Origin of the sequence: Leclercia adecarboxylata (assembly GCF_035787115.1) — a bacterium.
GTDB lineage: Bacteria > Pseudomonadota > Gammaproteobacteria > Enterobacterales > Enterobacteriaceae > Enterobacter > Enterobacter adecarboxylatus_E.
This window is the reverse complement of the sequence record NZ_JALKTL010000002.1, coordinates 57,296-169,899: the sequence shown is the minus strand read 5'-3', so window position 1 is coordinate 169,899 and position 112,604 is coordinate 57,296. Positions and strand designations below refer to the sequence as shown.

The window sequence follows — 112,604 nt, the reverse complement described above, 5'->3', positions numbered from 1 at the left end:
CTGGTCAATATGATTGTCGCGCAGCGTAACTATCAGTCGAACGCGCAGACCATCAAAACACAGGATCAGATCCTTAACACGCTGGTTAACCTCCGCTAAGTGGCTGACGGGATAGCTTAATGGATCACGCAATATATACCGCGATGGGCGCGGCCAGTCAGACGCTTAATCAGCAGGCCGTGACCGCCAGTAACCTGGCTAACGCCTCCACGCCGGGTTTTCGTGCGCAGCTCAATGCGATGCGCGCGGTCCCGGTGGAAGGGCTCTCTCTGCCGACGCGTACGCTGGTAACCGCCTCCACTCCCGGCGCCGATATGATGCCTGGGCAGATGGATTACACCTCCCGTCCGCTGGACGTCGCCCTGCAGCAGGACGGCTGGCTGGCGGTTGAGACCGCCGACGGCGGCGAAGGTTATACCCGTAACGGGAACATCCAGGTGGATGCTGTCGGGCAGCTGACCATCCAGGGACGGCCGGTTATTGGTGAAGGTGGCCCGATTGTCGTACCGGAAGGTTCGGAGATCACCATCGCGGCTGACGGTACCATCTCCGCCCTGAACCCGGGCGATCCGCCGAACACCGTTGCACCTGTTGGTCGCCTGAAGCTGGTAAAAGCCGAAGGTTTTGAAGTGCAGCGTGGCGACGATGGCATGTTCCGTCTGACCCAGGCGGCGCAGGCTACCCGTGGCGCGACGTTACAGGCTGACCCGACCATTCGCGTCATGTCTGGCGTGCTGGAAGGCAGCAACGTTAAGCCGGTGACCGCGATGACCGACATGATCGCCAGCGCACGCCGTTTCGAAATGCAGATGAAGGTGATCGCAAGCGTTGATGAAAACGCCGGCCGCGCCAACCAACTGCTGTCAATGAGTTAACAGGACTACTTATGATCAGTTCTTTATGGATCGCGAAAACGGGCCTCGATGCGCAGCAAACCAACATGGACGTTATCGCCAACAACCTGGCAAACGTCAGCACCAATGGTTTTAAGCGTCAACGTGCGGTTTTCGAAGACTTGCTTTATCAAACCATTCGCCAGCCAGGCGCGCAGTCGTCTGAACAGACCACGCTGCCGTCTGGTCTGCAGATCGGTACCGGCGTTCGCCCGGTGGCGACCGAGCGTCTGCACAGTCAGGGTAACTTGTCCCAGACCAACAACAGCAAAGACGTGGCGATCAAAGGCCAGGGATTCTTCCAGGTCCAGCTCCCGGATGGTACCTCTGCCTACACCCGTGACGGTTCGTTCCAGGTGGATCAGAACGGTCAGCTGGTAACCGCGGGCGGTTTCCAGGTGCAACCGGCGATCACCATTCCGGCGAACGCCCTGAGCATTACCATCGGGCGTGACGGCATCGTGAGCGTGACCCAGCAGGGGCAGGCCGCGCCGGTGCAGGTCGGCCAGCTTAACCTGACCACCTTCATGAACGACACCGGTCTGGAAAGCATCGGTGAGAACCTGTACATCGAAACCCAGTCCTCCGGTGCGCCGAACGAGAGCACGCCCGGTCTGAACGGGTCAGGTCTGCTGTATCAGGGGTATGTGGAAACCTCAAACGTCAACGTCGCGGAAGAGCTGGTGAATATGATCCAGGTTCAGCGCGCGTACGAAATTAACAGTAAAGCAGTGTCGACGACCGACCAGATGCTGCAGAAACTGACGCAACTCTAAGGTGTAGTCCGGTGCGGTTCGCGCCGCACCGGCTCCCTGTTTTCGAAGATGAAGGCAATGCAAAAACACGCGGCGATTCGTTATCCGATAGTGACTCTCCTGGCCGTTACCCTCAGCGGTTGCGCCTGGGTTCCGTCTCAACCGTTGGTGCAGGGTGCGACTTCCGCCCAACCCATTCCTGGCCCGACGCCGGTAGTGAATGGCTCAATTTTCCAGACCGCGCAGCCGATCAACTACGGTTATCAGCCGCTGTTTGAAGACCGTCGCCCACGTAATATCGGCGATACGCTGACCATCCAGCTGCAGGAAAACGTCAGCGCAAGTAAGAGCTCGTCGGCAAATGCCAGCCGCGACGGGAAAACCAATTTTGGCTTCGATACCGTACCACGCTACCTCGAAGGTCTCTTCGGAAATGCCCGTGCCGATGCCGAGGCGTCTGGCGGTAACTCCTTTAACGGTAAAGGCGGCGCTAATGCCAGCAACACCTTTAATGGCACGTTGACGGTTACCGTCGATCAGGTGCTGGCGAACGGCAATTTACACGTGGTGGGTGAAAAACAGATCGCCATTAATCAGGGCACTGAATTCATTCGCTTCTCCGGTGTGGTTAACCCTCGCACCATCAGCGGCTCCAACACCGTACCGTCCACCCAGGTGGCCGATGCGCGCATTGAGTACGTCGGCAACGGCTATATCAATGAAGCGCAAAATATGGGCTGGTTGCAGCGTTTCTTCCTTAATTTATCACCGATGTAATCGAGGTGACCTATGTTTAAATCCCTCTTTGGGTGCCTGCTGGTACTGGTAGCGACCTGTGTCCAGGCTGACCGTATTCGCGATCTTACCAGCGTACAGGGCGTGCGGGAAAACTCACTGATCGGTTACGGTCTGGTGGTGGGGCTTGACGGTACGGGTGACCAGACCACCCAGACGCCGTTCACTACGCAGAGTCTTAACAATATGCTCTCCCAGCTCGGCATCACGGTGCCCGCCGGGACTAACATGCAGCTGAAAAACGTGGCGGCGGTAATGGTCACCGCTTCCTATCCGGCCTTCGCGCGCCAGGGACAAACCATCGACGTGGTGGTCTCCTCCATGGGTAACGCGAAAAGCCTGCGTGGCGGTACCCTGCTGATGACCCCACTGAAAGGGGTGGATAGCCAGGTCTATGCTCTGGCGCAGGGTAATATTCTCGTCGGCGGGGCGGGTGCCTCCGCAGGTGGCAGCAGCGTACAGGTCAACCAGCTTAACGGCGGTCGTATTACCAACGGGGCGGTTATCGAGCGTGAGCTGCCAACCCAGTTCGGCACCGGTAACACCATCAACCTGCAGCTGAATAATGACGACTTCACCATGGCGCAGCAGATTGCTGACACTATCAATCGCAGCCGCGGCTACGGCAGCGCCACCGCACTGGATGCCCGCACCGTGCAGATCCGTGTCTCCAGCGGCGGCAGCAACCAGGTGCGTCTGCTGGCGGATATCCAGAATATGGAGGTGAACGTCACACCGCAGGATGCCAAAGTGATCATCAACTCCCGTACCGGCTCGGTGGTCATGAACCGTGAGGTGACGCTGGACAGCTGTGCTGTGGCGCAGGGTAACCTGTCGGTGACCGTTAACCGCTCGGCTAACGTCAGCCAGCCGGATACGCCGTTTGGCGGTGGTGAAACGGTGGTCACGCCGCAGACCCAGATCGATTTGCGTCAGAGTGGCGGCTCGCTGCAGAGCGTGCGTTCCAGCGCCAACCTGAACAACGTGGTACGCGCACTGAACGCGCTGGGCGCCACCCCGATGGATCTGATGTCGATTCTGCAATCCATGCAGAGCGCGGGCTGTCTGCGCGCCAAACTGGAAATTATCTGATGCTGACCGATAGCAAACTGCTGAGCAGCGCGGCCTGGGATACCCAGTCGCTCAACGAACTGAAGTCCAAAGCGGGCAAAGATCCGGCGGGGAATATCCGCCCGGTTGCCCGCCAGGTGGAGGGAATGTTTGTTCAGATGATGTTGAAAAGCATGCGTGAAGCCCTGCCGAAAGACGGTATGTTCAGCAGCGACTCCACGCGTCTGTACACCAGCATGTATGACCAGCAGATTGCGCAGCAGATGACCGCCGGTAAAGGGTTGGGACTGGCCGATGTGATCGTTAAGCAGATGGCGGCCGCCCAGGGCGTGCCGCCAGAAGAAGCACCACAGCAGGTGCCGATGAAGTTCGATCTGGAAAGGGTGACCAGCTATCAAAATCAGGCGCTGACGCAGATGGTGCGCAAAGCGGTGCCGAAGGTGCCTGAGAGTAACGATGAGCCCCTCACCGGCGACAGCAAAGACTTCCTGGCGCAGCTCTCACTACCGGCACGTCTCGCCAGCCAGCAGAGCGGGGTACCGCATCACCTGATCCTGGCCCAGGCGGCGCTGGAGTCGGGCTGGGGGCAGCGCCAGATCCGCCGTGAGAACGGCGAGCCGAGCTTTAACATCTTTGGGGTCAAGGCCTCGGGTAGCTGGAAAGGGCCGACCACCGAGATCACCACCACCGAATATGAAAATGGCGAAGCGAAAAAGATCAAAGCCAAATTCCGCGTGTACAGCTCGTATCTGGAGGCGCTTTCAGATTATGTCGGCCTGTTAAGTCGTAACCCGCGCTATGCGGCAGTGACCCAGGCCGCGACGGCAGAGCAAGGGGCGCAGGCGTTGCAGAACGCGGGCTATGCCACCGACCCACAGTATGCCCGCAAGCTGACCAGCATGATCCAGCAGCTCAAAGCCATGGGTGAGAAAGTCAGCAAAGCCTACAGCAACGATATCGAAAATCTGTTCTGAAAGTTCTCAAGTCCGGCTGAGGCCTGCCGATAATCACCAGCAGGACTCGTGTCTGAAAGTATAAAAGGAACCCCCATGTCCAGTTTGATCAACAGCGCCATGAGTGGCCTCAGTGCAGCACAGGCTGCGCTGAATACCGCCAGTAATAACATTTCAAGCTACAACGTGACGGGTTATACCCGTCAGACGACGGTGCTGAGTGCCTCAAACAGCACCCTGACCGGCGGCGGCTGGGTTGGCAACGGCGTGTATGTCTCCGGGGTACAGCGCGAATATGATGCATTCATCACCAACCAGTTGCGCACCGCCCAGAATCAGAGCAGTGCCCTGACGACCCGTTATGAGCAGATGTCCAAAATTGATGACATTCTCTCTGGCAGCAGCAATAGCCTGGCTACCACCCTGCAGGATTTCTTTAGCAGCCTGCAGACTCTGGTGAGCAATGCCGAAGATCCGGCGGCGCGGCAGACGGTACTGGGCAAGGCTGATGGCCTGGTGAACCAGTTCAAAGTGAACGATCAGTATCTGCGCGATCAGGACAAGCAGATCAATACCGCGATCGGCACCAGCGTTGAACAGATCAATAACTATGCCAAACAGATCGCCAACCTGAACGATCAAATTTCCCGTCTGACCGGCGTGGGTGCGGGGGCATCCCCGAACAACCTGCTCGATCAGCGTGACCAGCTGGTGAGCGAGCTGAACCAGATCGTGGGCGTTGAAGTTTCCGTCCAGGATAGCGGCACTTATAACGTCTCCTTTGGCAATGGCTACAACCTGGTTCAGGGCAGCACCGCGAACCAGCTGGCGGCCATGAAGTCCAACGCCGATCAGTCTCGCACCACGGTGGCATTTGTTGACGGCACCTCGGGCCCGGTTGAGATCCCGGAAAAACTTCTGACCAGCGGTTCCCTGGGCGGCATGTTGACCTTCCGTACCGAAGAGCTCGACGCGGCTCGTAACACCCTTAACCAGCTGGCGCTCTCTTTCGCTAACGCGATGAATACCCAGCATGAAAAGGGCTTTGACGCAAAAGGCGCTGCCGGCGGTGAGTTGTTTAAAATCGGTGAGCCGGCGGTAATGAAAAACATCAAAAATACCGGTTCGGCCTCCGTCACCGCCGCGATTAACGTGGCCGACAGCGCCAAAGTGCAGGCTACCGACTATAAGATGGAGTTTGATGGCGGCAACTGGAAGATCACCCGTCTGTCCGATAAAACCACCGTCACCCCAACCGATGACGGCAACGGTAATTTATCTTTCGATGGCCTGACGGTCAGCGTATCGGGGGAGGCAAATAATAAAGACAGCTTTGTTATCAAGCCTGTCGTCAACGCCATTGTGAATATGGACGTGGCGATCACCGATGAGTCCAGACTGGCGCTCGCCTCTGAAGAGAAAGGCGGCGAAAGTGACAACCGTAACGGCCAGGCGCTGCTGGATCTGCAAAGCAGCAAAGTGGTTGGCGGCAACAAAACCTTTAATGACGCCTATGCCTCGCTGGTCAGTACTGTCGGCAGTAAAACCGCGACGCTGAAAACCAGCAGCACCACCCAGGCAAACGTGACGACGCAGCTGAGCAACCAGCAGCAGTCGATCTCCGGGGTTAACCTTGATGAAGAGTATGGCAACCTGCAGCGTTACCAGCAGTACTACCTGGCCAATGCCCAGGTTCTGCAAACTGCCAGCACGCTCTTTGACGCGTTAATCAATATTCGCTAAGGCCGAGGTGAACGATGCGTATTAGCACCCAGATGATGTATGAGCAGAACATGCGAGGGGTCACCGAATCCCAGAGTAAGTGGCTCGGTTACGGTGAACAAATGTCCACCGGCAAGCGTGTTAACCGTCCTTCGGACGATCCGATCGCCGCGTCGCAGGCGGTTGTTGTTTCTCAGTCACAGGCGCAAAACAGCCAGTATACCCTCGCCCGTTCTTTTGCCACGCAGAAGGTATCGCTGGAAGAAAACGTGCTGGGCCAGGTGACCACAGCGCTGCAATCGGCGCAGGAAAAGATTGTCTATGCGGGTAACGGTACTCTGAGTGACAACGACCGCAACTCGCTCGCCACCGATCTGCAGGGTATTCGCGATCAACTGCTTAACCTGGCGAACAGCACCGATGGTAACGGTCGCTATATTTTTGCAGGTTATAAAACCGATGCTGCGGCGTTCGATCAGACCACAGGTGATTATGCCGGCGGCGCCACGCCAATCAGCCAGCAGGTCGATTCCGCGCGTACTATGCAGATTAGCCATACCGGCAGCGACGTGTTTGAATCCTTCACCAGTAATGCTGTACCAGAGCCGGACGAAAGCACGCCAGAAAAAAATATGTTTAAAATTCTGGATAACGTGATTGCAGCGCTGAAAAATCCGGTTGAAGGCGATGAGGATAAGGCTAACCAGATGACTGCGGATATTGATAAGGCAAACCGCGGATTACGTAATTCACTGGACAATGTGCTGACCGTGCGTGCCGATCTCGGGACTAAACTGTCCGAACTGAGTTCACTCGATTCACTGGGCAGCGACCGTGCTTTAGGCCTTACCCAGCAGATGAGCGATCTGGTTGACGTTGACTGGAATGCGGCGATTTCTTCCTACACTATGCAGCAGGCGGCGCTTCAGGCGTCCTATAAAGCATTCAGCGATATGCAGGGCATGTCTCTGTTCCAGCTCAATAAATAACTGACTTGACCTTTAGAACATGGCTTGAAACTGGTTATGTTCTGTATGCCCAATCCGTTTTACGGATTGGGCTTTTTTTTCAGGAATTTTGGACTGCTGATGAGGCGGTGCGGACGTTTTCGGTCAGACGAATAACCAGCGCCACGCCTGCAGTTGCCGTTGCCAGCGCAATCACGCCCGGCCAACCGGCCATGGTATAGAGCTGACTGCCAAGGGCTGAACCCAGCGCCATGCCGATGAACACGCCGGTAAAGAGCAGGGCATTCAGTCGACCACGGGCCTGCGGCTCAAGGCTGTAAACCAGGTTCTGATGCGCCACCAGACTCGACTGCAGACCCAGATCAAAACCTACGGCGGCGACGGCAATCAGGATTAGCTGGCCCTGTACGCCTAAAGCCGGCATGAAAAACATCAGGGCGAAGGAGGCTGTAACCAGCGCGGCACCCAGTTGAGTGACTTTACCGGCACCCAGTTTATCCGCCAGACCGCCAGCGAGTGGGGCGGCCAGGGCACCTGCAGCACCGGCAATGCCATATGCTCCGGCAACCGCACTACCCAGTCCATAATGTTCCATCAGCATCACCGCCAGGGTAGACCAGAAAGCACTGAAGGCAATCGAGAGAAAACCCTGAGCCAGTGCGGCACGGCGCAAAGCCGGATAACGACGCCACAGATGCGCCATGGAGCGCATCAGCTGCGGATAACGCAGGTTCGACGGGACCGCGAAGCGGGGCAGAATGAACCACATCACCGCGGCGAGGATCGCAATGCTGCCCGCTGCCAGCTGGTACATCACGCGCCAGCCAAAGGCTTCCCCTACCACGCCGCTCACCGTACGGGAGAGCAGGATCCCCAGTAACAGGCCGGTCATCACCGTGCCGACGGTTTTACCCTGTTTGCCCTCTGGGGCGAGGATTGCTGCGGCCGGAACGATATCCTGCGCCATGGTTGCGGTCATACCAATCAGCAGGCTGACCAGCAGCAAGGAGTGGATTTGCCCCGCCAGGCTACAGACCAGCAACAGCAATGCCAGGGCGATGCTTTTCACCACTATCAGGGTGCGGCGGTCGTAGCGATCGCCAAGCGGCAGCAGGAACAGGATCCCCAGCGCATAGCCTGCCTGCGTGAGGGTTGGCACCATCCCCATCCCTTCGATGCTGAGATGCAAATCTGAGCCCATCAACGGCAGTAGCGGCTGGGCATAATAGATGGCGGCGACGCTAAATCCAGCGCCGATGGCGAGGATAAAAATAACCCAACGGTTGACGGCTGGGCTCAGGGTACTGGTATTCATATGCAGTTCCTCATTTCGGGTGTGTCGCTATTCTTTATCAGCGCGCCTTGCGGTGGTAGCGGGCGCAGTGATAAAACACTTATACGTGTAACGTATAAGCAGATAGAAAATGAAACGCTCAGAACGTATAGACAGGGTAGAGTTAATGCGCACCTTTGTGCGCATCGTGGAGACGGGCTCACTCTCCGCAGCTGCCGTTCAGATGGTCACCAGCCAGGCCACGGTCAGCCGCCGACTGCAATCGCTGGAGACGCTGCTGGGCGTGCGCCTGATCCTGCGAACGACACATGCCATGAAGCTGACGGATGATGGCGAACGATGCTACCAGCATGCCCGACGCGTAATCGACAGCTGGTACGCGCTGGAAGATGAAGTCGGACATGCCGAAGATGAACCGGTAGGTGTGCTTCGCGTGCGCGCGCCGCATGCTTTTGGTCAGGAACAGTTGCTGGAGCCGTTAACGGCGTTTCTGTTGCGCTATCCGCGACTGAACGTGGAGTGGATGCTCAATGACCGCTCGGCAGATTTTTTAAGCGACAATATCGACTGCGCCATCCGGGTAGGGGCGGAGATCGACCCGGCCACGGTATCGGTGTTACTGGCCGAAGTGCCGCGCAGTATTGTGGCATCCCCGGCGTTACTCTCAGGGTTTACGCCTGTCGAAAAACCGGAAGATCTCTCCGCGCTGCCCTGGGTTGCGCTCAATACGTTTTATCGCCAGCATGTCGAGCTGTTCAGCGCGGGAACATCGCAACCGCTACGGGTGGCTATCTCGCCGCGATTGAGTACCGATAGTCTGTACGTTGCACGTAAAAGCGCACTTACCGGGCTGGGTGTGGCGGTGGTTTCAAGCTGGACCGTGGAAGAGGATATTCGTGAGGGCAGGCTGGTTCACCTTCTGCCTGACTGGCAGCCAGCCGCGTTGCCGGTTCATCTTGTTTACCCCTGGTCACGCTATTATCCGGCGCGACTGCGTCGTTTTCTGGAGATGATGAGAGAGGTAATGCCGGAAATTGCGGGGATGCGCAGGCCAGAGCAGATGCAATAAAAAAGCCGACCCGAAGGTCGGCTTTTGCGCTTAAGCGGGCTTATTCAGCCGGCTGCGGGCGGGTAGCCGGTGCAGTGGCCTGATGCGTGGCGCTGTGACCACCTGCAGAGCCTTTACCGTCAAATTCAAATGCCGGACGTATCCAGTCACTGTGGCGCGGCGCTTCCGGAACATATTCCGGTGCCGGAGCACGGGTCATTGGAGCCGTAGCATGATGCGCTTCAGCGTGAACCTGAGCGGCTGGAACTGGATTCACCGCAGTTACTGGCTTCACTTCTGGCGCGTCGACTTCAGCGACTTCAGTAATTTCAGGTTCGACTTCAGCGGCCTCAACCGGTTCAACATCAATTTCGATTTCAGGTTGAACTTCAGTTTCCACTTCAACTTCCACGACCGGCTGCGGCTCAACCACTGCTTCGGTGTTCACCGCGGGTTCAACTGCGGCAGCTTCTTCCGCAACCTGTTCTGCAACGACCGCATCTTCAGGGGTGACGATCTGCGGTTGTTCTGTCACAGGGGCCGCAATTACCTCTGGATGTGAAGTTTCAACTTCAATTACCTGCGGCTCAGGGATCACGACGGCAGCAGCCTCAGTAATCACCTCAGCAGCGGCGGGTGCAACAGGGGCAACAGGCTCAGCAGCAACGTTCTGCTCATCAAACTGTGGCTCCTGGGGACGTGCAACCGGATAACGGATCCAGGCTTTACCAGAGGCCATCTCTGGTGACGCACAGGCAATGGTCAGCGGCATCGGTGACTGCAGCGGATAACGTTCGTCACGGTAACGACGACGACGCTGGCCGCTTACGCGCAGATGACGCGGGGAGCGACGTGAACGACGCGGCATACCGGCGTTTTCACGGCCTTCACCGTTATCTTCCTGTTCAGGTGCGTTTTCGATCACGGCAGGCAGATCCACTTTAGCCAGCTCGGTGCGCTGTGCAGGCTCGGCCTGCGGTGCTACCGCTTCGACTGCGGCTTCTTCCGTCTGTGACTCGAAACGCACTTTCTGGTTCATCTGACGCTGCTTACGGCGCGGCATCACCTGAACGCGTTCTTCCTGCTCGCTATCCTGTGCGGTCTCTTCGTCGCGATTCAGCGCTTTAACTTCCTGCTGGGCCTGGCGCTTGTCATCGTTACGACGACGATTACGCTCGCGGCGCGGCTGCTGCTCATCACGCTGTTTGCCTTTGTCAGACTCTTCACTGACCGACTGACGGATTTCACGATCTTCTGCGTTCTGCTGCGGTTTCTCGCGACGGTTGCGACGGTTATCGTCACGGCCTTCGCGGCGCTCACGGCCTTCACGATTGTCGCGATTGTCACGGCTTTCGCTACCTTCACGACCTTCGCTGCTGTCTGAACGATTATCGCGGCGCTCGTTGCGGTCACGGCGGTTGTTCTGACGTTTACGACGATCCGGTGAACGCTCCTGTTTCTCTTCTTTCTTCTCAACCGGCGCCGGGGCAGGCTGTGGCTCTTCGCCAGCAAACATCTTTTTCAGGGCACTGAAGAAGCGGCTCAGCAAACCTGGCTGGGCAGCCGGCTGACTGACTTCTGCGGCTGGTTTTACAGCAGGTTTAGCCGCAACGGGCTCCTGAGCTGGCGCAGGTGGCGCTTCAGGCATCACAAACGCTGCCAGAGCAGGCTGTTCAGGCAGTTTACGCTCTGAGTACTCTTCCTCAGACGGCAGTGCCATCGCCTCTTCATGCAGCTTAGGCAGCATGTAGCTCAGGGTAGAGGTCTCTTCGCCTTTACGCACGCGCAGAACGGAGTAGTGCGGCGTTTGCATCTGATCGTTAGGAACGATCACGCAACGTACGCCGCCCAGACGGGCTTCGATCGCGCTAACTGCCGCACGTTTTTCATTCAGCAGGTAAGAGGCGATAGGTACAGGCACAATCGCGTGAACTTCTTTGGTGTTCTCTTTCAGCGCTTCTTCTTCGATGAGACGCAGGATAGAGAGCGACAGCGATTCGTTGTCACGCACGGTACCGGTGCCGCTACAGCGCGGGCAGACGTGGTGGCTGGATTCGCCAAGCGACGGGCTCAGACGCTGACGGGACATCTCCAGCAGGCCAAAACGGGAGATGTGGCTGATCTGGATACGAGCCCTGTCCTGGCGCACCGCTTCACGAAGGCGGTTTTCCACCGCGCGCTGGTGACGTACCGGGGTCATGTCGATGAAGTCGATAACGATCAGGCCGCCCAGGTCACGCAGACGCAGCTGACGTGCAATCTCATCTGCCGCTTCAAGGTTAGTGTTGAATGCGGTCTCTTCGATATCGCCGCCGCGGGTTGCACGCGCGGAGTTGATGTCGATGGCGGTCAGCGCTTCGGTGCTGTCGATAACGATAGAACCGCCGGATGGCAGACGCACTTCACGCTGGAATGCGGATTCAATCTGCGATTCGATCTGGTAGTGGCTGAACAGCGGGATCTCACCGGTGTACAGTTTGATTTTGCTGGTGAAATCCGGACGACCCAGCGCAGCGATGTGCTGGCGAGCCAGCTCAAGCACTTTTGGGTTATCAATCAGAATTTCGCCAATGTCCTGACGCAAATAGTCACGGAAGGCACGGACGATAACGTTGCTTTCCTGGTGAATCAGGAAAGGAGCAGGGCGGCTTTCAGCCGCTTTCTGAATCGCTTCCCAGTGCTTCAGGCGGAAGCTCAAATCCCACTGCAGCGCTTCGGCAGATTTGCCAACGCCTGCGGTACGGACAATCAGACCCATGCCGTCCGGCAGTTCGAGGCTTGCCAGCGCTTCTTTCAGCTCGGTACGATCGTCGCCTTCGATACGGCGAGAGATACCACCCGCACGCGGGTTGTTTGGCATCAGTACCAGATAGCTGCCCGCCAGGCTGATAAAGGTTGTCAGTGCAGCGCCTTTGTTGCCACGCTCTTCTTTATCAATCTGGACGATAACTTCCTGACCTTCACGCAGAACGTCTTTGATGTTTGGACGGCCATGGGCGTTATAGTTGGAAGGGAAGTACTCGCGAGCGATCTCTTTCAGCGGGAGGAAACCATGACGCTCGGCACCGTAATCGACAAATGCGGCTTCAAGGCTGGGTTCAATGCGGGTGATTTTGCCTTTGTAAATGTTCGCTTTTTTCTGTTCGTGTCCAGGACTTTCGATATCCAGATCGTACAGACGCTGCCCATCCACAAGGGCGACACGCAACTCTTCTTGCTGAGTTGCGTTGATTAACATTCTTTTCATCGTAACTTACTCATTATTCTTACATTGACGACTAAGCTGCGGGCAAGGTGACGCTTTCCGGGGTATGAACCGATGGCCTCGTGTCTATTCACGTCGCCAACCTCACGGTTGTCGCTCGCTTAAGAGGCGCAAAGTGTCGGTTGCCTGTATTTCATACGGAAATACAGCGCGATTATCAGGGGAATAGCCTGGGTAAAACTCTCCAGAAAAGATTCCATTTACCGGTAAGTACTGCAACCCGCAGCCCGCTAACTGTCTGAAAGATCAATACGTCTTACGCCATTGCTGCGTGGATGATCGGTCAGACAAAATTGGTCATTCCGTCGATATCCTTGCTTAACCAGGATTTAACACGGAAAACTGCAGCATTATTCCATTGCTAACCCGGTTATAGCAAGATGACTTTTGCCAATTATCACCCGGTTACTCACAGTTTTTTCACTTCTCACACAGGATTGGTTTAATAACCACCAAATCGATTGCGCGAACGAAACAGCGACCGGGTAAAACTAAATATAAGCATAGAAAAATGAGTGGCGCTATTGGCTGCCGATAATTAGAATCGCCCCCCATGAAAACAGAGACTCCAGCCGTAAAAATGGTTGCCATTACCGATGATGAAGCGGGGCAACGCATCGACAACTTTTTGCGTACGCAACTGAAGGGCGTGCCAAAGAGTATGATTTACCGCATCTTGCGTAAGGGTGAGGTGCGTGTAAATAAGAAGCGCATCAAACCTGAATACAAACTTGAAGCGGGTGATGAAGTGCGCATTCCACCCGTGCGCGTAGCCGAGCGGGAAGAAGAGGCGGTATCGCCACATCTGAATAAGGTTGCCGCGCTGACGGATGTGATTTTATATGAAGACGACCATATCCTGGTGCTCAACAAACCTTCCGGCACAGCAGTACACGGCGGTAGTGGCCTGAGCTTCGGCGTCATCGAAGGGCTGCGCGCGCTGCGTCCGGAAGCGCGCTTCCTTGAGCTCGTGCATCGACTTGACCGCGACACCTCAGGCGTACTGCTGGTGGCGAAAAAGCGTTCGGCGCTGCGTTCGCTACATGAACAGCTGCGTGAGAAAGGAATGCAGAAGGATTACCTCGCCCTGGTGCGGGGTCAGTGGCAGTCCCATGTCAAAGTGGTGCAGGCACCGTTATTAAAAAACATCCTGCAAAGCGGTGAGCGTATTGTTCGCGTGAGTCAGGAAGGAAAACCGTCTGAAACCCGCTTCAAAGTTGAAGAGCGTTATGAATTCGCCACGCTGGTACGATGCAGCCCGGTTACCGGCCGTACTCATCAGATCCGTGTTCACACTCTGCATGCGGGTCATCCTATCGCTTTTGACGATCGTTATGGCGATCGTGAATTTGATAAGCAACTGGCCGGTACGGGCTTGTCTCGCCTGTTCCTGCATGCCGCCGCGCTGAAGTTTACCCATCCAGGTACAGGCGAGGTGATGCGCATCGAAGCCCCAATGGACGAGCAATTGAAGCGCTGCCTTAAAGTTCTGCGCGGATAATTGCCTGCGGCGCTACGCTTGCACCGGCCTGGGGTTTGTAGGCCGGGCAAACGCAGCGTCACCTGGCGTAAGTTACGCCATCAACGGGTTGTAATGCTCCCGGCGCAGCATCTGGCACAGCGCAATCAACGGTAATCCCACCAGCGTGTTCGGATCGCGTCCATCCAGCCTGTCAAATAATGCTATTCCCAGCCCTTCGCTCTTAAAGCTCCCCGCGCAGTTTAACGGGCGCTCTTTGCGAACGTAATCATCAATCTCTTGCTCGCTGAGATGGCGAAAGTGAACGTCAAAGGGTTCGCATTCCGTCTGGAGATGGCCTGTCGCGCTGTTATAAAGGGCGAGTCCGGTATAGAAGGTCACGATATTGCCACGCGCTTTCAGCAGTTGTTGGCGCGCCTTTTCTTCGGTATGCGGTTTACCGGTGATGATTCCATCAAGGACACAAACCTGATCGGAACCTATAATCAGATGGTCAGGAAATCGCGCTGCCAGGCTTTTCGCTTTTTCCTGCGCCAGACGTACCACCAGATGCCGTGGCGATTCTCCGGGTTGTGGCGTTTCATCCACATTCGGCGCGGCGCATTCAAAGGGTACGCCAAGTTTTTCCAGCAACACGCGGCGGTAGGGCGAAGTTGAGGCGAGAATAAGATTTGGCATATTTTTTTCACCAGATATAGCGTATCGATGCCAGCCATTTTAAACTACGGGCCGCAATGTGTGCGAATAATTGGCAAAAGGCAGCCTGAGGTTGCCTTTTTCTTTGACTCTATGACGTTACAAAGTTAATATGCGCGCCCTATGCAAAAGGTAAAATTACCCCTGACTCTTGATCCGGTTCGTACGGCTCAAAAACGCCTCGATTACGAAGGTATTTATACCCGTGAACAGGCTGAGCGTATTGCCGAATCCGTAGTCAGTGTGGACAGTGATGTGGAATGCTCCATGTCGTTCGCTATCGATAACCAGCGCCTCGCCGTTTTAACCGGTGATGCAAAGGTATCGGTTACGCTCGAGTGTCAGCGTTGCGGGAAACCGTTCCCACTTCATGTTCACACAACATATTGTTTCAGTCCGGTTCGTTCAGACGAACAGGCTGAAGCACTCCCGGAAGCGTATGAGCCGATTGAGGTTAACGAATTCGGTGAAATCGATCTGCTGGCGTTAGTTGAAGATGAAATCATCCTCACTTTGCCTGTAGTTCCGGTGCATGATTCTGAACACTGTGAAGTGTCCGAGGCGGACATGGTCTTTGGGGAACTGCCTGATGAAGCGCAAAAACCAAACCCATTTGCCGTATTAGCCAGCTTAAAGCGTAAGTAATTAAGGAGTAAGGTCCATGGCCGTACAACAGAATAAACCAACCCGTTCCAAACGTGGCATGCGTCGTTCCCATGACGCGCTGACTGCAGTTACCAGCCTGTCTGTAGACAAGACTTCTGGTGAAAAACACCTGCGTCACCACATCACTGCTGACGGTTTCTACCGCGGCCGCAAGGTTATCACTAAGTAATCACGCGTTTGCGTGATTAGGCTTAGTGAGGGTTTCCCCGTGCAAGCGGGGATATACCGAACCAGGCTGCGACGATACCTTGACACGTCTAACCCTGGCGTTAGATGTCATGGGGGGAGATTTTGGCCCTTCCGTGACAGTGCCTGCAGCATTGCAGGCACTGAACTCTAATTCGCAACTCACTCTTCTTTTAGTCGGCAATCCCGACGCTATCACGCCATTACTCGCAAAAGCTGACTTCGAACAACGTTCACGTCTGCAGATTATTCCTGCCCAGTCAGTTATTGCCAGTGATGTCCGGGTTTCACAGGCGATCCGCAGCAGTCGCGGAAGCTCAATGCGCATCGCGCTAGAGCTGGTTAAAGAGGGGCGTGCGCAAGCCTGTGTCAGCGCCGGGAATACCGGGGCGCTGATGGGGCTGGCAAAATTACTGCTCAAACCCATTGACGGTATTGAGCGCCCGGCGCTGGTGACGGTACTGCCCCATCAGCAAAAGGGCAAAACGGTGGTGCTGGATTTAGGCGCTAACGTCGACTGCGACAGTGTTATGCTGGCGCAGTTTGCCGTCATGGGCTCGGTGCTGGCAGAAGAAGTGGTGGGGATTTCTCATCCCCGCGTTGCCTTGCTGAATATTGGTGAAGAAGAGACCAAAGGTCTCGACAGCATCCGTGACGCTGCCGAGCGGCTAAAAAACGAGCCTTCCATCAACTATATTGGATATCTCGAAGCCAACGAATTATTGACCGGAAAAACGGATGTACTGGTGTGTGACGGGTTTACAGGAAACGTTACATTAAAAACCATGGAAGGGGTGGTGAGAATGTTTCTTTCTCTGCTTAAATCGCAGGGAGAGGGTAAAAAACGGTCATGGTGGCTGATTATATTAAAGCGTTGGTTACAAAAGAGCCTGGCGCGGCGATTCAGTCACCTCAACCCCGACCAGTATAATGGCGCCTGTCTGTTAGGATTGCGCGGCATTGTGATTAAGAGTCACGGTGCGGCCAATCAGCGAGCGTTTACCGTCGCGATTGAACAGGCAGTGCAGGCGGTGCAGCGACAAGTCCCACAGCGGATTGCCGCTCGCCTGGGATCTGTATTAGCAAAAAGTGACTGAGCGTACATGTATACGAAGATTTTAGGTACCGGCAGCTATCTGCCAAAGCAAGTGCGAACCAACGCCGATCTGGAAAAAATGGTAGATACGTCTGACGAATGGATCGTCACGCGTACAGGTATCCGCGAACGTCGTATTGCCGCGCCAGATGAAACAGTTTCCACCATGGGCTATGAAGCCGCCCAGCGCGCATTGGAAATGGCGGGTGTCGATAAAGACGACATCGGCCTGATTATCGTTGCGACCACCTCCGCCACGCATGCCTTCCCAAGCGCAGCTTGTCAGGTTCAGAACATGCTGGGGATCAAAGGTTGCCCGGCGTTTGACGTTGCCGCAGCCTGCGCAGGCTTTACCTACGCGCTGAGCATTGCCGATCAATACGTGAAATCCGGCGCGGTGAAGTATGCGTTGGTTATCGGTGCTGATGTGCTGGCGCGCACCTGCGATCCTAACGATCGCGGGACGATCATTATTTTTGGTGATGGCGCGGGTGCCGTCCTGTTAGGACAATCTGAAGAGCCGGGCATTATCTCGACGCATCTGCATGCAGACGGTCGCTACGGCGAACTGTTAACGCTGCCAAACGCGGATCGAGTTAATCCGGACAGTGCCATCTACCTGACCATGGCCGGAAACGAAGTTTTCAAAGTGGCGGTAACCGAGCTGGCGCATATCGTTGACGAGACGCTGGAAGCCAATAATCTTGAGCGTTCCGCTCTCGACTGGCTGGTGCCGCATCAGGCTAACCTGCGCATTATTAGCGCCACAGCGAAGAAGCTCGGCATGTCTATGGATAACGTTGTGGTGACGCTGGATCGTCATGGCAACACGTCTGCAGCATCAGTACCGTGCGCGTTTGACGAAGCGGTGCGCGATGGACGAATTCAACGGGGCCAACTGGTCTTGCTCGAAGCCTTCGGTGGCGGTTTCACCTGGGGCTCTGCGCTGGTTCGTTTCTAGAAAAAGGATAAGAAAATGACGCAATTTGCTTTTGTGTTCCCCGGCCAGGGTTCTCAGGCCGTTGGAATGTTGTCTGGATTGGCGGAGCAGTTTCCGGTAATCGAAGAGACTTTTCGTGAAGCTTCTGAGGCTCTGGGCTACGATCTTTGGGCGCTGACCCAGCAAGGGCCTGCCGAAGAGCTGAATAAAACCTGGCAGACGCAGCCCGCATTGCTGACTGCATCGGTCGCGCTGTGGCGCGTATGGCAACAGCAGGGTGGCAAAACGCCAGCGCTGTTGGCCGGTCACAGCCTGGGTGAATACTCTGCGCTGGTTTGCGCGGGTGTGATTGCGTTTGCTGATGCTGTGCGTCTGGTTGAACTGCGCGGCAAATTTATGCAGGAAGCGGTGCCGGAAGGCACGGGCGGCATGTCAGCCATTATTGGTCTGGATGATGCTTCTATTGCGCAAGCGTGCGAAGCGTCAGCAGAAGGCCAGGTCGTTTCGCCGGTGAACTTCAACTCGCCGGGCCAGGTGGTTATTGCCGGCCATAAAGAAGCGGTTGAGCGTGCAGGCGCAGCCTGTAAAGCCGCCGGCGCGAAACGTGCGCTGCCGCTGCCGGTGAGCGTACCATCGCACTGCGCGCTGATGAAGCCTGCTGCAGATAAACTGGCTGTTGAGCTGGAAAAAATCACCTTCAACGCACCGGCTATTCCGGTGGTAAATAACGTTGATGTACAGTGTGAAACCGCGCCAGAGGCCATCCGCCACGCGCTGGTTCGCCAGCTGTACAGCCCGGTTCAGTGGACGAAAACTGTTGAATTTATGGCAGCACAGGGCGTTGAACACCTGTATGAAGTGGGCCCGGGTAAGGTCCTCACCGGTCTGACAAAACGTATTGTTGACACCCTGACCGCATCGGCGATTAACGAGCCGGAAGCACTGTCAGCGGCACTTGCGCAGTAAGAAGAGGAATACCATGAGTTTTGAAGGAAAAATCGCACTGGTCACTGGCGCAAGCCGTGGTATTGGTCGTGCTATCGCTGAAACTCTCGTCGCTCGCGGCGCGACAGTGATCGGTACCGCCACCAGCGAAAACGGCGCGCAGGCTATCAGTGAATACCTGGGTGCGAACGGTAAAGGTCTGATGTTGAATGTGACCGATCCTGCATCTATCGAATCTGTTCTTGGAAATATTCGCGCAGAATTTGGCGAAGTGGATATTCTGGTCAATAATGCCGGAATCACTCGCGACAACTTACTGATGCGAATGAAAGATGACGAGTGGAACGATATTCTCGAAACCAACCTGTCATCTGTGTTCCGTCTGTCAAAAGCGGTAATGCGAGCTATGATGAAGAAGCGTCATGGGCGTATTATCACTGTCGGTTCTGTGGTTGGTACCATGGGAAATGCTGGTCAGGCAAACTACGCTGCGGCGAAAGCAGGTCTGATCGGTTTCAGTAAGTCGCTGGCGCGTGAAGTCGCGTCCCGCGGTATTACTGTAAACGTTGTTGCTCCGGGCTTTATTGAAACGGACATGACGCGTGCGCTGACCGATGAGCAGCGTGCGGGTACGCTGGCGGCAGTTCCAGCGGGTCGTTTAGGTGACCCTAAAGAAATCGCCAGCGCGGTTGCATTTTTAGCCTCTGACGAAGCGAGTTACATCACTGGTGAAACTCTCCACGTCAACGGCGGAATGTACATGGTTTAACCACGATAAAAAAATTTGCGTTATTAGGTCGAATGGCCTCAAAATAACGCAAAATCGTGGTAAGACCTGCCGGGATTTAGTTGCAAATTTTTCAACATTTTATACACTACGAAAACCATCGCGAAAGCGAGTTTTGATAGGAAATTTAAGAGTATGAGCACTATCGAAGAACGCGTTAAGAAAATTATCGGCGAACAGCTGGGCGTTAAGCAGGAAGAAGTGACCAACAATGCTTCTTTCGTTGAAGACCTGGGCGCAGATTCTCTTGACACCGTTGAGCTGGTAATGGCTCTGGAAGAAGAGTTTGATACTGAGATTCCGGACGAAGAAGCTGAGAAAATCACCACCGTTCAGGCTGCCATTGATTACATCAACGGTCACCAGGCGTAAGTGAACATCTCCAGGCGGTCATTCGACCGCCTGAGTTTTTTCTTTTGTAGTCCCTCGTGTTTCTTTTTTTATCCCTCCCTGGAGGACAAGCGTGTCTAAGCGTCGTGTAGTTGTGACCGGACTTGGCATGTTATCTCCTGTCGGCAATACCGTAGAGTCCACCTGGAAAGCTCTCCTTGCCGGTCAGAGTGGCATTAGCCTAATCGACCATTTCGATACTAGCGCCTATGCAACGAAATTTGCTGGCTTAGTAAAGGATTTTAACTGTGAAGAGATCATCTCGCGCAAAGAACAGCGCAAGATGGACGCCTTCATTCAATATGGAATTGTCGCTGGCGTTCAGGCCATGCAGGATTCTGGCCTTGAAATTACGGAAGAGAACGCAACCCGTATTGGTGCCGCTATTGGCTCCGGGATTGGCGGTCTTGGCTTAATCGAGGAAAACCACAGCTCTCTGGTGAATGGTGGCCCTCGTAAGATTAGCCCGTTCTTCGTTCCGTCAACGATTGTTAACATGGTGGCAGGTCACCTGACCATCATGTATGGCCTGCGCGGGCCAAGCATCTCCATTGCTACTGCCTGTACTTCGGGCGTGCACAACATCGGCCAGGCAGCGCGTATGATTGCTTATGGCGATGCTGATGCGATGGTCGCCGGTGGCGCAGAGAAAGCCAGCACCCCGCTGGGCGTAGGTGGTTTCGGTGCCGCACGCGCCCTGTCTACCCGCAATGATAATCCGCAGGCGGCAAGCCGTCCGTGGGACAAAGACCGTGATGGCTTTGTGCTGGGTGACGGTGCAGGTATGGTCGTACTTGAAGAGTACGAGCATGCGAAAAAACGCGGCGCGAAAATTTATGCAGAAGTCGTTGGCTTCGGCATGAGCAGCGATGCCTATCATATGACCTCTCCGCCAGAGAACGGCGCGGGTGCTGCGTTGGCTATGGTTAATGCTATCCGTGATGCGGGTATCGAACCGGGTCAGATTGGCTATGTGAACGCGCACGGTACCTCTACGCCTGCGGGTGATATTGCAGAAGCACAGGCCGTTAAGTCTGTGTTTGGTGATGCAGCCCGCCGCGTAATGGTCAGCTCGACCAAATCCATGACCGGCCACCTGCTGGGCGCGGCAGGAGCAGTAGAGTCTATCTACTCTATCCTGGCGCTGCGCGACCAGGCCGTTCCGCCAACCATCAACCTGGATAACCCGGATGAAGGTTGCGATCTGGACTTCGTTCCGCACGAAGCGCGTCAGGTCAGCGGTATGGAGTATACCCTGTGTAACTCCTTCGGCTTTGGCGGCACCAACGGCTCTCTGATCTTTAAAAAGATCTGAGGCTGAAAGCCGGGCGGTATACTTGCTTCCCGGAATATTGATAAAAAAGGTCCGCTTGTCGGGCCTTTTTTATTCGGGTTTCTTCCCTTGTCCCGGGGCATCCTTCCTGCCAGACTATTCGACCATCTTAAAGGAGCCACCATGTTCTTGATAAATGGCATAAAGCAGGCACAGCTTCCGGCAAGCGACCGGGCTTTTCAGTTTGGTGATGGATGTTTCACAACGGCACGCATTGTCGCGGGGAAGGTATGCCTGCTCGAGGCGCACCTGCAACGGCTGCAGACAGCCTGTGAAAAACTGTTCATTCCTTTTGTACAGTGGGCAGCGTTAAAAAATGAAATGGCAGGGCAGGCTAAGGATGTCGAACGCGGCGTGCTGAAAGTGATTATCAGTCGGGGAAGCGGCGGCAGAGGATACAGCGCGGCTGGCTGTTCGGAGCCAGTTCGTATTCTGTCGGTATCGGCGTATCCGGCCCATTACGATCGCTGGCGCGCCGAAGGCATTGCCCTGACACTCAGCCCGGTCAGACTGGGACGTAATCCGCAGCTTGCAGGGATCAAACATCTCAACCGGCTTGAGCAGGTGTTGATCCGCTCCCATCTTGAACAGACCGACGCCGATGAAGCGCTGGTTCTTGACAGCGAAGGGGTCATTACGGAATGCTGTGCGGCGAATTTATTCTGGCGGCAGGGTAAGAATGTGTTTACCCCTCGTCTGGATCAGGCAGGCGTTAATGGTCTGATGCGGCAGTTTTGTTTGCGCCAGCTGGCACACTCGGGGTTTCCAGTGGTCGAAGTGCAGGCGTGCGAAGCTGCGCTGAACGATGCCGACGAGATCGTCGTGTGCAACGCGCTAATGCCTGTCGTGCCGGTGCGCCAGTATGGTTCTCACCGTTTTACATCGCGTGAGTTGTACCTGTTTTTAGCCCCTCTGTGTGAGCAAATCAGATAGTCATGAAGAAAATGTTGCGCTTTATTCTCCTCGTTGTTGTCGTGCTGGGCATTGCCGCTGGCGTGGGGATGTGGAAGGTTCGCCAGCTGGCGGACAGCAAAATCCTGATCGCCGACGAGACGGTATTTACGCTGAAGCCCGGCACCGGGCGACTGGCGTTGGGCGAGCAGTTGTATGGAGAGAAGATCATTAACCGTCCGCGGGTGTTCCAGTGGTTATTACGCGTTCAGCCAGAGCTCTCCCACTTTAAAGCGGGTACTTACCGCTTTACGCCGGGGATGACCGTGAAGGAGATGCTGGAGCTGCTGGAAAGCGGTAAAGAGGCACAGTTTCCGCTGCGTTTTGTTGAGGGGATGCGCCTGAGCGATTACCTGAAGCAGCTACGCGATGCGCCATACATCAAGCACACGCTGCCGGACGACAGTTATGCTGGCGTCGCCCGGGCCCTGAATTTTGAACATCCTGAATGGGTAGAGGGCTGGTTCTGGCCAGATACCTGGATGTACACCGCAGGCACTACTGATGTGGCAATATTGCAACGTGCGCACAAAAAGATGGTTGAAGCGGTGGATAAAGCCTGGGAAGGGCGGATAGAAAACCTGCCTTATAAAGATCAAAACCAGTTCGTTACCATGGCTTCTATCGTTGAGAAAGAGACAGCGGTGGCCAGTGAGCGCGAGCAGGTAGCCTCAGTATTTATTAATCGCCTGCGTATCGGTATGCGTCTGCAGACCGACCCAACGGTGATCTACGGGATGGGGGAAAACTACAAGGGCAAGATTTCGCGAAAGGACCTTGAAACCCCAACCGATTATAATACTTATGTTATTAGCGGGTTACCCCCGGGGCCGATTGCCACACCGGGTCAGGCATCGCTGAGTGCCGCCGCGCATCCGGCCAAAACGCCGTATCTCTATTTCGTCGCTGATGGAAAGGGTGGACATACTTTCAACACCAATCTTGCCAGTCATAATCGTTCGGTCCAGGACTATCTGAAGGCACTTAAGGAAAAAAATGCGCAGTAATTACATCGTGATTGAAGGGCTGGAAGGCGCCGGTAAAACCACCGCCCGCGACACCGTAGTCGAGACGCTGAAAGAGTGTGGCATCGAAGAGATGATCTTCACCCGCGAGCCGGGCGGTACACAGCTGGCGGAAAAGCTGCGCAGTCTCGTACTGGACATCAAGTCGGTCGGCGACGAAGTGATTACGGACAAAGCCGAAGTCATGATGTTCTACGCTGCGCGTGTCCAGCTGGTCGAAACCGTTATCAAACCTGCGCTGGCGCGCGGATGCTGGGTCATCGGCGACCGCCACGACCTCTCCACACAGGCTTACCAGGGTGGGGGGCGCGGTATTGACCAGAACATGCTTGCTACGCTGCGTGATGCAGTGCTCGGTGACTTCCGCCCGAACCTGACGCTCTACCTCGACGTGACGCCGGAAGTGGGGCTGAAGCGCGCCCGTGCCCGTGGCGAACTGGATCGTATTGAGCAGGAGTCCCTGGACTTCTTCAACCGTACCCGCGCCCGTTACCTTGAATTAGCCGCCCAGGACAGCTCGATTCGCACCATTGACGCGACACAACCGCTGGAAACGGTGATGGACGCCATTCGTGAAACGGTCACTGGCTGGCTGAAGGAACAACAGGCATGAAATGGTACCCATGGTTGCGCCCGCACTTTGAACAGCTTGTGAACAGCTATCAGTCCGGTCGGGGGCATCATGCGTTACTTATCCAGTCGCTCCCGGGGATGGGCGATGAAGCGCTGATTTACGCTATCAGCCGTTTTCTTATGTGCCAGCAACCACAGGGGCATAAGAGCTGCGGCCAGTGTCGCAGCTGTCAGCTGATGCAGGCGCAAACGCATCCGGATTATTACACGCTGGAGCCAGAAAAGGGCAAAACGACGCTAGGCATTGATGCGGTGCGCACGGTCAGCGAAAAGCTGTACGAGCGCGCGCGGCTTGGCGGGGCAAAAGTCGTCTGGCTGAAGGATGCCGCCCAGCTGACCGAAGCGGCGGCAAACGCGCTGTTAAAAACCCTGGAAGAACCGCCGGAAAATACCTGGTTCCTGATGGCCTGCCGCGAACCCGGACGGCTGCTGGCGACCTTGCGTAGCCGCTGCCGTTTGCATCATCTTAGTGCACCGCAGGAAGCATGGGCTATCAGCTGGCTTGCGCGAGAAGTGACAACGTCACAAGAGGCGGCGCTGAGTGCGTTGCGTCTGTGCGGCGGCGCCCCCGCGGCCGCGCTGGCCTTACTGCAGCCCAATGTCTGGGGGCAACGTGAAAAGCTTTGCCAGACGCTCGGGACAGTGCCAGACAGCGGCGACTGGATGAGCCTCCTGCCGGTACTGAATCATGAACAGGCGACAGAGCGTCTGCACTGGCTGGCGACGCTGTTGCTTGATGCCCTTAAAATTCAGCAGGGGGCGAACCAGCTCAGCAACGCCGATGCCTGGCAACTGGCTCATAACCTCGCCCGGTGCCTGCCAGGTATGGCATTGCGGGCTATGCTTCATGACGTATGCCAGTGTCGCGAACAACTCCTTAGCGTAACGGGGCTGAATCGGGAGCTTGTGCTGACCGACCTGTTACTCACTATTGAGCATTACCTGCAACCGGGCACGACGCTGCCTGTATCCCATCTCTGAGAGAGACATTATGTTTTTAGTCGACTCACACTGCCATCTCGATGGCCTGGATTATCAATCCCTGCATAAAAACGTTGATGACGTGCTGGAAAAAGCCGCCGCCCGCGATGTGAAATTTTGTCTGGCGGTCGCCACAACGTTACCCGGCTACCGCACCATGCGCGAGCTGGTGGGCGCGCGCGATAACGTGGTTTTCTCCTGCGGCGTGCATCCGTTGAACCAGGATGAAGCATACGACGTTGAAGATTTACGCCGTCTGGCGGCAGAAGAGGGCGTGGTGGCGATGGGCGAAACCGGGCTGGATTATTTTTACACTCCGGAAACGAAAGCCCGCCAGCAAGAATCCTTCCGTGACCATATCCGCATCGGTCGGGAGCTGAACAAGCCGGTGATCGTCCACACCCGCGATGCCCGTGCCGATACGCTGGCGATCCTCACGGAAGAAAAGGTGACGGATTGTGGTGGCGTACTACACTGTTTCACAGAAGACAGAGAAACAGCGGGCAAGCTGCTGGATTTGGGTTTTTATATCTCGTTTTCCGGGATCGTGACGTTCCGTAATGCAGAGCAGCTTCGTGATGCCGCGCGTTATGTCCCGCTCGATCGTCTGCTGGTGGAAACAGATTCCCCTTATCTGGCACCGGTACCGCATCGTGGTAAAGAAAACCAACCCGCGATGGTACGGGATGTGGCCGAATATATGGCTGTTTTGAAAGGCGTCGAGGTTGAAGAACTGGCACGCATCACCACCCACAATTTTGCCAGTCTGTTTCACATCGATCCCGCCCGCCTGCAATCTGCATGACGAGTCAGTTTTTTTTAGGCTCGTAATTAATACCTAAAGCGAGTAAAGTTCACCGCCAAAATGAGGGCGGTGAACACGTTTCTGGAAACATTTAGTCATCTTTTTTGTAAAATACTGAAAGTTTTTCAGGTAATGAACGCTGAAACGTGATAGCCGTCAAACAAAGATACACAGATTTATTTTACTCTGTGTAATAAATAAAGGGCGCTTAGATGTCCTGTCCACGGCGCGGTTCTCCCCCCGTGCCAATGCGTGAAAACGTAAAAAAAGCACAAATACTCAGGAGCACTCTCAATTATGTTTAAGAATGCATTTGCTAACCTGCAGAAGGTCGGTAAATCGCTGATGCTGCCAGTATCCGTACTGCCTATCGCAGGTATTCTGCTGGGCGTCGGTTCTGCTAACTTCAGCTGGCTGCCAGCCGTTGTCTCTCATGTTATGGCAGAAGCGGGCGGATCTGTTTTTGCAAACATGCCGCTGATCTTCGCCATCGGTGTGGCGCTTGGCTTCACCAATAACGACGGCGTATCTGCTCTGGCTGCGGTTGTTGCCTACGGCATTATGGTGAAAACCATGGCCGTGGTCGCGCCTCTGGTGCTGCATTTACCTGCTGAAGAAATCGCGGCAAAACACCTGGCGGATACCGGTGTTCTGGGCGGTATCATCTCGGGTGCGATTGCGGCCTATATGTTCAACCGCTTCTATCGCATCAAGCTGCCTGAGTATCTGGGCTTCTTTGCCGGTAAGCGTTTTGTGCCGATCATCTCTGGTCTGGCAGCGATCTTCACTGGTGTGATCCTCTCCTTCATCTGGCCACCGATTGGTTCCGCTATTCAGACCTTCTCTCAGTGGGCTGCATACCAGAACCCGGTTGTGGCGTTCGGTATCTATGGCTTCATCGAGCGTTGCCTGGTGCCGTTCGGTCTGCACCACATCTGGAACGTTCCTTTCCAGATGCAGATCGGCGAATACACCAACGCAGCAGGTCAGGTGTTCCACGGCGATATCCCACGCTACATGGCGGGTGACCCGACCGCAGGTAAACTGTCTGGCGGCTTCCTGTTCAAAATGTACGGCCTGCCGGCTGCTGCGATTGCAATCTGGCACTCTGCTAAACCAGAGAACCGTGCAAAAGTGGGCGGTATCATGATCTCCGCAGCGCTGACCTCGTTCCTGACCGGTATCACCGAGCCGATCGAGTTCTCCTTCATGTTCGTTGCGCCGATCCTGTACATCATCCACGCGGTTCTGGCAGGTCTGGCCTTCCCAATCTGTATCCTGCTGGGTATGCGTGACGGGACTTCCTTCTCGCACGGTCTGATCGACTTTATCGTTCTGTCCGGTAACAGCAGCAAGCTGTGGCTGTTCCCGATTGTCGGTGCTTGCTACGCGGTGGTGTACTACACCGTCTTCCGCGTGCTGATTAAAGCGCTGGATCTGAAGACCCCGGGTCGTGAAGATGCAACAGAAGACAGCAAAGCAGGTGCGACCAGCGAAATGGCTCCAGCACTGGTTGCAGCCTTCGGTGGTAAAGAGAACATCACTAACCTCGACGCGTGCATCACTCGTCTGCGCGTGAGCGTTGCTGATGTTGCAAAAGTAGACCAGCCGGGTCTGAAAAAACTGGGCGCAGCTGGCGTAGTTGTTGCCGGTTCCGGTGTACAGGCTATCTTCGGTACGAAATCCGATAACCTGAAAACCGAAATGGATGAGTACATCCGCAGCAACTAAGTTGTGACCTGGGGAGACTAAGGCAGCCAAATGGCTGCCTTTTTTATTTCTGTAGTTTGTGACATGCCGTGCAAGCGCAGCGCCACCCGGCAAGCAGAGCGCACAAAAAAGGGAGCCATAAGGCTCCCTGGAACCCGGATTGTCTGTCAGAACTGATAGCTTGCGGTCAGGCTCACGTTACGCGGTTCGCCATAGACAATTTCGCCCTCAACGTTCGTGTCGTAAGTCTTATCGAAGAGGTTATTCACGTTACCCTGCAGGGAGAAGTTCTTCGTCACCTGGTAACGCGTGAAGAGGTCTACCAGCGCGTAGCTGCCCTGCGATGCACGCCAGGTGCCGTAAGGGGTATCCTGGTAAGTGTAGACGCTGTTTTGCCACTGAACGCCGCCGCCTACGGTCAGCTCAGGCATGGCCGGGAGACGATAGCGGGTAAACAGTTTCACCGAGGTACGCGGCAGGTTCGGGTTAACCGCTTTGCCCTCGTTATCTTCCGCAACGTAGCGCGTTGCGCCAAAGGTCATCTGCCAGTTGTCCGTCAGCGCGCCGTTGATTTCAAACTCCACGCCCTTGCTCACGGTACCGTCCACGCTCTCATAAGCGGTATCCGTGGAGCCCTGAATCGTTCGGCCGGTGCTTTGGCCCAGATTATCCTGCTCGATGCGGAACACGGAAAGGGTGGTGGTCAGGCGGCTGTTCATCCAGTCGGATTTCAGACCTGCCTCATAGTTATTACCGGTGATGGGGTCAAGGTATTTGCCCGAGCTGTCACGGTAGTTCTGCGGCTGAAAGATAGAGGTATAGCTGGCGTAGGCAGACCAGTTGTCATTGATGTCGTAAACCAGACCCGCGTAAGGCGTAGTGTGGTTTTTCTCCATGCCGTAGGTCAGGGTCTCAATACTCCAGTTGGTGTAACGCGCGCCGAGGATCAGGTGCAGCGGATCGGCCAGCGAGATACGGGTTGCCGCATACAGCGACTTCATGTTGGTGGTGTCGTCCTGGGCCAGCGACTGCGATCCCCAGTTGGTTTCCGGGAAGTTACCGTTATAGTCGTAGAAGTTGCCGAACTCTTCCGGATAGACGTTCGCCCACGAGTTGGTATAACGATTAGTCTGACGACTGAAGCTGCCGCCAATCATCATGGTGTGCTGGCGGCCCAACAGCTCATAGCCCCCATCGGCAAACAGATCCACTGCATCTACTTTACGCTTGCCGCTGTTCCAGCCGGTACCGCCAATGTAATCATAACCCGCACCATAGTTCGCATAGGGGCCTTCCAGCATGCCGGTGCTCTTATTCACAAAGGCATCGATGTACATCGCTTTGCTGTCGAATTTGGCTTCGGTATGGGTCGCATTCAGCGTCGCCTGCCAGTCGTCGGCAAAGCGCTGCTTCAGGGTGAAGAAGACCTTATTGAACTCTTTGTCGTTGTACGCCCAGTCTGGTGACGTGCTGTGAGCGCGGTCGTAATGTCTGGTGCTGCCGTCGGTGTTCCAGCGCGGTAAGCCTCCCCACGTCTGGTTATTGATGTCGTTACGCTGGTACTCGTAACCGGCGGACAGCGATGTGCTGGTGCCCAGGTCAGCGTCCAGGATACCGGAGAAGAAGGTTCGCTTTTGATTGTAGTTGTCGAGCCAGGAGTCACTGTCCTGATAACCCGCCACAATACGGCCGCGCAGGTTACCGTCTTCCGTTAATGGACTTTGCATGTCCATAACGTAACGTTGTTTGTTCCAGCTTCCGTATTCTGCGGACAGATTGCCTTTAAATTCACGGCTGGTGGCATGCTTACGCACCATGTTGATTGCCGCCGACGGGTTACCTGTCCCGGTCATCAGGCCGGTGGCGCCGCGCACGACTTCGACGCGTTCAAACAGCGCCATATCAGACTGGGAATCGCCCAGATTCCAGCGTGACTCGAAATAGGTCGGGATGCCATCGACCATGTAGTTGTCGATTTCGAAACCACGGGAGTAATAGTTGCTGCGATCGGAATCAGTCGTACTTTTGCTGATCCCCATTGTGCTGTCCATCACGTCACCCAGGGTCTGCAGCTGCTGGTCTTCCATGCGCTGTTCGCTGACGATCGTCACCGACTGCGGAATATCACGCTGGACCATTTGCATTTTGGTGCCCACGGCGGTGGTTTTAACGCTGTAGTCCTGGCCGTCATCAGCGGAGTCACCCGGTTGAGACGATCCCTCAACAATAACAGTATCTTCAGCCGGAGCAGCGAAAGTGGTGGCTGGCATCAATGCCATAGCAATGCAGGCCGCCAGCAACGAAGGTGTTGCGACAGACCGGGATTGCCCTTCCCTGGATTGAATGGTGAAAGACATCATCAAACCCTTATGAACGGTGAATGGTGTGCATCAGTCCCGTCTGGACGAGCTGAAGTGGTTTTTTTAGGTATTAGTTGTGCATGAAAATGCAAATGCGAAATATACGCATTCGAGTTATCACTGTAAACAGATGTTGCGGCGGTAAGTGAAATAATGTTTCACAGCCAGCGGGGAGGAGGTGGTCACGGAGCAAGCAGATCGGGGCGTACATGCAAAGAAATCGGGGGATAAGGTTGAAAGGACAGGAGAAAGTCGCTCATACTCTTGAGTTGTGTCACAACATAATGCGCCTGCACCGGGCGGGTTGTCTCCGGTCACGTCGCCAGATTAAATGAATAAGGAAAACCTCATGGCTGAAGAAACCATTTTCAGTAAAATTATCCGCCGCGAGATCCCGGCAGATATCATCTATCAGGATGAACTGGTTACCGCTTTTCGCGACATCTCTCCACAGGCGCCCACCCACATACTCATTGTTCCTAATATTCTGATTCCGACGGTTAATGATGTGAAAACTGAGCATGAACTGGCATTAGGCCGTATGCTGACACTAGCGGCGAAAATCGCTGAGCAGGAAGGCATTGCCGAAGACGGTTACCGTCTAATCATGAACTGCAACCGCCACGGTGGTCAGGAAGTTTATCACATTCATATGCATCTGCTGGGCGGTCGACCGCTGGGGCCGATGCTGGCGCATAAAGGTCTTTGAGATGCAAAGAGGATGGATGGCGGCGCTGGTAATAGCATTGGCGGGATGCAGTTCGCAACCGTCGATACCCGTTAATAACGATCAAACGCTGGTAATGGAGTCATCGGTGCTGGCGGCTGGTATCACCGCCGACCAGCCTTCGCTTACGATCAGCGAAATTCAACCGTCCGCCTCCTCTGTGCTGTTCAATGAAAGAGATGAGCCGGTTACCGTGCATTACCGTTTTTTCTGGTATGACGCCCGCGGCCTGGAAATGCATCCACTTGAAGCACCACGCAGTGTAACCATTCCGGCAAAATCGTCGGTTAAGCTGTACGGCAGCGCAAACTACCTGGGTGCGCATAAGGTCAGACTTTATTTATATCTCTGAGGGGTGAATTTTGATTAATAACATCAGTCGTTACGCGCTTGTCACGGCTTTTGCACTATTTCTGTCGGGCTGTATTAGCCGCACTGAGCAACCACCAGCACCGGTGGAAGAGGTCAAACCGGGCACCGAACAGCCGGTTCAGCCAACGCAGCCAGTTCCCACCGTTCCTACCGTGCCAAGCGTTCCCGCACAGCCTGGCCCGATAGAGCATCAGGATGAAACCGCCCAGCCTGCACCGCGTGAACGTCACTATGACTGGAACGGTGCGATGCAGCCGATGGTGGGCAAAATGTTGCAGGCGCAGGGCGTTACCGCAGGCAGCGTGCTGCTGGTGGACAGCGTCAACAACCGCACTAACGGCAGTCTTAATGCCGCTGAAGCAACCGAAACGCTGCGCAACGCGCTGGCGAATAACGGTAAATTTACGCTGGTATCCGCGCAGCAGCTCGCAGTGGCCAAGCAGCAGTTAGGCCTCTCCCCACAGGACAGCCTGGGGTCACGCAGTAAAGCCATTGGCATTGCCCGTAATGTGGGCGCGCAGTATGTGCTTTACTCCAGCGCCACCGGCAACGTGAATTCCCCGGCGTTGCAGATGCAGCTGATGCTGGTTCAAACAGGTGAGATTATCTGGTCGGGTAAAGGTGCAGTTCAGCAACAGTAACCTGACGCGCGACGCGCTGCTGTCGCGCTTTTTTCCGCAGTTTCGCATCGTCGCGCCGCCGACCCACGCCGGGTTGAGCGGCGCGAGCTGCATTATTGAGGATGCAGCACGTCGTCTGGTGCTGCGCCAGTCTCATGCCGCCCTGGCCACGCCCGCTCATTTTCGCCGTCAGTACCATGCCCTGCGCCATCTTCCCGCCGACATTGCCCCCCAGCCGCACTTTTACAGTCCCGGCTGGATAGCGGTGGATTATCTGCCGGGTATTATCAAAACCACGTTGCCCGCCGCACCTGTGCTGGCCGCGATGCTGTATCATCTTCATCAACAGCCTCTGTTTGGCTGGCGTATCACCCTGATGCCGCTGCTGGAACAGTACTGGCTACAGTCCTCACCTTCCCGACGCACGCCGTTATGGCTGAGATGGTACAAACGTCTGCTGAAACGGGGAGAGCCGCGCCCGCTGCGACTGGCGCCGCTGCATATGGACGTTCATGCGGGTAACATCGTACATACGGAAGTCGGCAGCCGGTTGCTGGACTGGGAGTATGCGGGTGACGGGGATGTGGCGCTGGAGCTGGCGAGCGTCTGGACAGAAGGTGACGCTGAGCGTCAGGCGCTGCTCATCGCATATGCTCAGGCCGCGCAGATCGATCTGACGCTGTTGCAGCGTCAGGTGACGCGCTGGCGACCCTGGGTGCTGATGCTGATGGCCGGTTGGTTTGAGCTGCGCTGGCAGCAATCACAAGACAAACAATTTATGACGCTGGCCGATGAGATCTGGCGCCAGTTAGAAACAACAGAATAAGAGAGGTTTGTGTGGGTCCGGTCATGTTGGATGTGGAAGGTTATGAGCTGGATGCGGAGGAGCGCGAAATTCTGGCGCACCCGCTGGTGGGTGGCCTGATCCTGTTTACGCGTAATTATCACGATCCGGCGCAGTTGCGTGAGCTGGTACGCCAGATCCGTGCCGCCTCACATCACCGGCTGGTGGTGGCGGTGGATCAGGAGGGGGGCCGCGTGCAGCGATTCCGCAACGGTTTTACCCGTCTGCCTGCTGCCCAGTCGTTTGCGGCACTGCTCGGACTGGAAGAGGGCGGTAAACTGGCGCAGGAGGCCGGCTGGCTGATGGCCAGTGAAATGATTGCCATGGATATTGATATCAGCTTCGCCCCGGTGCTGGATGTCGGCCATATCAGCGCCGCCATCGGCGAGCGGGCGTACCACGACGAACCGCAGAAGGCGCTGCAGATGGCAACCCGCTTTATCGACGGGATGCATGACGCCGGGATGAAAGCCACCGGTAAACATTTCCCGGGTCATGGGGCCGTCACGGCGGATTCCCACAAAGAGACCCCGCGCGACCCACGGCCACAGGCTGAGATCCGCGCCAGGGACATGTCGATTTTCAAATCGCTTATCAGCGACAACAAGCTCGACGCCATCATGCCTGCGCATGTCATTTATACCGACGTCGATCCGCGTCCGGCCAGCGGCTCACCGCACTGGTTGAAAACCGTTTTGCGTCAGGAGATGGGATTCAACGGCGTGATTTTTTCTGACGATCTGTCGATGGAAGGGGCGGCGATCATGGGCAGCTATGCGGAGCGCGGTCAGGCATCGCTGGATGCGGGTTGCGATATGATCCTGGTCTGCAATAATCGTAAAGGCGCGGTGAGCGTGTTAGATAACCTGTCGCCGATCAAGGCTGAACGTGTTACGCAATTGTATCATAAAGGTTCTTTTAGCCGTCAGGAGCTGCGGGATTCAGCACGCTGGAAAACCGTTACAGCGCAACTTGAGGCACTTCATGAACGCTGGGAAGCGCATAAAGCGGGGCAGTAATCCCTCCTGACAAGCGTAGTGTGGCGAGGATACGATGATCATCTATTTGCACGGTTTTGATTCGAACAGTCCCGGCAATCACGAGAAAGTACTGCAGCTGCAGTTTATCGATCCGGATGTGCGGCTGATTAGTTACAGCACGCGCCATCCGAAACATGATATGCAGCATCTGCTGAAAGAAGTGGACAAAATGCTGCAACTGAACGTTGATGACCGCCCGTTGATTTGTGGCGTCGGTCTGGGGGGGTACTGGGCTGAGCGTATTGGCTTCCTGTGTGATATTCGCCAGGTAATGTTCAATCCGAACCTGTTTCCGAATGAGAACATGGAAGGCAAAATCGACAGGCCGGAAGAGTATATTGATATTGCAACCAAGTGCGTGAGCAATTTCCGTGAGAAAAACCGCGATCGTTGCCTGGTGATCCTCTCCCGCAACGATGAGGCGCTCAACAGCCCGCGCGCAGCGGAGCTGCTGCATCATTACTACGAAATCGTCTGGGATGAAGAACAGACGCATAAGTTCAAGAATATTGCTCCCCATCTGCAGCGCATCAAAGCGTTCAAGACCTTAGGATAAGGCTCATTTTTCAACCAGGCCCGGCCACGCTAAGTGAGCCGGGCTTTCTTTTTGCTAAGCTTGGGTAAATTTTAAGCGGCAAAACTTGATGCACATCAATTTTGGTATGACCAATGCACCGAACATGTTATTCTCAAGACGGTTGAATGGTTTCAGTGCTGTAACCTGTTGTTAATTAAAGGTTATTTTAATAACTTTTAGTTAACAATTGGTTAATAATTTAGGGGGTCATGTTGACTACGCCATTGAAAAAGATAGTGATTGTGGGCGGCGGCGCCGGCGGGCTGGAGCTGGCTACGCAGCTGGGTAAAAAGCTCGGACGCGGTAAAAAAGCCAAAGTTACCCTCGTCGACCGCAACCACAGCCACCTGTGGAAACCGCTACTGCACGAAGTTGCCACCGGTTCTCTGGATGAGGGCGTAGACGCGCTGAGCTATCTGGCGCATGCGCGCAACCACGGTTTTCAGTTCCAGCTGGGATCGGTGGTAGATATCAACCGTGAAAGCAAAACCATCACCCTGGCAGAGCTGCGAGACGAGAAGGGCGAGCTGCTGGTGCCGGAGCGCAAGCTGGCGTATGACACGCTGGTAATGGCGCTGGGCAGCACTTCCAATGACTTCAACACACCAGGCGTAAAAGAGCACTGTATCTTCCTCGACAACCCGCACCAGGCACGACGTTTCCATCAGGAAATGCTGAACCTGTTCCTGAAATACTCCAATAACCTCGGCGCAAGCGGCAAGGTCAATATCGCTATCGTTGGTGGCGGTGCGACGGGCGTTGAGCTCTCGGCGGAGCTGCACAACGCGGTAAAACAGCTGCACAGTTACGGCTATAAAGGTTTAACCAACGACGCGCTCAACGTGACGCTGGTGGAAGCGGGCGAGCGTATTCTGCCTGCGTTACCGCCGCGTATTTCCAGTGCCGCACACAGCGAACTGACCAAGCTGGGCGTGCGTGTCCTGACCCAGACGATGGTGACCAGCGCCGATGAGCATGGCCTGAACACCAAAGATGGCGAACACATCAAAGCCGATCTGATGGTCTGGGCGGCGGGGATCAAAGCGCCTGATTTCATGAAAGAGATCGGTGGGCTGGAAACCAACCGTATTAATCAGCTGGTGGTTGAGCCGACACTGCAAACCACCCGTGACCCGGACATCTATGCTATCGGCGACTGTGCCTCCTGCGCACGCCCGGAAGGTGGATTCGTGCCACCGCGCGCCCAGGCCGCACACCAGATGGCCAGCCTGGCGCTGCATAACATTCTGGCGCAGGCGAAAGGCAAAACGCTGAAGAACTATGTCTATAAAGATCATGGTTCACTGGTTTCGCTCTCGAATTTCTCCACCGTCGGCAGCCTGATGGGGAACCTGATGCGCGGTTCGATGATGGTAGAAGGGCGCATTGCCCGCTTCGTCTATATCTCCCTGTACCGTATGCACCAGGTTGCGCTGCACGGTTACTTTAAAACCGGCCTGATGATGGTAGTGGGCAGTATCAACCGTGTGATCAGACCGCGACTGAAACTGCATTAAGACCTACGCCCCTCCGCATCCAGTGGAGGGGCTTATTCAGCATATCATCCTGCCAATTGCGCTCTGGCGGCCTAAGAGTCCTCCTAAACCGGCCCGTTTTGCGCTTGTTCCCACATTTTTAGTCCTTTCTCTGATTTGCTTGCGCACATCATTGGTTGCAGAATTGTTACTAATAGCAACAAAAAGGAGTCGTCACATGAATAAATCCATGGTGGCAGGTATAGGGATTGGCGTGGTCGCCGCATTAGGTGTGGCGGCAGTAGCCAGTCTTAATGTTTTTGAACGTGGCCCACAATATGCGCAGGTGGTTTCGGCTACACCTATTAAAGAGACGGTAAAAACCCCGCGTCAGGAGTGCCGGAATGTAACCGTAACGCATCGCCGCCCTGTACAGGATGAAAACCGCATCGCCGGTTCGGTGCTGGGTGCGGTAGCCGGCGGGGTGATTGGTCACCAGTTTGGCGGTGGCCGCGGGAAAGATGTCGCAACGGTTGTAGGGGCCCTGGGTGGCGGATACGCAGGCAATCAGGCTCAGGGGGCGTTGCAGGAGCGGGATACTTACACCACCACCCAACAGCGCTGTAAGACAGTATATGACAAGTCAGAAAAAATGCTGGGCTACGATGTGACCTACAAAATTGGCGACCAGCAGGGCAAGATCCGCATGGATAAAGATCCCGGCAGCCAGATCCCGCTTAATAGCGACGGTCAGCTGGTACTGAATAACAAAGTATAAAAAAATCTGTTCTCTGCATTTAGCTCCCCATTCGCTCAGGCTGGGGAGCTTTTTTTGTCCATAAAAAAAGACCTTAACACCTGCGCTGGTTGCGCCAGAACTAAGGTCTTTCATGGGGCTTCAGGGTGAACGTGGTTACAGGTCAAATTCGTTATACTGGCGCAGTAACATAAATCCCGTTATCAGTACGGAAAGAAAGGCAAATAGAACTGATCCACCACATAAGACCCAGAGACCGAATAACAATGTAATCACTATTAATACCTTGAATAAAGGTAATAGCAAAATCATGTTTATTCTCCTTCTGAATGTGAATAGCCAGAGCGTCTCCGTCATAACTAATGCGCCTAATCATTAGCACATCAATAATCACACATTTAAGGATAGCAACCGGCAGAACCGGTGCGATAATTTTTTTACCTGGCTTTAGATGAAGTATAGCGGAAGCTGCAGTGACAAGAGGCGGGATAAGGGCGGCGGACCGCCCTGATAATCAGACTTTCAGTAGTTCAGGCCACAGACGCAGGGTAATGTGCGTAATGGTCTGCAGTTTTTCCAGGCTGGCGCCTTCGCGGGCACTGATCGACATGCCCTGCAAAACGCAGCTCAGATACTGGGCAAGTTTCTGCGGGTCGCACTGCTCCGGGATCTCACCGCGCTGCTTACGCTGCTGTAAAAATCGGCACAGCGTCTCCTCCTGCATAGCATGGCGAGACTTCACCGTATGGGCAATCTCTTCTGAAGAGGCCGCAAGGGTAGCCGAGGTGTTAATCATAAAACAGCCCGCAGGCGTATCTTTGCTGGTAAAGCAGGTCGCCACCGTGGTGAAGTAGTCTTCCAGCGCACGTTCGACGGGCTTCTCTTCGCAAAACAGCTGCGCTTCGTGGCGGGCGGCGAAACGGCTGATATAGCGATCCAGTACCGCCCGGAATAGCCCCTCTTTATTGGTAAATTCTGCATACAGCGTGGGCGCTTTCGCCCCCGTCGCGGCAACCAGGTCTGCCAGCGATGTAGCTTCATACCCATGCTGCCAGAACAGCGTCATGGCCTTATCCAGCGCCGCTTCCCTGTCGAACACTTTTGGTCGGCCACGGCTTTTCTTTTCGCAACGCGTGTCGTCGGTTGTCATGAGCCGTTGTACCTCAGTTGGTTTGTTGAACGACCATTATAAAAATAATCCCTTTCCACAGCCAGCGCTGCATCGATAAAAATTGATGCATCATATCAATATGAATTTAAACGTTTTTAAAATTATTTTAATGATCGTTATAAAAATAAATTGACGTGTGATGCAGATCACATCTATCATTTTGTTATCGATCGTTAAGTTAATTACGACATCCCGTTCACTTGCAAAAGGTCCTTATTATGAAAAACGTAAAAACACTGATTGCCGCCGCTGTACTGAGCTCTCTCTCCTTTGCCAGCTTCGCTGCGGTTGAGGTTCAGTCTACCCCTGCCGATCAACAAAAAATGGGCACTATCGCCGCCAATGGTGGGACTAACCTGGGCTCTCTGGAAAGCCAGTTAGCGCAAAAAGCGGATGAAATGGGGGCGAAATCTTTCCGTATTACCTCCGTGACTGGCCCGAACAACCTGCACGGTACTGCGGTGATCTACAAATAAGCATGGCTTAACCCTCATTTATGCCACTGCGAAAAAAAACGCTCTGCCTGTGCAGAGCGTTTTTTTATCGGTAAAGCCTAAATCGACCGGGCGACAGGATGGGGCGTCACATCCACCGGCATACCCGAACGCGCTTCCATAGCGCGCTCCATCACCACCTCGTCGGCGCTGGCTCTGAAGCCCTGCTGCGCGGCATTTAACACAATCGGCAGGGTCTGCGGATCGTCATTCAGCTGTTTCGACAAGGGTTGATGCACTTCCACCAGACGTACGCCGCCAGGCTCTTCTGACACCTTGATCGGCGTATTCATGATATTCACTTTGGTACCCGGCTGGATGACGCGGAACAGCGTCTCGATGTCGTTGTCCCGCAGGCGAATGCAGCCGGAGCTGACGCGCATGCCGATGCCAAAATCGGCATTGGTGCCGTGCAGCAGATAAACCCCACCGTAGGCCGCCAGACGAATAGCGTGATGACCCATCGGGTTATCCGGGCCGGCTGGCACTACCGCAGGCAGATCGATCCCCTGGGCTTTATAGCGGGCGCGGATGTTGGCGGTAGGCGTCCAGGTGGGGTTAGCCCGTTTGTCCGACACCGTGGTCACCATCGTGGGCGTCAGGGTATCGCCCCCCAGCTGGCCAATGCCGATGGGATAAACCGTGACCTCATTTTTACCCGGCGGATAATAATAGAGACGCAGCTCAGCCAGGTTAATCACAATGCCTTCCCGCGGGGCATCCGGGAGCAGGGTCTGTAACGGAATGGTCAGGACGCTGCCTGCGCGGGGAACATAGGGATCGACGCCCGGGTTAGCCTGCAGCAGCGCCAGAAAACCGACGTTATACTTTTTGGCAATCGCTTCCAGCGATCCGCCATCGTTTTCCACCACATGAAAACGATTTTCGCCCACTAATCGGCTGCCAGGCTGGGGCAGGGGCCAGGTGTTAGCCCTGACGGGCAGGGCAAGAGCCACGGCCGCGAGAAGCGCAAACAGAGATATCCAACGGGTAAAACGCGACGTTTTTATCATCACCAGAATCCATAGCAATAAAGATTATTATTATCTGAACGTTAATAGATAATTATGGCGAATGGGTGTGTCGGGAAGTCCAGGCGTATTGCAAAGAGTTGTAAATTGCGGGGAAAAGCGGGCCGGGCGACCAGGAGGTTGCCCGGCGAAGGATCAGGCTACGGCGTTCTCTTCTAGCTGGCGCATAAAGTTGCACACCCAGTCCATGCGGATTTTTCGTTCCGCCAGATCCTGGGTGAATTTCAGGCGCGTGGGCCCATCAAGTCGATAGTGCTGGGGCTGTTTCTGCAGCAGGCCAATCAGCCACATCGGATCGACATGGTTCTTCTCGGCAAACTCAATCATGCCACCTTTTTCGTTCCCTTCCAGCTTGCGGATCCCCAGTTTTTGCGCCTGCTGGCGTAAACGGGCGATTGCCAACAGGTTACGCGCCGCATCCGGCAGCAGGCCAAAGCGGTCGATCAGCTCCACCTTAATCTCCTCAAGACTGGCTTCGTCTTTGGCGCTGGCGATGCGTTTGTAGAACGACAGGCGGGTGTTGACGTCCGGGATAAAATCATCCGGGAGCAGGGACGGCATCCGCAGTTCCACTTCCGTTTGCTGGCTGGTGAGATCTTCCAGCGAGGGTTCACGCCCTGCCTTCAGGGCATCAACGGCGTTTTCCAGCAGTTCCATATAGAGAGAGAAACCGATGGTCTCCATCGAGCCGCTCTGATCTTCCCCGAGCAGTTCCCCCGCGCCGCGGATCTCCAGGTCGTGAGTCGCCAGCGCAAAACCGGCGCCCAGATCTTCCAGTGAGGCGATGGCTTCAAGACGCTTCTGCGCATCGGGGGTCATCGCTTTCGGGTGTGGGGTCATCAGCCAGGCGTAGGCCTGATGGTGCGAACGCCCGACGCGGCCGCGCAGCTGGTGGAGCTGCGCCAGGCCGAAGTGATCCGCACGCTCAATAATAATGGTGTTGGCGGTAGGGATATCGATACCTGTTTCGATGATTGTGGTACAGACCAGCACATTAAAACGCTGGTGGTGAAAATCGTTCATCACCCGTTCCAGCTCGCGCTCGCGCATCTGACCGTGACCGATAGCAATGCGCGCTTCCGGCACCAGCTCTGCCAGCCGGTCGGCTGCTTTCTGAATGTTCTCCACATCGTTGTAAAGATAGTAAACCTGACCGCCACGCAGCACCTCACGCAGGATTGCCTCGCGCACCACCAGGTTATCGTATTCCCGGACAAAGGTTTTTACCGCCAGACGACGGGCAGGTGGGGTGGCGATAATCGACAGATCGCGCATGCCGCTCATCGCCATATTCAGGGTTCGCGGGATCGGCGTGGCGGTGAGGGTAAGGATATCGACGTCAGCGCGCATCGCTTTAATGCGCTCCTTGTGACGCACGCCGAAACGGTGCTCCTCATCGACAATCAGCAGCCCCAGATCTTTCCACTTCACGTCGCTCTGCAGCAGCTTGTGGGTACCGATCAGGATATCGATCTTGCCTTCGCTTGCCTGCTCCAGAATCTGCGCCTGCTCTTTGGCGCTGCGAAAACGCGACATCATCTCGATGCGCACCGGCCAGTTGGCAAAGCGATCGCGGAAGTTATCATAATGCTGCTGCGCCAGCAGGGTGGTCGGTACCAGCACCGCCACCTGCTTGTTGTTCTCTACCGCAAGGAAGGTGGCGCGCATCGCCACTTCGGTTTTACCGAAGCCTACGTCGCCACAGACCAGGCGGTCCATCGCCAGCGGCTGGCACATGTCGCTCAGCACGGCATTGATTGCCTGAGCCTGGTCCGGCGTCGTTTCAAACGGGAAGCTGTCGCAAAAGAGCTGGTACTGCTCTTTATTATGTTTGAACGCATAGCCCGCCTTTGCCGCGCGCTGGGCGTAGATGTCCAGCAGCTCCGCCGCCACATCTCGCACTTTTTCCGCCGCTTTTTGCCGCGCCCGCGCCCAGGCGTCGCCGCCGAGTTTGTGCAGCGGGGCGTTCTCTTCTGCACCGCCCGCGTAGCGGCTGATCAGATGCAGGGACGAGACGGGCACATAGAGTTTGGCGTCGTTGGCGTACATCAGCATCAGGTATTCACCCTTGATACCGCCTGCTTCCAGCGTGGTCATCCCCGCGTAACGCCCTACGCCATGCTCCAGATGAACAATCGGCTGGCCGGGGTGCAGCTCCGCCAGGTTGCGGATCAGCGTGTCCGGGTTGATGGTGCGGCGGCTGTCCTGACGGCGGCGCGCCACGCGCTCACCCAGCAGATCGCTCTCGCAGATCAGTGCCAGATTATTCAGCGTGTCAATAAACCCATGTTCGGCGGCACCGATCATCAGATAGCGTCCGCTGCCGCTGGCCTCATCAAGACGCAGGATCCGCTTCGGCGACACCTTAATACGGCTGAGCAGCTCGCCCAGTGCCTCACGACGCCCTTCACTTTCGACGGAGAAGATCACCGGGCCGGTAAAGGATTCGAGGAATTTACGCAGGTTATCCAGCGGCGATTTATTCTGCGCCTGCACCGCGAGATCCGGCAGCGCCTGATAGGCCAGGTTGGTGTTAGCGGCCTTGTCCGCCAGGCTTTCGGTTTTAAGCTGCACGCGCGGCCAGCGTTTCAGCTCGCTGAACAGCTCGTCAGTGCGCAGCCACAGTAATTCAGGCTCCAGCAGCGGGCGCATCGGATCGACGCCGCGGTTCTCAAAGCGCGCGCGGGTTTCACTCTCAAACCGGCTGGCGCTGCTCTCCAGATCGCCGGTGTTCAGCACCAGCGTGTTAGCCGGGAAATAGCTGAACAGGGCAGGCAGCGGCTCGCTGAAGAACAGGGGCTGCCAGTACTCAATGCCCGAAGGCAGAGTGCCTTTACTCACCTGCTGGTAGATATGTTCGGCGTCACGCTTGACGTCAAACTTATCGCGCCACTGGCTGCGGAACAGTTCAATGGCGGTTTTGTCAGTCGGGAATTCATGAGCCGGTAGCAGGTTGATGGCCTCCACTTCCTCCAGCGTGCGCTGGGTATCGGCATCAAACAGGCGCAGGCTGTCAATTTCATCATCGAAGAAATCCAGACGATAAGGTTGTTCACTGCCCATCGGGTAGAGGTCGAGCAGGGCGCCGCGGGTCGCGTACTCTCCGTGCTCCATCACCTGATCGACATGGCGATAGCCCGCGCTGTCGAGCTGCACGCGCAGGCCATCCCTTGAGAGGCGCTGACCTTTTTTCATCACCAGGGCGTGACCGTGCAGATAGCTGTGCGGACAGACCCGCTGCATCAGGGTATTGACCGGCACAATCAGCACGCCGCGCTGCATGGAGGGCAGCTGATACAGCGTGGAAAGGCGAGAGGAGATGATCTCCTGGTGCGGCGAGAAGCTGTCATACGGCAGCGTCTCCCAGTCGGCAAGGCTGGTGACCAGCTGATCGGTGAACTGGCGGATCTCATCATGCAGGCGAAGGGCGTTTTGCATGTCCGGCGCGACCAGCACCACCGGGCCCTGATGACGCTCTGCAATTTCCGCAACCAGCGTGGCGCAGGCTGCCCCGGTCAGTTCACCCAACTGGCGTTGGTCGCCCGCTTTGCCGGGCAGTGAAAAACGATTTTGTTCAGGCATGGCTTTGTCAGGATCTCTTATGGGCATATCACTGATACACAATGTCTTTATTATCCGCGATCGTTTTACATTAGCAAACCGTAACCGCACGCTGGGTAAATGAGGTCTCCACTGGGGCGCTAGCGTGTCGCCTGAACCAGCGTCAGGCGGGCCGGCGGGGTAAAGAAAATATCTCCGGCCACCGCGCTTGAAAGTTTACGGGCGCCCAGCCCCACCAGCGTGCAGAGCAGCAGGCTGGCAAAGGGATAGAACAGCACCAGCGTCAGCTCAGCCCACACCGGCCAGGCGCCACCATTCAGCTCGTGAATTAAGAACAGGCTCACCCCTTCGATAAGGATGCGATGGGTGGTGTAAATCGCAATGGTGTTGGAGCCAATCACGTTAAGCAGATTGTCAGGCCCGACGGCGTAGCGCTGCTCAAGGCGGTAAAACAGGGTCATAATCGCTAAAATTGACAGCAGCGACAGCGGCAGGGGAACGTTGGCGAACCACAGCACAACGGACACCGCCGCGAAAGCCTCAATCGCCAGCCAGTCCCGCCGCCACACCCTGGCCTGCATCCAGGCCATCAGCTGCACGCCGTACCAGGCGCCCAGGCTGTAATAAATCATATTGCGTACCACGCTGTTCATTCCCCACCACGGCAGCGGCATAAAGTTGATGGCGATACTGGCCAGCGCCAGCAGTCCGATCAGCGGCACTCTCCAGCGGCTCAGCAGTTTGCAAAGAGTGAAATAGACCACCAGGGCATAGAGATACCACAGGCTGGTGCTGGCGGTGAGCATCCCGGAGATAAAGCCGGTCGGCGAGTCGGCATAGGCGGCGTTAGAGGTAGTATTCAGCTCGCGCTCCGGAGCCAGCCAGGCGTTGAGGTGGGTCAGCGCCTGCCACTGCAATACTCCCCACAGCAAAAGGACCCAGACAATGCTCCACAGCCGCTTGTCGAGGCTGCTTTTCCAGCTCACATCATCGATATAGCGGCGGATTAAATAACCCGAAATAAAGAAAAACACCGGCATACGAAACGGGGCGAGATAGAGATTGAAATAGACCCAGCATTTGGCGAGCAGCGCCGACAGCGGCGAATGCAGCGCGTTCAGATGCGGATAAAAGGTGATCACCGAGTGGTAAATCACCACCAGGCAGATACAAAGCCCCTTTATCTGGTTAATCCATAATGTTTTTTGTTTCATCGCTTACCGGATCCTGTTGTGACCTTAATCGAACGGGTAAGTGTGTTGGGGGGCAGTCAGGATGTAACGGGTAAGAGTCTGTATCCGGATGATTTTCAGAAAAACTGCAAATAACAGCGAGTGCCTGGGCTTCTTATGGGAGAGAGTATTGCGCTGATTTACCGTGCTTTTTCAGACAAATGGTAAGCAAAGCTTACGGTTTCAGTCATTTACCCTTAGCGGATTCGCTTATATACTCGTGGGTCTGCTATCAGCAAACAGACGGATTTCATGTACCAACCTGTCGCACTATTCATAGGCCTGCGTTATATGCGTGGGCGCGCCGCGGACCGCTTCGGTCGCTTTGTCTCCTGGCTTTCCACCATTGGCATTACGCTTGGCGTGATGGCGCTGGTGACGGTTCTCTCCGTTATGAACGGCTTTGAGCGCGAGCTGCAAAATAACATTCTGGGGCTGATGCCGCAGGCGATCCTCTCCTCCGGCAACGGCTCGGTGAACCCGCAGCAGCTTCCCGAAAGTGCCGTGAAGCTGCAGGGCGTAAGCCGGGTAGCGCCGATCACCTCCGGTGATGTGGTGCTGCAAAGCGCGCGTAGCGTGGCGGTGGGAGTGATGCTGGGCATCGACCCGGCGCAAAAAGATCCGCTCACGCCCTACCTGGTTAACGTCAAACAGACCGATCTGGCTCCCGGCCAGTACAACGTTATCCTCGGTGAACAGCTTGCCGGGCAGCTGGGCGTCAACCGCGGCGATCAGCTCCGCGTAATGGTGCCCTCTGCCAGCCAGTTCACCCCGATGGGACGTCTGCCGAGCCAGCGCCTTTTTAACGTGATCGGCACCTTCGCCGCTAACAGCGAAGTGGACGGTTACCAGATGCTGGTCAACATTCAGGACGCGTCGCGCCTGATGCGCTACCCGCTCGGCAATATCACCGGCTGGCGTCTGTGGCTCAACGAGCCGCTGAAGGTGGATGTGTTAAGCCAGCAAACCCTGCCGGAAGGGACCAAATGGCAGGACTGGCGCGAACGTAAGGGCGAGCTGTTCCAGGCCGTGCGGATGGAAAAAAACATGATGGGCCTGCTGCTGAGCCTGATTGTGGCGGTCGCCGCGTTTAACATTATTACCTCGCTTGGCCTGATGGTGATGGAGAAGCAGGGTGAAGTGGCGATTTTACAAACCCAGGGGCTGACGCCGCGGCAGATCATGGCTGTCTTTATGGTACAGGGCGCCAGCGCAGGGATCGTCGGGGCACTGCTTGGAGCGGTACTCGGCACCCTGCTCGCCAGCCAGCTCAATAACCTGATGCCGATTATCGGCGCGTTGCTCGACGGCGCGGCACTGCCGGTGGCTATTGAGCCGCTGCAGGTAGTCGGCATTGCGCTGGCTGCGATGGCCATCGCGTTACTCTCCACGCTTTATCCTTCCTGGCGCGCTGCCGCCACCCAACCCGCTGAGGCTTTACGTTATGAATAAGATCCTGTTGCAATGCGACAACCTGTGCAAACGCTATCAGGAAGGCACGGTGCAGACGGATGTCCTGCACAATGTCAGCTTCAGCGTCGGGGAAGGGGAGATGATGGCGATCGTCGGCACTTCCGGCTCCGGTAAAAGCACCTTGCTGCACCTGCTCGGCGGACTGGATACGCCAACCTCGGGCGACGTGGTGTTCTCCGGTACGCCGCTGAGCACCATGTCATCAAGCGCCAAGGCCGATCTGCGTAACCGCGAGCTGGGCTTTATCTACCAGTTCCACCACCTGCTGCCCGATTTTACGGCACTGGAAAACGTGGCGATGCCGCTGTTGATCGGCAAAAAGAAACCGGCGGAAATTAACGCCCGCGCTAGCGATATGCTGAAAGCGGTCGGCCTGGGCCATCGCGGCAATCACCGCCCTTCCGAGCTCTCTGGCGGCGAGCGCCAGCGTGTGGCAATTGCCCGTGCGCTGGTGAACAACCCGCGCCTGGTGCTGGCGGATGAACCGACCGGTAACCTGGATGCCCGCAACGCTGACAGCATTTTCCAGCTCCTCGGCGAACTGAATGCCTCCCAGGGCACCGCATTTCTGGTGGTGACCCACGATCTGCAGCTGGCGAAACGCATGTCCCGCCAGCTGGAGATGCGTGACGGTCATCTGAATACCGAGCTGACCCTTATGGGGGCAGATTGATGGCTTCACCGTTATCGTTACTCATCGGTCTGCGCTTTAGCCGGGGCCGCCGTCGCAGCGGCATGGTGTCGCTGATTTCTGTCATCTCCACCGTTGGCATTGCGCTCGGTGTGGCGGTGCTGATTGTTGGCCTCAGCGCCATGAACGGCTTTGAACGCGAGCTGAACAACCGCATTCTGGCGGTGGTGCCACACGGCGAAATCGAGCCGGTAAACCAGCCGTGGAATAACTGGAACGACGCCCTGAACAAAGTGGAGAAGGTGTCGGGCGTTGCCGCTGCCGCACCCTATATCAACTTTACCGGGCTGGTGGAGAGCGGCGCGAACCTGCGCGCCATCCAGGTGAAAGGGGTAAACTCGCGCCAGGAAGAGAAGCTCAGCGCGCTGCCACAGTTTATTCAGAAGGATGCATGGGCAAACTTTAAAGCCGGCGAGCAGCAGATCATTATCGGTAAGGGCGTGGCCGATGCGCTGAAAGTGAAGCAGGGCGACTGGGTGTCGATCATGATCCCGAACGCCAGCGCCGATCATAAGCTGCAGCAGCCGAAGCGCGTGCGCCTGCACGTGACCGGTATTCTGCAACTGAGCGGCCAGCTCGATCACAGCTTTGCCATGGTGCCGCTGGAAGATGCCCGCCAGTATCTGGATATGGGCAGCAGCGTCACCGGGATCGCCATCAAGGTTAACGACGTCTTTAACGCCAACAAACTGGTGCGCGACGCCGGGGAAGTGATCGACAGCTATGTCTACATCAAGAGCTGGATCGGCACTTACGGTTATATGTATCGTGATATCCAGATGATCCGCGCCATCATGTACCTGGCGATGGTGCTGGTGATCGGCGTGGCCTGCTTTAACATCGTCTCCACCCTGGTGATGGCGGTGAAAGACAAGAGCGGCGACATTGCGGTGCTGCGTACCCTCGGGGCGAAAGACGGTCTTATTCGTGCCATTTTCGTCTGGTATGGTCTGCTGGCAGGGCTGCTGGGCAGCCTGTGCGGGGTGGTCATCGGGGTGGTGGTGTCGCTGCAGCTGACGCCGATCATCAACGGTATTGAGGCCCTGATTGGCCATCAGTTCCTGTCGGGCGATATCTATTTTATTGACTTCCTGCCGTCTGAATTGCACTGGCTGGACGTTTTTTATGTGCTGGTAACGGCACTTTTACTGAGTCTGCTGGCAAGCTGGTATCCGGCGCGTCGCGCAAGCCGAATTGATCCGGCGAGGGTATTAAGTGGCCAGTAATTACGTCATGATTTATCGTCTTATACGCACAATAATTCGGGCTGAATCAAGGCGGCAAGTCTGAGAATCCCCATGAGCTTACTCAGGTAAGTGACTGGGATGAACAGACGCAGCCAACGCAGAGGCAGCCTGAAGGATGAAGTGTATAGCCGCTGGATCAGAAAGAGGAATGCACTATGTATTACGGATTTGATATTGGCGGCACCAAAATCGCGCTGGGCGTATTTGATACCAACCTTAAGCTGCAGTGGGAAACCCGTGTTCCCACTCCCCGCGAAAGCTATGATGAATTTTTAACCGTCATTGCCGCGCTGGTGGCCCAGGCCGATGAGCGCTTTGGCATAAAAGGCACGGTGGGTATTGGCATTCCGGGGATGCCCGAAACCGACGACGGTACGCTGTATGCCGCCAACGTTCCCGCCGCCAGCGGCAAGCCGCTGCGCGCCGATCTGACCCGCCTCCTTGAGCGCGACGTGCGCCTCGACAATGATGCCAACTGCTTTGCCCTCTCCGAAGCCTGGGATGATGAGTTCCGCCAGTATCCGCTGGTGATGGGGCTTATCCTCGGCACCGGCGTCGGCGGCGGGATTGTGGTCGATGGCAAACCGGTGACCGGGCGCAGCTATATCACCGGCGAGTTTGGCCATATCCGGCTACCGGTGGATGCGATGGAGGTGGTCGGGCGGGATTTCCCGTTAATCCGCTGCGGTTGCGGCCAGCACGGCTGCATCGAGAACTATCTCTCGGGCCGTGGATTTGCATGGCTTTATGAACACTTCTATCATCAAAAACGTCAGGCACCTGAAATCATCGCGCTGTGGGAACAGGGGGATGAGCAGGCCGTTGAGCACGTCGAGCGGTATCTCGATCTGCTGGCGGTCTGTCTGGGTAACATCCTGACGATTGTCGATCCTGACCTGCTGGTGATCGGCGGAGGATTATCAAACTTTACGGCTATCGCCGAACGGTTGTCCGGACGATTGCCGCGTCATTTATTGCCGGTTGCCCGCGTCCCGCGCATTGAGCGCGCACGCCATGGCGATGCCGGCGGAATGCGCGGCGCCGCATTCCTCCATCTCACCCGCTAGCCATACGAGGTTTTTATGCTGTCGCGTCGGTCGCTTCGACTCAGCCGTTTTCGCAAAAACAAACGCCGCTTGCGTGAACGCTTACGCCAGCGAATTTTCTTCCAGGATGTGGCAATGCCGGAATTGATGGAAAAACCAAGAGTACTGGTCCTGACCGGGGCGGGGATTTCCGCAGAGTCGGGCATTCGAACCTTTCGCGCGACCGACGGGTTGTGGGAAGAGCATCGGGTTGAAGACGTGGCGACACCGGAAGGTTTTGCCCGTAATCCGGAACTGGTGCAGAGCTTCTACAACGCCCGCCGCCGCCAGCTGCAGTCACCGGATATCGCCCCTAACGCGGCGCATCTGGCGCTGGCTAAACTCGAAGAGGCACTGGGAGATCGGTTTCTGCTGGTGACGCAGAACATCGATAACCTGCATGAACGCGCGGGCAACCGCAACGTGATTCATATGCACGGTGAACTGCTGAAGGTGCGCTGTTCCAGCAGCGGCCAGGTATTCAACTGGACCGGCGATGTGACCCTTGATGACAAATGCCACTGCTGCCAGTTCCCGGCTCCGCTGCGCCCTCATGTGGTGTGGTTTGGCGAAATGCCGCTGGGAATGGACGAGATATATAGCGCGCTGGCGATGGCAGATGTGTTTGTCGCCATCGGCACCTCCGGGCATGTCTATCCGGCAGCGGGATTTGTGCACGAGGCGAAGCTGCACGGGGCGCATACGGTTGAGCTGAACCTCGAGCCGAGCCAGGTCGGCAGCGAATTTGAAGAGAAAACTTACGGACTGGCCAGCGAAGTTGTGCCGGAGTTTGTGGATAAGCTGCTTAAGGGATTGTAAGCGCTACAATGCGCGAAGAGCAGACGTTCTTCGCGCAAATTTTTAAGGAACGACAGGAACAGGTTATGGATAACCCGCTAATTATATCGGCCATTATTTTTATTGTGGCGTTAGGGATAGGGCTGTGGAGCCAGTGTTCCCTGCCTCGCCTTTCTGACAGTAGAAATATTCTGTTCATTCTCTTTTTGTACCTCGGCATTGTGTCCGCTGGCTCTTGTATATTTAACCTGGTATACCTGCTGTTTACCGGGCAACTTGCGCATGGCGATGTGCAGCTGCTCGGCACGATTGCTACGCTGGTCGTGCTGTGGAGGCCGCTGATGTATGTGGTTGGCAAAATTGATGACGCGTTGCAAAAAATATCGGAGTAAATATTTAAGCGGCACGAATCAACGCCAGATATCCGCAAAGCCCTGACAACAATGCAGGACCTTACGCAGTTAAAAATAAAATAATTAATCTATTGTGTATCTGTTGTTGATTCGACCTGTACCTCGTCAGACCACGGCGTCTCCGGCAGCCTGCGCATAATTCGCCTCATTGCCAGAGCGTCCAGTAAAATGGTTGGCACCATAATAAAAGCAAGTAGCCAGAAAAAAGGATTCCTGACGGGGAAAATAGTTGTCCATTTATCATGTTCATTGACACGCGACAGCGTCCGGCTACTCAATCTCGTCACGCAATATTTATAGGAGTATTTATTTTCTATTGATATTAAATGAACGGGTGTCATCAGGCCATTCATATAGTTTCTGCACCACGCCCAGGATTCCGCATAACTCAAAAGAGTATCTGCAATATCGGTAGAGAAGCGGGAGACTTGATAAAATAAAGGCGCGTTATCATCGCTGATGATCAGCCAGTTTTTTCTCCCGTCAGTCGAGGGGGCTTGCCACTTATACCATGTCCGGGAGCCCGCGGTTCCGGAACCGTTACTAAAATGGGCTTCAATGTCCTTCCAGTCATAAATCAGCGTTTCGACAGGCCATTTTGCAAAGATATTACGCGTGGGACGATACGTTTGAACATACACGCGTTGTCGTTTGCGATTCAGCCTGACGAGTAACGTTTTGGGGTGGGTAATGACGACACGCAACGCGTGGATGCTGCTATAGAACATCAGGATGAGTATAACCTCAACCAGAATAAATACGGGAGAATACCCAATAATTGGGCCAATAAAAAAAATAGATAACAGAAAGGGGATTACTGTCAGAAGCGGCATTGTTACGCCAGACCATTCGCTTCTGGGGACGTGTCTTACGATATCACAATAAATGTCGTTGACGGCGACTACACCGAAGAGGGGCGGCGCTTTTCTCTGCGCTTTTTTTGACATAATGCATCCTTGTATAGTGTTACCTGTAGTCCTTTAAATCAGGAAACTCAATGCCTGTGTCTTGTTAACGGTCGTAAAAATAATGTCGATGCAGAAAAAAGAGAATAAAGAACGTTACTGTTCAGCTTCATATGTACTTATCCTTGTACCAATGAGTCATGCCGGGTCGAAACCCGGCATATTATTGCATTATCGTCCTGCCTTCAACTTCTGGTAATACTCTTCATACAGGCGGCTGGCGTCGCCCACGTCATTCTGCCACTCGCCTTTACTGATGATTTGCGCATCCGGGTAGAGTGACTTATCGTTAGCCACTTCCGGGCTCAGCAGCTTGCGAGCGGCCAGATTAGGCGTCGGATAGCCGATGGTCTCTGCCACCTGTTTTGCCACATCCGGGCGCAGCAGGAAGTTAATCAGCTTCAGAGCCCCGTCCACGTTTTTGGCATTGGCCGGAATAGCCAGGCTGTCCATCCAGAAGATCCCGCCCTCCGCAGGCCACACAATTTCCAGCGGCGTACCGGCCTGACGCGCTACGTATGCCGAACCGTTCCACACCATCCCGACGTTGACTTCCCCTTCCATATAGGGGTTGGCCGGATTGTCGGAGTTGAAGGCGGCGACGTTTGGCATCAGTTTCTGCAGCTCGTGATATGCCGCTTCAATCTCTTTCGGATCGGTAGTGTTGCCGGAGTAGCCCAGCTTACGCAGCGCAATCTGGAATACTTCGCGCGCGTCATCGGTCAGCAGCAATCCGCCTTTATAATCCGGTTTCCACAGGTCAGCCCAGCTCGTCACCGATTTCGGATCCATTGCCTCGCTGTTGATCCCGATAGCCGTCGCGCCCCAGATATACGGAATGGAGTAGTCATTATTGGGGTCAAACGGCTTGTTAAGCATCTCCGGATCGAGATTTGAAAAATTGGTTAGCTTCGTTTTGTCGATCTTCTGGATCATGCCCTCTTTACGCATCTTGTCGACAAAATAGGTCGACGGAACCACCAGATCGTAGGCACCATCTTTATAGGTTTTGAGCTTGGCGTACATGGTTTCATTCGACTCGTAAGTCGAATAGATCACCTTGATGCCGGTCTCTTTGGTGAACTGCTCCAGCAGGCCTGGCGGCACATACTCGGTCCAGTTGTAGAAATAGAGCGTTTTACTGTCGTCCGCGTGCGCAGCGCTCATACCCATTGCCAGAGCGCCTGCTGCGAGCAGGTGGCGTGACCATTTCATCATTTATACGTCCCCTGAGATTTTGTTTTATCACGAGCAATAAGCTGGCTGGCGATCACCAGAACCAGCGATAACATCAACAGAACGGTCGCCAGCGCGTTCACCTCAGGTGAAACGCCGACTTTCACCATTGAATAGATCTTCAACGGCAGAATTTCATAGCTCGGCCCGGTGACGAAGGACGAAACCACAACGTCATCCATCGACAGGGTAAAGCTGAGCAGCCATCCTGCCGCCACGGCGGGCATCGCCAGCGGCAGGATAATTTTGCGCAGGATGGTCATTTCGCTGGCACCCAGATCTTTCGCTGCTTCCAGCATCCGCACATCAAAGCCTTTCAGACGGGAGTAGACTGTCACCACCACAAACGGCAGGCAGAAAGTAATGTGCGAGAAGAGCAGCGACCAGAAGCCAAGCTGGATCCCCAGCAGCATAAACAGTACCAGCAGCGAGATAGCCATCACGATGTCCGGGGACATCATCACCACAAACAGCATGCCGCTGACGAAGGGCTTGCCGCGAAAACGGTAGCGGTAGAGCGCCACCGCTGTCAGCGAGCCAATCAGGGTGGCGAGGGTGGCCGAGAAAATAGCCATCGTCAGGGAGTGCTGCGCCGCCTGCAGCAGACTGTCGTTATTCATCAACAGGCTGTACCACTGAGTGGTGAATCCCTGCCAGTTAATGCCAAAGCGCGAGCTGTTAAAGGAATTCACGATCAGAATAATGATCGGAATATAGAGGTACGCATAAATGGCGGTCATAAAACCGCCGCGGAGCAGGCGACCGATCATTCAAGTTCCCCTTTACTGTTGAGCAGCCGCGACGCGCGCCAGTAAACCAGCAGCATCAGGCCCATTACCAGCGTCAGGGTGATACTGGTGGCCGATCCGAATGGCCAGTCGCGAATATTCAGGAACTGGCTCTTGATGACGTTGCCGATAAGCAGGTTTTTAGCCCCGCCCATCAGGTCGGAGACGTAGAACAGCCCCATCGCCGGCAGCATCACCAGCAGGCAGCCGGCAATGATCCCGGGCATGGTCAGCGGGATGATGATGCGGATAAAGGTCTGCAGCTTGCTGGCACCCAGATCTCTTGCCGCCTCCAGCAGGGGTTTATCCAGCTTCTCGATGCTGGAGTAGAGCGGCATCACCATAAACGGCAGCAGGATATAGACCAGCCCCACGATCACCGCGCTGGGGGTGAACATGATGCGGATTGGGGTATCAATGACGCCCAGCCACAGCAGAAACTCGTTCAGATAGCCTTTGGTGCTGAGAAAGATCTTCAGACCATAAATGCGGATCAGGGAGTTGGTCCAGAAAGGCACAATCAGCAGGAACAGCAGCAGTGGACGCACCTTCGTTGGCAGCTTCGCCAGAAACCAGGCGAAAGGATAGCCCAGCACCAGGCAGGCCAGGGTGGCAATCAGCGCCATATTGAGCGAATGGAGCAGGACCTGGAAATAGAGCGGATCGAGCAGACGCGCGTAGTTTTCCAGCGTAAAGACCAGCGAGACGAAATGGGCGTCATCACGGGTCAGGAAGCTGGTGGCAATGATCATCAGGTTGGGTAAAAAGACAAACAACACAAGCCAACCGACGATAGTGGCGATCACCACATTCTGGAATTTACTTGTGTTCTTCATCAGCCAGCACAACCTCCCAGCTTTCTACCCAGTTAATGACCATTTTTTGATTGAGCGAGTGGTCGAAATCAGGATCGTCTTCGTTAAAAAATTCACTGACGATCACCATCTTGCCGTTTTCCAGCTCAACCACCGACTCAAGCGTCATGCCTTTATAGTTGCGCTCGCGGATATAGCCGATTAACCCTTCGGCTTCGGTTTCGTCGTGGATCTCATCGACGCGCAAATCTTCCGGACGCAGCAGGACGTTCAACTGTTGTCCCGGTTCAACGGCAAAATTGACGAAGATATTGCAGTCGCGGCCTTCAACGCTGGCGAGCACCCGCTGCTCGTCGAGACGTTCAATAACGGTAGCACTGAAGATATTGATTTCACCAATAAAGCTGGCGACAAACAGGTTTTTGGGTTCTTCGTAGATCTCACGCGGGGTACCGTCCTGCTCGATTTTGCCGTCGCGCATCACCACGATGCGATCGGACATGGTCAGCGCCTCTTCCTGATCGTGGGTGACAAAGACGAAGGTGATCCCGAGCTTACGCTGCAACGCCTTGAGTTCGTTCTGCATCTGCTTGCGCAGCTTGTAGTCCAGCGCGGAAAGGGACTCGTCCAGCAGCAACAGGCGTGGCTTATTGACCACGGCACGGGCGATGGCGACACGCTGTTGTTGTCCGCCCGAAAGTTGATGTGGCTTACGCTGGGCGAAGGTTTCGAGCTGCACCATGCGCAGGGCATCGGTGACGCGCGGGGTAATTTCGCTGGCGGGCGTTTTTTGCATCCGCAGACCAAAGGCGACGTTTTCGAAAACCGTCATGTGCGGGAAAAGTGCATAACTTTGAAAGACGGTATTGACGTGACGGTGTTCAGCAGGAACCTGAGTAATGTCCTGATTTTCCAGATGGATGTGACCGCGATCGACGTTATCCAGCCCGGCAATAAGGCGAAGCACTGTCGTTTTACCACAGCCCGAAGGCCCCAGTAGCGTAAGAAATTCGCCGTTGTTGATGGTTAAATCGAGGTCGGAAATGACGGTTTTTCCGTCAAAGCTTTTACGAATTCCGGCCAGTCGCACCAACGGTGACAGTGAAGCGGGTTGTGTATTCAATTTTTGATTCAGTCCCATATCGACGCTGCAAAAGCTTATCGCAGCGGGGTTTGTGGTTAACCACCTTGGTGAAACGTAATGAGGGCGGACATTCTACGGGAATCCTCCGGAATCGCCAATCCTTGTTACCCATTGATAAGCTACATTTATTAGCAAAGGGTGAGATAAACGGAAATATTCTCGTTTACGGGATAAAAGTGACCTGACGCAATATTTGGGTTTTGATGCTTATTGATAATGTTGTCACAAAAAGTGAGGGTGACTGCATGGATAAATTACTTGAGCGTTTTTTACAGTACGTATCGCTGGATACCCAATCAAAGCCGGGTGTTCGCCAGGTACCAAGCACTGAAGGCCAGTGGAAACTGTTACAGCTGTTAAAAAACCAGCTGGAGGAGCTGGGGCTTGTCAACGTGACCTTAAGCGAAAAAGGGACGGTGATGGGCACGCTACCTGCGAATGTCAGCGGTAATATTCCAGCCATTGGCTTTATTTCCCATGTTGATACCTCACCGGATTTTAGCGGTAAAAACGTTAATCCGCAGATTGTTGAGAACTATCGGGGCGGTGATATCGCCCTTGGCATCGGTGACGAAGTGCTATCGCCGGTGATGTTCCCGGTCTTACATCAGCTGCTCGGCCAGACGCTCATCACAACCGATGGCAAAACGCTGCTGGGTGCTGATGATAAAGCGGGCGTTGCGGAGATCATGACCGCGCTGGCGGTGCTAAAAAACAGCACGGTTCCTCACGGCGATATCCGCGTCGCCTTTACCCCCGATGAAGAGGTGGGAAAAGGGGCGAAGCATTTTGACGTCGAAGCCTTTGATGCCCGCTGGGCCTATACCGTTGACGGCGGCGGGGTGGGCGAACTGGAGTTCGAAAATTTTAATGCCGCATCGGTTAACATCCGTATCGTCGGCAATAACGTCCATCCCGGCACCGCAAAAGGAGTAATGGTGAATGCCCTGTCGCTGGCGGCGCGCATTCATGCTGAAGTCCCGGCAGATGAAAGCCCGGAAAAAACCGAAGGGTATGAGGGCTTCTACCATCTCACCAGCGTCAAAGGAACGGTAGATCGTGCGGATATGCACTACATCATCCGCGATTTCAACCGCGACGGATTTGAAGCACGTAAGCGCAAAATGATGGACATTGCCAAAAAGGTGGGTAAAGGATTACACCCGGACTGCTACATTGAGCTGGTCATTGAGGACAGCTATTACAATATGCATGAAAAGGTGATTGAGCATCCCTACATCCTTGAAGTGGCGCAGCAGGCGATGCGTGACTGCGACGTCGAGCCGCAGCTCAAACCGATTCGCGGCGGCACGGATGGTGCGCAGCTCTCCTTTATGGGGCTACCCTGTCCGAATCTCTTTACCGGCGGCTATAACTACCACGGTAAGCATGAGTTCGTGACCCTGGAGGGCATGGAGAAAGCCGTGCAGGTGATCGTGCGGATTGCCGAATTAACGGCGAAGCAGCAGTAGGAAATTGCCCGGTTCCCCGGGTCCATTCGTAAGCCGGGTAAGGCACAGCCGCCACCCGGCCTGCTCGGTCTTTGTAGGCCCGGTAAGCGGAGCGCTACCGGGCGTTACTACTCACAAACGACTCAGTCCTCGAAGAACCAGTACCCGCTATTAACCAGTGCCGCCAGCATGGCGAGGAACGAGGGATCGTCCAGCGCATCGCCGAAATGCTCCGCTGTCAGCACCATATGGCTGGCAAGGGCCTCCAGCGCCGGACGGTGCGGAGAATCCAGCTGTTCGCCATTAACGTACACCTTTTCGCCAATGCGTAACACGCGTAATCCGCCCAGACGTGCCAGCTTGTCGCCCTGCTGCAGGGCATCGTAGACTTCATCCGGCTGATACGGCGGCTCCGGCAGGGAGACGTCCAGTTCGTGGCGGGACTGGCTGATAAACTCTCCGATCCACTGATTAAAGTGCTCGGGCTGGTTAATCAGATCCAGCATCATCCCGCGCAGCTGATCCAGCTCCTGCGGCAGAATATCGGCCGGATGCTCGCGGGAAGGAACCGCCGGATCGCTGAAGCGATGACTGCCCAGCTCGCGTTGCAGAACGTAATCGGCAAACCCGCTGATCATCTCGCGGCCGCTTGGGGCGCGGAACCCCACCGAATAGTTCATCGAGTTCTCAAGGGAATACCCCTCGTGCGGGAAGCCCGGCGGAATATAGAGAATGTCGCCCGGTTCCAGCTCTTCATCGATGATGCCGACAAAGGGATCGACCTGCAGCAGATCGGGGTGTGGGCAGTGCTGCTTCATCGGCACCTTCTCACCCACGCGCCAGCGACGGCGGCCGGTACCCTGAATAATGAACACATCGTACTGATCCAGATGCGGGCCAACGCCGCCCCCAGGCACGGAGAAGGAGATCATCAGATCGTCCATACGCCAGTCGGGCAGAGCGCGGAACGGCAGCATCAGGGCTGCGGCGGGCTGATGCCAGTGGTTAACCGCCTGCACCAGTAACGACCAGTTGCTCTCGCCCAGGTGATCGTAACTTTCAAACGGACCGTGACTGACCTGCCATTTCCCATCCTGATGGCTGACGAGACGGCTATCGACTTCGCTCTCCATGGCCAGGCCTGCCAGCTCATCGGGAGAGATCGGATCGACGAAATTGGCGATGCCGCGTTTCAGAACCACCGGACGCTTTTGCCAGTAACGTTCGATAAAGTCGGGCCAGTTAAGTGCTAATTGATAATCCATATTTATATTCCGCAGGCTTTTACTGACTCGGATTATAACGGAAGCTCAGCGGCCTGCGTGTGAGAATCACGCTTTTTTCATCCAGGCGCTTAACTCTCGTCGCTTGTCAGGTGCTGACGGGCAAAAATCGCCTCCATTCGGGCGCCACCCAGCAGGCTGTCACTGGTCTCGATCCTGCCGTCATACTGCTCCACAATGTCGCGCGCAACCGACAGGCCAACCCCCTGGCCGGGGCGTAAGGTGTCGGCGCGCTGTCCGCGATCGAAGACCTGGTCGCGTTTGCCCTGTGGGATCCCGGGGCCATCATCCTCAACAATGATGTACAGTTGATCTTCTCCCTGACGGGCCGACACTTCCACAAACTCAAGACAGTATTTGCAGGCGTTATCGAGCAAGTTGCCCATCACCTCCATAAAATCGTTTTTTTCGCCCACAAAGCTGATTTCAGGCGAGATATCGAGGGTAATGTTGACCCCTTTGCGCTGGTAAACTTTATTCAGCGCGGAGGTCAGGCTGTCAAGCAGCGGGGCGACAGGGTGCAGCTCCCGGCTCAGCAGAGTGCTGCCGGTTCGCATGCTGGCACGGTGCAGGTAATAGCCAATCTGCTGTGAGATACGGCTGATCTGTTCCAGCATTATCGGTTCCGCTTCATCGGCGCTCAGCTTCGCGCTACGCAGGGAGCGCATCGTGCTCTGCATCACCGCCAGCGGTGTTTTGAGGCTGTGCGTCAGATCGGTGAGCGTGGTGCGGTACTTATCGTAACGTTCACGCTCGCTTTTCAGCAGCCGGTTGAGGTTACGCACCAGGCTGGTGAGTTCCCGGGTGGTGTTGGGGTTAAGTTTTTCCCGGTGATGCTCTTCGAGCTCGCGCACCTCTTTTGCCAGCGACTCGATAGGCCGCAGGCTCCACCAGGCGGCCAGCCAGAGCAGGGGGATCACCAGCAGCAGGTTGGCGGCGAGCACGTACACGAACCAGTTCCACACCATATAGGAGCGTTTCAGCTCCACCGGAATGGTGTCGATAACGACAATCGTCAGCTGGGGCATTTCGAGGGTAGCGGGATAGATATTGACTGCTACCGAGTGGGTCAGCTCGCTGTCGTTATCATCTTCGCGGATCTCAGCCAACTCCTGCTGCATATTATGATCGTTACCGAGCAGCACGCTGGTGGCATCGACATTCGCCTCCAGCTCATGAAAGCCGTTGGCTCTTAACCACTCCGGGCGGATACTTTTTATCAGCCAGGGGACGTCGCGCTGGGCCCACAACAGCTTCCCTTTTTCATCGTAAATCAGCGACATGGTCGGGCTCTGGCGATCCAGATGTTCGGGCATATCAATGCTGATTTTATTGTTTTCCCATGTCGCGAGGGTATAGAACAGATTGCTTTCGCCGCGCAGCAGACGGAAGGTGGTTTTATCGAAACTGACGCTGTAGCCTACCAGCGCGACCATCCCGTAGGCCAGTGAGAGCACCAGCACCACCACCGCTGTCGCCAGCAGGAACCGAAACCGCAGCGACAGAGGCAGAAAGTGACGCAAGAGATTTTTCATTTAGCGTAATTCGAAAAGATAGCCCTGCCCGCGCACGGTGGTAATGACATCCTCCGGGTACTGCGCCTGAATTTTTTTCCGCAGACGCCCCATCAGGACATCAATAGTGTGGCTTTCGCGCAGTTCCGCGTCGGGGTAGAGCTGGAGCATCAGGGAATCTTTGCTCACCACCTTGCCGCTGTTACGGATCAGCGTCTCCATGATGGTGTACTCAAAGGCCGTCAGCTTGATCACCTCGTCGTTAATCGCCAGTTCGCGGCGGGAGAGATCGACCTGAAAAGGCGGAATAGAGATCACCTGCGAGGCCAGGCCGCTGTTGCGACGCATTAACGCCTGCATGCGGGCAGCGACCTCTTCAATATGGAAAGGTTTGGTGACGTAGTCATCGGCGCCTGCGCTGAGCACTTCGACCTTATCCTGCCAGCCTTCACGGGCGGTTAAGACCAGTACCGGCAAAGAGACGTCGTGGCTGCGCCAGCGGCGGATCAGCGACAGGCCATCTTCATCAGGCAGACCGAGGTCAACGATGGCGATATCGGGCAGGTGTTCGTTGAGATAGTAATCGGCTTCTTTGGCATCTTCGGCATCATCCACCTGATGACCCATTTCCTGAAGCTGAACCTTCAGGTGATGACGTAGCAACGCATTATCCTCAACAACCAGTACGCGCATCATCGCTTCTCCCTAATATGAATGGTCAGAGTAGTTTAACGCTGATTATGTTGCGGCGGGGATAAACATTTCATAAACCGGGGGGAGGGAACCCTCTTTCCGGGCGGAAAGAGGGTAAAAAGCCTTATTTCAGCTCATCAACCATCGCAATGGCGCGACCGATGTAGTTGGCTGGCGTCATCGCTTTCAGGCGGGTTTTCTCTTCATCCGGCAGGGCCAGACCGTCGATAAACTGCTTCATGCCTTCGGCGTCAACACGCTTGCCGCGGGTCAGCTCTTTCAGTTTTTCATACGGCTTTTCGATGCCATAGCGGCGCATCACGGTCTGGATGGGCTCAGCCAGCACTTCCCAGTTGTGATCCAGCTCGTCGAGCAGACGCTCGCGGTTCACTTCCAGCTTGCTCACGCCTTTCAGGGTGGATTGATAGGCGATCAGCGCGTAGCCAATGCCGACACCCAGGTTACGCAGCACGGTGGAGTCGGTCAGATCGCGCTGCCAGCGGGAAACCGGCAGTTTGCTGGCCATATGTTGCAGCAGCGCGTTCGCCAGGCCCAGGTTGCCTTCGGAGTTTTCGAAGTCGATCGGGTTGACCTTGTGCGGCATGGTGGAGGAACCGATTTCACCGGCGATGGTCTTCTGCTTGAAGTGGTTCAGGGCAATGTAACCCCAGATGTCGCGGTCGAAGTCGATCAGAATGGTGTTGAAGCGCGCGATGCAGTCGAACAGCTCGGCGATGTAGTCGTGCGGCTCGATCTGGGTGGTGTACGGGTTCCACTGAATGCCCAGAGAGGTCACGAACTCTTCGCTGAACTGGTGCCAGTCCACTTCCGGGTAGGCGGCGATGTGCGCATTGTAGTTACCTACGGCGCCGTTGATTTTACCGAGGATCTCCACCTGTTCCAGCTGGCGGTACTGACGCTCCATACGGTACGCGACGTTCGCCATCTCTTTGCCGATGGTAGATGGCGTTGCTGGCTGACCGTGGGTACGGGAGAGTAGCGGGATATCGCGATATTCAACCGCCAGCGCTTTCACCGCATCAATGATTTTGCGCCAGTACGGTAGCACCACGTCCTGACGTGCGGTAGCGAGCATCAGCGCGTGAGAAAGGTTATTGATATCTTCGGAGGTGCAGGCGAAGTGAATGAATTCCGATACCGCATGCAGCGCCGGGATGTTTGCCACTTTCTCTTTCAGGAAATACTCAACCGCCTTCACGTCGTGGTTGGTGGTGCGCTCAATGGTTTTGATGCGCGCGGCATCTTCTTCATTGAATTCTGCGACAATTTTATCGAGGTAATCGTTTGCCTGGCTGTCAAAAGCAGGAACTTCCTTGATTGCTGCCTGCGCGGCCAGCTTTTGCAGCCAGCGTACTTCAACCTGTACACGGAATTTCAGCAGACCATATTCGCTGAAGATCCCGCGCAGCGCGCTGACTTTATCGCCGTAGCGTCCATCGACAGGGGAAACGGCGGTCAGTGAGGATAATTCCATAGTTCGCAACTCCGGGAGGTTAACAATGAGCAAGAATTTGTTTTGCCTGAGTCGTCAGGCGATTACGGTAAAACATTAACTGCAGGCGGCCACCGCCAACCTGCTGCCACAACACCGCGGCACGAATACCGGCCAGCAGAGAGGCACGCACTTTGGCCTGCACCTGAGGGCTTTGCAGTACGGCAGGGGAGCCAGTGACCTGGATACGTGGCCCCAGTGGACTGATCACATCCACATAGATGCCCGCCATGGCGCTGAGCAAAGTGTCGGATTGCAGTTCGAAATGGTCGAGCTGACGCTGCAGGCCGCCAATGCGATCGCCAAGGGTATCCATCGCCCCTTTGGCGGCATTCAGCTTGCGCTCCAGCACCATCATGCTGAGGGTGTAACGGGTCAGTTCGGCGTTGAGCCCCTGACGGTTGCTGGCATTTAATACACCGAGCAACGTTTCCAGACCGAGGCGAAGATTTGCTTCGCTACCACCGAACACGCCGAGGGTGGAGCTGGGGTTCAGATCGACAACGCTGTTGAGCGAAACGTGCAGCGCGTCAGCATCGCAGTGGCCCTGATGCGCCAGCTGTTGCACCAGACGGGCCGACTGGCAAATTCCCGCCAGCGCCAGGGTGATGTCATAAAAGTTCTTCGCCACACTTGCTCCTTTCTGTGTGTTATCGCATTACACCGCGGTCAGCGGCAGGCGTTGTTCGATGATACCGCCGCCAAGGCAGATCTCGCCGCTGTAAAAGACGGCAGACTGACCCGGGGTCACGGCGGCGACCGGCTCGTCAAAACGCACTTCGATGCGTTCGTCGTCCAGCGCGGTCACGGTGCAGGGGATATCGGTCTGACGATAGCGAGTTTTCACCGTACAGCGCAGCGTGCCTTGCAGCGGCTCGCGGTCGACCCAGTGCAGCTGTTGGGCAATCAGGCCGACAGACATCAGACGCGGATGGTCATGACCCTGCGCCACAATCAGAATATTGTTTTCAACATCTTTATCGACAACGTACCACGGATCTTCGCTGCCCTCTTTGATACCGCCGATACCCAGGCCCTTACGCTGGCCGAGGGTGTGATACATCAGACCCTGGTGCTCGCCGATGGTATCGCCATCCACAGATAGGATTTTGCCCGGCTGGGCAGGGAGGTAGCGGCCAAGGAATTCACGGAATTTGCGCTCACCGATAAAACAGATACCGGTTGAGTCTTTTTTCTTGGCGGTGATCAGATCAAGCTCTTCGGCGATTTTACGCACTTCCGGTTTTTCCAGCTCACCCACCGGGAACAGGCTTTGGGCAATCTGTTCGTGGCCGAGAGTATAGAGGAAGTAGCTCTGATCTTTATTGCCATCGAGCCCGCGCAGTAGCTGGCTTTTGCCGTCGACGTCGGCCCGGCGCACGTAGTGGCCGGTCGCGATGTAGTCAGCACCCAGATCTTCAGCGGCAAATTCGAGGAAGGCTTTAAATTTGATCTCTTTGTTGCACAGAATATCCGGGTTCGGCGTGCGGCCGGCTTTGTATTCTTCCAGGAAATGCTCGAAGACGTTATCCCAGTATTCTGCGGCAAAATTGACGGTGTGCAGTTCAATGCCAAGCTTGTCGCAGACCGCCTGAGCGTCAGCCAGATCCGCAGCGGCCGTGCAGTATTCCTCGCCATCGTCCTCTTCCCAGTTCTTCATGAACAGGCCTTCGACCTTATAGCCCTGTTGCAGCAACAGCCAGGCAGAAACGGAAGAATCGACACCGCCGGACATGCCGACGATCACTTTTTTTTGGCTTTCAGACATTGGAATACTCACGACATTGAACTTCAAGGCGGCGTATTCTATCACGCGCCCCCGGCATTGACACCCTCTGTAAACGGCCAGTTAAATTCACCAATGGTCTCCAGCGGCAGACGCTGACCGGAAAGATAGCTGCGAATGCTCTCCGCAACCAGCGGCGAGCGCAGATTTGTCGCGTTCAGAATGGTGTCGGCATCCACCCACAGGCAGCGGTCGATGTCGCTGTCATGGGGTTCAGTGGCGCACGTTTCGCCAAGCTCAATGGCGAACAGGAAACGGATAAACGGCGTTTTGTCCGGCGCGATCCACTGATGTAAGCGGATGAAATGTTGCGGCTCTGCATCAATGCCCGTCTCTTCCCATAGCTCACGCCGCGCCGCCTGAACCAGCGTCTCGTCGGCTTCGAGGTGGCCTGCGGGCTGGTTCCAGAGCGCTTTGCCGTTGATGGTCTCTTCCACCACTAAAAATTTGCCCTGAGCGTGGACAATCGTGGCCACCGTAACATGCGGTTTAAACATCAGGCTCTCCTTGTTTAGTAACGTCCCGCCACTCACCGTTGGCGAGATTATCCAGCGTATAACTGCCCATGGCGTAGCGGATGAGGCGCAGCGTGGGATGGCCGACATGCGCCGTCATGCGGCGCACCTGGCGGTTGCGGCCTTCATAAAGGGTGACTTTGATCCAGGCTACGGGAATCGATTTGCGTTCACGGATCGGTGGGTTGCGCGGCCAGAGCCACGCCGGCTCACTCACCAGCTCAATGCCCGCAGGCAGGGTAGGGCCGTCGTTGAGCGTAACGCCGTGACGCAACGCCGTGAGCGCCGCTTCATCCGGCACACCTTCAACCTGGACGTAGTAAATTTTGCCGGTGCGCTTGCCGGGCTGGGTGAGCCTCGCCTGCAGCTCACCGTCATTGGTGAGCACCATCAGCCCTTCGCTGTCGCGATCGAGCCGGCCTGCGGCATAAACCCCCTGAACAGGGATGTAATCTTTCAACGTGCTGCGCCCGGCTTCGTCGGTAAACTGCGGCAGGACATCGTAAGGTTTATTGAACAAAATAACGCGTGTCGGCGCGCGTTGCTTGCGTGGTCTGGATGCTTGTCGTGTGCTGAATCGTTCAACCCGGTGATTTCTAAAAGAAGTTTTCTGCATGGTATTTTCAGACGTTATCAATTGCCGCATTATAGCCTAATAACGAATGCCTTTCATGGCGCCAGACATTCAGGTACTATCGATGGGCTCATTACAAATTATTAACATAAGATCAGTAACAACCAGAAGCGCTCGAAGGAGAGGTTAATGGAAAGCAAAGTAGTTGTTCCGGCGGAAGGTAAAAAGATCACCCTGCAAGACGGTAAGCTGAACGTCCCTAATAATCCGATTATCCCGTTCATTGAAGGTGACGGTATCGGTGTAGACGTCACCCCAGCGATGCTGAAAGTGGTGGATGCCGCTGTTGAGAAAGCCTATAAAGGCGAGCGTAAAATTTCCTGGATGGAAATTTACACCGGTGAAAAATCTACCCACGTTTACGGCCAGGACGTCTGGCTGCCAGCTGAGACGCTGGATCTGATTCGCGACTACCGCGTTGCCATCAAAGGCCCGCTGACTACCCCGGTCGGTGGCGGTATTCGCTCCCTGAACGTTGCTCTGCGTCAGGAACTCGACCTGTACGTTTGTCTGCGCCCGGTACGTTACTACCAGGGTACGCCAAGCCCGGTTAAACACCCGGAACTGACCGACATGGTTATCTTCCGTGAGAACTCCGAAGATATCTATGCAGGTATCGAGTGGAAAGCAGACTCTGCAGAAGCAGAGAAAGTGATCAAGTTCCTGCGCGAAGAGATGGGCGTGAAGAAAATTCGCTTCCCTGAACATTGCGGCATCGGCATCAAGCCGTGCTCAGAAGAAGGCACCAAGCGCCTGGTTCGTGCGGCGATTGAGTATGCAATCACTAACGACCGTGACTCTGTGACCATCGTTCACAAAGGCAACATCATGAAGTTCACCGAAGGTTCGTTCAAAGACTGGGGCTACCAGCTGGCGGCGGAAGAGTTCGGTGGCGAGCTGATCGACGGCGGCCCGTGGCAGAAGATCAAGAACCCGAACACCGGCAAAGAGATCATCATTAAAGATGTGATCGCCGATGCGTTCCTGCAGCAGATCCTGCTGCGTCCGGCTGAATACGACGTTATCGCCTGTATGAACCTGAACGGTGACTACATCTCCGACGCCCTGGCGGCGCAGGTTGGCGGTATCGGTATCGCGCCTGGCGCGAACATCGGCGACGAGTGTGCGCTGTTTGAAGCCACCCACGGTACCGCACCGAAGTATGCTGGTCAGGATAAAGTGAACCCAGGTTCTATCATCCTGTCCGCAGAGATGATGCTGCGTCACATGGAATGGTTCGAAGCTGCAGACCTGATCGTTAAAGGTATGGAAGGCGCGATCAACAACAAGACCGTGACCTATGACTTTGAACGTCTGATGGAAGGCGCGAAGCTGCTGAAATGTTCAGAGTTTGGTGACGCGATCATCGAAAACATGTAATCCGGTTTCCGGGTTAGATAAGAACGGGAGCCAGTTGGCTCCCGTTTTTTTATTTTTTTATAAACGACAAATAGCAGGACTATCATAAATATCCTTTAATATCAGTAAGTTGAGTAGGTTGATTGAAAGCGGTATATTTACGGCAATGAGATGACAAATAAAAAATACGTTCTAAGATTCTCATGGAACAAACCTGAGAACATGGAGTTTCTTATGACGATTGCCTGGTTGACATCCTTATCCACGCTTCTGATTGTGTCGGGGCTAATCTGTGTTTTGAAGCAATTAATAAATAGCTGGTGCGACCCGGATCGTCCTGTCGCCGGGAAAAGTCGTTCCGGAACCACATCTGAACTGAATGAGCAAAGGGCTTGTTTTACGCTGGCGCAACGTGATGAATCCTATCCAACCCAGAATTGAAGCTACTTATCAGTTGAGATAAGAGAGGGAGCCGATGGGCTCCCGTTTTTATGGATACGCAGGAGGAATTATGCTTGATGACACAGCGCTTCGCCGCATTGCCGCAGGCGAACTCTCCGCGGTGGCCCCAGCAGAGCTTGCCGCAGAGCTGCTGGTTGCCCGCCAGGATAACGCCCGCCTGAAACAGCTTCTTGCGACAGAAGTGAAGCTCCCTTACGTCAGCGCCAGCCCGGTGTGCGATATCGAAGCAGGGTATGCTGCAGGCGTTACGGACAGTAAAGAGGCGATACGTCGGGCAGGGTTTTTGATTGAAGGCGATGATTAAAAGATGAAACCCGGCGAAATGCCGGGTTTGCTCACATTAAAACCAGTTGAATTTGTCAGACAGTATAAGTAACAACGAACTGGCACAAACAAGGTTAATACAAATCACGAATCTGCTGGAAACATTCATGTTATCAATACCATTATGGCTGTACTGGGATTGTGTTAATAAGCGTAATAGCAAATTCCAGAACGTCAAATCGTCAGATAACAGGCAAAAAAAAGCCCACGTTGAGTGGGCAAGTAATACTGGAAGCAATGTGAGCAATGTCGTACTGAATACCTGAGTGATTTGCTCAACTATTCAGTGTTGAGAAAGATAATATTTCTCATTAACGATTACAACCCCAATTTTTGTGCGGAACAGGTGTTTTCGACAAATTCTTAAAATTTTCGCGTGATGGCAATCACAAACTTGCATTTCTGAATCCTGTGCTAAGCTTTGTGTGTACTTGATTTGACGACAAAAACCATACAGAGAGGAAAGCAGTTATGGGAATCATCTCCTGGATTATCTTTGGGCTTATTGCAGGTATTCTGGCGAAGTGGATTATGCCGGGCAAAGATGGCGGTGGGTTCATCGTTACGGTCATTCTGGGCATCATCGGTGCCGTAGTGGGTGGCTGGATCAGTACCCTGTTCGGATTCGGCAGAGTCGATGGCTTCAACTTTGGCAGCTTTATGGTTGCAGTAATTGGTGCGCTGGTTGTGCTGTTTATTTACCGCAAGGTAAGAAGCTAACCTGACGATTCAGAGAAAAAGACCGCCGATACGGCGGTCTTTTTTTCGCGATTCACCACCAGCCTAACTGGCTTCCGGCGACGGCCACAATGGCGACAATCAGCATGATAATCGTCGTTTTTCTCATTTATCCCCCGGGCGCAGCGTAGCCGCCGATAAAAAACCACGTTAAAAACACCACCGCCGTGATAAAAATCACGATCGGGAACAGAATACCAAGCCGCATGTTACCACCTGTCCAGAAGTACAAAACCCGTCGAGTTTACGGGGTTAATCAATATTGAGAAAGGCCGTTTTCAGTTTACTTTTTTTATCACTGTACATGGCCGCATCGGCTGCCCGCAGCGCGCTGTCGGCATCCAGTTTGGCAGGATCCACCTCAATCACCCCAAGACTCGCGCCCGGGTAGACAAGATGAACATCCCCTAGCCAGTATTCACCGGCAATCTGCGCGCTCAGCTGTGTCCTCAGCATGGTTAACGGCGTTTGCTCCCCGCTTTCGCGATCGTTACTCAGACAGGCCACCAGAAACTCGTCGCCACCCAGCCTGCCGACAATATCATCATTATCGCGCCCGTCATTTAGCCTCTTTCCTACCTCAACCAGAAACTGGTCGCCTGCTTCATGACCAAAGCGATCGTTAATGAGCTTAAAATTATCCAGGTCGATGTAGGCGATAATGGCGCTGCGATTCAAATGTCGCGCCAGTGAGAAGAGGGTAGTGAGATTTTCAAAGATGGCCCGGCGGTTGGGTAGCCCGGTAAGAGCATCGGTATAGGACCAGGTAATCAGGGCAGCGTTAGCTTCACGCAGTTGGCTGACCAGCGACTCTTTTTCAATGTACTGGGCGATAAGCCCGGCGAAGAGCTTCAAAACCTGCTGACCGCGTTCGCTCAGTGGCTGTTTGCGGGTGCTGGTGGCGCACAGGGTACCGTAGAGCGAACCATCGGTCAGATGAACCGGTATGCTCATGTAGGTGGTAATCCCCAGCGTTTTTGCCGCGTCGCAGTCCGGAAAGCGTTCGGGCACGTTATCGCTAAAGAAGCAGCCGGCGTCGATCGCCCGTTTACACAGCGTCTCATCCCAGGGAACGCTTAGCCCTTCCGGGATCTGCATCTGTTTGCTGTTTCTGGCGTAGAGAATGTGCTGCAGACGGGCATTGATATCAATTTTGGTGAGGTAGGTAGACTCCATGTCAGTCACTATCTCAAGCATTTCGAGCAGCTGACGCACCAGGCTCTCAAGTGATTGCTCAGTGCTGAGCGTTTCTGAAACACGGGCAAGAATGATATCCGACATGACGCTGCTCAACTCCCTTACAGATGACCTCTGTACCTGTCTGGTTTGTTCAAAGATTGACGGCGGATAGTAAAACATGAATTAAAAACATTTCATATATTCATGCGAAGAACGGCACATTCTGGCAGGAAAAAGCCCCGGCGCAGGGCCGGGGAAATAACATCTTGATTACGGAATGATGTTCTCTGGTCTTTGCGAGAACGCCACCACTATAGCGAGCAAAGATGTCTGCATAATGAAGAAATCATGGAGAAAGATTAACCGCCTCCCCTGGTGACAGGGCGTTGGGGCTGAGATAAACTTCGCGCTAAGAAAAATCTTATATGTTCAGTATCCAGATTCGAGGAAACATGTTTCAGTTAAATCCGGGCAGCCTGGCGATGATCATCGGTGCCCGCACGCCAGCAGGGCGTCGCAATATTGGCAAATCCGTTGAGTTGTTTAACCTCTGTCAGCCGGGACAGCGTTTTTTAAACCCGGTCAACGGCGTGATGACAGAGCTGCCGCCTGGGGCTGAACGTCCCTTGTGGCTGGTGACCGGGGATGTCTGGTCGGTGGATAACCAGCACGGCTTTGCTTTTGTGCGCCCGGAACATCTGATGCCGCTCACGCCTGAAGACGCGCCGGAAACCCTCGATGCCCTGATGCTGGACTGAATTACAGCTCACGCAGCCAGTCGGCTAACACCAGGGCGTGATTCTGCTGCCGATCTTTCGCGCCATAAAGCAGCGTCACGGTCTGGTTGTCTGCCAGACGAGCGATCCGCCGCCCCTCATCCTGATGCAACGCCACCAGTTCCTGACGATAGGCCTGGGTGAAGCTGGCGAAGTCGATCGTCTCGCTGTGGAACATCTTGCGCAGTTCATTAGAAGGTGTGAGCGTTTTACACCACTCATCGTACGCCAACGCCTCTTTTTTCACGCCTCGCGGCCAGAGTCGATCTACCAGGATCCGGTAGCCATCTTCTTTACTGGCCTCGTCATACAATCGTTTGCACTGAATCATTATCTTGCTCCTCAATCCCGGCGAAGCGGTGCTGGTGCCTGTTGTTATGAGCTTAACGCTATCACAGGTTTTGACCACCCAATTTAAGATGTTGTGATAACAGCGAAAGATCGGTAGTCTGACGTGCCTTATGTTATCTGATATTTGTCTGGCATAAGGACCACTCTATGGAACTCTCCGCGGTAAAAAACACCCTACGAATTGCGCTGGTCGGTGACTACAATCCTGACGTTCTGGCTCACCAGGCGATCCCGCTGGCCATTGATGATGCCGCCGCGGTACTGGATATTACGGCCGACTATGACTGGCTGGCGACCACCGAATTAACCAGCCCGGAAGACCTGGTCGGCTACGACGCTATCTGGCTGGTTCCGGCAAGCCCCTACAAAAATGCCGAAGGCGCGTTTATTGCCGCTCGCTATGCCCGCGAAAACAGCGTGCCGTTTCTTGGTACCTGCGGCGGATTCCAGCATGCGCTGATTGAGTACGCCCGTAACGTCATGGGTTGGCAGGATGCGGCACATGCCGAGACCGATAACGAAGGCCGGATGGTGATCGCCCCGCTGACCTGCTCGCTGGTCGAGGTAAGCGACGCGATTGAACTGCGCGCCAATACCTTGATTGCCAGAGCCTATGGTCAGGAAGAGATCGAAGAGGGTTATCACTGCAATTACGGCGTTTCGCCGGAGTTCGCACTACAGCTGGAGAAGGGCGATATGCGCGTCACCGGCTGGGACGCACAGGGTGAGATCCGTGCCGTAGAGCTGGTGACGCACCCGTTCTTTATCGCCACGCTGTTCCAGCATGAGCGCGCCGCCCTGGCGGGCCGACCGGCCCCGCTGGTGCAGGCGCTGCTTCGCGCAGCTCAGGATTACTGAACGCTGGCTCAGCCGGGCGTGATCTCCCGGTCACGCCCGGCCAGTATTCCGCAGACGGCCATCACCACCGAGACCAGCGCACAGGCCAGCAGCGGGATCCGCCAGTCGCCGTTGGCGTCGTGGATTTTACCCATTAGCGGTGGTCCGCAGGCGGCCAGCAGATAGCCCACCGACTGCGCCATCCCGGAGAGGGCCGCCGCCTGATGCGCCGAGCTGGCGCGCAGGCCGATAAAGGTCAGGCCGAGGATCATGGTGGCGCCGGAGCCAAAGCCAAAAATCAGCGTCCACATTACCGCCATATCCGGCATAAACCACAGTCCGGCACTGCTCAACGCGCACATGATGGCCGCCAGCCCGGCGATACCGCGCTGATCCTTCAGGCGAAGCAGGATCAGCGGCACCACAATCCCAGGCGCGGCGGTGGCCAGCTGCAACAGCCCGTGCAGAGAACCCGCCTCGGTTTCGCTGTATCCATGACTCTGCAGGATCGCCGGCAGCCAGCCGATAATCACATAGTAAATCAGCGAGTTAATGCCCAGAAACAGCGTTACCTGCCAGGCCAGCGCCGAGCGCCATAGCCCGCGGCTATGCAGCGCCCGCGCGCCGCTCAGGGACCCAGCAGGGCGCTGACGCCACTGCGGTAGCCACAGCAGCAGCGCCAGCAGCGGGAACACCATCAGCATTAGCAGCGCCCCGCGCCAGCCCGCGCCGCTCAGGGCTACGGGTACCACCAGCGCCGAGCCCAGCGCAGCGGCGGCCCCCATGGTCAGAGAATACGCCCCGGTCAGTTTCGCCACCTGTCCAGGGAAATCGCGCTTAATTAACCCCGGCAGCAGCACGTTACCCAGCGCAATACCGCAGCCGATTATCGCAGTACCGCCAAACAGCAGCGTTGCTGAGGGCAGCGAACGCAGCCCGATCCCGGCTATGACCAGCAACAGTGCGATAAACAGGCTGCGCTCCATGCCGATACGGCGGGCGAGGCCGGCCGCCAGCGGTGAAATCAGCGCAAAGGCCAGCAGGGGCAGCGTGGTGAGCAGTCCGGTCTGGGCAGTCGTCAGGGAATAATCCGAGCGGATGGCGTCCAGCAGCGGCGCTGCGCCGGTAAAAGTCACCCGCAGCGAGGTGGCAATCATCAGGATCCCGGCAATCAGTAGCAAACGCTGTTTGCCGGTAGCAGAAAAGGCAAGGGTCATGAGTTTCTCTTACGTCGAAATGAGCCTACAGGATACGCATTTTCACGGTGGTTGAAATCAAGCTAAAATGACAGATTATCGCTAATATCGGACAAAATTATGCCTGGACTTGGCCTCGAGGGCTACGATCCCGACAGCCAGCACGATCCTGCGGTGGCGTTTCATGTGAGCGTGGTGGCCGATGAGCAGCGCATTCCGCCTCATCAGCACCGTAAAGGGCAGCTGATCCTGGCGCTGCATGGCGCCATCACCTGTGAAGTAGAAAATGCCATGTGGATGGTGCCGCCGCAGTTCGCCGTCTGGATCCCCGGCCAGTTGCCGCACAGTAATAAAGCCACGCCCAGCGCCCGGCTCTGTTTTTTATTTATCGAGCCTGGCGCGGTGTCGCTGCCGGACCGCTGCTGCACGCTAAAAATCTCTCCCCTGGTGCGGGAGTTAATTCTGACCCTGGCGGAGCGCAGCCCGGGGCAGCAGGAGCCAGCAACCCGGCGTCTGGTGGAGGTGCTGTTTGATGAACTGCCCCGCCAGCCCGAGGAGCAGCTGCAGCTCCCGGTCTCCGCGCACCCCAAAATTCGCCTGATGAGTGACACCATGGCCGCCTCCCCGGCGAAATGGCAGACGCTACACCAGTGGGCGCACCATTTTGCCATGAGCGAGCGCAATCTCGCCCGGCTGGTGGTGAGTGAAACCGGGCTCAGTTTTCGCCGCTGGCGGCATCAGCTCCAGCTGATTGTGGCCTTGCAAGGGCTGATCGGCGGTCAGTCGGTACAGCAGGTTGCACAAAACCTGGGCTATGATTCCACCACGGCGTTTATCACCATGTTCAAAAAAGGGTTGGGTCAGACCCCGGCCCGGTATGTCGCCAGCCTCGCTACGACTTCCCGATAAATAACGAGACCAGCCCGGCGGCGATCAGCGGCCCGACCGGAACGCCGCGAAACAGCGCCACGCCCAGCACTGTACCCACCAGCAGGCCGGCGACCAGCGAGGGCTGGGAGCTCATCAGCGTGACGCCGCGACCGCCAAGCCAGGAGACAAACACACCGACGGCAATGGCAATCAACGATTTCCAGTTCATAAAGGCGTGGATCAGCGTTGAGGCCGGCAGCGTGCCGCTGGCAATAGGTGCCATCACCCCCACGGTGAGGATGATAATCCCGACGGTCAGCCCCTGTTTTTCAATCCACGGGAAAAAACTGCTGAGCGGCGTCACGCGGACGATGATCAGCACCAGGATTGAAATCGCTACCGTGGTGTTATGGCTGACAAATCCCAGCGCAGCCAGGCCCAGAAGAATGAGCAGGGTAGGGTCAAGCATGTTGTATTCCTTGCCAAAATAATAATAGTAAGCCTGCTTACTTTACGCACCCGCAGGTCAGTAAAAAGGGTTTTGTGCAAAAAATGTTGTGATTTGGGCGAATGCCTGGCTGGCTGACTTATTTATGCGGTTTGTTTGCCTGTACCGGCATCATTAAATATTTTCAACTCCTTTCCGCACCTCTTATTCTCTTCGCGCCGCGTTGTTCCGCTTCGCGCACCCGGGCAAAATTTTACTCCAGTTTATGTGCCAGCTCGTTAAGCGCTTTCGTCAGCGAAAGGATTCGGTTTCGCAGCGGTACACCACGCCACTCTGAACTCAGGCACAGGAATGAAAAACGTTAAATTTGCCCCCCATCCGCTGGCTCTGGCACTGCTGCTCGCTTTCTCCGGCACTACGCTGGCGGCGAAAAATAACAGCGCAGCGCCGGTGAACGATCAGGATGTTATTACCGTGACAGCGCCCGTACTCTCTCCCCTCGAGGTGGTGACATCACCAAAAACGCCGCGCCAGCCGGTTCCAGCCAGCGATGGTTCGGACTACCTCAAAACCATCCCGGGCTTTAGTCAGATCCGCAACGGCGGCAGCAATGGCGATCCGGTTTTTCGCGGCATGTTTGGCTCGCGTCTGCGCCTGCTGACCAACGACAGCGAGATGCTCGGCGCCTGTCCGGCGAGAATGGATGCGCCCAGCTCGTACATCTCGCCGGAAAGTTACGATCTGCTGACGGTCACTAAAGGGCCGGAAACCGTGCTCTGGGGGCCGGGAAACTCCGCTGGAACGGTACGTTTTGAACGTGAACCGCCGCGCTTTACCCGCGCGGGTATTAAAGGTGACGCCAGTTTCCTCGCCGCCTCTAACGATCGCTTCGATGAGAACGCCGACGTCAGCTTTGGTAACGATACCGGCTATGTGCGCCTCAACGGCAATAAATCGAAATCGGGCGACTACAAAGACGGGAACGGCGATCGCGTGGCCTCAAAGTGGGACAAGTGGAATACCGAACTTGCCATTGGCTGGACGCCTGATGCCGATACGCTGCTGGAACTGACCGCAGGCCAGGGCAACGGCGACGCCAGCTACGCTGGACGAGGAATGGACGGCTCCCAGTTCAAGCGTGAAAGCCTGGGCCTGCGCTTTAAAAAAGAGAATATCGGTGAGGTCTTCGACTCGCTGGAGATGAGCGCGTATTACAACTATGCCAACCACATCATGGATAACTACTCTATGCGCTCGCCTGGAACCCCGGATTCAGGTTCTATGAACGGGATGCCGATGGGGGCGATGGATATGTCGATGCCGATGGAAAAACAGGTCGATCGTCGTACCGTCGGCGGCAGGATGATGGGCACCTGGCTATGGCCGGATTTCCAGCTGCAAAGCGGGCTGGATATGCAGACCAATACCCATCGCAGCAACGAAGATGACGAGAACAAAGGCTGGCAGGAGGATGCGCGTTTTCATGATTACGGCGCGTTCGGCGAGCTGACGTGGAATGCAACCGATCTGAGTAAGGTGATTGGCGGTGCACGATTCGATAAGGTCGACGTGGATAACTATACCGGTATTGGCAGCGACAGTCGGGAAGATACTCTTCCGGCGGGCTTCCTGCGGGTTGAACATAATCTGGGCACGGTACCGGCGATGGTCTATGCCGGACTGGGGTATACCGAACGGTTCCCGGATTACTGGGAGCTGTTTTCGCCGACTTACGGGCCGGATGGCACTTCGGATGTGTTTGACAACCTGAAACCCGAGAAGACCACCCAGCTTGACGTCGGCGCCCAGTATAAAGGCGAGCGTACCACCGGGTGGATCTCCGCCTACGTCGGACGCATTAACGATTTTATTCTCTTTATTTACGATCCTGACGACACGCATGTCAGCCAGGCCGATAACGTGGACGCTACCATTATGGGAGGAGAGATGGGTGCCTCATATCAGCTGAGCGACCAGTGGAAAACCGATGCTACCCTTAACTACGCCTGGGGCCAGAACACCGACGATCGCCAGCCGCTGCCGCAAATGCCGCCGCTGGAGGCGCGTCTTGGCCTGACGTGGGAGAAGGGAGACCTGAGCTCAACCGGCCTGCTGCGCATGGTCAGCCCGCAGCATCGGGTGGCGATGAATGAAGGTAACGTGGTCGGGAAAGACTTTGACCAGAGCGCCGGGTTCGCAATCCTTTCCGCTAACGCGGCCTACAAGGTGAACCGCTACCTGAAGCTCAGTACCGGCGTTGATAACCTGCTGGACAAAAACTACAGCGAACATCTCAACCTGGCGGGGAACAGCAGCTTTGGTTACTCCTCCGATACGCCGGTGAATGAGCCGGGTCGTACCCTGTGGGCGAAAATGAACGTCACCTTCTGAAGCTGACAGCCAACGTAAAACCGCCGGTCATTGACCGGCGGTATGGTTAGCTGTTGCTGGTGGCGGACTGCTTGTGGAAAAGCTCTCTGAATACCGGATAAATATCGTCCTGATCGCGAATATGCTGCATCGCGAAGTTATCGAACGTGGATTGCAGATGTTCATACTCGCGCCACAGCGTCTGGTGGGCACGGCGGGTGATCTCAATATAGCTGTAGTAACGCACCACGGGCAGCAGCTTTTTCGCCAGAATTTCATGACACAGCGGCGAATCATCTGCCCAGTTATCACCGTCCGACGCCTGGGCGGCATAGATATTCCACTGCGCCGGGTCGTACCGCTCCTTCACCACTTCATCCATCAGTTTCAGGGCACTGGAAACAATGGTACCGCCCGTCTCCTGCGAGTAGAAGAACTCATGCTCATCCACCTCTTTGGCCTGAGTGTGGTGGCGAATATAGACCACTTCCACGTTCTTATAGGTTCTGCTCAGAAACAGATAAAGCAGAATATAAAAGCGCTTCGCCATATCTTTTGTGGCTTGATCCATCGAGCCGGAAACGTCCATCAGACAGAACATGACCGCCTGGCTTGAAGGCTCAGGACGTTTTTCATAGTTTTTGTAACGCAGGTCAAAGGTATCGATGAACGGAACGCGCTCAATTTTAGCACGCAGTTCGGCGATCTCCTTGCGCAAGCGCTCCTCTTCCAGCAGCTGCGCAGGCTCGCTCTTCGCCACGATATCCAGGCTCGCTTCCAGTTCGCGCAGTTCACGCCGTTTACCTGCCGTCATGGCGGTACGGCGCGCCAGTGAGTTCTGTAACGAACGCACCACGCTGATGTTGGCTGGCACACCGTTAGCGGTAAAACCGGCTCTGTGCGTTTTATATTCGTTCAACTGACGATGCTGATTCTTCTTCAGATTCGGCAGGGCCAAATCTTCAAACAGCAGATCCAGATATTCATCCTTGGAGATCTGAAACACAAATTCGTCCTGACCTTCACCGTCCTGGCTGGCCTGCCCCTGTCCACTGCCGCCGCCACCGCCGCCACCCTGCGGACGCTCGATACGGTCGTTCTGGACAAAATGGTCATTACCCGGGTGAACACGATGGCGCAAACCGCCGCGTCCCTGATGGAACATCGGTTCGCTAATGTCATCCGTCGGGATTGAGACGGACTCCCCGCTGTCTACGTCGGTCACCGAACGCTTGTTAATGGCCTCGGAGATCGACTGTTTAATTTGCGCTTTATAACGGCGCAAGAAGCGCTGGCGATTCACCGTGCTCTTGTTTTTGCCGTTAAGACGCCGGTCAATAAACCAGGTCATATGCCCCCCCGTACTGCATTTGCCAACTTTATGCTGCGTGATAGTGCCGGATAATCGCAGGTTATCCGGCCTACGTTTGCATCTTTGTAAGCCCGGCAAGCAATGCGCCGCCGGGCATTGGGCTATCAGGACGATTTACGCACGCGCAGGTACCATTCGCACAGCAGGCGAACCTGTTTGCGGGTGTAGCCTTTTTCCATCATGCGATCGACAAAATCGTCGTGCTTTTTCTGCTCGTCGGTAGAGGTTTTGGCATTAAACGAAATGACCGGCAACAGCTCTTCGGTATTGGAGAACATTTTCTTCTCAATAACGGTGCGCAGTTTTTCATAGCTGGTCCAGTTTGGATTCCGTCCGCTGAAGTTCGCTCTGGCGCGCAGTACGAAGTTGACGATCTCATTACGGAAGTCTTTCGGGTTGCTGATCCCGGCAGGCTTCTCGATTTTTTCCAGTTCGGCATTCAGTGACTCGCGGTCAAACAGCTGGCCGGTATCCGGGTCGCGGTACTCCTGATCCTGGATCCAGAAATCGGCGTAGGTGACGTAGCGGTCAAAGATGTTCTGCCCGTACTCAGAGTAAGATTCCAGGTAGGCGGTCTGGATCTCTTTGCCGATAAATTCGGCGTATTTCGGGATCAGATAGCCTTTCAGGAACTCCAGATAACGTTCAGCCTGCTCTTGCGGGAACTGTTCACGTTCGATCTGCTGCTCCAGGACGTAGAACAGGTGTACCGGGTTGGCGGCCACTTCTGCATGGTCAAAGTTGAACACGCGGGAGAGAATTTTAAACGCGAAGCGCGTGGACAGACCGTTCATCCCTTCATCAACACCGGCGTAGTCACGATACTCCTGGTAGGATTTCGCTTTCGGGTCGGTATCCTTCAGGCTTTCACCGTCGTAAACGCGCATTTTCGAGTAAATGCTGGAGTTTTCTGGCTCTTTCAGTCGCGACAGGATCGAGAAGCGCGACAGCGTTTCCAGGGTCCCTGGGGCGCATGGGGCATGAACCAGCTCACTGTGGTTCAGCAGTTTTTCATAAATCTTGATCTCTTCGGAGATCCGCAGGCAGTAAGGCACTTTGACAATGTAAACACGGTCAAGGAAGGCCTCGTTGTTTTTATTATTTCTGAACTGAACCCATTCAGATTCGTTGGAGTGCGCCAGGATAATGCCGTTAAACGGCAGGGCGGAGATGCCTTCCGTCCCGTTGTAGTTACCTTCCTGAGTTGCCGTCAGCAGCGGATGCAGCACCTTAATCGGCGCTTTAAACATCTCGACGAACTCCATAATCCCCTGGTTGGCGCGGCACAGCGCACCGGAATAGCCGTATGCGTCAGGATCGTTTTGCGCGTGGTTTTCCAGTTTACGGATGTCCACTTTACCGACCAGCGCCGAGATATCCTGGTTGTTCTCATCGCCTGGTTCAGTCTTGGCAATCGCAATCTGCTCCAGAATCGATGGCCAGACCTTCACTACGCGGAATTTGGTGATATCGCCGCCAAATTCGTTCAGGCGTTTCGCTGCCCACGGCGACATAATAGTGCCGAGATAGCGGCGAGGTATGCCGTACTCTTTATCCAGAATCTGCGCATCTTCCTGCGGGTTAAACAGGCACAGCGGATGGTCGTTAACCGGGCTACGTTCGCCGTTGGCGCTGAGCACGTAAATAGGCACGCGCTGCATCAACGATTTCAGCCGCTCGGCCAGCGAGGATTTACCGCCGCCGACAGGCCCCAGCAGATAGAGGATCTGTTTCTTCTCTTCCAGACCCTGAGCAGCGTGCTTCAGATAAGAAACAATCTGCTCGATGGCATCTTCCATGCCATAAAATTCTTCGAACGCAGGATATCGGGCGACGACCCGATTCGAAAACAGACGGGAAAGCCGTGGCTCCTGGGCGGTATCGACCATATTTGGCTCCCCAATAGCCATCAATAGTCGTTCCGCCGCATTGGCATAAGCACTGCGATCTTGCCGGCAGATGGTAAGAAACTCCTGCAGTGTGAACTCTTCGTCCTTGGCAGCTTCATAGCGCTGGCGATAGTGATCGAATATATTCATGGCATGCCGTCCTTTCGTTTTTTAGCACAGGAAAAGAGCCGTTCATATGAATAGTAGAGGCTCCCGGAAGCGGGATCCGTTGCACCTCACTGCCAGAGCAGCAACCCGTGTGCCAGGTCGGGCGGCCAAAACTGCGGGGTGATCGGGTATTCAGCTTCTTAAAATTAAGCGTAGATGGCATTTGCAAAACTTGCATGTATGCCAAAACTAATTTCAATGACATATCAATAACTCATCCAAAAAATTAGCCAAATCTTGAACGTCAAACACACTTCTTTCACTGAACGGTAATCAACGTGACAGCGTTTCGTCATCTGTAACAAACAAAATATTCTGTTAATCAAATTGATTAGCAGACAAAAAATTTTGAGGTAAGAGGGGGATGACGGTTACACTTCACCCGCTGATTATTTGACTACAGGAAAGAATGGATTGTGACCAAACTCAAACTTCTGGCACTGGGGATTATCGTTGCCACCTCAGTGAGTACAGCATACGCGGAGAATCAGTGGTCTGTTGGAGCTGGTGTCGGCGTAATCAATAGCCCTTATAAACAATACGATCGCGATTTCTATCCGGTTCCGGTTATCACCTATGAAGGGGATAACTTCTGGTTCCGCGGGCTGGGCGGTGGCTACTATCTGTGGAACGACCAGACCGACAAACTCTCCATTATGGCCTACTACGACCCAACGCACTTCAAACCCGGGGACAGCGATAACCGCCAGCTGCGTCAGCTCGACAAGCGTAAGAGCACCATGATGGCCGGGATTTCCTGGGTACATCATACCCAGTATGGTTTCCTGCGCACCGCTCTGGCGGGTGACACCCTCGACAACAGCAATGGATATATCTGGGATCTGGCGTGGTTGTACCGTTACACCAATGGAGGGCTGACCTTCACGCCGGGTATCGGTATCGAATACAACAGCGACAACTACAACGACTACTATTATGGCGTATCCAGCCACGAAGCCAGACGCAGCGGCCTGCGCAGCTATGATGCTGACGACAGCTGGAAGCCTTATCTGGAGCTGACCGCCAGCTACAAGTTTGCCGCTGACTGGAACGTCTATGGCACGGGCCGCTATGCCCGTCTCAGTGATGAAGTGAAAGACAGCCCGATGGTCGATAAGTCCTGGACCGGTCTGATGTCGGTAGGTGTCACCTACAGTTTCTGATTGTGCATTATTACTGTGCAATTTGTGAATATAGATTTACGAGTCACTAAAAATCAACAGGACTCAGGATCTCAATTGAAGCCCGCCATGTGCGGGTTTTTTGTTTCCACGAGCTATCAACAAGCATCAAGAAAGCGCATAATGATTGTGTACCCAAAGGTGTAACCAAAAAAGCCTGTGGGTCAAATTTCAAAATTGGGTACACGCTGGTGGGGTGAAATTGGCAAAGCTAACTGATATGCAGATCAAAGCCTGGGTAAGGGCTGGCGAGCGTTTCGAGGGGCGCTCTGATGGTAATGGCCTGTATTTAAGATACCGCGAAGTTGACCGCGTTCCTGTGTGGCGGTTCAGGTACAAGATTGCTGGAAAGGCCCGGGCGATGGTAATCGGTTCGTATAACGACCTGACGCTTGCTAAAGCGCGTGAAGCCGTTAAGGAGCTTTCGGCGCGTGTGGCTTTGGGTTTTGACGTCGCCGGGGAAAAGCAGCAACGCAAGGCTGATGCTGTCGCAAAGATTGAGGCAGATAAGAGCGCTGTCCGTGTTCAGGATCTAATTAATGACTTCTATGCTCGTCACATACTCCCCTCATTCAAGAACCCGCAGATTTATAAAAAAGTCGCTGACTTCAACATTGGTACCTTGATTGGGAGCATGAAAGTTGAGGACGTAAAACCTCGGCATGTTGATGAGGTTTTACGATCGGTACGTAACCGTGGCGCTTTGACTGTAGCGAACGACGTGCTGCGCATGATGAAGAAGATTTTTGACTTCGCAGTTGTTCGCGGTCTGATTGAATTGAACCCGGCCATGCCGTTCACAGCAAAGGATGCAGGCGGAAAAGAAGAGAGCAGAAAGCGATTCCTGACTCGCACTGAACTGGCACGCCTGTTTGATGCCATGCACAACGTTAAAGCATTTACCAGAGAAAATGAATTGACCGTTAAGCTGCTGCTTTCTCTCTGTGTAAGGAAAATGGAGCTTTGCGCGGCACTGGCGAATGAGTTCGATCTCGATAACGCAGTCTGGCATCTTCCTGGCGAGAGAACGAAGACGGGGGAAGGAATAGATATCCCATTGGCCGAGCCTGTAATTTGCTGGCTGAAGGAGTTAAAAGCCTTATCCTGCGGTAGTAAGTGGTTATTGCCCGCCAGAAAACTGCGCCTTACAGCTCACGTTAGCAGTTCAGTGCTTAACACTGCCTTCCCTCACATACTGGCAGCTATGCCGGATGTTGAATCATTTAGTGTGCATGACTTCCGACGCACAGCCAGAACGCATCTGGCAGCGCTTGGTGTGGATCCGATAATCGCTGAAAGATGCCTTAATCACAAAATACCAGGCGTAGAGGGTGTCTATAACCGGCATCAGTATTTTAACGAACGGAAGGCTGCGCTGACTTTGTGGGCTGATCTGCTGGTGACGCTGGAGAGCTGCGGGGATTACAACGTCACACCGATAAAAATGGCCAAGTAACCGAAGTATAGATTCTTACATGCCCTTGAAAAAATTAAGATAATCCTCGGGTAAGTTAGAAAAAACTCATCAGCATTAAGGTAGGTAACGCAATGGTAGATAAATCGGATCTCTCAATTTGGCAAAGAAGGAATATTGCCCCACTAGAATATTGTTCTTTAGAGAGAGCGTGTAAACTTTTAGAATGTGAAATTGATGATTTATGGCACTGGCAAGATATTGGAGCCATCAATTTTGCAGCTAATATAAAAGAAGATACAACATTCAGATGCGGTATTTTTAGTCCCGATGACATTGACTGCTCAAAATTAAGCCTTAAAGAACAGACGCAATTACAAACTTATGCCCTTATTAGTTTAGGTAGAAATCAGAGAGGGATTCGTTTCACATACAAAGATAAGCCTACTCTTATAGGAGAAGCTATTAATGTTGAAGTGTTGTGTTCTGGTATATTCAGCTTTGTAAATAAAATTGATAGATACAAGAATAAAGAGTGGTCATCTGAAGACGTATGTCGAATAGAGACTAATGAGTTTGCAACAGTTTTTATTTCTGGTACCTTACCTGAAGAAGAGTTGTCAGAGAAGGATTTATTTATCTTAAAATCTGAAGTGGAGAAAGTTCATCGTGCAGTATTGTCCGGAAGGTTCGATGAAAATATCTTCAAAGAATTGGAATCGCAACCCAGAGTTACTGTCCACCAGTCAAATATGATAGTAGCTCTTTTGAGGATTGCTGGTCTGTCTGAAGATGACATTTTCCATGTTTCGCCGAGCAATCTTAACAAAAGAATATCTCAGCTTGGGGCATCTAAGGGTATTAACGTACCTCAGCCAGATAAAGATACGTGGTCAAAGTGGAGAGGGCGGTTTAGGTAGCAGACTAAAATTTATTAACTTAATTAAGGACGTATGCTTATGAAAAGCGCTCTGCCTGAGAGACAGTATTATACATTGGAAGATGCTGCACAAAAATTAGGGTGTACGCAAAATGATTTGCTTCATTTTGCACAGATTAAGAGGTTGTATTTATCTGCATATATTGAACATTTTGATAATTCTTCTGGAGAGTTAGAGATCGACTCTGTTCATTTGTTTGAAAGTAGTGTTTTGGTTTCTGATATATACAATATTAGTTCAGTTGAATTAATAAACAATCCTAACGTTGATACTGAGAAGGAGGTTGATGGCTTCTATAAATATTCATTTGAAACATTGTCAGGAGTATTTTTTATAAGTCCATTGAATTTAATTGATATGGAGTTTGATGAAACTATAAGTGATGTTCTGACTGTTTTTATAGCGCCAAGAACCCCCTCTGAAAGTGAGTTTATTTATATAGCTAATACAGTAGAGCAAGCTATAAAAGTGAAGCGGAAAAATCTGTGCGTTCATGCTGATGATTTATATAATTTCACTACAAATCCAGCTAGCCTGCCAGATATCGTGAAAAACATTACAACCCCACCGAGGGCAACAATTCATCAATTTAACATGATGTATTCACTTTTAAGAATCTCAGGGCTTACAGATGATGAAATATATAAGATATCGCCCTCTGAACTAAATGTCAGGCTGGCAAAAATCGGAGCTAAGGCAGGCGTAGATGTTCCTCAGCCTGATAAAGCTACTTGGAGCAAGTGGCGGGAGAAATTTAGGTGAGAAATTGAAACTCTCCGAGATTTTTCCAAAACTCCCCCATTTTTACCATTCACTCATGTTTAATTCCCGTAACGAAGCAACAACTACCGGAAAGAGGTTACGGGAAGCATGAACATAGATACGATCCCATCGAAAGGTTACATCCGCCGCTTTCGCTTGGCTGAATTGCTGGGCGTTAGCGTATCCACCATTGACCGCAAAGTTCGCAATGGCTCAATGCCTCGCCCAGTAAAATTGGGCGAAAAGATTACCGCATTTGACGCTGTGGAAATTAATAACTGGCTGGCAGAACGCCGCGGGAAGGTGGCGTAATGGAAATAAAAAACGCCCGTGCCACCGAGCGTCATATCGAACTGAACCATACACCTGCGCAATTGGAAGTTGCTGGTTGTAATGATAACCAGCAGAGCACCACAAAACCAGTGCCCAAAAAGCATAAAGCGCGTGTCCTTATCCTGCGTTCTGGCGCAACCGGTATCACTGAGAACGAGATCCTGCGTTACTGCCGCCTTTCTTCTGGCAGGAACTACCTCACGGACCTCGAAAGACGTCTCGATATTCAGTTTGAACGCATCGACGAGCCTAACCCTGATGGTATTGGCAGCCACTACCGCTACCGCTTCATTAAGCGCGCTGACGTGCAGAAGGTGATCGCCCTCGTTAATGCCTGCGCAGCGACTAACGGCCACCAGTCGCTAAATCAGATGGACGTTGAAGGCATTCTGAACCTATACCCGGACAACGCCGCCGAATAAGGAAAATGATGATGAAAAATAATATGACCTTTACCGGTCAGGGCCTCACTCACCCTGAAGCCAGCCAGAAGGTAATTTACCGGGCCAGCGAAAGCGATATTTCCGTAATCAAATTTGAGGGCGCGAAGGTGCGGATCGTGAAAGTGGCAGGTGAGCCGTGGTTTGTTGCTTCCGATGTATGCCGGGCGCTTGAAATCAGTAACACCACCGAAGCGGTGTCCGCTCTAGATAGCGATGAAGTAATGACCCTAACTTTAACCGAGGGTCATTCTGGTAAACGTGGTGGCGCGCGCAGCTGGAACATGGTTGCAGAGTCCGGTTTCTACAAACTGATCGCCCGCAGCCGCAAGGCCGCCGCGCCGGGCACGCTCGCTCACCGGTTCACTAACTGGGTATTCCGCCAGGTGATCCCATCCATCCGTAAAACTGGTTCCTACGGTGTGCCGTTCGCGTTCCTGAACGACTTCACCCGCCGCAAGTCCCAGTACACCCACAAGGCCAGTAAGCGCGGCCATGACCTGCAGGCATGCCGTAAAGAGAAGGAGCAACTGAATCGTGAAGAGGCCCAGCTCTGGCGCGAGCACCAGCCGCAATTGCCGGAAGTAGAGGGCAACGTAAATGACTAATGACGTGAATCAAGTTTTGCACCCTCTGCACAAAAAGGGCTTGCCGTTTGTCCCTAACCAGGTTTATGGTTATAGCGCACCAGCAAAATCTGGTGTCGGGATTGGCGTCCTGGTAAAGTACAAGGCGACACATGACGCGCCGAGCGTCTTTTTTTGTGTCCTCGCATCTTCACACCCTTTTTTCGGCGATATGGAAGCATTCCGTGTCGCTCGCGAAGTAATGGTGGGCTGGATGGGGGCGGAGCAATCCGCGCCGGTTACCTTGTACGCCGGTTACGCCAACCCTGTTCAGCTCACCACCAGTGAAATTGGCGTTTCCGGTGGTGGGATTTATTCCCAGTACAAGGAGGCTGCCACATGTTGGCTACTACCCCCACCCAAAATCCACAATTCATATGGATTATCGCCGCAGTTCGCCGCGATTGTCCGACAATCAAGCCTGTTCTCCACCATGTTGCTGCTGAGACTGAGCGTGATGCTCGTCGCTCTCTGGTGCGTGATCACGTCTGTTTCTTCGCTGGCCGCATCTCCGTGCAGGGGGTGCGCCATGATTAAGACCTACGACCTCCCTCTCGATCCGGCCGGTCATTCGGCCAACCTCATTTCACTGGCATTGCTGATGGATGAAGTGCTGAAAGGTAACGCTGACAACCGAGATGAATACCTGTCCGCTCTTATCTCTCTCTTTGAAGTGTACGCCCGCGACTTACATAGCCTGCTGGAAGGCCACGCACTGCCGGGGGTGGCGCAATGAACATTGATCTCCTGACCAGCCACCCGGCAGATGTGAAGGCGGAAGTCATGCTCAGGCGTTTACATGGTTATTCCGATACATCCACGCAGGCAACTCGAACCGTTGAGCGCATGACCCGCACCCGTTCCGGTCTGGTTTACCTCATGACCGAATTGATCCCCTCTCTCGATAAAGAACAGGGCGAAGAGCTTTATTGCTGGCTGGATAAGGTGCTGACACTGGTTGATGTAACTCGTATTGATGCGGAGGGCGGCGTATGAGCAAGCTCCAACTGATTGATGCCACCTGCCAGGTAGAGCAGGCACAGGCTGTTTTATCCATGTGGCTGGAAAGCACCACAAAGAACTCCCATCCCGATTTGCCTCGTCTTATCGGTTCCGTTCTCACGCTGTTGCATGGCGTACCGCAGGCAATGGAAGAGGCAGAGAGCCAGCTGGCTGATTACGTGATGCGTGAGCACCAGGAGGGCGAGGCATGAGCAACGTTCTGTCATTTCCTGAAAAGTCGGGGAATCCCGGCTTTACCAGCATAGAGGCAACGCCGGATGGTATCCGGCTTGATAACCGGCTGGTGGGCTACACAACTGCGATACGCCAGCTTGATAACGGTCGCTTTGATACATCGCTGAGCGACGGTCTGCGCGTATCAGCAGAGATTCAGCTTGGTCATAACCGTGGCTGGTTCAGGCCCAGCGATGAACAAATGGCGCTTACCTGGCGCTGGATTGTGTCCTGCCTGTTTATCTGTGAGCAGCGGCAGGAAAACGGCACTGTGGATGTAATGAACGAAGAGGGCGGAGTTGACCGGGCGGTGATCTATGCCGGAGAGCAGGGCGGCCTAAGCGTTTACCCGGCGACGGAACGGTTCTCACTGGCGAACCATATCGAGGGGCTGGCAATTGAAAAATATGGCGTGGAAACAGGACTTCCTCTGGCTGTAAAGATGTATCAGGGCATGACCGAGGTGGATCCCCATTGCGGGGCGCTGAGACTGTCACAAATGGGGCGTGAAGGGCTGGCAATGCTTCACGATGGGTTTATCGAAACACTGATGGAAGAAGGCATTCCACCAGCTCCAACGGCGCACTGAGGGACTGAACATGAAAGAGCAAAACGAAGCGCTATCAAGCCACGCAGATTACGCGATCAGCTCACAGCTGGCAGAGCGCATCGCAAGGCTTTGCGGTGCTGTGTGGGTCCACAATCTGGCTTTATCTGGCACCGAATCGATGACAATTACTACGCCAGAGGGGCGCTCAGTGGATACGCCGCTGAAACCCTCAGATGTCGGCGCTCTGATTGATGCCTACCTGTTGCCGGTAATGAAACTGGTACACAAAGAGCAGTGGAAGCTGACAACTCTGGCCGAACTCGAACTATGGCAGAACGAGGACTGGACGCTCTCTGATTACGGCATTGCCAAATGGAACATGCTGGTGAATTACATCGCTACGTATATCGACAACGTGGGGTATGGCGATGCGAAACATTGATGTGATCCGGCAGGTATCAGAGGCAGCCCGTGGTCGCTGGCCGGACGTACTCTCGTTGATGGGGATTGATGTACCCGCTTCACCACGCGCGCAGGTCGCCTGCCCGGCTTGTGGTGGCAAGGATCGCTTTCGCTTCGATGACGACGGGCGCGGGGCGCACTTCTGTAACGCCTGTGGAGCCGGTGACGGACTGGAGCTGGTGAAGAAGGTCAACAGCTGTGATGCCACCCGGGCCGCGCAGCTGGTGGCCGACGCGCTAGGGATGAATGTACACACCCTGCACACTATCCCCGGTAAGGATAATGCCCAGCGTCAGCAGGAACAGGCTGACCGTCGGGCAGCGCTGGAGCAGCAGCAGGCTCGGGAAAAATCTGAACGTTCAGCTCGTTTCTCAACTAAGTTGGCAGGGCTGACAGCGCAGGCGCATGAGAGGAAATCTGCCTACCTAGAGGGCAAAGACTTACCCTTTTTTGTCTATCCGATCCTGCCAGATGGTTCCCTGCTTTTGGTGCTGGAGAATGAGTTCGGAGAGCCAGCAGCTGCGCAGATCATTACGGAGCAGGGTGAAAAACGCTTGCTAACAGGTTCGGCGAAAAAGGGAGCATATCACTTCATTAATCCCATGTTTTGTACGCAGGTTGTGATTGTTGGTGAAGGGCTGGCGACAGTATTAAGCGTTCATAAGATGCGCCCTGACGCACTGGCGGTGGTTGCTATCGACGCCGGGAATCTGCTGCCTGTAGCGCAGGTAATGCGCCGGAAGTATCCGCAAGCGCAGATCATCATTGCCGCAGATAACGACATCAAACCGGATGAGCCTAATACGGGGAAGGAAGCCGCAGAGAAAGCCGCTGCCGCTGTGGCGGGATTGGTGGCTCTGCCACCTGTAGAGCATAAGGCCGACTGGAACGACTACCACCAGCAGTACGGACTGGTTGCCGCCATCGACGCGTTTAACGATTCGTTGTACCTGCCGCAAGGAGAAGAAGTGACTGCGCCAGCAGAAGTAATTGAGATCGGATCTCATGCCAGCCAGAAACGTAACGCACAGAAGCCCTATGTTGACAGCCGTCGCAATGGCCTTTACTGGGTTGAACCTAAAGAAAAGAGCGGGGAGATCACCGAAGTAGAGAGCCTGCTTTGTTCAGCGCTGGAAGTGGTTGGTGTGGGCATTGATGACAACAGAACGCGATATCTGGTACTGCGCTGGCGGGCGTTGGGCGCGAAGGAAGAAACAACGCATGCGATCCCCCTGGCCGACATCGGCGAAAGGGAGGGATGGCGCACACTCAAAGCTGGGGGGCTGTATGTCACCACCAAAAGCGGTCTGCGCGCGACGCTGGCGGACTGGCTGCAGAGTCAGGCCCACAGAGGGGAGATCTGGCGTATTGCCCAGGCTACAGGCTGGCAGTGTGGCGCATACCTTATGCCTGACGGCGACATTATCGGCACACCTGAAATACCGGTTCTTTTCAACGGCCGCAGTTCTGCCGCATCAGGCTACACCACCAGCGGCACAGCTGAGGGCTGGCGTGACAGTGTGGCGCATTTGGCAAATGGCAATTACTCCATGATGACGGGTGTTGCGGCAGCGCTGGCGGCCCCGCTGATTGGGCTGGCTGGCGCTGACGGGTTCGGGATCCATTTCTACGAACAGTCGAGCGCCGGTAAAACCACCACGGCCAATGTCGCGGCCAGTCTTTACGGCAATCCTGATGTGTTGCGTCTGACATGGTACGGCACAGCGCTGGGGCTGGCGAACGAAGCGGCCGCACACAATGACGCACTGATGCCCCTGGATGAAATCGGGCAGGGTGCGGATCCGGTTGAGGTCTATAAGTCGGCTTATGCGCTGTTCAACGGTACCGGGAAACTGCAGGGAGCCAAAGAGGGCGGTAACCGCGAGCTGAAGCGCTGGCGTACTGTTGCCATCAGCACCGGAGAAGTGGATCTGGAGACTTTCATTGCTGGTGCCGGGCGTAAGGCAAAGGCCGGGCAGCTGGTGCGCCTGCTCAATATTCCGCTGAGTAAGGCTGTTCGCTTCCACGGCCACGAAAGTGGTAAGCACCATGCCGATGCGCTGAAAGATGCGTATCAGAGCCACCATGGCGCTGCTGGCCGCGCATGGGTTCAGTGGCTGGCTGACCATCAGCAGGAAGCTATTAACGCGGTGCGTGAAGCGGAGGCGCGCTGGCGCGGGATTATTCCGGCTGACTACGGGGAGCAGGTACATCGAGTGGGTGCGCGTTTCGCCATTCTGGAGGCTGCGCTCATGGCCGGACGGGTGATCACCGGGTGGGATGAACAGACCTGCCGTGATGCGATTCAGTACAGCTTCAACGCCTGGATCAGGGAGTTCGGTACCGGAAACAAAGAGCATCAGCAAATCATCGAGCAGACCGAAGCATTCCTCAACGCTCACGGCCTCAGCCGGTTTGCGCCATTCCCGTATGACCCGGGCAGCCTGCCAATTGCCAACCTGGCAGGATATCGCCAGAAGGGAGGGCATGAAGCTGACCCGGTGGTGTTCTACACCTTCCCGGCAGCTTTCGAAAAAGAGATAGCACAGGGATTCAACGCGAAGATGTTTGCTGAGGTACTGAAAAACGCCGGGATGCTGACCCCGCCAAATACCGGGCGAGGGTATCAGCGCAAGTCACCGCGCATTGATGGAAGGCAAATCAATGTCTACGTGATCCAGTATCAACCGGAGGGGAGCCAGCCAGAGTAAGTAACTCTCTTATGTGCGTAGTTTAGGTGTTGGTTCAGTTGGTTCAGTTGGTTCAGTGTTTTTATGTTGCTGTTATTTAAGGGTTCACGCTCAAAAATTGAACCAACACTGAACCAACAAATAGCCTTTTTGAACCAACACAGACCCCGGATTTCAGCATCAAAGACAGGTAAAAGACGATGACAGCACAAATTTCAGCGTACGGGCGGCTGGTGGCGGATGTTCAGAGTCGCACGACCAGCAACGGTAACCCGATGGCATTTACCCGCATGGCGGTGACGCTGCCGTGTCAGAAAGCAGAGAACGGAGAGGCCACCTTCTGGCTGGCAATTACTGCGTTCGGCAAACAGGCCGAAGCACTGGCGAAGCATCAGAAGGGCGACATGGTAAGCGTGGCGGGCAATATGCAGGTGAATCAGTGGACGGGTAACGACGGCGGCACACAGACCGGGTATCAGGTGATTGCCGACAGTGTGATCAGCGCCAGAACGGCGCGACCGGGTGGGAAGAAAGCCCAGCGAGGACAGGCAGCAGCCGCGCCTCAGTTTATGGGGGCTGGTGGGCCTGCCTCACTTGGCGCGCAGGGTTATGGGGAATATGACCAAACCCCGCCTTATGCAGATCATGAATCATTCTGAGGGGGTGATATGCGTGTATTCCAAAAAACCTTGAATAGAATTTCTGTGATTTTCGGGTTCAATCAGAAAAACATTCACCCTGCAGTGGTCCCAATGCGTGGGCAGAAAATTAATTTTATGGACTTGATAGCATTCCCATACATAGACCTTTCTGATCCGATGAAAGCCACGCTTTTTAAGCAAGCTATATACGAAATGGAGCACCGATTTACAGGGGTATATGGGCGGATTGATATTTGCACGATAAGAGACATCGTTAACTTGGCAGGCATAAATTTGTGGGGTGAATCTGCAGATGCTTATAGATGGCTTGATAGCCTTCATTGTGTGGCATTTGAAAACATGCACCCTGACGTTGCCAAACAGGTGCCGCACCGAATTAACATGGTATTTGCTGGCGGGGATTATGCCTATCCGTGGGAGCGGGCTGTAAACGCAGGCGTGAAAGATTGCGATCCGCAAACAATGGAGGGGCTCAAGTGATGGATACTAAACGCCAGATATTGCGCCTAAAACGCGCTACAACATCCGCAACGGCTAAACCATCCGCTAACACGGCGACAGCAGAGAAAACGGCTCACGCAAGCGCTGGGGCAGCCACAGGTACAAAGAGCAGTAGGCACAACCGCAAGAAGCTGGAGCTGCTGGTAACTCACTGGCCTGCAGCTTTTAGCCTGGACGCACCGCGCCCGCTGGCGATTGGCACTGCGGAGCTGATAGCGGCCGATATATGCGCCCGGGGCATTACCGGAGCGGGCAAGATCCGGGCCGCCGTTGCGATGTACACCCGGCGCGCAATCTATCTGAAAGCACTGATCGCAGGCGGAGCGCGTTATAACCTCGCGGGGGAACCGGTCGGAGAGGTGACGCCGGAGCAGCAGCAGATGGCGAGAGAAAATCTCTCTGCCATGAACAGCAAGATTACAACAAGGGGTGGATATGCGCCTGACGCCTGAACAAAAAGCGGAAATCATCCGCCTTAAACGTCGGGGCCTTGGATATGGCCGCATTGCCGGAGAGCTGGGCATCAAAACCACTACGGTGCGCGCCGTCTGTAAGCGCAGCGGCCTGTTTGATGACAACCCGGCCCACGCCGAGCTATTTACCATCCCGGAGCCAGTACACAACTGCGAACTGGCGACAGTGAAGCCGCTACCATCGCAAAGAGTGGTGACCGGGCATAAGCAGACCGATGCTTATCTGTGGGTGTTGGAGGTGATTCAGCTGAACGAACCGGCGCACCTGGCAGCCGCAGAGGAAGCCCTGCAGAAGCTGACCATCAAGCCGAAAGACGCAGAGAAGCGTTACCGTGACTGGCTGGTTCTCAACGGTACTGACCTACTCAATGTGGCATTTGGCACGATGTTTATGGACGACCCTCAGCACTTTATCCGCTGCGCAAAAGCTGATATCGCCAGTGCCCGCCAGGTGAGAGCGCACTACGGCAGCTATGATGCTGCGATGGAACCGGTGGCCGCCGAAATGCTGATTGACCAGTCGGCGCTGCTGGTGGGGGATGACTTCGGTATGACAGAAGAGGAGTCAGCCAGCGGATCTATATCTGGCGCTGATCGTTACTTTGAAGTCGAAGATGCCCGCAAGGCAGCGCATAACGGCTTTTGCGACGTTCTGCCTGATCCGCACACTCTTTCTGACGTGGTGCGAGAGTTTGAATACTGGAACTGGCTCTATCACATGCGCCATACCGCCAGTAAAGAACTGGGAGACAGATACGGCACTGAACACCGGCAGGAGGTTTATGATCGGGAGGACTGGCTTGATGGGAAGCTGGCAACCCTGCGCCCACGCCACCAGCGCGAGGCGGTGGACGTGCTGAAATGGTTGCTACAGAGCGAGCGGCACGACGGCAGGGATGAGCTGGACGAAATCCTGATTAACCTCGTCAGTGGACAGGGGGCAATTGAGTGAAGTGCTGGCCCGGGAGGAAGAGAAATGCGACACCATAAAGGCGCATTACAGAGTTTTTGGAGTCCATAAAAAAGGAACGCATCCTGAATTTCTTGAGTCCATAAAAAAGGGTTCGCCAGCCAGCGATAACACCTGATAACAGGCCACCTGAAAGGGTGGCTTTTTTACGCCCAATTCATTTCATTTTTTGCAATATAAGTAATGATCATTGCGTTTTATGAAACTATAATGGCTGTATCGTTATACAGTGACGGAGGTTGTATGGCTGTTTCAGTTAAACCGGTCCTGCTCAGCGAAAAGCAGATGCAGGCCATCAAAAGGATTCAGGACGAGCAGCGGAAAAAATCAGGGATTGGCGTTGCGCCATCTCTTCACGAAATCGCGCGAGGCCTCATGGAAAAGGCGCTGGCGGGTTGCATGTAGCAGCGGGCGGTAACGCATGGAACTGAAAATCATTGATGACCCACTGCGATTACAGGCCTTTCTTAACGATCCCCTAAATACAGGGAACATTGTTGAGTCAGGCGATAGCTATCAAATCAAAGCCGACGCGCTCTACCTCGGCATCTACGAAGGATTGATGCTGGTTGGCGTGCATGAGGTGCGCAATTTCTGGCACTGCATAGTGGAGGCGCACGCAATTTACGATCCCGGATTCCGTGGTGAGTATGCGCTGAACGGTCACCGCTTATTCTGCAAATGGCTTCTTCAGAACTCTCCCTTCCTGAACAGCATCACGATGGTGCCCGACACAACGAAATACGGCAGAGCGATTATCCGCCTGCTTGGCGCGACTCGTGTAGGCCACCTGGAAGATGCGTATATCTGCAATGAAAAACCAGTCGGCGTGACTCTGTACCAGCTTACGCGCCAGCAATATAAGGAATTCGTCGAATGTTAATTTTCCAGATCGCAAACAAACATCTTTCCCGTGCGGTATATGCCAAAGGTGGCAGCAGCGACGGCGGCGCAAAGGCTCAGGCTAAAACCCAGCAACAGGCAATTGATTTGCAGCGTGAGCAGTGGAATACGGTGATGAATAACCTTAAGCCGTATGCCGAGGTTGGCCTCCCTGCGTTACAGGGGTTGCAGGGGCTAATGACGCTTGAAGGGCAGGACAAAGCGGCAAATGATTTCTTCGGCTCGGGTGTATACCAACGAATGGCTGATCAGGCGCGGTACCAGATTTTGCGTTCTGCAGAGGCTACGGGCGGTTTAGGTTCCACTGCTACAGCAAACCAACTGAGCGCAATTGGCCCACAGCTTTATAACGACTGGCTTAGTGGGCAGATGCAAAATTATGGAAATATGCTCAATATCGGGATGAACGCAACTTCGGGTCAGGCTACATCAGGGCAGAACTTTGCGAACAATACCGGGCAACTTTTGCAGGGGCTTGGTTCCATTCGTGCAGGGCAGGCGCAACAGCCATCCGCTTTTGCAAGAGGTATTGGTGGCGCGGCTACAGGGGCAATGACCGGTGCTGCGTTGGGTAGTGTTGTTCCTGTGCTGGGTACTGGTGTTGGTGCCGCGATTGGCGGTGGCATTGGCTTACTTGGGGGGCTGAGTTACTAATGGCTACATGGCAACTTGGTGGGCTCGCGAGCATGGCTCCTCAAAATACAAATGCTCCAGGTGCTGACGTTCCTCAACCTATGCAGTATCAACAACAGCCGAATGTGGGGCTGATGGCCCTTCAGGGACTGCGGGGCGTTGCTGAGATTAATCAGCAGGCGGAGGCCGCCAAGCAACTTAAGGATTATCAGAAGCAACTAGGGGATAAGGTATCCAAAAACGACCGTGCTGGCGTCCAGCAGTTAATGGCCCAGTACCCGCAGTTTATGGCTGACTCACAGAAACAGATGGGCTTCATTGACGCTGAGCAGAACCGGCAAACCGCTGACGCAGCAATGAATCTCCGGCTTGCTTCGCAGACCGGTGATCCCATGGTCATGCAGAAAGCCATTCAGCAGGCGAATCCTGTGTTACAGAGATTTGGCCTGCCTGCGGAAGAGGTTTATCAGTCCTGGCAGAACGACCCGCAGGGATTCAACAGAACCACTGACCTGATTCACCTTCATGCTGATCCGAATAGTTACTTTGCGGTACAGGATAAACAGCAGGGGCAGGGCATCGCGCAGCAGAACGCAAACACCTCAGCCTATAACGCTCAGGTTAATGCGGAGCAGGGCGATAGGCGGCTAGATCTTGAGCAGTTCAAAGCACAGTCAGATAACCAGCTGCGTACCAAGGAAATGGCTCTGAAAGCACGGCTTGGGCGTGCTCAAAATGATATCGAGCGCGACAAGCTGAACGCTGAACTTGGCAAAGTACAGCAGGCGAAAATGGAGAAGCAGAACGACAAAATTAATACCGTCGCAGGAAATATCGACTCCCTGAACTCTGCGCTTGGAGTAGGGCATGAGCTGGCGGGTATTGTCGGGCAGCATCCAACGGCGGTCACCCGCTCGCAAAACTACAACCCACTGACTGGTGGGCTTGGGTTCCTTCCTGACATGGCAGAGGACACGCGAAGCCTACGCGCCAAAGCTGATGAATACAGCCTCAAGGTTATTCTGCCGAGCCTGAAAGGGACTTTTGGCGGTAACCCAACTGAGGGCGAGAGGGCAGCGCTTGTACAGTCTCAAAATGGCATTAAGTCAGCTACCAGTAACGAGGCGTTCTTGCGGGAGCTGAACAAAGCTCAAAACGTCATTGTCGGCATGCAGAAGCGTCAGATTGCCGGGCTCGGCATTCCTGTAACCAAATCGAAGGATGAGGACACAGATACCAAAATGCTGCTGCAGGATCCCTCACTGGTTAAGGATTATGTGACCGCACATGGCTACCTGCCGGAAAGTTACTACCAGGCAAAACTTAAGGGAGGGCAATAATGGCGCAGATGACAGAAAGACAGACAGCCTATTCCCGCCGTCTCGATGAAAAATACGGATTCCCATCCGGCACAATGGAAACGTTAGTGGGCAATGAATCCAGTGGCAACGGTGGCGCAGAATCACCGAAAGGTGCCAGAGGGTATGCCCAGCTGATGCCGTCGGCAATGACTGATGCGGGTTATCGCGGGACGGATCCGCGCTCACTGCCGTTTGAAAAGCAAATGGACATCGCAGCAAACCACCTTAACAAAGGGGTGAAGCGCTTTGGCGATATAGGTATGGCGCTGGCCGGTTACAACTCCGGCAACGCGCGTGTTAATGCGGTCAGGAACGGCAAAGCTACACTGCCAGCTGAAACAGCGGATTACGTCAGTAAATTTGCAGATGCAGGGATTATCCCTGGTGACAGCGAAATCCTGCAGTATGCCCAGGCTGGGCAGCGCCGCACCCCTCAGCAGCCTGACTACTCAGACCTCGATAAGGCAATCTCACAGGTGGGTGATACCTCGGCATGGGATGCAAAACGACAGCAGTTTAAGAATCAGGAGGCAGGGCAGCCAACCGCCAGCTCGTGGGAACAGAAACGAGCCCAGTTTCTCGCCAATGAGGCGTCCGGGGAACCGCAACAGCAGGTAGCCCAGTCAAACCTTAACCCTGAGATGGAGTATCTTTCTCCTGGCCTGAAAGCAGCGCCTGAACAGGCAGCCAGAGGGATTGCCAATATCCCGTTTGATGTAATGGACGCCGGGGTTGGTGTAATCAACGCGGCCCAATCGGCAGGGGCATGGGCAGGCCAGCAGCTTGGCATGGGAGATGGCACATATAACCCAATGTCACCTGTATATCGCCCCATAGATCGTCCTACAGACCCATACGCGCAGGCTGGTGAACAACTGGCCCCTTACCTCATCCCAGGGGTGGGCGCGGAAAGGACAGCCGCTGCTGCCGCTTCAATTGCTAATTCTCCACGCGCTGAACGCGCCGCCACTCAGGTTGCTGGTATGCTGGCGGAAAACCTGCCGGGCACACTGGTGAACGCTCAAAAGAACGGGCAGATCAGCCCGGAGGACTTTGCAAAAGAGACTGGTATTGGCATGGCTGGATCGCTGGGGGCTCGAGCTTTGATAAAGGGCGGGCAAGCGGCAACCGGCGTGTTGCGTGGGAATGCGGGCCCTGCTGGTGGAGCTGGCAATGCGCTGGATACATCTAATGACGTATCAAGAGCAGCGCGTTCGGCCGCCGGTCGTGAAAACATTTCCACCCAGGCGGCAGTCATTAGCGATGATGTAGCAAAGGCTGCGGATGATACTGGCGTTGATATTAATACTCTCACACCTGGGATGCGGTCAGGTAGTCGTGGTATTGCTCAGGCTGAAGGTGTTCTAGCGTCAACGCCCGGTACCGTACAGGATGCGCACCTGGTTGCCTTCAATGAAATATCTTCAAAGTTGAATAAACAGCTTTCTGATTTCGGTGCTGAGTCTGGTAGCGCATCTGAAAAAAGCGCAGCGATTAAAGATCGTATCAGCGCGAGCCTGGCCGACATGAAAATCGCCGAGAACGCGGCATGGGCGGATCTGCGCAGCACGATGCCGCGCGACAGAATGAAAATGAGTAATGGAATGGCTGTCGTTCAGTCTGAGAAATCGGCTGGGGTGCCACTGAGCCCAGAAATGAAGCAGTTTCAGGCCGCTAACGGCCAAGGTGACGGCATAACCTTTGACGGGATGAAGGCATGGCGCGCTAAGTTTGCTGATGCTGAACAGGCAAACATTCGCGCCGGTAAGGCCAATGCCGCCAGGACAGCCGGGGAGATGCGTCGCGCTATCACTGATGATATGCGCACCATGGCTGAAAAAGGCAATTTCCTCCCTGAGTGGCAGAAAGCTAACGATCTCTCGAAGGGATACATTACCGCCAAACAAAATGCCGAATCTGTTTTTGGTCGGGATCTGGCATCAGACGCCATGGTAAGAAAAGGTGTCGATATGCTTAAGGCATCAGCAGATAGCGGGCCCGGGGCATTCAACCGCCTTATCGCCTCACTGCCGGAAGCAGAACGCCAGCCAGCAATAGCTTCCATTCTCCAACATGCTGCGGCGCAGGGAGAAAGGGGTGGTGTCGGTGAAGGCGCAGGGCTCCAGTATTTTGCCAAAATTATGACCCCGCAGAATGTAAAAGCCATCAGCAGACATGCGCCGGAACTAGGGAAAATTATGAAGGAGTTCGGCGTGCTCGCTAAAGCCGGCACCAGGCCGCAACGATACATAGAGCGCACAGGCAGAACGACCGAGGCCCTTAAAACGCTGGATACCGGGCTTCCTAAAATTGTCGGCGTGATTATGAATGGAATTCAGCAGTCTGGAGCAATCGCGGGCGGATTCGGCGGTGGCGTACTGGGCTCGATTGGTGGCCTGGTTGCTGGTGGTGCGCTGAGGAATACAGTAGCGAAGATTGGCGCAACCAGGAGTGGCCGGCATGCCATCGAGAAGGCGGTTCAGGAGGCCACAAAGGCAGTAAACGCGGGAGCCTCACCGGCAGCGTTAGCCGCAGCTGAGAAGAGATTTGCAGCCAATAAGATTGCCATGAAAGCGATCCGGGACGCTGTCGGGGCGGAGGGATTCACGCAACTGACAAGGGCCGGGATTGTCGCTACGCTCAGCGGCATGAAAGATGATGGTGAAAAAGAATAGCCAGCCTGGCGGGTTGGCTATCGGAGTCACAGGGGCCATGGAAGGCTATTGGCATTCAACCGTCATTTCTTTTCGGTTAAACCCGGATGATTTGGACACATCATTGTAGCCTGACGGGCAAACGTTGTTAGCTTCCTCATAGCAGACACTCCATGCGGATGCTGCCCCGCACTCGATAAGATATTGTTTTTTCCCATCCCCTCGGTTGATTTGAGTCGACTGCGCGCATGACGCCAGGAGCAGGGGAAGAACCAGAGCTATCTTTTTCATTTAATCCTCGGCATTGTTATTTTTTTATTGGCTGCATGTCATACACATGATCACCGATTACAGCTTTAATAGCATATCCCGTTCCTATATCTCTGCTCAGGATAGCGACTGCAGGCGAGTATGAATATGAGTAATTAAAGGTGTTACAAGTCAGTGTCCAGCCATTCATTAAAATTATCTTTTTATCAAAATCACACCCCTCAAAATCACCATCAACTTGGGTGATCTTAGCGATGGTATAACCTTCTAACTTCGAAAAATCACCAGCATCTAATGCAAAAACATTTGGAGCAAACAGAAACAAACATCCCGTGAAAATAGCGCATATGGCTTTCATTAGCCCTCCTGTGTTTTGGCAAACTTTATCATGCGCTATCGGAGACGCGAGTTAAAAGTAGCGAAAACTTGTCATTGCGCAAAAGCTCCAACGTAAACAGTCAAAGTACATCTAAGCCCCAAGAGCATCCTAAGCATTCCGGTGATGAATAATGCTTAATACGCACCAAGGCTATTCACGTCTCAAACCTCGCCGAACGGGGTTTCGCGATAAGTACGCGCCTATGCGCGCACACGTGAAGATTTATCTGGGGTCACTATACGAACAGATAGATGTTTTGTACCAAACACACCAGGGGAAGGTTTTTCGGTGATCACTATGTGAAGAGGGGGGAGTTTCGTGACCAGTACGCGCGCGAAGAAGATATTAATTACCTCACCATGCGAGCTGGGAAGGTTTATGTGGATTCATTATGCGAGGAGGAAGATTTTTGTGGGGTCACTACGCGAGGATAAGCGACTTTATGCAACAGTACGCGCGCGTGAGGTTGGCCGGCGGGAAAGGCCGCTGATTGAAAATTAACTGTACATCACCGAAGGCGCAGAATAGCTGAGATGCCCACTGCATGGAATTTCGAGACAAGTACGAGGCATACCCCTCCAAAGGTTTTCTTACGGTCACCACGCGAGGCTCTTTCACCGATAGGGTGAAGGTTTTTTCGGGGTCACTATGAGGATCGGAAGGTTTTTCCGACATCACTACGCGAGCGAAACATGATGAAGGTATTTCTGACATCACCTGGCAACAAAGATTTTTGTGGGGGCACTACGCGAGCAGCATGAGAGTTTTCGGAGTCCATAAAGAAACCTTATAAAACCTAACATCCAAAATGGGCAATTTGCAGTCAGGCTTAGTCAAACTTAGTGTTACGAGCTGACCTGTTAGCAATTGTTAGTGCGTAGAGCCTGTTATGGATTGTTATGGTTGCGGTGGGCCTGGTGATTATCCAGTGCGACCACCAGCCACATAAACGCATCTTCGGCGGTCCGCAGCTGCAGGTTCCCACTTTGGTTCGCAGGGGTTAGCCAGTTTGGAAGTGGGAACCATACATCCCCGTTCGTTTCTTGGCTTATTAATAGGTAAAAACAATAAGCTCAACGGGTTGTGTTTTATGAAACTAAAACAACATTATGTTGTGTGATGTGACTGCGAACGGTGCCGAATTGTAGCTAACAGCAATAGTATGCTATTGACAATTTCCTACTTGAAGATAAATTTAACTCAACACACCCGCCAGGCCTCTCAACGATGCCCAAATTGGCGGGTTTTTTTTGTCTTGAATTTGAGGGTTAGGATGGGAGCCTTTAGTAAGCCCGCTATGTCTCCACAAGAACATCTGGAGCAGTGGAAAGCTCGTGGATTGAATGTTCCTGATGAGAACAGGGCGGTAAGGTATCTCTCTTTCATCAGCTATTATCGCTTGTCAGCTTACGCTATTCCATTTTGCATTCCATCTGATGGAAAGCATACATTTAAACCAGATATCAGTTTCGATGACGTACTGACACTTTATGTGTTTGATAGAGAGTTGCGTCTCTTAATTATGGATGCGATCGAACGTGTCGAGGTGGCGGTCCGGGCTAATCTATGTAATCACATGGCTGTGACATATGGAAACAATCCATTCTGGTATCTAGATGAGACGCATTTCAAAAGAGAGTATGGTCACAAGCGGCTTTTATCTGATTTGGAAAAGCAGCTGGATGACGAGCGTAAGCGATATGAAAATGATGTGAGGCATCTGGAAAAAAGGAAAGGTCTGTCAGAAGAACAGAAGAGTTCCATTATGGAAAACCTTCAAAAGGAAACCTTTCTGAGGCATTACATTTGTAAATACGACAGCCCAAGGCTTCCCCCATGCTGGATGATGGTAGAGTTGCTAACTTGGGGTAGCTTGTCACATCTTTATGCCGGCTTGAGCCGCGTATCAGACCAAAAGGCTATCGCGACAAGCTTAGGAAGCAATGCTGAATTGCTTGTGTCATGGCTCAAGTCCTTCAATACAATTAGAAATCACTGTGCCCACCATAGTCGGCTGTGGAACAGAGAGTTCGGACTCAGCATCAAAATTCCAAACTCTGATAGGGTTCGCTGGTTAAAGAATACTCCCGAACTTGCCGATCGGCAGATTCGATATGAGAAAAGGCTTTATCCAATACTAGCTGCGTTACAATGCTTACTGTATACGATTAGCCCCTCATCAACATGGGCTCTGAGGCTGAAAGATTTACTGTCGAGATTTTCTCAGGTATCCCTAGCCCATATGGGAATACCATCTAATTGGATGGAAGACGAATTTTGGGCTGACGCGCTAGCGAACCGTAGTTGACTCAACTAATGGTTAATTGACATGGAAGAGTTATGTCTACACCCCCCTTCCTCACCTTGGCTATACGCCAAATTTTCGTAATCTGGGAGTTTGGCGACCTGTAAAAACCTGTTATCAGTTACGGCCATAGAGATAATAAATCCAGCAAAGTCTGATGGTATCCAAATGCCTGATAGATAGGGTCACTTTTCGTCACTAAGTGACCCTATGTCGAACCCGCATAGGGTCATTTTTTTTAAAAGTGGCACTATGGAGCAGAATTCATAGGGTCACTTTTCCCGTAAAAGTGGCACTAGATATATGTATAACTTCTATGCCAAAACGCCTCTATACAAAGAGCATTTTTGTTAATGGGAGGGGCGAGGAGATGTGTCCGAAAGCATAAGGATTAGCCGCCGAGTAGAAGATTCTAGCTTGAGTTTTCCAACAGAATGGTAGTGGCCGGCTGCCAGTAACCAGCGCTGGTTACCAAAAAAGTTACCACGGAAGAGTGGCACGCATGATGGCGGTACGCAGGTTTTTGCCATCGTCTACGTGCGAACCTACAGATCTGTCAAAGGACAAAAATGTCCTCTAGAAAAAGTCCGGTTAGTGAATGCTGCGGAACGCCTGGCGCGGCGCTGTATATCGGCTTGTCCAACGGTTGTCCGACGTTGTGCCGTGAGTCAGGAGGCCCGGACAGCTAACTTGTCCAGCCGTTGTCCATCAATCGCATATGACCAGCGGATTGAAAGACGGCGGGCCCTGACTCGATTCAAGCTCCATTCATTCGCTGTCAGCCCTCGAGTCAAGTTGGTTCTGGATCCAAGCCTCCACCTCTTCTAGCGACCATCTGGCTGATCTGCCAATTTTAACTGGTTGCGGAAACAAGCCCTTTTTAACCCATGAGTAGATTGCCGTTTTCTTGAAGCCCGTTCTGAGCATGACTTCGCTTAAATGGATAAGGCGCATAGGTTCTCCCGATCTATCGACTAAGCAGGTTTGAGTGGGCTGAGAGTTTCATCTGCAGATCATGATTTGTTAGCCGCTTTCGACAAATTAACCTTTTCTTCCCAAGCTGCGATTTCTGATTCCCGCCAGCGATTCGGATTGCCAGGGATGGTAGGTTTAGGAAAGGGACAAGAGAAGCACGCCGGCATGCGCTCTGGGGTGCTCCAGAAATAGAGAGTGCTTCGGGAAATCTTGTAGCGAGCCAGTACGTCACTGGTAAGCAGGATGTTGTCATTCATGGTTTTCTCCAGGCAAAAGAAAGACCACCAAAATGGGCAAACAATCATGGGGTTGGTTTGATATCCACCAGCCCGACAGCGACACGAAAGTTTACATGTGAGCAAATCAAAAACTGCTGTTCGATCCAGTAAGGATAACGCTATGGGAATAAATAGCCTTTTGATGCAGGAAAAAGAGGTGATGGAGCTTTTAGGTATTTCATCACGACAGACCATCTGGAATTACACGCACCGGCATAGATTCCCGAAGCCGGTCAAGACCCATCCAAAGGTTTACTTGCGGGAGGCTGTGTTAAGTTGGATCTTAAATGGAGGCGTGAACCCCAAAGGCTAACCAGAGCTCTGGTGTCAAAATGCGAGGTATCCATATTGGTATCCACCAGAACGGCAGGAATTGGCTGGATACCTGCAGTTGGTAACCAACTCGGGTAACCAGTTCTGGTAACCGCTTCTTCCGGTTACCAATGGGGAGGTTTCCATACAGGTTTCCGGCAAAACGCCGGTTGCCAAACATGAGGTTGCCAGGCAGGTTGCCACCGAAAATGGTAAATTTAAAAAGGCAGTAAACCAAACAGCGGAGCAGGTGAGGGAATGACAGAGAAACCAATAATCCAGCTGGTTCCAAATAAATGGGTATCTGAAGAGCTGCTAATGGCCATCACTGGCTTGACCAAAAACGCAATAAAATCGGCTCGTGAAAAGTCATGGCTTGAAGGTCGAGAGTACCGGCACTACTCCGGGGACTGCCAGCCAAAGGAGAATTCCCCCATCCTCTACAATCGCTTTGAAGTTGATAACTGGGTTGAACGTCAGCAGCCAGCCAAGCCTAGGGCAAAAAAGTGTAAGTCTGCAGAGTAGTCAAGTTCCCCTCTGGCTAGATCATACCATTCAGTCTATTGACATTTAGACAGGAGATTTATGGATAAAATAACTTTAACTAGAGCCGAAGCCGCTGATTTACTTGGAATCTCAACGGCCACAGTCACAGCGTGGGTTCGCACCGGTAGGCTTAAAGCGTATCGAGTGAGCGATAAGCCCAGGTCTCCGTACCTGTTCACTAAAGATGATTGCATGGCCGCTTTAACAACTGTAGTCAGCCAAGCGCAGAAAGATTCTCATGTTGAACCTAGCTATGAATCTGCTGATGGCTATAAGTACCGGGATCCGAAACGGGTCAATGAAGAACTGCACGCTTTGTTGAAGATTAGAAAAAATAGAAAGCAATAGTCATCCATATCAATAGCGGAAAGAAAGAGTATTGCCAGCCAGACGCTACATCCTCTGGCTAGCAACATCAAACAGAGTGGGTAATAGAGATTTTCAGGCGGGTGCTATCGAGAAGGATTGATGTGTTTATCAAGCCAGTTTCGATAATCCTTGTATAGCCATCTCGAAGCGCGTGCGAATTTGATCGGTGCAGGAAATTGGTGCCGTTGAATAAGCTTGTAAAAGTATCTGTCCGTAAAGCCCGATTTCTGCACAAGAAATTTCATATCAATCAGAGTGTCATCATCCATGTTGTTTGCCTTGTTACTTTGATGCTGGTTTTTCTTTTTCATCTCTTCTCCTCGCTTTAGTTGGAAATCAGTCGTACCGCACTAAGGTTAAACGCCAACATATCTCATGGCTGGCATTACAATGCCGATCACCATCAGAGGGAGTTTCCATGACACCACGCGAAATCGAGTTACTCACCATTGCCAAACTGGAGCATGACGGCCACCAGCATAACCATGCAGAACTGCGAGAGCTGAAGCGCCAGCTGGCAAAGGAAACTGTAATAGCCAGGCGGGACCGTGAAATGATGACCGGCCCTGCATATAGGTGGAGCAAACCAGCGCCACGACGCGCGAGGTGATCAGCACTAAACCAGCATCAGACAATCCCTAAGCTGGTGGTTTCCCCCCTAAATAACGGATTTTAAGCGGCGTGTTGGTTCACGGCCTCTTTTTGTTGGTTCAAAAATGGGGTGTGTTGGTTCACTTTTTTGAAATAACGCTTTTAAAAACAATCACCTTTACAAATTGAACCAACTGAACCAACTGAACTAACGCTTTTTAAGTACACATGGAGTAAAACTGTTTAGTGGGCAGCCGTATTTGATAGGAACTACTCTGTCGGATGGCATGAAAAACTAAGCGAAGGGGTAGCACTGCCGCTTAATGTGTACCCGGGGGTGTACACAAAATGTTTTTATTAATAAGAGAGCCTTTATTTATAAGCTCTGTTGGCGTTATTGATGATTCAATCTGTGCATCATAACGGGGCTCTTGAGCCCCGTTTGTTTTAGGGTGGTGCAGATAAAAAGGAGCCTGTTATGAGCGATAAAACCGTTACGTTTAACGACAAGGTTATGCTGCCGACCATTGGCCAGGGCACATGGTATATGGGTGAAAAGGCGAGTCAGCGCCGTCAGGAAGTGGATGCCCTGCGGGCGGGCATTGAGCGGGGACTGACGCTGATCGACACTGCCGAGATGTATGCCGAGGGCGGCGCGGAAGAGGTGGTGGGCGAGGCGATGAAAGGCCAGCGCGATAAGGTCTTTCTGGTCTCCAAAGTCTACCCGTGGAATGCCGGAGGGCCAAAAGGCATTGCCGCCTGTGAAGCCAGCCTGCGCCGTCTGGGTACGGATCATATTGACCTCTATCTGCTGCACTGGCGGGGTAATCACACTCTGGAGGAGACCGTCGGGCTAATGGAGACGCTGCAACAGCAAGGTAAGATTGGCCGCTGGGGCGTTTCTAATCTTGATTACGCCGATATGCAGGCGCTCTGGCAGGTGCCGGGTGGCAAGGCTTGCGCCACCAATCAGGTGCTCTACCATCTGGCCTCTCGCGGGATCGAATATGACGTGCTGCCGTGGTGCCAGGAGCAGCAGATGCCGGTGATGGCCTATTGTCCGCTGGCGCAGGCCGGACGACTACGCGCCGGACTGTTAAATCATCCGGTGGTCAATGCGATTGCGCAAGAGTACAACGCCACAGCGGCTCAGGTTCTGTTGGCGTGGGTTATCAGCCATCGCGGGGTAATAGCCATCCCGAAAGCATCCTCGATTAAGCATGTGGAAGAGAACGCGGACGCGCTGGATATTTCATTGTCAGCAGAGGCATTACTGAAACTGGATGTGGCATTACCGGCGCCGAAACAGAAAACGGCGTTAGACATAGTGTGAAGTGAATCTCATGCCCTCTCAGCATGGAGAGGGCAGGGGCGGGGATTAACGCTTCACAATGTGAATCGTCTGTCCCAGACGGGTAGGCTTCTCTTCAGTCGCTTTTTGTGGTTCGCTCACGCAGGCGGTCTCCACGCAGACAAAGGTTTTATAACCGTCATTCGGTACATCCCCCATGCTTACCGACAGCGCCGGGCCAGGGTTCCAGCCAACCACGTTGCTGTGGTGATGATGGATAACTTCAATAGCACGGTTCAGCACAGTATCTTCGATTACGCTACAGGCTTCCGGGTTCAGATAGACGCGGTCGGTACGATCGGGGAAGGTCTGCGCGCCGTCGCTCAGTCTGCCTTCTTTCGCGTTATCTACCTTGTCGATAAAGGTATCACCCAGGCCGTTCACCGTGACGGCAGCAATATCGCCAACGTTGAAATAGGTGTGCAGGGCAGAGGTCGTTTCAAATTCACCGTGCGCTTCCAGTTCAATCTCGCAGGTTTTACCCAGCTTAAAGCGTGCATAGAGGGTGAAGTCGTGCGGCCAGAGTTTGCGCGTTTCGTCATCGCTCTGCAGTTCAAAGGTCAGCACCACGCCGGACTCATCTTCGTTGTGCGCTTTTAGCGTCCACGGCAGATTGCGGGCAAAACCGTGCGACGGCAGACCCTGCTGGGTAGCCGGACCAAACCACGGCCAGCAGATCGGCACGCCGCCGCGGATAGCAGCCCCTTTTTTAAAGGAGGTGACATCACTCAGCCACAGCGCTTCCACTTCATCTTCAGGCTGCCAGGAGAGCAGATGTGCGCCCTGCAGGGCGACAGACGCCTGAACCTGCGGATGTTCAACGACAATCACTTCAACTTCGTCAATCTGACGGCGGGAAAGCACAGGGGTAATTTGTTCGACTACCGGAAGTGCAAAAATTGTTTTAATCATTACGCAATCCTCTGTCTTTAAAGCCATAAAAAAAGGCGACCGAGGTCGCCTTTTTGGATCAATTTCTCATCTCACTTATTTGGAGATGTGAGCGATCAGGTCCAGAACTTTGTTAGAGTAGCCGGTTTCGTTGTCGTACCAGGAAACCAGTTTCACGAAGTTGTCGTTCAGTGCGATACCCGCTTTAGCATCGAACACGGAAGTGCAAACTTCGCCGTTGAAATCGGTAGAAACAACGTCGTCTTCGGTGTAACCCAGAACGCCTTTCATTGCGCCTTCAGAAGCCGCTTTGATTGCTTTCTTGATTTCTTCGTAGCTTGCTGCTTTTTCCAGACGAACGGTCAGGTCAACAACGGAAACGTTCGGAGTAGGAACGCGGAACGCCATACCGGTCAGTTTGCCATTCAGTTCTGGCAGTACTTTACCTACAGCTTTAGCAGCACCGGTAGAGGATGGGATGATGTTCTGAGCTGCGCCACGGCCGCCGCGCCAGTCTTTGTGAGACGGGCCGTCAACGGTTTTCTGGGTAGCGGTGGTCGCGTGAACGGTGGTCATCAGACCTTCAACGATGCCGAAGTTATCGTTGATAACTTTTGCCAGCGGTGCCAGGCAGTTGGTGGTGCAGGATGCGTTGGAAACGATGTCCTGGCCAGCGTAAGTTTCGAAGTTAGCACCGCGAACGAACATTGGAGTGTTGTCTTTAGAAGGACCAGTCAGAACAACTTTTTTCGCGCCAGCGGTGATGTGCTTACGCGCAGTTTCGTCGGTCAGGAAGATACCGGTAGCTTCAGCTACTACGTCAACACCGATTTCGTTCCACTTCAGGTTAGCTGGATCTTTTTCAGCAGTAACACGGATGGTTTTGCCGTTAACAACCAGGTGGCCGTCTTTCACTTCAACGGTGCCGTTGAAACGACCGTGAGTTGAGTCGTACTTCAGCATGTACGCCATGTATTCAGCGTCTAACAGATCGTTGATACCAACGATTTCGATGTCAGAACGTTCCTGAGCAGCACGGAAAACAATACGGCCGATACGGCCAAAACCGTTGATACCTACTTTGATAGTCATATATTCCACCAGCTATTTGTTAGTGAATAAAAGGTTGCGTGTAAAATTACAAAAACCTTACGCAGCGTCAAGCGGAATCGTGTCAATCATTGCGACAAATCAATCCTTCGCACTAGCTTTGCTCGATTGACCTACCTCACATTCCCTTGGAGCTTGCACCCATATGGGGCCTGCGCACGGAATTTTAAAGGGCTGCCCACATAAAAATGTGGAGTAGATCACATTTGTCTGAGCACCTCTGCGCAACGAGTAAGTTTAGAACAAAAGTTCATACTTCAGTGTTAATGTTTTGTTAGAATCGTCGGTAAAAGTTGTCTGTTTCAACTGCGAGATGTCAGCCTATGTCGAATCAACATAACCCCGATGAACTGAAAAAAAACCTCACTGAAATGCAGTTCTACGTGACGCAGAATCACGGGACAGAACCGCCATTTACCGGGCGTTTACTGCATAACAAGCGGGACGGTGTATACCACTGCCTGGTGTGTGATGCGGCGCTGTTTAACTCCCAGAGCAAATATGACTCTGGCTGTGGTTGGCCAAGCTTCTATGAACCGGTAAGTGAAGAGGCAATTCATTATCTGAAGGATACCAGTCACGGTATGGAGCGCATTGAGATCCGCTGTGGAAACTGTGACGCCCATCTCGGTCATGTTTTCCCGGATGGCCCGCAGCCAACAGGCGAGCGTTTTTGCGTTAACTCCGCCTCTTTAAGCTTCACTGATGACCAGAATGGCGACCAGACGAAAGGTTGAAAAATCGATTCAGCAAATTATTCCTTTGGAGCTCGATTTAACATGAATATTGAAGAGATGATCAACGGCATGACGCCAGATGTTTATCAGCGTCTGGTTACGGCGGTGGAACTGGGTAAATGGGCCGATGGTGTGGCACTGACCCCGGAGCAGAAAGAGAACTGTCTGCAGCTGGTAATGCTGTGGCAGGCGCGTAATAACACCGAGGCGCAGCACATGACCATTGACACTCAGGGTCAGATGGTGATGAAAAGTAAACAACAGCTGAAGGAGGATTTTGGCATTGCGCCGAAATCGATCGCGACGCTAAAAGTTCATTGATCGCATGAACAGCGGCCCGGTGAAGCTGTCACCGGGCCTGTTTAAACCGTTAGTGTTTGATTCCCAACGAATCGGCTAACTGCTTCGCCAGCTGGTTATTGTCGTCTGCGCCGTACTCCCAGAACATGGCCCCGGCCAGTCCTTTCTCTTTGATGTACTCCGCTTTTATCGCCACTGAACGCGGGTTTTCATACGACAGGGCAAACAGCGGTTTGCCGTCATCAGACTTCACTGATAACCACGGTACCTTAGCCTCATCGTCCCACTGTTCAGTAAAGCGTTTCTGCGGGTCGTTCAAAAACGTCTTAACGATGTCGTTGTATTTCACATAGGTATCTTTGGTCAGATCGTAGCCCAGCGATTTGAACAGGTCGATCTGCTGCGCACTGAAGTAAGGCTGGGTCGCAGGATTTTTTTGCGCATCGGCTTTACTCCAGTCGATACCCGGCTCGACGGCGCGCTTAGGTACACGACCATAGAAACCGATACCGAGGTTCATCTGCTGCGGTTTCAGGCCAGCAGCCAGATAGTTATTGACCACGAAGTCCACACTATATTTATCCGCGGCGGCGACCGTCGGCCAGGCGCTGGAGTCATACAGGTTAGCGTTAAAGTACTGGGTACCGTACGCCATGTCGTAGGTCATCAGGTTAATGTAATCGAGTAACGGTGCCACTGCTTTGACGTCCACCCAGCTTTTCGGACTCTCCACGTTCGCGCCCACCGCGATGGTCACCAGCTTTTTATCGCCAAACGCGGTGCGCAGCTCCTTCAGCAGGGCGGTAAAGTTAGCCCGATCTTCTGGTTTGCTGGCGACCAGCCCCCATGCGCCGTTCACCGGGAACTCCCAGTCGAGATCGATTCCGTCCAGACCGTATTTCTCCACGATTGCCTGAGCAGAGCGGATAAACACCGCGCGGGTCTGGGGAGTTGATGCCGCCCCTGAGAAGCCGCGCGCCCCCCAGCCGCCCACGGAGAGCAGCACCTTAAGGTCAGGATTTTGTTTACGCAAAACGGGGAGCAAAGCCAGATCGGCGGCAACTTTTGGAGAGAGCCAGATTTGATGCAGTTTGGCGGGGTCTTTTAACGCCGCGTTGGTTTCGTCTTTCTCGTCGTTGTAGATCAGGCCAAAGGAGTAGTTGAGGTGGGTTATCTGGCGCACATCCAGTTTATTAATGTCCCCGCCCGGTCCGGCAGTGACATCGCCACCACCGTTAAAATAGCCCACGGACATCAACGAACTGGCGGAAGCAACCGACGCGCAGAGCAGGGGTAAAGCTGCCAGCAATGGCAAACGTTTCATACAAGTTCCTCTTTGACTAAATAAAAATATCGCGCCACGGAAAGGCGTGGCGAAAAAAAGCCAAAAAAGAATAACATTACCGCCTCGCTGAGAGTGCGAGGCAGTTCACCTTATGGGTTTTATGGGAATTTTGCCCGGTAATTTGCGGTCATTAGCAGGCCGGGTAAGGCGTAGCCGCCACCCGGCACAAGGCGATCAGGCCTGGGTCTCCTGCCAGTCCGCCAGCGTATACAGCGTGGCGCCTTCCGCCGCCATATCCATAAATGCCTGGGCGCTGTCCTGGCGCTGTATGTTCACGCCGCGACAACCGTCGGTGATGACGTTCACCCTGTAGCCCAGCTGAAGCGCGTCCAGCACGGTAAATTTCACGCAGTAATCCGTCGCCAGCCCCATTACGATCAGCTCGACAATTTCGTGGTGGCGCAGCCACTGATCCAGCCCCGTCTTCTGCCGGTGCCCGTTATCAAAAAAGGCGCTATAGCTGTCGATGTCCTGGTTTTCGCCCTTCTGAAATACCGCGTCTATGGCTTTGCTGTTGAGAAGGGGATGCAGCTCAGCACCTTCGCTGTGCTGTACGCAATGATCGGGCCAGAAGGTCTGCGGAAGGCCGTCCAGCTCGCCCTGGGTGAAGGGCTCGACGTTATGCTGACTGGCAAAGCTGCCGTGATCCGCCGGGTGCCAGTCCTGGCTGGCCACCACCGCTTCGCCGCGCGCTTTGCACCATGATATCAGGTCATTGGCTATGTCTACGGTGCTGTCGCCTTCGGCTACCGCCAGCGCGCCGCCCGCGCAAAAATCATTTTGTAAATCAACCAGTAACAGAGCTCGCTGCTTCATAACCACTCCTTATTCGTCTGGCGTCAGTTCGCCACGCAGATTTTGCATCATCGCGGTGCGGATCGCCTGTACATCCAGATCCTGACTGAGTAAATAGTGAAGTTTAGTCAGTGTGGCTTCGACCGTCATATCAAAGCCGCTGATCACCCCCGCATGGGCCAGAGCGTTACCTGTGGCGTAGCCGCCCATATTCACCTTGCCGGACATGCATTGGGTCAGGTTTACCACCACGATCCCGCGACTGCTCGCCTCCTGAAGCTCTTTCAGGAACTCGCCGTTCTGCGGCGCATTGCCCACACCGTAGGAGCGCAGGATCAGCGCTTTAACCGGCTGACGCAGGAAGTTACGCACCACTTCGGCGGAGATACCCGGGTAGATCGTTACCACGCCAATCGGCTGCGGGGTGATCGGATGAACGATCAGCTCACCGGAAGTGTGCGGTGCCGGCGGTGTACCGAGACGGCGGATATGAATACCCGCTTCCAGCAGTGGCGTGAGGTTTGGCGAAGCAAAGGCATCAAAGCCGTCGGCATGGGCTTTGGTGGTTCGGTTCCCGCGATAGAGCCGGTTATTGAAGAACAGGCTCACTTCGTTAATCGGGAAGTTTGCCGCCACGTACAGAGAGTTAAGCAGGTTGATCTGCCCGTCGGAGCGCAGTTCCGCCAGCGGGATCTGCGACCCGGTAACGATTACCGGCTTGCTGAGATTCTCCAGCATGAAGGAGAGCGCCGAGGCGGTAAAGGCCATGGTGTCCGTACCGTGCAGGATCACGAAGCCATCGTAGTCGTCGTAGTGCGCTTTAATGTCCTCGGCAATATGTTGCCAGTCTTCCGGGGTCATGTCGGAAGAGTCCATCAGGGGATCATACTCGTGAATGGTGAAATCCGGCATCTCCGGGCGATGGAATTCAGGCATTAACGCCAGCTGGCGCTGCAGATGGCCCGATACCGGGATGTAGCCATTTTCCGAGCGCTGCATACCGATGGTACCGCCGGTATAGGCCACATAGATTGATTTCTTTTGCATGATGTACTGTTCTTGGGCTTCAAAGAAAAATCCCCTCTTCAACGAAGAGGGGATGGGAATTAACGTACGTTAGCGCAGGTGAGGCAGAACGCGTAGCGGTTTTGCGGATCGTTAAAGGCGGCCAGCTTATCGCCCTCCGCTTTGACCGCTTTAGCTGCCGTCGCGACCGGGGCGGGCAGGTATGCCTGCAGCGCGTCGGGCAGCATGGCTTTTACCGAGCCGGAGAAGCTGTCCATTACCAGATCCATGAAGGTAGGCTCATCCTTATAAAAATCGATATGCCACTGCTTCAGCTTCGCCAGTTCAGCCGCCTTGGCCACAGCGTCGTCGAAATCACCCAGATTATCCACCAGACCGTTGTTCTTCGCATCCTGGCCCGTCCAGACGTGGCCCTGAGCAATCTCATCGATCTGTTCCGGCGTTCGCTTACGGGAATCAGCCACCAGAGTGATAAAGCGTTTATAGCCGTTCTCAATGCTGAGCTGCATCATCTGCGACACTTCCGGCGGTAACGCTTTCGTCACGGCGATATCGGCCAGCGGTGAGGTGGCAACGCCATCGGTGTGTACGCCAAGGTAGTCGAGGCTGTTTTCGACGGTGTTAATCACCCCGAAGATGCCAATCGAGCCGGTCAGGGTGCTTGGGTTTGCCACGATGTAGTTTGCCGGGGTGGAAATCCAGTAGCCACCGGATGCCGCCATACCGCCCATGGAGACCACTACCGGTTTACCGGCGGCGCGGGCCGCTGACAGTTCCGCACGGATCACTTCTGATGCGCTGACGCTGCCGCCCGGGCTGTTAACCCGCAGCACAATCGCTTTAACTTTTGGATCGAGGCGCGCGTCGCGGATCTGCGCGGCAGTGGTATCGCCACCGACGTTCCCCGGCGTCTCTTCGCCATCCATGATCGCTCCGTTAGCGAAGACCACGGCGATGCTGTCCCCGGTATCAGACGGTTTTTTCGCCTGATAATCATAGTAGCTAATAGCGCTGTAGTTTTTATCCTCTTTGCTCCAGCCGAATTGTTTGGTCAGGGATTTTTCAACCTCAGCGCTGGAGCCCAGAGCATCAACCAGCTTGTTATCCAGTGCATATTTCGCCGTATCGCCGTCAACCTTACGCAGCCCGTCGAGCATGCCCTGCGCGCCAGGGAACAGCTGTTCAGGGGTGATCTGACGGTTAGCGGCAACGGTGCTCAGGTAGTTCTGCCACAGTTCACCAATCCAGCGGCTGTCCGCTTCACGGGCAGCAGGCGACATATCGTCACGGATGAACGGCTCGACGGCGGATTTATAGGTCCCGACGCGGAAGACGTGGGTGGTAACCTTCAGTTTATCGAGCAGTGATTTGTAATAGAGACCGTTGGTGGCAAAGCCGTGCAGATCGACGGTACCCTGCGGCGAGAGCCACACTTTATTGGCAAAACTTGCCAGATAGTACTGCCCCTGGCTGTAGTTATCACCCACCGCAATCACCGGTTTGCCGCTGTCGCGGAACTCACGCAACGCTTTACCGATGTACTGCATCGAGGGCTGATCCGCCCCGGCAAAATTCTTCAGATCCAGCACGATACCGGTAATGTTGCGATCGTCCTTCGCCTGACGAATGGCGTCGACGATATCGAACAGCGAGTTCTCCTGCAGACGGTCGCCGCTGGCGCCAAACAGCTGACGGCCCAGCACGCCAAGGCGATTACTGGTGGAAGGTTTGTCCACCACCACGCCGGCGATATCCAGCAGCAGCGCGCCGCGCCCGGCATTCTGGCTCTGGCTGCTGGAGCTGAGGTGCATCCAGACACCGACGCAAACCATTACAATAAGGATGAAAAAGAGGTTCATCACCAGGTTGCGGACGAAATTGAGCAGACGCCACGTCCATTTAAAAAAGCCGGCAAACAGTCGCCAGAGGGTTCGCATGTATTCTCCCTGTCCAGATAATTACCTAACCGTCGCCACTTGACGGTGTTGTCGGGCTATCGTAATGACCCGACCGTCACTTGTCAGCAGGAATCGCCTGCTACGCTGTAACAAAATCTGCCGTCGTGTTAATTTTGAGTAAATTTCAAGACAGGAGTTAACCCAATGGATGCACTCGAACTGCTTGTTAATCGCCGTAGCGCGGCGCGTCTGGCAGAGCCCGCTCCGGCTGGCGAACAGCTGGAGAATATTCTCCGCGCCGG

General features: G+C 54.2%; 117 protein-coding genes and 1 pseudogene (2 of these 118 running past the window's edge). 78 read left to right on the top strand and 40 right to left on the bottom strand.

Annotated elements, in window-relative coordinates; translation table 11 throughout:
• The 8 genes from flgE to flgL all read left to right on the top strand — a co-directional run.
• On the top strand, positions 1–99 hold the end of the coding sequence (gene flgE / locus MXM41_RS08245; protein ID WP_325931095.1) for a flagellar hook protein FlgE. The gene continues 1,182 nt to the left of window position 1, outside the view; the window shows 99 of its 1,281 coding nt (coding positions 1,183–1,281); the start codon falls outside the window, past its left edge; its stop codon occupies positions 97–99.
• A gap of 20 nt (positions 100–119) precedes the next feature.
• A complete protein-coding gene (locus MXM41_RS08240) occupies positions 120–875 on the top strand; it encodes a flagellar basal body rod protein FlgF (protein WP_325931092.1) in 756 nt (251 codons plus the stop codon).
• Between the two features lie 11 nt (positions 876–886).
• On the top strand, positions 887–1,669 hold the full coding sequence (gene flgG / locus MXM41_RS08235; RefSeq protein WP_032617536.1) for a flagellar basal-body rod protein FlgG: 783 nt from the start codon (positions 887–889) through the stop codon (positions 1,667–1,669).
• A 57-nt stretch (positions 1,670–1,726) separates the two neighbouring features.
• On the top strand, positions 1,727–2,425 hold the full coding sequence (gene flgH / locus MXM41_RS08230) for a flagellar basal body L-ring protein FlgH (protein ID WP_325931090.1): 699 nt from the start codon (positions 1,727–1,729) through the stop codon (positions 2,423–2,425).
• Positions 2,426–2,437: 12 nt separating this feature from the next.
• A complete protein-coding gene (locus tag MXM41_RS08225) occupies positions 2,438–3,535 on the top strand; it encodes a flagellar basal body P-ring protein FlgI (protein ID WP_325931089.1) in 1,098 nt (365 codons plus the stop codon).
• Positions 3,535–4,488, top strand: a complete 954-nt coding sequence (gene flgJ, locus MXM41_RS08220) for a flagellar assembly peptidoglycan hydrolase FlgJ (protein WP_325931087.1) — start codon at positions 3,535–3,537, stop codon at positions 4,486–4,488. The genes MXM41_RS08225 and flgJ overlap by 1 nt, the downstream gene beginning before the upstream one ends.
• Before the next feature lie 75 nt (positions 4,489–4,563).
• Positions 4,564–6,210 (top strand): flagellar hook-associated protein FlgK, encoded by a 1,647-nt coding sequence (gene flgK, locus MXM41_RS08215; RefSeq protein WP_325931086.1) that lies wholly within the window; start codon positions 4,564–4,566, stop codon positions 6,208–6,210.
• Positions 6,211–6,224: 14 nt separating this feature from the next.
• The gene (gene flgL / locus MXM41_RS08210) at positions 6,225–7,178 is read left to right on the top strand and encodes a flagellar hook-associated protein FlgL (RefSeq protein WP_325931084.1); all 954 of its coding nucleotides are present in this window, start codon (positions 6,225–6,227) and stop codon (positions 7,176–7,178) included.
• A 79-nt stretch (positions 7,179–7,257) separates the two neighbouring features.
• On the opposite strand, the gene MXM41_RS08205 is transcribed toward flgL, so the two are convergent.
• Positions 7,258–8,472 carry an MFS transporter gene (locus MXM41_RS08205; protein ID WP_325931083.1) on the bottom strand — a complete coding sequence of 405 codons (1,215 nt, stop codon included), beginning with the start codon at positions 8,470–8,472 and terminating at the stop codon, positions 7,258–7,260.
• 109 nt (positions 8,473–8,581) lie between these two features.
• On the opposite strand from MXM41_RS08205, the gene MXM41_RS08200 reads away from it, so the two are divergent.
• The gene (locus tag MXM41_RS08200) at positions 8,582–9,520 is read left to right on the top strand and encodes a LysR family transcriptional regulator (protein WP_325931082.1); all 939 of its coding nucleotides are present in this window, start codon (positions 8,582–8,584) and stop codon (positions 9,518–9,520) included.
• Positions 9,521–9,560: 40 nt separating this feature from the next.
• On the opposite strand, the gene rne is transcribed toward MXM41_RS08200, so the two are convergent.
• Complete coding sequence (gene rne / locus MXM41_RS08195) at positions 9,561–12,746, bottom strand: ribonuclease E (RefSeq protein ID WP_325931081.1); 3,186 nt, start codon at positions 12,744–12,746, stop codon at positions 9,561–9,563.
• A 571-nt stretch (positions 12,747–13,317) separates the two neighbouring features.
• Here rne and rluC point away from each other — a divergent pair.
• Positions 13,318–14,265 (top strand): 23S rRNA pseudouridine(955/2504/2580) synthase RluC, encoded by a 948-nt coding sequence (gene rluC / locus MXM41_RS08190; RefSeq protein ID WP_103823711.1) that lies wholly within the window; start codon positions 13,318–13,320, stop codon positions 14,263–14,265.
• A gap of 72 nt (positions 14,266–14,337) precedes the next feature.
• Here the strand turns inward: rluC and MXM41_RS08185 are convergent, their stop codons facing one another.
• A complete protein-coding gene (locus MXM41_RS08185; protein WP_325931074.1) occupies positions 14,338–14,922 on the bottom strand; it encodes a nucleoside triphosphate pyrophosphatase in 585 nt (194 codons plus the stop codon).
• Between the two features lie 141 nt (positions 14,923–15,063).
• Here MXM41_RS08185 and yceD point away from each other — a divergent pair, with 141 nt between their 5' ends.
• The 14 genes from yceD to ptsG all read left to right on the top strand — a co-directional run bounded on the left by yceD (position 15,064) and on the right by ptsG (position 27,409).
• Complete coding sequence (gene yceD, locus MXM41_RS08180) at positions 15,064–15,585, top strand: 23S rRNA accumulation protein YceD (RefSeq protein WP_325931072.1); 522 nt, start codon at positions 15,064–15,066, stop codon at positions 15,583–15,585.
• 16 nt (positions 15,586–15,601) lie between these two features.
• Entirely contained in the window at positions 15,602–15,775 is a 174-nt protein-coding gene (rpmF, locus tag MXM41_RS08175) for a 50S ribosomal protein L32 (RefSeq protein ID WP_003857964.1), read from the top strand.
• Positions 15,776–15,854: 79 nt separating this feature from the next.
• A complete protein-coding gene (gene plsX, locus MXM41_RS08170) occupies positions 15,855–16,889 on the top strand; it encodes a phosphate acyltransferase PlsX (protein ID WP_325931069.1) in 1,035 nt (344 codons plus the stop codon).
• Positions 16,890–16,895: 6 nt separating this feature from the next.
• Complete coding sequence (locus tag MXM41_RS08165) at positions 16,896–17,849, top strand: beta-ketoacyl-ACP synthase III (RefSeq protein WP_103179091.1); 954 nt, start codon at positions 16,896–16,898, stop codon at positions 17,847–17,849.
• A 15-nt stretch (positions 17,850–17,864) separates the two neighbouring features.
• Positions 17,865–18,794, top strand: a complete 930-nt coding sequence (gene fabD / locus MXM41_RS08160; protein ID WP_325931065.1) for an ACP S-malonyltransferase — start codon at positions 17,865–17,867, stop codon at positions 18,792–18,794.
• A 13-nt stretch (positions 18,795–18,807) separates the two neighbouring features.
• Positions 18,808–19,542, top strand: a complete 735-nt coding sequence (fabG, locus tag MXM41_RS08155; protein ID WP_325931063.1) for a 3-oxoacyl-ACP reductase FabG — start codon at positions 18,808–18,810, stop codon at positions 19,540–19,542.
• 153 nt (positions 19,543–19,695) lie between these two features.
• Entirely contained in the window at positions 19,696–19,932 is a 237-nt protein-coding gene (acpP, locus tag MXM41_RS08150) for an acyl carrier protein (protein ID WP_000103754.1), read from the top strand.
• Between the two features lie 91 nt (positions 19,933–20,023).
• Positions 20,024–21,265 (top strand): beta-ketoacyl-ACP synthase II, encoded by a 1,242-nt coding sequence (gene fabF, locus MXM41_RS08145; RefSeq protein WP_325931060.1) that lies wholly within the window; start codon positions 20,024–20,026, stop codon positions 21,263–21,265.
• Positions 21,266–21,406: 141 nt separating this feature from the next.
• Positions 21,407–22,216 carry an aminodeoxychorismate lyase gene (gene pabC, locus MXM41_RS08140; protein ID WP_325931058.1) on the top strand — a complete coding sequence of 270 codons (810 nt, stop codon included), beginning with the start codon at positions 21,407–21,409 and terminating at the stop codon, positions 22,214–22,216.
• 2 nt (positions 22,217–22,218) lie between these two features.
• On the top strand, positions 22,219–23,241 hold the full coding sequence (gene yceG, locus MXM41_RS08135) for a cell division protein YceG (protein WP_325931056.1): 1,023 nt from the start codon (positions 22,219–22,221) through the stop codon (positions 23,239–23,241).
• On the top strand, positions 23,231–23,872 hold the full coding sequence (gene tmk / locus MXM41_RS08130) for a dTMP kinase (RefSeq protein ID WP_325931054.1): 642 nt from the start codon (positions 23,231–23,233) through the stop codon (positions 23,870–23,872). The genes yceG and tmk overlap by 11 nt, the downstream gene beginning before the upstream one ends.
• Positions 23,869–24,873 (top strand): DNA polymerase III subunit delta', encoded by a 1,005-nt coding sequence (holB, locus tag MXM41_RS08125; protein WP_325931052.1) that lies wholly within the window; start codon positions 23,869–23,871, stop codon positions 24,871–24,873. The genes tmk and holB overlap by 4 nt, the downstream gene beginning before the upstream one ends.
• Positions 24,874–24,883: 10 nt before the next feature.
• On the top strand, positions 24,884–25,678 hold the full coding sequence (locus MXM41_RS08120) for a metal-dependent hydrolase (protein WP_325931050.1): 795 nt from the start codon (positions 24,884–24,886) through the stop codon (positions 25,676–25,678).
• A 297-nt stretch (positions 25,679–25,975) separates the two neighbouring features.
• The gene (gene ptsG / locus MXM41_RS08115; RefSeq protein ID WP_325931048.1) at positions 25,976–27,409 is read left to right on the top strand and encodes a PTS glucose transporter subunit IIBC; all 1,434 of its coding nucleotides are present in this window, start codon (positions 25,976–25,978) and stop codon (positions 27,407–27,409) included.
• 146 nt (positions 27,410–27,555) lie between these two features.
• On the opposite strand, the gene fhuE is transcribed toward ptsG, so the two are convergent.
• Positions 27,556–29,745, bottom strand: coding sequence for a ferric-rhodotorulic acid/ferric-coprogen receptor FhuE (gene fhuE, locus MXM41_RS08110; protein ID WP_325931046.1), 2,190 nt, complete (start codon positions 29,743–29,745; stop codon positions 27,556–27,558).
• 352 nt (positions 29,746–30,097) lie between these two features.
• Here fhuE and hinT point away from each other — a divergent pair, with 352 nt between their 5' ends.
• From hinT to MXM41_RS08070, 8 genes are all read left to right on the top strand, one after another.
• On the top strand, positions 30,098–30,457 hold the full coding sequence (hinT, locus tag MXM41_RS08105; protein WP_325931044.1) for a purine nucleoside phosphoramidase: 360 nt from the start codon (positions 30,098–30,100) through the stop codon (positions 30,455–30,457).
• 1 nt (position 30,458) lies between these two features.
• Positions 30,459–30,827 (top strand): YcfL family protein, encoded by a 369-nt coding sequence (locus tag MXM41_RS08100; RefSeq protein ID WP_325931042.1) that lies wholly within the window; start codon positions 30,459–30,461, stop codon positions 30,825–30,827.
• Positions 30,828–30,837: 10 nt separating this feature from the next.
• Positions 30,838–31,488 carry a penicillin-binding protein activator LpoB gene (gene lpoB, locus MXM41_RS08095; protein WP_325931040.1) on the top strand — a complete coding sequence of 217 codons (651 nt, stop codon included), beginning with the start codon at positions 30,838–30,840 and terminating at the stop codon, positions 31,486–31,488.
• Positions 31,469–32,293, top strand: a complete 825-nt coding sequence (gene thiK, locus MXM41_RS08090; protein WP_325931906.1) for a thiamine kinase — start codon at positions 31,469–31,471, stop codon at positions 32,291–32,293. Before lpoB ends, thiK begins: the two co-directional genes overlap by 20 nt.
• Positions 32,294–32,304: 11 nt before the next feature.
• Positions 32,305–33,330: a beta-N-acetylhexosaminidase gene (gene nagZ, locus MXM41_RS08085; RefSeq protein WP_325931038.1), complete on the top strand. Its 1,026-nt coding sequence runs from the start codon at positions 32,305–32,307 to the stop codon at positions 33,328–33,330.
• 34 nt (positions 33,331–33,364) lie between these two features.
• Positions 33,365–33,907 carry an alpha/beta hydrolase YcfP gene (ycfP, locus tag MXM41_RS08080; RefSeq protein WP_325931036.1) on the top strand — a complete coding sequence of 181 codons (543 nt, stop codon included), beginning with the start codon at positions 33,365–33,367 and terminating at the stop codon, positions 33,905–33,907.
• A gap of 233 nt (positions 33,908–34,140) precedes the next feature.
• Complete coding sequence (locus MXM41_RS08075) at positions 34,141–35,445, top strand: NAD(P)/FAD-dependent oxidoreductase (protein WP_325931905.1); 1,305 nt, start codon at positions 34,141–34,143, stop codon at positions 35,443–35,445.
• A gap of 196 nt (positions 35,446–35,641) precedes the next feature.
• Complete coding sequence (locus tag MXM41_RS08070) at positions 35,642–36,181, top strand: glycine zipper 2TM domain-containing protein (protein ID WP_325931034.1); 540 nt, start codon at positions 35,642–35,644, stop codon at positions 36,179–36,181.
• A gap of 493 nt (positions 36,182–36,674) precedes the next feature.
• On the opposite strand, the gene MXM41_RS08065 is transcribed toward MXM41_RS08070, so the two are convergent.
• On the bottom strand, positions 36,675–37,310 hold the full coding sequence (locus MXM41_RS08065) for a TetR/AcrR family transcriptional regulator (protein WP_325931032.1): 636 nt from the start codon (positions 37,308–37,310) through the stop codon (positions 36,675–36,677).
• Positions 37,311–37,549: 239 nt separating this feature from the next.
• Here MXM41_RS08065 and bhsA point away from each other — a divergent pair, with 239 nt between their 5' ends.
• Positions 37,550–37,807, top strand: coding sequence for a multiple stress resistance protein BhsA (bhsA, locus tag MXM41_RS08060; RefSeq protein ID WP_325931030.1), 258 nt, complete (start codon positions 37,550–37,552; stop codon positions 37,805–37,807).
• A gap of 77 nt (positions 37,808–37,884) precedes the next feature.
• Here the strand turns inward: bhsA and ldtC are convergent, their stop codons facing one another.
• The 3 genes from ldtC to MXM41_RS08045 form a co-directional block, all read right to left on the bottom strand.
• Positions 37,885–38,838: a L,D-transpeptidase LdtC gene (ldtC, locus tag MXM41_RS08055; RefSeq protein WP_325931028.1), complete on the bottom strand. Its 954-nt coding sequence runs from the start codon at positions 38,836–38,838 to the stop codon at positions 37,885–37,887.
• 153 nt (positions 38,839–38,991) lie between these two features.
• Entirely contained in the window at positions 38,992–42,438 is a 3,447-nt protein-coding gene (gene mfd, locus MXM41_RS08050; RefSeq protein ID WP_325931025.1) for a transcription-repair coupling factor, read from the bottom strand.
• Positions 42,439–42,557: 119 nt separating this feature from the next.
• Positions 42,558–43,631 carry an acyltransferase family protein gene (locus tag MXM41_RS08045; protein ID WP_325931024.1) on the bottom strand — a complete coding sequence of 358 codons (1,074 nt, stop codon included), beginning with the start codon at positions 43,629–43,631 and terminating at the stop codon, positions 42,558–42,560.
• Positions 43,632–43,901: 270 nt separating this feature from the next.
• Between MXM41_RS08045 and lolC the strand changes: the two genes are divergently transcribed.
• The 6 genes from lolC to MXM41_RS08015 all read left to right on the top strand — a co-directional run bounded on the left by lolC (position 43,902) and on the right by MXM41_RS08015 (position 49,335).
• Positions 43,902–45,101, top strand: a complete 1,200-nt coding sequence (gene lolC / locus MXM41_RS08040; RefSeq protein ID WP_325931022.1) for a lipoprotein-releasing ABC transporter permease subunit LolC — start codon at positions 43,902–43,904, stop codon at positions 45,099–45,101.
• Positions 45,094–45,795, top strand: a complete 702-nt coding sequence (gene lolD, locus MXM41_RS08035) for a lipoprotein-releasing ABC transporter ATP-binding protein LolD (protein WP_325931020.1) — start codon at positions 45,094–45,096, stop codon at positions 45,793–45,795. The genes lolC and lolD overlap by 8 nt, the downstream gene beginning before the upstream one ends.
• Entirely contained in the window at positions 45,795–47,039 is a 1,245-nt protein-coding gene (gene lolE / locus MXM41_RS08030) for a lipoprotein-releasing ABC transporter permease subunit LolE (protein ID WP_325931019.1), read from the top strand. The genes lolD and lolE overlap by 1 nt, the downstream gene beginning before the upstream one ends.
• A gap of 176 nt (positions 47,040–47,215) precedes the next feature.
• Entirely contained in the window at positions 47,216–48,127 is a 912-nt protein-coding gene (gene nagK, locus MXM41_RS08025; protein WP_325931017.1) for an N-acetylglucosamine kinase, read from the top strand.
• Between the two features lie 15 nt (positions 48,128–48,142).
• Positions 48,143–48,964, top strand: coding sequence for a Sir2 family NAD+-dependent deacetylase (gene cobB, locus MXM41_RS08020; protein ID WP_325931016.1), 822 nt, complete (start codon positions 48,143–48,145; stop codon positions 48,962–48,964).
• 65 nt (positions 48,965–49,029) lie between these two features.
• Entirely contained in the window at positions 49,030–49,335 is a 306-nt protein-coding gene (locus MXM41_RS08015) for a hypothetical protein (protein WP_325931015.1), read from the top strand.
• A gap of 89 nt (positions 49,336–49,424) precedes the next feature.
• Here the strand turns inward: MXM41_RS08015 and MXM41_RS08010 are convergent, their stop codons facing one another.
• The 5 genes from MXM41_RS08010 to potA form a co-directional block, all read right to left on the bottom strand.
• Complete coding sequence (locus tag MXM41_RS08010; RefSeq protein WP_325931014.1) at positions 49,425–50,303, bottom strand: DUF6708 domain-containing protein; 879 nt, start codon at positions 50,301–50,303, stop codon at positions 49,425–49,427.
• Positions 50,304–50,492: 189 nt separating this feature from the next.
• Positions 50,493–51,539 (bottom strand): spermidine/putrescine ABC transporter substrate-binding protein PotD, encoded by a 1,047-nt coding sequence (gene potD / locus MXM41_RS08005; protein ID WP_325931013.1) that lies wholly within the window; start codon positions 51,537–51,539, stop codon positions 50,493–50,495.
• Positions 51,536–52,327 (bottom strand): spermidine/putrescine ABC transporter permease PotC, encoded by a 792-nt coding sequence (potC, locus tag MXM41_RS08000; RefSeq protein ID WP_325931012.1) that lies wholly within the window; start codon positions 52,325–52,327, stop codon positions 51,536–51,538. The genes potD and potC overlap by 4 nt, the downstream gene beginning before the upstream one ends.
• Positions 52,324–53,181, bottom strand: a complete 858-nt coding sequence (potB, locus tag MXM41_RS07995; RefSeq protein ID WP_325931011.1) for a spermidine/putrescine ABC transporter permease PotB — start codon at positions 53,179–53,181, stop codon at positions 52,324–52,326. Before potB ends, potC begins: the two co-directional genes overlap by 4 nt.
• On the bottom strand, positions 53,165–54,301 hold the full coding sequence (gene potA / locus MXM41_RS07990; protein ID WP_325931010.1) for a spermidine/putrescine ABC transporter ATP-binding protein PotA: 1,137 nt from the start codon (positions 54,299–54,301) through the stop codon (positions 53,165–53,167). The genes potB and potA overlap by 17 nt, the downstream gene beginning before the upstream one ends.
• 248 nt (positions 54,302–54,549) lie before the next feature.
• Between potA and pepT the strand changes: the two genes are divergently transcribed.
• The gene (gene pepT / locus MXM41_RS07985) at positions 54,550–55,776 is read left to right on the top strand and encodes a peptidase T (RefSeq protein ID WP_325931009.1); all 1,227 of its coding nucleotides are present in this window, start codon (positions 54,550–54,552) and stop codon (positions 55,774–55,776) included.
• 122 nt (positions 55,777–55,898) lie between these two features.
• Here pepT and MXM41_RS07980 read toward each other — a convergent pair whose 3' ends face one another.
• The 8 genes from MXM41_RS07980 to rluE form a co-directional block, all read right to left on the bottom strand.
• On the bottom strand, positions 55,899–57,020 hold the full coding sequence (locus MXM41_RS07980) for a cupin domain-containing protein (RefSeq protein ID WP_325931008.1): 1,122 nt from the start codon (positions 57,018–57,020) through the stop codon (positions 55,899–55,901).
• 89 nt (positions 57,021–57,109) lie between these two features.
• Positions 57,110–58,573: a two-component system sensor histidine kinase PhoQ gene (gene phoQ / locus MXM41_RS07975; protein ID WP_325931007.1), complete on the bottom strand. Its 1,464-nt coding sequence runs from the start codon at positions 58,571–58,573 to the stop codon at positions 57,110–57,112.
• Positions 58,574–59,245 carry a two-component system response regulator PhoP gene (gene phoP / locus MXM41_RS07970; protein WP_039028964.1) on the bottom strand — a complete coding sequence of 224 codons (672 nt, stop codon included), beginning with the start codon at positions 59,243–59,245 and terminating at the stop codon, positions 58,574–58,576.
• A 124-nt stretch (positions 59,246–59,369) separates the two neighbouring features.
• Positions 59,370–60,740, bottom strand: a complete 1,371-nt coding sequence (gene purB / locus MXM41_RS07965; protein ID WP_325931006.1) for an adenylosuccinate lyase — start codon at positions 60,738–60,740, stop codon at positions 59,370–59,372.
• A gap of 19 nt (positions 60,741–60,759) precedes the next feature.
• Positions 60,760–61,389, bottom strand: a complete 630-nt coding sequence (gene hflD / locus MXM41_RS07960; RefSeq protein ID WP_325931005.1) for a high frequency lysogenization protein HflD — start codon at positions 61,387–61,389, stop codon at positions 60,760–60,762.
• A 27-nt stretch (positions 61,390–61,416) separates the two neighbouring features.
• Entirely contained in the window at positions 61,417–62,526 is a 1,110-nt protein-coding gene (gene mnmA / locus MXM41_RS07955; protein ID WP_325931003.1) for a tRNA 2-thiouridine(34) synthase MnmA, read from the bottom strand.
• Between the two features lie 41 nt (positions 62,527–62,567).
• A complete protein-coding gene (locus tag MXM41_RS07950; RefSeq protein WP_325931002.1) occupies positions 62,568–63,041 on the bottom strand; it encodes an NUDIX hydrolase in 474 nt (157 codons plus the stop codon).
• Positions 63,034–63,705 (bottom strand): 23S rRNA pseudouridine(2457) synthase RluE, encoded by a 672-nt coding sequence (rluE, locus tag MXM41_RS07945; protein WP_325931001.1) that lies wholly within the window; start codon positions 63,703–63,705, stop codon positions 63,034–63,036. The genes MXM41_RS07950 and rluE overlap by 8 nt, the downstream gene beginning before the upstream one ends.
• Positions 63,706–63,822: 117 nt before the next feature.
• Here rluE and icd point away from each other — a divergent pair, with 117 nt between their 5' ends.
• Positions 63,823–65,073, top strand: coding sequence for an NADP-dependent isocitrate dehydrogenase (gene icd / locus MXM41_RS07940; protein WP_114315319.1), 1,251 nt, complete (start codon positions 63,823–63,825; stop codon positions 65,071–65,073).
• A gap of 487 nt (positions 65,074–65,560) precedes the next feature.
• On the top strand, positions 65,561–65,818 hold the full coding sequence (locus MXM41_RS07935; protein ID WP_325931904.1) for a hypothetical protein: 258 nt from the start codon (positions 65,561–65,563) through the stop codon (positions 65,816–65,818).
• Positions 65,819–65,854: 36 nt separating this feature from the next.
• Here MXM41_RS07935 and yncL read toward each other — a convergent pair whose 3' ends face one another.
• Positions 65,855–65,947 carry a stress response membrane protein YncL gene (gene yncL, locus MXM41_RS22825; RefSeq protein WP_071886459.1) on the bottom strand — a complete coding sequence of 31 codons (93 nt, stop codon included), beginning with the start codon at positions 65,945–65,947 and terminating at the stop codon, positions 65,855–65,857.
• Between the two features lie 362 nt (positions 65,948–66,309).
• Between yncL and MXM41_RS07930 the strand changes: the two genes are divergently transcribed.
• Positions 66,310–66,558, top strand: a complete 249-nt coding sequence (locus MXM41_RS07930) for a GlsB/YeaQ/YmgE family stress response membrane protein (RefSeq protein WP_032617669.1) — start codon at positions 66,310–66,312, stop codon at positions 66,556–66,558.
• A 52-nt stretch (positions 66,559–66,610) separates the two neighbouring features.
• Here MXM41_RS07930 and yoaJ read toward each other — a convergent pair whose 3' ends face one another.
• Genes yoaJ through MXM41_RS07920 form a run of 3 tightly spaced genes read right to left on the bottom strand, consistent with a single transcriptional unit; the run spans position 66,611 to position 67,857 of the window.
• On the bottom strand, positions 66,611–66,685 hold the full coding sequence (gene yoaJ / locus MXM41_RS22820) for a protein YoaJ (RefSeq protein ID WP_073885218.1): 75 nt from the start codon (positions 66,683–66,685) through the stop codon (positions 66,611–66,613).
• The gene (locus MXM41_RS07925) at positions 66,686–66,784 is read right to left on the bottom strand and encodes a YoaK family small membrane protein (protein WP_103179242.1); all 99 of its coding nucleotides are present in this window, start codon (positions 66,782–66,784) and stop codon (positions 66,686–66,688) included.
• A gap of 44 nt (positions 66,785–66,828) precedes the next feature.
• Entirely contained in the window at positions 66,829–67,857 is a 1,029-nt protein-coding gene (locus MXM41_RS07920; RefSeq protein WP_325930999.1) for a sensor domain-containing diguanylate cyclase, read from the bottom strand.
• A gap of 350 nt (positions 67,858–68,207) precedes the next feature.
• Here MXM41_RS07920 and MXM41_RS07915 point away from each other — a divergent pair, with 350 nt between their 5' ends.
• A complete protein-coding gene (locus MXM41_RS07915; RefSeq protein ID WP_325930997.1) occupies positions 68,208–68,513 on the top strand; it encodes a hypothetical protein in 306 nt (101 codons plus the stop codon).
• Between the two features lies 1 nt (position 68,514).
• On the opposite strand, the gene MXM41_RS07910 is transcribed toward MXM41_RS07915, so the two are convergent.
• Positions 68,515–68,862 (bottom strand): DUF488 domain-containing protein, encoded by a 348-nt coding sequence (locus tag MXM41_RS07910; protein WP_325930996.1) that lies wholly within the window; start codon positions 68,860–68,862, stop codon positions 68,515–68,517.
• 167 nt (positions 68,863–69,029) lie between these two features.
• Here MXM41_RS07910 and MXM41_RS07905 point away from each other — a divergent pair, with 167 nt between their 5' ends.
• Entirely contained in the window at positions 69,030–69,740 is a 711-nt protein-coding gene (locus MXM41_RS07905) for a CTP synthase (RefSeq protein WP_325930995.1), read from the top strand.
• A gap of 8 nt (positions 69,741–69,748) precedes the next feature.
• On the opposite strand, the gene MXM41_RS07900 is transcribed toward MXM41_RS07905, so the two are convergent.
• Complete coding sequence (locus MXM41_RS07900) at positions 69,749–70,936, bottom strand: CynX/NimT family MFS transporter (RefSeq protein ID WP_325930994.1); 1,188 nt, start codon at positions 70,934–70,936, stop codon at positions 69,749–69,751.
• A gap of 99 nt (positions 70,937–71,035) precedes the next feature.
• On the opposite strand from MXM41_RS07900, the gene MXM41_RS07895 reads away from it, so the two are divergent.
• Positions 71,036–71,824: a helix-turn-helix transcriptional regulator gene (locus MXM41_RS07895; protein ID WP_325930993.1), complete on the top strand. Its 789-nt coding sequence runs from the start codon at positions 71,036–71,038 to the stop codon at positions 71,822–71,824.
• Here the strand turns inward: MXM41_RS07895 and MXM41_RS07890 are convergent.
• Positions 71,808–72,254, bottom strand: a complete 447-nt coding sequence (locus MXM41_RS07890; RefSeq protein WP_325930992.1) for a DUF441 domain-containing protein — start codon at positions 72,252–72,254, stop codon at positions 71,808–71,810. The genes MXM41_RS07895 and MXM41_RS07890 overlap by 17 nt on opposite strands.
• A gap of 330 nt (positions 72,255–72,584) precedes the next feature.
• On the opposite strand from MXM41_RS07890, the gene MXM41_RS07885 reads away from it, so the two are divergent.
• Positions 72,585–74,624 (top strand): TonB-dependent copper receptor, encoded by a 2,040-nt coding sequence (locus MXM41_RS07885; protein ID WP_325930990.1) that lies wholly within the window; start codon positions 72,585–72,587, stop codon positions 74,622–74,624.
• Positions 74,625–74,670: 46 nt separating this feature from the next.
• On the opposite strand, the gene MXM41_RS07880 is transcribed toward MXM41_RS07885, so the two are convergent.
• On the bottom strand, positions 74,671–75,954 hold the full coding sequence (locus MXM41_RS07880) for a YeaH/YhbH family protein (RefSeq protein ID WP_103823926.1): 1,284 nt from the start codon (positions 75,952–75,954) through the stop codon (positions 74,671–74,673).
• Positions 75,955–76,079: 125 nt separating this feature from the next.
• Positions 76,080–78,014 (bottom strand): protein kinase YeaG, encoded by a 1,935-nt coding sequence (gene yeaG / locus MXM41_RS07875; protein WP_325930986.1) that lies wholly within the window; start codon positions 78,012–78,014, stop codon positions 76,080–76,082.
• A gap of 434 nt (positions 78,015–78,448) precedes the next feature.
• Between yeaG and MXM41_RS07870 the strand changes: the two genes are divergently transcribed.
• From MXM41_RS07870 to MXM41_RS07760, 23 genes and pseudogenes are all read left to right on the top strand, one after another.
• Positions 78,449–79,195, top strand: a complete 747-nt coding sequence (locus MXM41_RS07870; protein WP_325930984.1) for a MipA/OmpV family protein — start codon at positions 78,449–78,451, stop codon at positions 79,193–79,195.
• 220 nt (positions 79,196–79,415) lie between these two features.
• Positions 79,416–80,669, top strand: a complete 1,254-nt coding sequence (locus MXM41_RS07865) for a tyrosine-type recombinase/integrase (RefSeq protein WP_325930982.1) — start codon at positions 79,416–79,418, stop codon at positions 80,667–80,669.
• Positions 80,670–80,761: 92 nt separating this feature from the next.
• Positions 80,762–81,547, top strand: a complete 786-nt coding sequence (locus tag MXM41_RS07860) for a hypothetical protein (RefSeq protein ID WP_325930981.1) — start codon at positions 80,762–80,764, stop codon at positions 81,545–81,547.
• Positions 81,548–81,586: 39 nt separating this feature from the next.
• Entirely contained in the window at positions 81,587–82,330 is a 744-nt protein-coding gene (locus tag MXM41_RS07855) for a hypothetical protein (protein WP_325930980.1), read from the top strand.
• Between the two features lie 108 nt (positions 82,331–82,438).
• Positions 82,439–82,642 carry a helix-turn-helix transcriptional regulator gene (locus MXM41_RS07850; protein ID WP_325930978.1) on the top strand — a complete coding sequence of 68 codons (204 nt, stop codon included), beginning with the start codon at positions 82,439–82,441 and terminating at the stop codon, positions 82,640–82,642.
• Positions 82,642–83,085 (top strand): hypothetical protein, encoded by a 444-nt coding sequence (locus MXM41_RS07845; protein WP_325930977.1) that lies wholly within the window; start codon positions 82,642–82,644, stop codon positions 83,083–83,085. Before MXM41_RS07850 ends, MXM41_RS07845 begins: the two co-directional genes overlap by 1 nt.
• A gap of 8 nt (positions 83,086–83,093) precedes the next feature.
• A complete protein-coding gene (locus tag MXM41_RS07840; protein ID WP_418936774.1) occupies positions 83,094–83,711 on the top strand; it encodes a Bro-N domain-containing protein in 618 nt (205 codons plus the stop codon).
• Positions 83,704–84,027 (top strand): annotated as a pseudogene (locus MXM41_RS07835) (ash family protein); the annotation flags it as partial. The gene MXM41_RS07840 and the pseudogene MXM41_RS07835, both read left to right, overlap by 8 nt.
• 41 nt (positions 84,028–84,068) lie before the next feature.
• A complete protein-coding gene (locus MXM41_RS07830; protein WP_103286012.1) occupies positions 84,069–84,266 on the top strand; it encodes a host cell division inhibitor Icd-like protein in 198 nt (65 codons plus the stop codon).
• 195 nt (positions 84,267–84,461) lie between these two features.
• Positions 84,462–84,725 carry a nicotinic acetylcholine receptor subunit beta gene (locus MXM41_RS07825; RefSeq protein ID WP_325930974.1) on the top strand — a complete coding sequence of 88 codons (264 nt, stop codon included), beginning with the start codon at positions 84,462–84,464 and terminating at the stop codon, positions 84,723–84,725.
• A complete protein-coding gene (locus MXM41_RS07820) occupies positions 84,722–84,943 on the top strand; it encodes a hypothetical protein (RefSeq protein ID WP_049014577.1) in 222 nt (73 codons plus the stop codon). Before MXM41_RS07825 ends, MXM41_RS07820 begins: the two co-directional genes overlap by 4 nt.
• Positions 84,944–85,032: 89 nt before the next feature.
• Positions 85,033–85,554: a hypothetical protein gene (locus MXM41_RS07815; protein WP_325931903.1), complete on the top strand. Its 522-nt coding sequence runs from the start codon at positions 85,033–85,035 to the stop codon at positions 85,552–85,554.
• Positions 85,555–85,693: 139 nt separating this feature from the next.
• Positions 85,694–85,957 (top strand): hypothetical protein, encoded by a 264-nt coding sequence (locus tag MXM41_RS07810; RefSeq protein ID WP_325930973.1) that lies wholly within the window; start codon positions 85,694–85,696, stop codon positions 85,955–85,957.
• On the top strand, positions 85,944–88,688 hold the full coding sequence (locus MXM41_RS07805) for a DUF927 domain-containing protein (RefSeq protein WP_325930971.1): 2,745 nt from the start codon (positions 85,944–85,946) through the stop codon (positions 88,686–88,688). Before MXM41_RS07810 ends, MXM41_RS07805 begins: the two co-directional genes overlap by 14 nt.
• Positions 88,689–88,867: 179 nt before the next feature.
• The gene (locus tag MXM41_RS07800; RefSeq protein WP_325930970.1) at positions 88,868–89,326 is read left to right on the top strand and encodes a single-stranded DNA-binding protein; all 459 of its coding nucleotides are present in this window, start codon (positions 88,868–88,870) and stop codon (positions 89,324–89,326) included.
• A 9-nt stretch (positions 89,327–89,335) separates the two neighbouring features.
• Positions 89,336–89,809 (top strand): hypothetical protein, encoded by a 474-nt coding sequence (locus MXM41_RS07795; protein WP_325930969.1) that lies wholly within the window; start codon positions 89,336–89,338, stop codon positions 89,807–89,809.
• A complete protein-coding gene (locus MXM41_RS07790) occupies positions 89,809–90,282 on the top strand; it encodes a ProQ/FINO family protein (protein WP_080090341.1) in 474 nt (157 codons plus the stop codon). Before MXM41_RS07795 ends, MXM41_RS07790 begins: the two co-directional genes overlap by 1 nt.
• On the top strand, positions 90,266–91,255 hold the full coding sequence (locus tag MXM41_RS07785; RefSeq protein ID WP_325930967.1) for a helix-turn-helix domain-containing protein: 990 nt from the start codon (positions 90,266–90,268) through the stop codon (positions 91,253–91,255). The genes MXM41_RS07790 and MXM41_RS07785 overlap by 17 nt, the downstream gene beginning before the upstream one ends.
• Before the next feature lie 261 nt (positions 91,256–91,516).
• Positions 91,517–91,678: a hypothetical protein gene (locus tag MXM41_RS07780; RefSeq protein ID WP_325930966.1), complete on the top strand. Its 162-nt coding sequence runs from the start codon at positions 91,517–91,519 to the stop codon at positions 91,676–91,678.
• A 16-nt stretch (positions 91,679–91,694) separates the two neighbouring features.
• A complete protein-coding gene (locus tag MXM41_RS07775; protein ID WP_325930965.1) occupies positions 91,695–92,156 on the top strand; it encodes a DUF2824 family protein in 462 nt (153 codons plus the stop codon).
• Positions 92,150–92,830: a DNA transfer protein gene (locus MXM41_RS07770; RefSeq protein ID WP_325930964.1), complete on the top strand. Its 681-nt coding sequence runs from the start codon at positions 92,150–92,152 to the stop codon at positions 92,828–92,830. The genes MXM41_RS07775 and MXM41_RS07770 overlap by 7 nt, the downstream gene beginning before the upstream one ends.
• Entirely contained in the window at positions 92,830–94,149 is a 1,320-nt protein-coding gene (locus MXM41_RS07765) for a phage DNA ejection protein (RefSeq protein ID WP_325930963.1), read from the top strand. Before MXM41_RS07770 ends, MXM41_RS07765 begins: the two co-directional genes overlap by 1 nt.
• Positions 94,146–96,845: a lytic transglycosylase domain-containing protein gene (locus MXM41_RS07760; RefSeq protein ID WP_325931902.1), complete on the top strand. Its 2,700-nt coding sequence runs from the start codon at positions 94,146–94,148 to the stop codon at positions 96,843–96,845. The genes MXM41_RS07765 and MXM41_RS07760 overlap by 4 nt, the downstream gene beginning before the upstream one ends.
• 286 nt (positions 96,846–97,131) lie before the next feature.
• On the opposite strand, the gene MXM41_RS07755 is transcribed toward MXM41_RS07760, so the two are convergent.
• Entirely contained in the window at positions 97,132–97,452 is a 321-nt protein-coding gene (locus MXM41_RS07755) for a hypothetical protein (protein WP_325930962.1), read from the bottom strand.
• A gap of 1,318 nt (positions 97,453–98,770) precedes the next feature.
• Between MXM41_RS07755 and MXM41_RS07750 the strand changes: the two genes are divergently transcribed.
• Positions 98,771–99,781 (top strand): Abi family protein, encoded by a 1,011-nt coding sequence (locus MXM41_RS07750; protein ID WP_325930961.1) that lies wholly within the window; start codon positions 98,771–98,773, stop codon positions 99,779–99,781.
• A 765-nt stretch (positions 99,782–100,546) separates the two neighbouring features.
• Here the strand turns inward: MXM41_RS07750 and MXM41_RS07745 are convergent.
• Together MXM41_RS07745 and MXM41_RS07740 are read right to left on the bottom strand one after the other, a co-directional pair.
• Positions 100,547–100,705, bottom strand: a complete 159-nt coding sequence (locus MXM41_RS07745) for a helix-turn-helix transcriptional regulator (protein ID WP_325931901.1) — start codon at positions 100,703–100,705, stop codon at positions 100,547–100,549.
• An 86-nt stretch (positions 100,706–100,791) separates the two neighbouring features.
• The gene (locus MXM41_RS07740) at positions 100,792–101,010 is read right to left on the bottom strand and encodes a hypothetical protein (protein WP_325930960.1); all 219 of its coding nucleotides are present in this window, start codon (positions 101,008–101,010) and stop codon (positions 100,792–100,794) included.
• Positions 101,011–101,152: 142 nt separating this feature from the next.
• On the opposite strand from MXM41_RS07740, the gene MXM41_RS07735 reads away from it, so the two are divergent.
• The 3 genes from MXM41_RS07735 (at position 101,153) to MXM41_RS07725 (ending at position 102,237) form a co-directional block, all read left to right on the top strand.
• Positions 101,153–101,344, top strand: coding sequence for an AlpA family transcriptional regulator (locus tag MXM41_RS07735; protein WP_325930959.1), 192 nt, complete (start codon positions 101,153–101,155; stop codon positions 101,342–101,344).
• 257 nt (positions 101,345–101,601) lie between these two features.
• The gene (xisR, locus tag MXM41_RS07730; protein WP_325930958.1) at positions 101,602–101,868 is read left to right on the top strand and encodes an excisionase family protein; all 267 of its coding nucleotides are present in this window, start codon (positions 101,602–101,604) and stop codon (positions 101,866–101,868) included.
• A 60-nt stretch (positions 101,869–101,928) separates the two neighbouring features.
• A complete protein-coding gene (locus MXM41_RS07725; protein WP_325930957.1) occupies positions 101,929–102,237 on the top strand; it encodes a helix-turn-helix domain-containing protein in 309 nt (102 codons plus the stop codon).
• A gap of 104 nt (positions 102,238–102,341) precedes the next feature.
• Here the strand turns inward: MXM41_RS07725 and MXM41_RS07720 are convergent, their stop codons facing one another.
• Entirely contained in the window at positions 102,342–102,569 is a 228-nt protein-coding gene (locus MXM41_RS07720) for a hypothetical protein (protein WP_325930956.1), read from the bottom strand.
• Between the two features lie 758 nt (positions 102,570–103,327).
• On the opposite strand from MXM41_RS07720, the gene MXM41_RS07710 reads away from it, so the two are divergent.
• Positions 103,328–104,182: an aldo/keto reductase gene (locus MXM41_RS07710; protein WP_325930954.1), complete on the top strand. Its 855-nt coding sequence runs from the start codon at positions 103,328–103,330 to the stop codon at positions 104,180–104,182.
• A gap of 45 nt (positions 104,183–104,227) precedes the next feature.
• On the opposite strand, the gene MXM41_RS07705 is transcribed toward MXM41_RS07710, so the two are convergent.
• Together MXM41_RS07705 and gapA are read right to left on the bottom strand one after the other, a co-directional pair.
• Positions 104,228–105,112: a D-hexose-6-phosphate mutarotase gene (locus MXM41_RS07705; protein ID WP_325930953.1), complete on the bottom strand. Its 885-nt coding sequence runs from the start codon at positions 105,110–105,112 to the stop codon at positions 104,228–104,230.
• Positions 105,113–105,187: 75 nt separating this feature from the next.
• Positions 105,188–106,183, bottom strand: coding sequence for a glyceraldehyde-3-phosphate dehydrogenase (gapA, locus tag MXM41_RS07700; RefSeq protein ID WP_006174810.1), 996 nt, complete (start codon positions 106,181–106,183; stop codon positions 105,188–105,190).
• 341 nt (positions 106,184–106,524) lie between these two features.
• Here gapA and msrB point away from each other — a divergent pair, with 341 nt between their 5' ends.
• On the top strand, positions 106,525–106,938 hold the full coding sequence (gene msrB, locus MXM41_RS07695) for a peptide-methionine (R)-S-oxide reductase MsrB (RefSeq protein ID WP_250589021.1): 414 nt from the start codon (positions 106,525–106,527) through the stop codon (positions 106,936–106,938).
• A 42-nt stretch (positions 106,939–106,980) separates the two neighbouring features.
• Positions 106,981–107,259 (top strand): YeaC family protein, encoded by a 279-nt coding sequence (locus tag MXM41_RS07690; protein ID WP_325930950.1) that lies wholly within the window; start codon positions 106,981–106,983, stop codon positions 107,257–107,259.
• Positions 107,260–107,308: 49 nt separating this feature from the next.
• Here MXM41_RS07690 and MXM41_RS07685 read toward each other — a convergent pair whose 3' ends face one another.
• From MXM41_RS07685 to sppA, 4 genes are all read right to left on the bottom strand, one after another.
• Positions 107,309–108,562: a glycoside hydrolase family 18 protein gene (locus MXM41_RS07685; protein WP_325930949.1), complete on the bottom strand. Its 1,254-nt coding sequence runs from the start codon at positions 108,560–108,562 to the stop codon at positions 107,309–107,311.
• A gap of 195 nt (positions 108,563–108,757) precedes the next feature.
• Entirely contained in the window at positions 108,758–109,399 is a 642-nt protein-coding gene (gene pncA, locus MXM41_RS07680; RefSeq protein WP_325930948.1) for a bifunctional nicotinamidase/pyrazinamidase, read from the bottom strand.
• Positions 109,400–109,408: 9 nt separating this feature from the next.
• The gene (ansA, locus tag MXM41_RS07675; RefSeq protein WP_325930947.1) at positions 109,409–110,425 is read right to left on the bottom strand and encodes an asparaginase; all 1,017 of its coding nucleotides are present in this window, start codon (positions 110,423–110,425) and stop codon (positions 109,409–109,411) included.
• 59 nt (positions 110,426–110,484) lie between these two features.
• Positions 110,485–112,341 carry a signal peptide peptidase SppA gene (gene sppA / locus MXM41_RS07670; RefSeq protein ID WP_325930946.1) on the bottom strand — a complete coding sequence of 619 codons (1,857 nt, stop codon included), beginning with the start codon at positions 112,339–112,341 and terminating at the stop codon, positions 110,485–110,487.
• A 165-nt stretch (positions 112,342–112,506) separates the two neighbouring features.
• Between sppA and MXM41_RS07665 the strand changes: the two genes are divergently transcribed.
• Positions 112,507–112,604, top strand: the start of a protein-coding gene (locus MXM41_RS07665; RefSeq protein WP_325930945.1) for an NAD(P)H nitroreductase. It continues 454 nt past the right edge of the window; the window shows 98 of its 552 coding nt (coding positions 1–98); its start codon is at positions 112,507–112,509; its stop codon lies off the right edge, out of view.

Bases quoted from the DNA above. Each gene is read 5' to 3' on its own strand.
- MXM41_RS08240 (WP_325931092.1), top strand. From the start codon at position 120: ATGGATCACGCAATATATACCGCGATGGGCGCGGCCAGTCAGACGCTT.
- flgG (WP_032617536.1), top strand. From the start codon at position 887: ATGATCAGTTCTTTATGGATCGCGAAAACGGGCCTCGATGCGCAGCAA.
- flgH (WP_325931090.1), top strand. From the start codon at position 1,727: ATGCAAAAACACGCGGCGATTCGTTATCCGATAGTGACTCTCCTGGCC.
- MXM41_RS08225 (WP_325931089.1), top strand. From the start codon at position 2,438: ATGTTTAAATCCCTCTTTGGGTGCCTGCTGGTACTGGTAGCGACCTGT.
- flgJ (WP_325931087.1), top strand. From the start codon at position 3,535: ATGCTGACCGATAGCAAACTGCTGAGCAGCGCGGCCTGGGATACCCAG.
- flgK (WP_325931086.1), top strand. From the start codon at position 4,564: ATGTCCAGTTTGATCAACAGCGCCATGAGTGGCCTCAGTGCAGCACAG.
- flgL (WP_325931084.1), top strand. From the start codon at position 6,225: ATGCGTATTAGCACCCAGATGATGTATGAGCAGAACATGCGAGGGGTC.
- MXM41_RS08205 (WP_325931083.1), bottom strand. From the start codon at position 8,472: ATGAATACCAGTACCCTGAGCCCAGCCGTCAACCGTTGGGTTATTTTT.
- MXM41_RS08200 (WP_325931082.1), top strand. From the start codon at position 8,582: ATGAAACGCTCAGAACGTATAGACAGGGTAGAGTTAATGCGCACCTTT.
- rne (WP_325931081.1), bottom strand. From the start codon at position 12,746: ATGAAAAGAATGTTAATCAACGCAACTCAGCAAGAAGAGTTGCGTGTC.
- rluC (WP_103823711.1), top strand. From the start codon at position 13,318: ATGAAAACAGAGACTCCAGCCGTAAAAATGGTTGCCATTACCGATGAT.
- MXM41_RS08185 (WP_325931074.1), bottom strand. From the start codon at position 14,922: ATGCCAAATCTTATTCTCGCCTCAACTTCGCCCTACCGCCGCGTGTTG.
- yceD (WP_325931072.1), top strand. From the start codon at position 15,064: ATGCAAAAGGTAAAATTACCCCTGACTCTTGATCCGGTTCGTACGGCT.
- rpmF (WP_003857964.1), top strand. From the start codon at position 15,602: ATGGCCGTACAACAGAATAAACCAACCCGTTCCAAACGTGGCATGCGT.
- MXM41_RS08165 (WP_103179091.1), top strand. From the start codon at position 16,896: ATGTATACGAAGATTTTAGGTACCGGCAGCTATCTGCCAAAGCAAGTG.
- fabD (WP_325931065.1), top strand. From the start codon at position 17,865: ATGACGCAATTTGCTTTTGTGTTCCCCGGCCAGGGTTCTCAGGCCGTT.
- fabG (WP_325931063.1), top strand. From the start codon at position 18,808: ATGAGTTTTGAAGGAAAAATCGCACTGGTCACTGGCGCAAGCCGTGGT.
- acpP (WP_000103754.1), top strand. From the start codon at position 19,696: ATGAGCACTATCGAAGAACGCGTTAAGAAAATTATCGGCGAACAGCTG.
- pabC (WP_325931058.1), top strand. From the start codon at position 21,407: ATGTTCTTGATAAATGGCATAAAGCAGGCACAGCTTCCGGCAAGCGAC.
- yceG (WP_325931056.1), top strand. From the start codon at position 22,219: ATGAAGAAAATGTTGCGCTTTATTCTCCTCGTTGTTGTCGTGCTGGGC.
- tmk (WP_325931054.1), top strand. From the start codon at position 23,231: ATGCGCAGTAATTACATCGTGATTGAAGGGCTGGAAGGCGCCGGTAAA.
- holB (WP_325931052.1), top strand. From the start codon at position 23,869: ATGAAATGGTACCCATGGTTGCGCCCGCACTTTGAACAGCTTGTGAAC.
- MXM41_RS08120 (WP_325931050.1), top strand. From the start codon at position 24,884: ATGTTTTTAGTCGACTCACACTGCCATCTCGATGGCCTGGATTATCAA.
- ptsG (WP_325931048.1), top strand. From the start codon at position 25,976: ATGTTTAAGAATGCATTTGCTAACCTGCAGAAGGTCGGTAAATCGCTG.
- fhuE (WP_325931046.1), bottom strand. From the start codon at position 29,745: ATGTCTTTCACCATTCAATCCAGGGAAGGGCAATCCCGGTCTGTCGCA.
- hinT (WP_325931044.1), top strand. From the start codon at position 30,098: ATGGCTGAAGAAACCATTTTCAGTAAAATTATCCGCCGCGAGATCCCG.
- MXM41_RS08100 (WP_325931042.1), top strand. From the start codon at position 30,459: ATGCAAAGAGGATGGATGGCGGCGCTGGTAATAGCATTGGCGGGATGC.
- ycfP (WP_325931036.1), top strand. From the start codon at position 33,365: ATGATCATCTATTTGCACGGTTTTGATTCGAACAGTCCCGGCAATCAC.
- MXM41_RS08070 (WP_325931034.1), top strand. From the start codon at position 35,642: ATGAATAAATCCATGGTGGCAGGTATAGGGATTGGCGTGGTCGCCGCA.
- MXM41_RS08065 (WP_325931032.1), bottom strand. From the start codon at position 37,310: ATGACAACCGACGACACGCGTTGCGAAAAGAAAAGCCGTGGCCGACCA.
- bhsA (WP_325931030.1), top strand. From the start codon at position 37,550: ATGAAAAACGTAAAAACACTGATTGCCGCCGCTGTACTGAGCTCTCTC.
- ldtC (WP_325931028.1), bottom strand. From the start codon at position 38,838: ATGATAAAAACGTCGCGTTTTACCCGTTGGATATCTCTGTTTGCGCTT.
- mfd (WP_325931025.1), bottom strand. From the start codon at position 42,438: ATGCCTGAACAAAATCGTTTTTCACTGCCCGGCAAAGCGGGCGACCAA.
- MXM41_RS08045 (WP_325931024.1), bottom strand. From the start codon at position 43,631: ATGAAACAAAAAACATTATGGATTAACCAGATAAAGGGGCTTTGTATC.
- lolC (WP_325931022.1), top strand. From the start codon at position 43,902: ATGTACCAACCTGTCGCACTATTCATAGGCCTGCGTTATATGCGTGGG.
- lolD (WP_325931020.1), top strand. From the start codon at position 45,094: ATGAATAAGATCCTGTTGCAATGCGACAACCTGTGCAAACGCTATCAG.
- lolE (WP_325931019.1), top strand. From the start codon at position 45,795: ATGGCTTCACCGTTATCGTTACTCATCGGTCTGCGCTTTAGCCGGGGC.
- nagK (WP_325931017.1), top strand. From the start codon at position 47,216: ATGTATTACGGATTTGATATTGGCGGCACCAAAATCGCGCTGGGCGTA.
- cobB (WP_325931016.1), top strand. From the start codon at position 48,143: ATGCTGTCGCGTCGGTCGCTTCGACTCAGCCGTTTTCGCAAAAACAAA.
- MXM41_RS08015 (WP_325931015.1), top strand. From the start codon at position 49,030: ATGGATAACCCGCTAATTATATCGGCCATTATTTTTATTGTGGCGTTA.
- MXM41_RS08010 (WP_325931014.1), bottom strand. From the start codon at position 50,303: ATGTCAAAAAAAGCGCAGAGAAAAGCGCCGCCCCTCTTCGGTGTAGTC.
- potD (WP_325931013.1), bottom strand. From the start codon at position 51,539: ATGATGAAATGGTCACGCCACCTGCTCGCAGCAGGCGCTCTGGCAATG.
- potC (WP_325931012.1), bottom strand. From the start codon at position 52,327: ATGATCGGTCGCCTGCTCCGCGGCGGTTTTATGACCGCCATTTATGCG.
- potB (WP_325931011.1), bottom strand. From the start codon at position 53,181: ATGAAGAACACAAGTAAATTCCAGAATGTGGTGATCGCCACTATCGTC.
- potA (WP_325931010.1), bottom strand. From the start codon at position 54,301: ATGGGACTGAATCAAAAATTGAATACACAACCCGCTTCACTGTCACCG.
- pepT (WP_325931009.1), top strand. From the start codon at position 54,550: ATGGATAAATTACTTGAGCGTTTTTTACAGTACGTATCGCTGGATACC.
- MXM41_RS07980 (WP_325931008.1), bottom strand. From the start codon at position 57,020: ATGGATTATCAATTAGCACTTAACTGGCCCGACTTTATCGAACGTTAC.
- phoQ (WP_325931007.1), bottom strand. From the start codon at position 58,573: ATGAAAAATCTCTTGCGTCACTTTCTGCCTCTGTCGCTGCGGTTTCGG.
- phoP (WP_039028964.1), bottom strand. From the start codon at position 59,245: ATGCGCGTACTGGTTGTTGAGGATAATGCGTTGCTACGTCATCACCTG.
- purB (WP_325931006.1), bottom strand. From the start codon at position 60,740: ATGGAATTATCCTCACTGACCGCCGTTTCCCCTGTCGATGGACGCTAC.
- mnmA (WP_325931003.1), bottom strand. From the start codon at position 62,526: ATGTCTGAAAGCCAAAAAAAAGTGATCGTCGGCATGTCCGGCGGTGTC.
- MXM41_RS07950 (WP_325931002.1), bottom strand. From the start codon at position 63,041: ATGTTTAAACCGCATGTTACGGTGGCCACGATTGTCCACGCTCAGGGC.
- rluE (WP_325931001.1), bottom strand. From the start codon at position 63,705: ATGCGGCAATTGATAACGTCTGAAAATACCATGCAGAAAACTTCTTTT.
- icd (WP_114315319.1), top strand. From the start codon at position 63,823: ATGGAAAGCAAAGTAGTTGTTCCGGCGGAAGGTAAAAAGATCACCCTG.
- yncL (WP_071886459.1), bottom strand. From the start codon at position 65,947: ATGAATGTTTCCAGCAGATTCGTGATTTGTATTAACCTTGTTTGTGCC.
- MXM41_RS07930 (WP_032617669.1), top strand. From the start codon at position 66,310: ATGGGAATCATCTCCTGGATTATCTTTGGGCTTATTGCAGGTATTCTG.
- MXM41_RS07925 (WP_103179242.1), bottom strand. From the start codon at position 66,784: ATGCGGCTTGGTATTCTGTTCCCGATCGTGATTTTTATCACGGCGGTG.
- MXM41_RS07920 (WP_325930999.1), bottom strand. From the start codon at position 67,857: ATGTCGGATATCATTCTTGCCCGTGTTTCAGAAACGCTCAGCACTGAG.
- MXM41_RS07915 (WP_325930997.1), top strand. From the start codon at position 68,208: ATGTTTCAGTTAAATCCGGGCAGCCTGGCGATGATCATCGGTGCCCGC.
- MXM41_RS07910 (WP_325930996.1), bottom strand. From the start codon at position 68,862: ATGATTCAGTGCAAACGATTGTATGACGAGGCCAGTAAAGAAGATGGC.
- MXM41_RS07905 (WP_325930995.1), top strand. From the start codon at position 69,030: ATGGAACTCTCCGCGGTAAAAAACACCCTACGAATTGCGCTGGTCGGT.
- MXM41_RS07900 (WP_325930994.1), bottom strand. From the start codon at position 70,936: ATGACCCTTGCCTTTTCTGCTACCGGCAAACAGCGTTTGCTACTGATT.
- MXM41_RS07895 (WP_325930993.1), top strand. From the start codon at position 71,036: ATGCCTGGACTTGGCCTCGAGGGCTACGATCCCGACAGCCAGCACGAT.
- MXM41_RS07890 (WP_325930992.1), bottom strand. From the start codon at position 72,254: ATGCTTGACCCTACCCTGCTCATTCTTCTGGGCCTGGCTGCGCTGGGA.
- MXM41_RS07885 (WP_325930990.1), top strand. From the start codon at position 72,585: ATGAAAAACGTTAAATTTGCCCCCCATCCGCTGGCTCTGGCACTGCTG.
- MXM41_RS07880 (WP_103823926.1), bottom strand. From the start codon at position 75,954: ATGACCTGGTTTATTGACCGGCGTCTTAACGGCAAAAACAAGAGCACG.
- yeaG (WP_325930986.1), bottom strand. From the start codon at position 78,014: ATGAATATATTCGATCACTATCGCCAGCGCTATGAAGCTGCCAAGGAC.
- MXM41_RS07860 (WP_325930981.1), top strand. From the start codon at position 80,762: ATGGTAGATAAATCGGATCTCTCAATTTGGCAAAGAAGGAATATTGCC.
- MXM41_RS07855 (WP_325930980.1), top strand. From the start codon at position 81,587: ATGAAAAGCGCTCTGCCTGAGAGACAGTATTATACATTGGAAGATGCT.
- MXM41_RS07850 (WP_325930978.1), top strand. From the start codon at position 82,439: ATGAACATAGATACGATCCCATCGAAAGGTTACATCCGCCGCTTTCGC.
- MXM41_RS07845 (WP_325930977.1), top strand. From the start codon at position 82,642: ATGGAAATAAAAAACGCCCGTGCCACCGAGCGTCATATCGAACTGAAC.
- MXM41_RS07840 (WP_418936774.1), top strand. From the start codon at position 83,094: ATGATGAAAAATAATATGACCTTTACCGGTCAGGGCCTCACTCACCCT.
- MXM41_RS07830 (WP_103286012.1), top strand. From the start codon at position 84,069: ATGTTGGCTACTACCCCCACCCAAAATCCACAATTCATATGGATTATC.
- MXM41_RS07825 (WP_325930974.1), top strand. From the start codon at position 84,462: ATGAACATTGATCTCCTGACCAGCCACCCGGCAGATGTGAAGGCGGAA.
- MXM41_RS07820 (WP_049014577.1), top strand. From the start codon at position 84,722: ATGAGCAAGCTCCAACTGATTGATGCCACCTGCCAGGTAGAGCAGGCA.
- MXM41_RS07810 (WP_325930973.1), top strand. From the start codon at position 85,694: ATGACAATTACTACGCCAGAGGGGCGCTCAGTGGATACGCCGCTGAAA.
- MXM41_RS07805 (WP_325930971.1), top strand. From the start codon at position 85,944: ATGCGAAACATTGATGTGATCCGGCAGGTATCAGAGGCAGCCCGTGGT.
- MXM41_RS07800 (WP_325930970.1), top strand. From the start codon at position 88,868: ATGACAGCACAAATTTCAGCGTACGGGCGGCTGGTGGCGGATGTTCAG.
- MXM41_RS07795 (WP_325930969.1), top strand. From the start codon at position 89,336: ATGCGTGTATTCCAAAAAACCTTGAATAGAATTTCTGTGATTTTCGGG.
- MXM41_RS07790 (WP_080090341.1), top strand. From the start codon at position 89,809: ATGGATACTAAACGCCAGATATTGCGCCTAAAACGCGCTACAACATCC.
- MXM41_RS07785 (WP_325930967.1), top strand. From the start codon at position 90,266: ATGCGCCTGACGCCTGAACAAAAAGCGGAAATCATCCGCCTTAAACGT.
- MXM41_RS07780 (WP_325930966.1), top strand. From the start codon at position 91,517: ATGGCTGTTTCAGTTAAACCGGTCCTGCTCAGCGAAAAGCAGATGCAG.
- MXM41_RS07775 (WP_325930965.1), top strand. From the start codon at position 91,695: ATGGAACTGAAAATCATTGATGACCCACTGCGATTACAGGCCTTTCTT.
- MXM41_RS07770 (WP_325930964.1), top strand. From the start codon at position 92,150: ATGTTAATTTTCCAGATCGCAAACAAACATCTTTCCCGTGCGGTATAT.
- MXM41_RS07765 (WP_325930963.1), top strand. From the start codon at position 92,830: ATGGCTACATGGCAACTTGGTGGGCTCGCGAGCATGGCTCCTCAAAAT.
- MXM41_RS07755 (WP_325930962.1), bottom strand. From the start codon at position 97,452: ATGAAAGCCATATGCGCTATTTTCACGGGATGTTTGTTTCTGTTTGCT.
- MXM41_RS07750 (WP_325930961.1), top strand. From the start codon at position 98,771: ATGTCTCCACAAGAACATCTGGAGCAGTGGAAAGCTCGTGGATTGAAT.
- MXM41_RS07745 (WP_325931901.1), bottom strand. From the start codon at position 100,705: ATGCTCAGAACGGGCTTCAAGAAAACGGCAATCTACTCATGGGTTAAA.
- MXM41_RS07740 (WP_325930960.1), bottom strand. From the start codon at position 101,010: ATGAATGACAACATCCTGCTTACCAGTGACGTACTGGCTCGCTACAAG.
- MXM41_RS07735 (WP_325930959.1), top strand. From the start codon at position 101,153: ATGGGAATAAATAGCCTTTTGATGCAGGAAAAAGAGGTGATGGAGCTT.
- xisR (WP_325930958.1), top strand. From the start codon at position 101,602: ATGACAGAGAAACCAATAATCCAGCTGGTTCCAAATAAATGGGTATCT.
- MXM41_RS07725 (WP_325930957.1), top strand. From the start codon at position 101,929: ATGGATAAAATAACTTTAACTAGAGCCGAAGCCGCTGATTTACTTGGA.
- MXM41_RS07720 (WP_325930956.1), bottom strand. From the start codon at position 102,569: ATGAAAAAGAAAAACCAGCATCAAAGTAACAAGGCAAACAACATGGAT.
- MXM41_RS07710 (WP_325930954.1), top strand. From the start codon at position 103,328: ATGAGCGATAAAACCGTTACGTTTAACGACAAGGTTATGCTGCCGACC.
- MXM41_RS07705 (WP_325930953.1), bottom strand. From the start codon at position 105,112: ATGATTAAAACAATTTTTGCACTTCCGGTAGTCGAACAAATTACCCCT.
- gapA (WP_006174810.1), bottom strand. From the start codon at position 106,183: ATGACTATCAAAGTAGGTATCAACGGTTTTGGCCGTATCGGCCGTATT.
- msrB (WP_250589021.1), top strand. From the start codon at position 106,525: ATGTCGAATCAACATAACCCCGATGAACTGAAAAAAAACCTCACTGAA.
- MXM41_RS07690 (WP_325930950.1), top strand. From the start codon at position 106,981: ATGAATATTGAAGAGATGATCAACGGCATGACGCCAGATGTTTATCAG.
- MXM41_RS07685 (WP_325930949.1), bottom strand. From the start codon at position 108,562: ATGAAACGTTTGCCATTGCTGGCAGCTTTACCCCTGCTCTGCGCGTCG.
- pncA (WP_325930948.1), bottom strand. From the start codon at position 109,399: ATGAAGCAGCGAGCTCTGTTACTGGTTGATTTACAAAATGATTTTTGC.
- ansA (WP_325930947.1), bottom strand. From the start codon at position 110,425: ATGCAAAAGAAATCAATCTATGTGGCCTATACCGGCGGTACCATCGGT.
- sppA (WP_325930946.1), bottom strand. From the start codon at position 112,341: ATGCGAACCCTCTGGCGACTGTTTGCCGGCTTTTTTAAATGGACGTGG.